The sequence below is a fragment of the Salinicola sp. LHM genome (genome assembly GCF_034479735.1).
Lineage (GTDB): Bacteria > Pseudomonadota > Gammaproteobacteria > Pseudomonadales > Halomonadaceae > Salinicola > Salinicola salarius.
The window spans coordinates 3496877-3612219 of record NZ_CP140261.1 but is presented as its reverse complement, the minus strand read 5'-3'; the positions used below and the strand labels follow the sequence as shown (position 1 = coordinate 3612219).

Sequence of the window (115343 nt, the reverse complement as noted above, 5' to 3'; positions counted from 1 at the left end):
CGTTGCAAAGTGCGTGGCGGCAATCCGCGTAGCGGTAGTAAGGCTTCCAGTGATCATGCACCAGCACCCCCTGGACATAGGGCAGGATGCCGATGGCATCCATGGCCTCCTGACCTCGCTTGGCGTGAGGCGCCAAGTAGGTCAGGGCGTCATTCGAGGCGCTGTGCAGCCAGTAGCGCTTGCCGCCGACCTGCATCCCGGTCTCGTCGGCATGCACGGTCGCGGCTTGCCTCAGCGCCGGGATCGCCCACTCGGCAAACGCCTCGGCGCGCTGATAGGCCTCTTGATTGAAGGCGAACAGCGTGCCGGTGCTCAGCGATAGATCGCACTGTGAGGCCAGCAGCGCCTGGATGCGGGCATAGGGCAGCAACTGATACTGCGAGAGATAGACGACATGCGCCTTGAGACGTGGGCCATACTGGATCGGGCGGGTCACGCCGTCGGGAAACGGCGCCACATGGCGCCGCCCGAGATCGTCCTCCAGCACCTCGGCGCGATACTCGGTGACGACGGCCTGGATCACGATGTCTTGCACCTGGCGCGTTTCGATGCCGACCGAGCGATAGGTGCGCCCTTTGGGCAAGGTGCGGCGATCGACGCGCAACGACACGATCTCGTCGGGATCGGTGACCGGCGCCAGCGTCTTGCCTTCGTGACCCGGTTGCCCGCCAGGGCGACGCTCGCCCTTGGCCCGGGAACGGCGTTGGCGGTTGGGGTCTTGTGACGGCGGCTTGCTGCTGTTGCGGCTGCTGGTGGCCAGTCGGTCGGCCATCAGCTTGACCAGCAGCATCAGCACGTCGATGGCAGCACGCAAGGAAGGCGAGACCGTGTGGTCTTCCTTGAGCTGCTGCCGGACCCGTTCCAGGGCCTCGTCGACGTTGATATCGCTGATGGTCATGTCACCGCATAGACGTGCCGAAGGATCAGGCACACTATGCCAAAAAAATCAGGTGGTTGGCGACATGCCATCCGCAGCCACCTGAATAGTTACAATATATATTAGTTTTCCTTTCGGATCGCAATTAACCTGAAGTAGGGTCCAATTTTTGGGGAGTGGATCAATGAGCGAAGATAGGAGTATGAACTTGGAGAAAGAAATTATTGACGCTATCGTCGGCAATCTGGTGATCGCGAATCGTATCCTGGCGAAGGAGGGTGTGATCGATGATTTCGGCCATATCAGTGTTCGAAATCCCCTGAATCCGGAGCGTTATTTTTTATCGAGGTCACGAAGCCCCGAGGTCGTAACGCGCAACGATATCATGGAGTTTACCCTTGATGGCAAACTGATTGGAAATGATCCCCGTCGGCCCTATGCCGAGCGTCATATCCATGGATCTATCTATAAGGACAGGCCGGATATCAATGCAGTAACGCACCACCATGCTCGCTCGATCATTCCTTTCACGATGAATGACATATCCCTGAGGCCAATTTTTCATATGGCCGCTGTGATCGGTGAACGGATCGATACCTGGGATAGCCAGGATGAGTTTGGCGATACCAACATGCTCGTGGATTCGATGGAAATGGGCCACTCTCTATCTAGGGTCCTAGGGGATAAACGGGTGGCTCTGTTACGTGGCCATGGGTGCGTCTGTGCGGGAGAAAACATCAAAGCCGTATGCATGATTTCGACAGCTCTCAAGGACAATGCCAGCCTAATACAAGACACTCTTCAGATGGGTGAGCTACATTACCTGACCGATGGTGAAATCGAGAAAACCAGCGCTATGCTTCTCAGTGAAATGCCACTAGAAAGAGCCTGGGATTATTGGGTGTCCAGGGCCGGTTTCGGGGGGCTTTAACAGTATATTATGACTTCATAGGTGTGTCGAATAACTCAATATTAATAAAAGGTGAAATAAAGAATATTTTCAGCAGTAAAAGTAAATGAGGAGCCAAGATACGAAAATGCTAAAATAGTTTTTGCTGTGCTATGCGCCGGATTTCTGGCTTCCAATGTCGCCAACGCACAATCACTGGGGATCGGTGCCGGCCGACAAGGAGCGCAGAATTACGCTGTCAATGCCGGATTGGCGAAGTTTCTGAGCGATGCGATCGATCTGGACGTTCGTGTCCAGGCCTATGGTGGCTCGGGACAGTCGATGCCGATGATCGATTCCGGACGGCTGGATATCCAGTTGGCTCCCAGCCTGACGTTCTGGCGGCTGTGAAGGGAATAGAGCCTTTTGACGGTCGCGTGCTCAAGAATTTGCGCGTCATCGCTTCCTGAATTTTTTCGCCTACGGCTTCATGATCCGAGAGGATTCGGTGTACGAAACAGTGTCCGATCTCAAGGGACATAGCCTCACCTATGGTTTTACCGCGCAGCCAACCTTACGGCTCCAGGTCGGTCGATGATTTCATTTCCAGAAATGTTGATGCGGCATTTTTCTCGTTGGAGCGGGAAACCCGCGAAGCCGATGCCATCGTGGATATCCGCTGACGGGCGTTCGATGATACGCCCGAAGCCGAGGCGGATATGCAGAAATTCGTCCCGACGGCTTATATCAAGACTATTGAACCGGAAAAAGACAAGGTTGGAATCGATAAGCCGACGCCCGTGATAGGGTACGATTATGCACTCATTGCGGGCAAGTCAGTGCCTGACGACGTCGTTCAACGCATCGTCAAGGCCATGCAAGACAACCCGGATAAGGTGCGCAATATCTACAAAGCGTTTTCCCAGTTCACGCATGAGAACATGATGCCGATATTTCCGAGGATGACCGTTCATAAAAGGGTCGAAAATTACTACGCCGAGGCCGGACTCATGGAGTAACCTATGCAGACGAACAACGGGGAAGAGAAACGTCACTGGAGTCACGCAGCCATCGTTTGGGCGAAGCGGTTTCGTGCTGCTGCCGGTGACCTATACCGGGGAACTATACCATATACTGGGGATTTCTTTCTATGATGCGCAAATCTTGGTCATGGTGCTGGCTTGTGCATTAGTGTCGGGATTTATAATGATAGCGGAACGGACTCGGCACCCGGCAATCGGTTTATCGTCCGTCATTGGTGCTATCGCTACCCTGGGCGTGGGGAGTTATATCGCGCTCCACTACCCCACCATCTCGATGGAAGCGCCCTTCATACCCGGCTGGCTCATCGTATTGGGCGGAGTGATGTTTGCGGCGCTGATGCTTAACCTGTCCCCCCTCCGCCGGGATGGGGATCCTCGCGGTGGTGGTGCTGTTTCTGGCCTATGGCTTGTTTGGGAACCTCGTGCCGGGAGCCTTGCAAAGTCGTCCCCATATCCCTGTCGGAACTCGTAGTGTATCTGCCATTGATGCCAACGGCATCCTCGGGACTGCCCTCAAGGTGGCGGTGATCGTGGTGGTTCCCTATATGCTGTTTGGCCAATTCTTTTCCCGCTGCGGGGCTGCTGATTTCTTCAACGATATCGCGCTTGCCGGCATGGGCCGGTTTCGCGGCGGCCCCGCCAAGGTGGCGATCACCGAATCCGGGATCTTCGGTCCCATATCGGGGAGTGCGGTTGGTAACGTCGTGGGCACCGGCGTCGTCACCATCCCGATGATGAAGCGCGCCGGTTTTCCCTCGATCTATGCCGGCGCCATCGAGGCAGTGGCCACGATGGGCGGGCAATTGGGGCAGTCGATGCCGATGATCAATGCTGGATGACTGGATAGCCAGTTGATACCCAGTCCTGATTTTATGTCGGCTGTACAAGAAATAGGGCCATTCGAGGGTCGTTCATTCGAGAATTTACGCGCTATAGCCTTACTAAATCTCTCGGCCTACGGCTTTATGGTTTGCAAGAATTCGGAGTATGAAATAGTATCCGATCTCAAGGAGCATAGCCTCAACTATGTTTATACAGCGCAGCCAACCCCGCAGCTTAAGGTCGACAGTATTCTCGCGGTAGGGGGTGTTCATCGACGACGTTCAGGCTTATATGTTTCCCTCGGTACCAATGGCGTGGATGATTTCATTTCCGGAAATTTCGACTCGGAATTCTTTTCTCTGGATGGTGGGAAACCCCGCGAAGCCGATACCAATATGGGTATTCGCTGGCTGGCACTCGATGATATAACCGAGGATGAGGAAGCCATGCGGAGACTTATTCCGATGGCTTATATCAAAACCATTGAACCGGCGAAAGACGCGGTCGGAATCGATAAGCCAACACCCATGATGGGATATTGTCATGTTCTGGTTGCGAGCAAGACAGTGCCAGACGGTGTCGTTCAACGTATCATCAAGGCTATGCGCGACAGTCCGGATAAGGTGCGCAATATCAATAGATCATTTCCCCGGTTTACTCCCGATAGTATGGTACCAAAATTTCCGGGTATTATCCTTTACGAAGGGGCATGAATTATTACGCCGAGTCTGAGCTCATTGAGTGATCCATGCAGACGAATAGCAGGGAGATGAGTGCCATTCTGTTACGTAAAGTGTCTCGGATTATCGAATGTCACTTAACTTGTGAAGGTGCTGGTTGTCAGAGTGGATCTCTCATATGAGAGGGAAGCGTATGTTTAAAGACCACGGTCATTTCATGCATCCACTAAAAACAGTACCGGCGGCCTGATGGCCGCCGGTACTACACTACCTTTGACGTGGGTAGTTATTCGCCAGAGCGACGCGCTACGTTCGACTGACCGACATGCGCCACACGGGCAGATAATGGACGTTGGAGTCGCAGGTGCGGGGTCATGACGATGGCGAAAGCGGCGAAGGCCAAGCCCAGGATGATCGCCCATACGTTGGGTACGATGAAGAGGAGGCCGGCGATACCAAAGCCGAGCCTAGGAAGCGCGGACAAGGGTTGCCGCCAGTAGCCTTCCACAGCGAAGCTTAGCAGGATCACACCCATCACGGCGGTGACGCATGAGACGACGATAGTCATGACGTTGCCCTTTAGCAGCAGGCCCTCACCATAGACGAAAGCGAACGGCACGATGAAGGCGGTGATAGCGAGTTTCACGGCACCGGCCGCGATCTCCAGCGGTTTGGCTTCGGCAATGGCGGATGCGGCAAAGGCGGCGACTGCTACGGGCGGCGTCATTGCCGAGAGAACGGCAAAGTAAAGAATGAACATATTGGTTTGTAGAGGACTGAAGTCCATCGCCGTCAATGTGGGGCCGACCAGAACCGCAGCGAGAATGAACGCCGACGGCGTCGGCATGCCCATGCCGAGGATGATCGCCAGCACCGCCGAAATGACCAGTGCAAGGAAGGCGCTGTTCCCGGCCAACAGGAAGACGAGATCCGAGAATTTGCTGCCGAGTCCAGTCATCGAGATGCCCCCAATCACCAAGCCGGCCGCGGCGCAGGCGGCGACGACCGAGACCATGCGTAGCGAGGTCTCGGCCAAGGTGTTCCATATCGCACGAAGTCCCATGCGTGTCGATCGTCGCACCACCGACACTGCTAGTACCACTACCGTGGCGATGGCAGCGACATAGGTCGGCGAATAGCCCATGAGCAAGGCCGACGACAAGGCTACCAGAGGAAGAATGAACAAGCCGCCATTCCTTAGCGTCTGGCCCAGGGGGGCTATCTCTTCCTTGCTTAGCCCGCGCAATCCCAATTTTTGCGAGCGTAGATGGACCTGGGCATAGACGCAGAGATAATAAAGGAGGGCGGGCACCAAGCCGGCTATCGCGATATCACGATATTCGATGCCGGTGTATTCGGCCATGATAAAGGCGGCCGACCCCATGACCGGAGGGAGAAGACTGCCGCCAGTGGAGGCCGCTACTTCGACGCTACCGGACAAAGGCTTGCTATACCCCAGACGCTGCATGATGGGAATGGTGACGGAGCCTGTCGTGACCACGTCCGATGTCGGGCTACCCGACATCGTGCCGTACAGTCCCGACGAAATGACAGCGATCTTGGCCGGTCCGCCCACCCGGCGTCCGGCAATTGCCGATGCAAGATCGTAAAAGAAGTCAGCACCACCTGCTTTGGCCAAGAAAGTGCCGAACATCACGAATAGAAAGGCATAGGTCGCGGCGACGCGCAGTGGTACACCGAACAGCCCGTCCGAGGTGAACATCATGATATCGAGGAAATGATTGTAGCCCACTTCCCGAAAGCCGAGCGCTCCCGGGAGGGAGTGTCCGAACAGATTGTAGACCAGAAAGAGCAGGACAATACTGGTCAGACCAAACCCCACGGTACGCCGTGTAGCCTCGATCGTCATAGCAAGTAGCACGCTGGCCGCGATCAGGTCCGGCATGCTTAGGGGATAGAGCAACGTAATCCGCTCCGCGATTCGACCGCTTTCCACGGAGAAATAGATTCCGACGGCGATGCTGGCCGCCACGAACAGCCAATCGAGCAAACTGGGGCGATCCATGCGCCCTCTGGGGCCTGCGCTTACCGTCAGGAATAGCAGGGCGAGCATGGCCGAAAGGAATACGACGGTCATGACATACAGGTCGATATAGACCATGGTGGTCGTATAGACCACGGCCAAGGCTATCAGGGCCGCGCAGCCATATACGAGCGCGCCCAGCTTGCCAGTGAGAGACCGCTTGGTACCGGTCTCCATTAATAGCGCGAGAGTCGATTTCATGGGAAACCTCTTGATGAATCGCTATATCGATTAACGAAGACCTGCTTCTTTCAGGTAGCGCAGGGCTCCGGGGTGGAAAGGCACGCCTTCCACGGAGGCCATGATATTGGGCTTCAACCGATACATCGCCGGATGGACCTTGGCGATCTGCTCGTAGTTTTCGTAGAAGGCCTTCGTCAGGTTGTAGGCAGTCTCTTCGTCCATGTCGTCACGTACCGCTAGGGTGGTACTGATCGAGATGGTCGGTATTTCGCGGGGTGCCCACTCGTAGGACCCTCCAGGGATGACGAATGTGTGCGTTCCAGCCTCCTCGTTTACCTGGGAGATGGTCTCCTGAGAGAGTGGGAGCAGCTTGAGATCGACATTGGAGGCAGCCTGCATGATCGAGCTCTGGTTGATGAATAGACTGTTGATGAACATGTCGGCACGCCGATCCTGGATCAGCTCCGACTGTTCGCTGGAAGCGGCATAAATGATCTCACCACCCCAGCTTTCGATCTGCTCGGGAGTAGCCCCGATCGCGTCGAGCATGTCGGCGGCAACGTTCGAAGCGATGTTGCCGCGTTTGTTGATGGCGATGGTAATGGGTGGCTTGACCTTGGCGATATCCGCGAAGGTCTCGATGCCATACTCTTCGGCAAACCCCTTGCGCATTAACGCTTGCATCGGGGCCCATGTATAGAGAGAGGACAGGACCTGGATGTTTCCGATGGGCTCGCGAAACGGTGGCTTACCTTCTCGTGCCATTTGCAGCACGGAATCCTCGATCAGCGCCATATCCGCGCTGCCGCGTGCGAGCACGGCGACGTTGGGGATGCCGCCTCCCGAGGTCTGGTAGGTCACGGTGGAGCCGGGATAGCTTGCCTTGAGGGCCGAGTCGAGACCGGCTCCGAGCAACGACCAGAGCCCCCCCGGCGAGGCACCTGCCACGGTCAGGTTATAGCGTTCGGCTGCAGGGGCTTCATTCATCATCATCAGCAGACCTGGAATGACAAGGATGGCAGCCAGCACGGATTTTTTGATAAATGCTTTCATTATTTTACCTTCTTTCAAGGATGAAACGGTCATGGTATTTCGCCGTCATGTCGGTTGATTGGATACGATTTCTTTGGAAAGACAATCAGATATCCAATCGCGATGCATGATCTAACTCTTCGGAGTTTCCCCCCGATATGGTGTAAGAAGGCTGTTTTTTGCTTGGGTCAGCATAATGAATAGTCTCCGGTCAGGAAGATGTGTAAGCGTTGTATTTTGTCAAATGCTTAGATATCTAAAATTATACGACAAAGGTAGCCCAAGCGAACGTGACATCAAACTCGCCAATAGTCGTACTTGACACTGAGTCCGCCCCTAGGGGGCTTGCATACAAAGAGAAACGTAACTATTCAGGTCACGCTGCCTGATCCAGGCCGTCCCGACGCATGAATTCGGGCACTTCACCGGCAAACAACTGTTCCAGTGCGGTGTGCGCTGCCAGGCCCTGCTTGACCGCCGTCGAGAGGAAGCTGCGCATCCGGCAGAAGATCTCGGCACCTTCCCAGGAGCGGAAACAGCCTGAAATCTTCTGCTGGACCTTGGTCATCCGCAGGTCACGCTCCCCTTGGTTATTGGTGAAGGGCGCGGCGGGGTCGTCGAGGAAACGCAGCACGTCGTCCTCGTACGCCTGGAGACGTTCGAGCAGGTTACGTGCCTTGGTACGTTTGGCACGACCGCGCTTTCCCGGTGGTGGTGGGATCGGTGGCGGACACTCGGTCTCACCCTCTGTCAGGCACTGCCGATAGCGGACTCGCCAGCGTTGCGCCTCTTCGGGCGAGAGCGTGCCACCGGCAGCGTCAACGGCCTGATGCATCTCCAGCAGCAGATCATGCAGCGCCTTGGCCCACTTTTGGTGGTCATTTTCCCAGGCCGCAGTCAATTCACGCAGGTGATGGGCGTTGCAAAGTGCGTGGCGGCAATCCGCGTAGCGGTAGTAAGGCTTCCAGTGATCATGCACCAGCACCCCCTGGACATAGGGCAGGATGCCGATGGCATCCATGGCCTCCTGACCTCGCTTGGCGTGAGGCGCCAAGTAGGTCAGGGCGTCATTCGAGGCGCTGTGCAGCCAGTAGCGCTTGCCGCCGACCTGCATCCCGGTCTCGTCGGCATGCACGGTCGCGGCTTGCCTCAGCGCCGGGATCGCCCACTCGGCAAACGCCTCGGCGCGCTGATAGGCCTCTTGATTGAAGGCGAACAGCGTGCCGGTGCTCAGCGATAGATCGCACTGTGAGGCCAGCAGCGCCTGGATGCGGGCATAGGGCAGCAACTGATACTGCGAGAGATAGACGACATGCGCCTTGAGACGTGGGCCATACTGGATCGGGCGGGTCACGCCGTCGGGAAACGGCGCCACATGGCGCCGCCCGAGATCGTCCTCCAGCACCTCGGCGCGATACTCGGTGACGACGGCCTGGATCACGATGTCTTGCACCTGGCGCGTTTCGATGCCGACCGAGCGATAGGTGCGCCCTTTGGGCAAGGTGCGGCGATCGACGCGCAACGACACGATCTCGTCGGGATCGGTGACCGGCGCCAGCGTCTTGCCTTCGTGACCCGGTTGCCCGCCAGGGCGACGCTCGCCCTTGGCCCGGGAACGGCGTTGGCGGTTGGGGTCTTGTGACGGCGGCTTGCTGCTGTTGCGGCTGCTGGTGGCCAGTCGGTCGGCCATCAGCTTGACCAGCAGCATCAGCACGTCGATGGCAGCACGCAAGGAAGGCGAGACCGTGTGGTCTTCCTTGAGCTGCTGCCGGACCCGTTCCAGGGCCTCGTCGACGTTGATATCGCTGATGGTCATGTCACCGCATAGACGTGCCGAAGGATCAGGCACACTATGCCAAAAAAATCAGGTGGTTGGCGACATGCCATCCGCAGCCACCTGAATAGTTACAGAGAAACAACAAGAAGAAGCCAGCGGAAATGGCCGGGCGGCTAGTGCGCGGAGAATCTCACAAGGCGACGGGCCAAGCCATTCGGTGGCTTTGGCTCATGGACGCGTGATGATTTCATAGATCGCTGGACATGAAGGATGGAACGAGCAGGGTGGCATCGTTGCCGGAAACAGGGGGCGGTCAATTTCTCAGCGACGGTTATGGTCTCTTGAGGGAGAGAAGGGGGAGATTCATCATTGTCGTGGGCTACCGGCAAAAGCCGCTAGGCGGGTGCCTACAATGTGGCCGCTTTCGCGCATCCGGCGCATTGCGGAGTCGACACCGACGCTACTCGGTAGTTTCCGCCAAATTCATGATGATGGCGAGGAGGGTTCGCCGGGTCGCCTTCAGATCTTCCGGGTCGATGCCACGTACCGCATTCTCGTTAACCGCTTCGGCCAAAGGGGTCAGGGTTTGCTTGAGATCACGACCTTTGGGTGTCAGGTAGATGTGGATATTCTTGCGATTGCCGTTGAGTTGGCGCCGCTCGATCAATCCATTGGCTTCCATGGCCTTCAATGCGCTATAGGTTGTGGGCTCCATGAGGCCGGCCTGTTCACTGAGTTCACGTTGGGTGAGACCTTCGTTTACCCATAGAATGCGTAGAAATGACCAGTGGCCGAAGCTGACGGAGTGTTCTGTCAACTTCGTTTGCAGGCTCTTGGCAAACAGGCGCCCGGCATCGCGAACCAGGTGTGCCAAGCGATCGTCGGGAATGTCTTCCTGCCAGTGCTGAAGGACCGTTCTCGCCTCTCGCTCGTTGCTTCGCGACATATCTGTATCCTAACCAACTGACTGATAGCCACAGTTTACCTCGATGTGGCGGGACAGGGCAGCCCCACTTGGTGACAAAGCGTCATGTCGCGACCGGTGGTCGCGGACTCGAGAATACCCAAGCAGACTTCCATGGTGGCAAGGCCCCATTCTCCGGAATGAACGGGCGCGAGATCGTGACGCACGGCGTCGATCAACTCGTCGAGAACCTCGCGGCGAGGCACTGCCGGCGATGGCAGAGACTCCAGATACCGCCGCGTATCGGCGTAGACTTGCACGCCGGCGGGAGAGGGGCGCAGGTCGGCGTGGTCACAGGAGACCATGATGAAGCCGAAATGGTTATGCGTGACATCCTTTAGGCTACTGTTGGCGAGAGAGAGGCCTGCGCCATAGGTTCGAGTGTTCTTTAGTGCGGCTTCCTCTTCGGCACTATGCACTTGAGCGAGATGCGCCCGGGCATGGCCATACTGACTAGGATCGCGAGGCTTCCCCAATTCGCTGGTCCAGCCGCAGAGCTCGTCGCTATCGAAGTGTGCAAAACCGCTGTAAGTCAGATTGGCGAAGGCGCCGTTGTCGAAGCTAAGTAATGCGCTATAGGCGCCCTCGGTGGGGCGGGCGGCGTCCCAACTGCCAGTGATGGCGCGAACAGACTTCGTTCGTCCTCCGGCAAGCAGGCGAACGATGTCGACTTGATGTGCCGCCTGACTGAATACCACGCCGCCGCCGCGTGCGGTGTCGAGCTCCTCGGGACGCCGAGGACGGTAGAGAAAATCAGTGAAGTTGAGTGCCTGTATCATGCGCACCGCACCAAACTCTCCGCTATCGATCATCTCGCGAGTGCGTAGGTAGGGGACGTCGAAGCTATGACTGTGGCCCACCATCAGCCAACGCTTGGCTTGTCGCATCGCCGCGATCATGGCCTGGCAGTCCTCAAGTGACAGTGCCATCGGCTTTTCGACAAGGACATGCTTGCCGTGCCTTGCTGCCAGCTCGACGTGTTCGCGGTGAAACTGGTGTGGTGTGGCGATATAGAGGGCTTCGACATTGGGGTCGGCGCACAGCTCGGCGACCTCGGCATAAGCGATGCCGCCGAAATCAGTCTCGAACTGCTGGCGTGCCTCATCGCGAGGGTCGGCCGCTGCGACCAGGCGAATGCCAGGATGTGCCGCGAGAGTGGGTAGTAGCAACATGAAGCCGCGGCCCAAGCCGGCGATTCCGAGTTGCAGGCGAGATTCTGTCATTTCCATCTCCATATGGTCGATTCACTTTCAGTCAGTCGATCGCCTATTCGCTTGAACAGACACGCGAGAGGCATGCCATGATGACGTCCCGACACTCGGACTCGGAGAGGCGAGATCTCGATGCTTCGTCTCGCTTTCCGTACCCATGGACTAGAGCCTTCGTGGGGTTCGGAGGTCTGGTTTTCCTGGGAAGCAGCGCAGAGCGCACAGCGGCGTACTGGGTCGTTGGGCATCTGCACAGACAGATGTGCGCCAAGCGTGATCAGCATGGGAAATCCCTTCTCGGATTGCGGATATTGTCAATATAGTTTTATATCTAAGTATTTGGGTCGATACAATGCAAGTGCGCTAGGCATTCGACTTTAGCCACGTGGATATGAACCTGAGGAAGTGTTGAGTTGCCCGCAGTGCTAAAGGCTTTGGCCATCGCGAATCCTGTAGTCAGGCGTGGTTGCCTGGTCCCGGATAGATCCAGCGCGCTGAAATGCGGCAAAGCGAGGCTGCGCGATGAACGAACGCTTGCGATTCTGATCGCGAGTTACTCTCCGGCCTATGGCTGCCCGCCGGACAGTCCGACCCAGCAGGTACTCCATCTGCTCGGCCGTCACGGCCAGCGCCCGGCGCACATCCACTACTTCATCTCGGCGCCGGGGCACCAGCACCTGACCACCCAGATCAACCTTGCCGGCGATCCCTACACCTTCGACGACTTCGCCTTCGCCACGCGCGAGGAATTGGTGGTCGAGGGGCATCGGGTCGAGGACGCCGCTGCTATCGAGGCACGCGGATTCGAGGGGGTCCTTCACCGAGGTGATGTTCGACGTTGCGCTGTCGCCGACCGATGCCGCCGAGCTGCAGGTGCGCCACAAGCGTCCGCGGGCCAAGGAAGACGAACAAAGCCAGGCCAGCCAGCAGGCGGGCACGGCCAAGGTCGGAGCGCCGGCGGGCCTCTCTGAACCTCCACCATCCGTGAGGAGCCTGATCATGACGAGTAAGCTCGATCGTCTCGAACAACACATCCATGGTGCTGTCGTCGACGGTGCCGAGGCTGACACCTTCCGCGTGCATCGCAGCATTTTCACCTTCACCGCCCCCCGAGTTCTCGACCATCATCTAGCAGTACTGCGGCGTGCTGCTCAAGTTCGGCCTCGACAGGGTCGCGCCGCTGGAACACGCCATCGTGCCGGCGACGATCATGATCCTGGCCTTCTTCCTGTCGGCACGCTTTCTGCGCCGGATGCCGCCGCTGATCGTGGCCATGCTAGCTGTGTAAACCCATCAGGTTGTTCACGGAAAGGCCCAATCGGCTAACCGGAGGATGGTAATCCAGGCTGACATGCGGCCGGTGCCAGTAGTACTGATGAAGGAAGGCAGGCAGGTGCTCGCCGCGCTCTTCCGAGCTGGCATAGGTGCGAGCGTAAGCCCACTCACGTAGCGCTGTCTGAATGAACCGCTCCGCTTTGCCGTTGGTGCGTGGGCTATACGGTTGAGTTCGGCGGTGTTTCAGCTTTAACCGCCGGCACAGGCGCTGGAAGCGGTGGGACCGATAGCAGGCGCCGTTAACGGTGAGTACCCGGTTAAAGCGGATGCCCAGGCTGGCGTAATAGCGCACAGTCCTGAGCAGGGCCAGGCAAGCGCTCCAGCCCGTCTCCGTGAACGCTGCTGTAGGCCAGTCGCGAGTGGTCGTCGATGGCAACATGAACATACTCCCATCCAGCGCCTGCGGTATTCTGCTGGTGATCGCCTGTCGTGCGATGCCCCGACCGCTCGAAGCGCCCCAGCTTTTTGATATCCAGATGCAGGAGATCCCCTGGTGCATCGTGCTCATAACGATTATCGGGTCTTGCCGGTGACAGCACTGCCAGTCGGTTCAGCCCCTTGCGCTTGAGAATCCGTGCCACTGTGCTCTGGCCGATTCCCAACGCCTGGGCGATCTGGCGATAGGTCTGGCGCTGCTGACGACGCTGGAAGATCTGCTCCACAGTGGCTGCATCTGTCTCAAAAGGGCTTCGGGCTGGGCGTGATGTACGGTCTTGGAGGCCTGCGCGGCCTGCTTCACGGAAGCGACGAACCCACTTGTAGACCGTCCTCATGCTGACGCCCTGGGCCTGTGCCACCTCTCTGGGGCATAGGCCTTCGTGGATGACACATTCTTATGGGTGTTTATCCGGGCCTCCTGGAGGTTGGTTGGGTTCGTACCCCCAGTTTTCCGGGTAGGCTCCGGATGAACGACCTACCGAGAGATCACGCCTAGGGGATAGATGTCTACATCAGTCCGACCTGACGAGAGAGTCGGCTAATTTCTTCAATCTGCTGGCGTACGAACGCTTCAAAATCCTCTCCTGTCTTGGCAAAGGGCATCAAACCGTTCTGCGCCATCACCGCTTGCCACTCTGCGCTGTGGTTGAGCTGGTCGAGTGCCGCAACCCACCAATCACGTTGCTCGTCGCTGATCCCCCCGGGGGCATAAAAACCGCGCCAAGTGGGGGCTACGGCATCGATTCCCTGCTCCTGGGCGGTGGGAATATCGTCTAGGTTGCCGGGCAAACGTTCCTCGGCAAGAACTGCCAGGATGCGAAAGTCACCGGATTTATAGAAACCCAGAGCTTGGGAGATGTTGCCGGAAAAAGCATCGACATGTCCTCCTGCCACTTGTGTCGCAGCGTCTCCAGCGTTGTTGTAGGAAAGATATTTTAGCGCTTCTGGTGCTGTGACTCCGGCTTTCTCCGCAGTCATTAATATCTTCAGATGATCCCAACCCCCTGCCGCGCTGCCTCCGGCAAAACTTACGCTGCGAGGATCTTCTTTGATGGCTTGCATTAACGTCTTGAGATCCGAGTATGGAGAGTCGGCACGCACGGCAATGATTCCGTAATCGGCTCCCACTGCACCAATCCAGTGCATCTGGCTTACGTCCATTCCGGGAAACTGGTTCTGGGCCAGACGTGTAGGTGTCGCGGTGCTGGCGGCAGCAAACAAGGTCGGATCGGTATCCCGTTTGCTGACAATATGGGCATAGGCTACACCACCTCCAGCGCCTGGCATGTTGACGGTCTGTACCGGATTTTCGACTAGTCCGAGCTGGTTCAGCGTTCTACCTACGCTGCGACAGGTAAAGTCCCAGCCGCCGCCGGGTCCGGACGGGGCTATACAAGTGGCTGATGGCAAAGGGGGCAGTGGCTCGGCGGCGGCGAGTGAGGAGAAACCCAGTGAGGCCGCGGCTGCAATCGGCAAGATTTGCTTGAGCATGATGTCGTGTCTTCGTGATTGTGAAGTTTCCACTTTGTTCGATTCACGTATGTTCGTAAATTGTACTTTTGTTTGTTATACGAACTTCATCGCCCGCCACGCTGACGAAACGCCTTTGGCGTCAGCTTGACGCTGCGCTTGAAGAAACGGGTGAAATAGGCTGGTTCCTTGAAGCCCAGCCTTTCGGCGACCTGGCCGATGGTCATGTTGGTATAGGTCAGGTGGCGCTTGGCCTCGAGAAGCACACGCTCGTGCAGCAACTGCTGGGCGCTGCGCCCTGCCAACCGTTGGCAGATCGCGCTGAGGTGCGCGCTGCTGATGCCCAGATGCTCGGCGAGTTCGGGAATGCTGGGCTGCTGATGGTAGTGCGCTTCAATGAGTTGTTGAAAGCGGGCGAGATGCGCTTCGCCGCGTTCATGATGGCGCGAGCGTCGGGCCTGGCGCCGTGTGGCACGCCGTGAGGCAAGGACCAGGAGGCTGTTGAGCAAGGCCTCAAGCAAGGCATCGCGTCCTTCGGCCGGCTGGCGATACTCGGCATCGAGCTGGGCAACGAGCGTGGCGATGGGCACGCGTTCGGCCTGATCGGCCAGTGGATAAAAGGCCGCACGCGCCAGTACCTGGCCCTGAGGGTGAAGCGTATCGGCGATATGGGTCGCCAGCGGCATCGCCAGGGTGATGATGTGGCCATCGACATCGTGCGAGAAGCGAAACGCATGCACCGTCATCGCGGGGACGATGATCAGCAGCGGCCCCCGAACGCGCTGCAAATCATCATCGAAGGTCAAGCGGACTTCACCATGGGCGATGTGCAGGATATGCACCAGATCGGCATGGCGATGCGAGCGGATATGCCAGTCATGCAGACTGCTACGTTCGGCGATGGACTCGCAGTGCAGCAGGTCCGGCGTCGGCCATTGATGCGTTTCGCCATAGAGTTGGAAGACCGGGATGGCACCTTGTCGCCGTGTCGTCATGCCCTTCTCCCTGTTCGACGAAGGTCGATATTTCGACCAAAGTTACGCACTGATCTTGGAAAAGTATAAATTCATCCGGGGTTTTTGTCTTATTCGTGGCTTTTTATCGGTGAAAAATGCAACCCGATGACTGGGCAATGCCTAGAACCGAATAAGAGGAGATCACCATGAAAACCCAAGTCGCGATCATCGGCGCTGGGCCGTCGGGGCTACTGTTGGGCCAGTTGTTGCAACGTGCGGGGATCGACAACGTCATCCTCGAGCGCCGCAGTGGGGAATACGTCCTGGGCCGCATTCGTGCCGGTGTGCTCGAACAGGGCATGGTCGATCTGCTGCGCGAAGCCGGCGTCGACCGCCGCATGGACGAAGAAGGACTGCCGCACGACGGCGTCGAACTGGCCTTCGACAATCGCCGGGTACGCATCGACCTGGCGGCGCATACCGGCGGCAAGCAGGTCATGGTCTATGGCCAGACCGAAGTGACGCGTGACCTGATGGAAGCGCGCGAGGCCGAGGGCGGTCAGACCCTCTATGAAGTGGATAACGTGCAACCTCACGCTCTCGATAGTGACGCACCCTACGTGACTTTCGAGCACAACGGCGAAACGCAGCGGCTCGACTGCGACTATATCGCGGGTTGCGACGGATTCCACGGCGTCTCGCGCCAGTCGATTCCAGCCGACCGGCTGAAGACCTTCGAGCGCGTCTATCCGTTTGGCTGGCTGGGGCTGCTCTCCGACAACGCCGCCGGTCTCCGACGAGTTGATCTATGCCCGCCACGAGCGGGGGTTTGCCCTATGCAGCATGCGTTCCCGGACCCGTAGTCGCTATTACGTGCAGGTACCGCTGGAAGAGAAGGTCGAGGACTGGTCAGACGAGCGCTTCTGGGACGAACTCCGGCGTCGTCTCCCCGAGGAAGTTGCCGCCAATCTGGTGACGGGGCCCTCACTGGAAAAGAGCATCGCACCGTTACGCAGTTTCGTGATCGAGCCGATGCAGTATGGCCGCCTGTTCCTGGTCGGCGATGCCGCGCATATCGTCCCGCCCACCGGCGCCAAGGGGCTCAACCTGGCGGCCAGTGACGTCAATACGCTGTATCGGTTGATGCTCAAGGTGTATCACGAAGGCCGTACCGACCTGGTGCCGCATTACTCCCAGACCTGCCTCAAGCGCGTCTGGAAGGCCGAGCGGTTTTCCTGGTGGATGACCTCGATCCTCCACAAGTTTTCCGAGGAAGAGGATTTCGGCGCCCGCATGCAGCAAGCCGAATTGGATTATGTCACCGGCTCCGAGGCAGGCCTGACGACCATCGCCGAGAACTATGTGGGCTTGCCCTATGAAACCCTGGAGTAACCTATTGATGACGAAGCGGCGACTCCATCGGCTATTGAAGAGAGCAGGGGTGCGCTATCAGCGCTGGCTCGAACGGCATGTTCGGGATGCCGATCACGAGCCGCTGTTCTGGCTGTGATCGCCACCCCGGGATTGACTATCCATCAAGCTCAGCGCTGCCAGCCGATGACCTCCAGCGCTCGCTGGCGATGTGTCTCGGTCACCTGACTCATCACGCTGCCGCCCACGCACACGACCAGGTTGAGCAGCAGCCCCCACAGACCGCTGTAGACGCCGAGCGGGCGGTAGCCGGCAAAGGTGAAAGCGGCGGCGAGCACGGTACCGGCGAGCATGCCGACGAACACGGCCTGGGTATTGAGTCGACTCCAGTAGAGCCCGAGAATCAGCGCCGGCGCGGTCTGGATCAACACTTCGAATTTGAGCACGAAGATCTGGTAAAGCGTGCCCGGCGGATACCAGGCGATCAGCACCAGTACGATGACCGCAGCGACCCCCACCAGTTTGCCCACCAGAATCTTGCGCGCTTCATCGGCGTTCGGCGCGATGTAACGTCCGTAGAGGTCGTTGGAGATGATCGACGAGAAGGTCAGCAGTACCGAGTCGGCGGTCGAGACGATCGCCGCGATCACGCCGCCGAACAGCAGCACCATCGTCCAGTAGAAGAAGGCATTCTGATTGGCCAGGGCATTGGCCATCATTCCCACCAGCTGTTCGGACTCCGCCGTGGTCAGGTCGGGAAAGGCGGAGATACCGATGATACCGACCATGAACACCACGCCTGCAGTCAGAAACGGCATGTAAGCCATACGGATGAAGGAGCGCTTGAGCGTACGCTCGCTACGTGCGGCGAATATCCGCTGGAAGGCATGCGGATAGATCGCCGCGCCGATGCCGACCAAAACCAGCAGGCAGAACCAGGTGGTGAGGCTTCCCCCTGTCGGGGCGCCGAGTTTCTCTGGTGCCTCGGCGATCATCGTCTCGGCCGCCGTGGGTAGCCCGCCCAGATAGATCAGCGAGCCGATCAGTAGGGTGAACACGCCGAACAGTAGCGCCAGTCCCTGGATGGTGTCGGTGTAGGCCACCGAGCGCATCCCGCCCAGCCAGCTGTAGGCGACCATGATCACGATGAAGAACACCACGCCGACCTGATAGGGAATCGTGCCGCCGGTGAGGCCGGAGACACCCTGGCCGATGGCGACGAACTGCTCGAGGAGATAGTTGCCCAGGCCATAAAGCATTAGGATCGCGGCCAGAATCGTGACCTTTTTCGAGCGAAAGCGAAGGTCGATCCAGTCCACCGGCGTCAACAGATTGAAGCGCCGCCCCAGCGCATAAAGCCGAGGGGCGAACAACAGATAGACCATGATGATCATGATGAAGAACGGTACCGATACCAGATATTGGTAGCCGAGACGATAGGCCGTGGGCGGGTAGCCGACTACGGTATTGCCGCTGTATTGGGTGGCGAAAAAGGTGAAGAACAGCACCATCACCCCGAGGCCACGCCCGCCGAGATAGTACTCGTCTAAGCTCTCGCGAACGCCTCGATTACGCAGGAACGCGTAGACGCCAACGGCCAGCATCAGACCGCCGTAGAGCATCAGAACCAGAATGCCGGACCATCCACCGAACGCAAGTTCCATCTCCATCGTTATCGCTCCCCGTCTTCGTCAGCGCCGGTTTCCCACTGGGTCATCACCACCCAGGTAATGAAGATCGACAGGGCGAGCGAGGCGAGCAGGATGACCAGCGCCCAGTAAGGCACGCCGAAGAACAGAGGCGACCACGAGCCATCGGGGAAATACCAGGGGTTGATCAGAGCAAAGAGAATGATGAAGCCGATCCAGACCAGCGGCTTCTTGACCGGTTCACAGATTTTTTTCTTCATGAAAACACCTCGATGACGTGCGCGATGGCGATGCGAATTCAGGCAGAATGCGGCCAGAATATGCCAGCGGCGGCAAGCGAGGAGACTATAGCCATCCGTGGCGATGGATGGCCATTATCGGTTCGGAAAGCGAGGCTTCGTCTACGACGAAGATCTGCGACATTGGTCGCAGATCTCTTGGAGAAAAGGGTAGAGCACTAGCTGGCGATCACGGTGCCCGTTACCGCTTCCGCAGCATCCAGGCGGCACCCAGGGCGGAGAGCAGACAGCCGGCGGCCAGATAGACGGCAACCGGGACCCAGCTGCCGTCGTAGAGGTCGACTAGGGCGGCGGCGATGAACGGGGTGAAGCCGCCGCCAATCACGCTGGCGACCTGATAGCCGACCCCGGCGCCGCTATAGCGGTAGGCGGCGCCGAACAGCTCGGCGAAGATCGGCTGCTGCACGCTGACCACCATGTCGTGGGCCAGATTGGCCAGTGCTACGGCGAAGATCACGATCCACAGGATCGAGCCGGCCTGCAACGCCATGAAGAACGGAAAGGCGGCCAGCACGCCGACGATGGCGCCGGTGATATAGACGCGCCGACGCCCCAGCGTGTCGGCCAGCCAGGCGAACAGCGGGATGGTGACGCAGCTGATCGCGCCGACCAGCAGACCGATATGCAGAAACAGATCCCGCGACAGATCGAGATAGCCGGTGGAGTAGCTCAGCGCGAAGGTGGTCACGATATACATCGTGAACAGCTCGGCCAGGCGCATGGCGATGATCGTGACGAAGGCGCCGGGGTGGCGTTTGAGCGCTTCGAGTATCGGTGGTCTGACCGCCTTCCGGTCGTTACGTTCGACCGCTTCGACGAACTCCGGCGACTCTTCGAGGCTTGAGCGGATCTTTAGCGCGACCAGCACCAGCACCACGCTGAACAAAAACGGCAGGCGCCAGCCCCAGGCCGTGAAGTCGGCGTCGCTCAATCCGTAGCTGAGCAGCGAGACGCTACCGGTGGCCAGGATCAGGCCCACGCCGTAGCCTACCTGCACGCCGCTGGAGTAGAACGCGCGACGGCCAGACGGTGCGCTTTCCACCGCCATCAGCGCTGCACCGCCCCATTCGCCGCCCACCGCGAAACCCTGGATCGCACGCAGCGTGACCAGCAGAATCGGTGCCCACACGCCGATCTGCGCGTAGGTGGGCAGCAGCCCGATCAGTGCCGTCGCGCCACCCATGAGGATCACGGTCAGGATCAGCATGCGCTTGCGACCCAGGCGATCGCCGAAATGGCCGAACACCAGGCCGCCCAGCGGGCGGAACAGAAAACCCACGCCGAACGTCGCCAGTGCCGCCAAGGTGCCCGCCGCCGGACTGACGTTGGGAAAGAACTGCGAATTGAAGACCAGCGCGGCAACGATGCCGTAGAGCAGAAAATCATACCAGTCGACCACGGCACCGACGAAGCTGCCGATGGCGGCGCGTTTGGCCTGGCTTGTCGACTGGGCAGGGGCAATGGTCGTCGCATCTACGCTCATTGGGGATTCTCGGTCATCGGTATCTGTACATCGAGGTGCGTGCTTGGGAGTCTGGTCTCGATGCGTCGGCGGCGCCGTATCTTACGGCATTGCGAGAGCGGGTACAGCGGCAATCCGGAAACCGTCGTCACGCCGGTATCGCCCACTCCGACATCTTCATTCTGAAAGAATCCGGATTTCGCGATACCAGCGGCGCAGGAACGCCTGGCGGCGCAGCGGATCGACGAACGCCAGCAGCGTGGCATTGATCGGGATCGGGTAGAGATGGTCGCCGACCTGATCGCGCAGCCGCTGGGCGGTGTAGGGGCCGATGACATCGTCGCGCACGCTGAACAGCGGTGTCTGGCCGGCCAGGATGTGCTGGCCGCGCTGGCTCAGCAGAAAGCTGACGAAACGCTTGGCCGCCGCGGGGTGCGGCGCGTCACGGTGGACGAACGCCATGCGCATCAGCACCAGCGAGTAGTCGTTGGGAACCTGGACGATGATGTCGGGGTGGGTCTGCGCCCAGAGCATCGCATAGGAACCCAGCAGGTTGTAGCCGAGCCAGTAGCGGCCGTCGCTCAAGCCTTCCAGCATGCGCTGGGTGGTGGTTTCGAGATTGATGTTGGCCGCGCCCATGGCAGCGATTAGATCCCAGGCGCGGGGCGTATAGCGGGCATCCTGCTGGAACAGGGTATAACCGACGCCACTTTCCCGCGGCGAGTAGCTCACCACGCGATCATCGAGCCAGTGACGATAGTGAGTCAGCAGATCGAGCAGGTCGCGATGGGTTTCCGGTGGCGGCATGTGCGAGGCGAGTTCGAGGCGATAGGCCATCACCACCGGCTCGAAGGTGAAGCCGAACACCTCGTTTCGCCATTTCGCCCACGCCGGCCACTGGTCGACTTCCGGCGCGTCGAGGGGCTGGGCCATGCCTTCGTTGCTGAGCGCCAGTTGCCACGGCATGGCCGAGCTGATGACCACGTCCGGCGGCGATTCACGGTCCCGGGCACGTCGGTCGGCCTCCAGCGTCGAGCGGTCTCGATAGTCGAGATCGATCTGCGGATTCTCGGCGGCAAAGGCGTCGAGTATCGGCTCGACGATGGGGCGGTCCAGCGCGGCTTCGATGATCAGCTTTTCGCCGGCTCGGGCGGTGCCAGTGCCGACAAGAATCAGCCACAGAGCAAGGCCGAGCATCACCTGCAGGCGTCGTTTCATGCCCTGTGCTCCTCAGGTGGCCGACAGCGGGCCAGCGTCAGGGTGACCCGGAGTCCTCGCGGCTGCCGGTTGGAGACCGCTAGCTGGCCGCCGTGGCGCAAGGCGATGGATTCGGCGATGGCGAGCCCCAGCCCGGAGCCACACGTATCCTGGCGCCGGCCGCGTTCGAACGGCTGGGTCAGGCGGCCGAGCGATTCGGCATCGACGCCGGGGCCGTCGTCCTTGATGGAGAGCGTGACCCGCTCGTCGTCGCCCTCGAGGGTCAGCGTGATTTCGCTGCCGGGCGGCGTGTAGCGACAGGCATTGTCGATCAGGTTGTTGAGCAGTTCGTGCAGTGCCCAGCTTTCCCCTTCGACCCATACCGGCGTGGACATGTCGATGACCAGGCCGAGATCGTGATCGCGGCTGTCCTGGCGATCGGCCCAGTCGGTGGCGACCTCGCGTATCAGCCGATCCAGCGCCAGCGGGTGACGTTCGTGACCCGGCCCCAGGTGCTGCAGTCGGGTCAGGCTCAACATCTGGCCGGCGAGACGGCTGGTGCGTTCGGCGCTGTCGTGAACGGCTTCGAGCGCCTGGTGCCAGATGGCCGGCTCGCGGCTGGTCAGCGCCAGTTCGCTGGTGCTCTGCAGCCCGGCCAGCGGGGTCTTGAGCTGATGCGAGGCGTCGGCGATGAAACGCAGCAGCGCGTCGCGATGGTGACGCTGGTCGGCGAACAGCCGGTTGAGGGTCTCGACCAGTTCGAGCATCTCCTTCGGCACGCCGAGCCTGAGCGGGCTGATGTCGTCGGCGCTTCGGTCGCGAAGCGTCTGGCGAAGGCGACGCAGCGGCGCCAGCATGGTGCGCATGGCGATCGCCACCAGCGCGGCAGTGATCAGCACCATGGCGGCAAAGCGGGTGGCGCTCTTGCGGAACAGTTCCTGCGCCAGCAGGTCGCGGCCGCGCCGGGTATGGCCCACCCACAGCTGTACCGGCTCCTGAGTGTCCCAGCCGGCGGAATCCACCTCGCGGCCGCTGAGGCGAATCGGCTGGTCATCGTAGACGGCGTCGAGATAGACCGGCTGCCGCCTGGCCTCGGCCTGCATCGCGTCGGTGATGAGCAGATCGGCGTTTTGCGTAATCAAGACCCCGTTATCTGCCTGCAGCCAGTAGAACACCCGCTCCTGCCAGCGGGTGGCGAGGATCTGCAGTGCCGAGGCGGGCATCTCCACGGTGGGGTTGCCTTCCGGCCATTGCAGCGATTCGGCGATGGTCAGGCTGGCGGCTTCCAGTTGACCGTCCATCGCTCGATCGGCGGCCTTGCACGCGCTGGTGTAGGCCTCGATCAGTAAAAGCGTCCCCAGCCCGGCGACGATGGCGATGAGCCATAGCGCCAGGCGTCGCTTGAGCGATGTCTGTGGCGGTATCACTCGAGGTGTTCCTGCGGTGCGCCAGGCTCATGTTTGTCCGCTGTCTCTTCCAGCCGATAGCCCAGACCGCGCAGCGTACGAATCGACAGGCCGGAACCCGCCAGGCGCTTGCGCAGCCGGCTGACATAGACATCGAGCGCGTTGGCGCCCACCGCCTCGAAGCCGAACAGCCGGTTCTCCAGCGCCTCGCGCTGCACGATTCGCCCGGCGTTGAGCATCAGCGCCTCCAGCAGGCTGAATTCCCGTCGTGGCAGATCCAGCGAGGTCTCGTTCAGCCAGGCACTGGCAGAGCGGGTGTCCAGTTTCAAACCGCCGAAGCGCACGCTGTTGTCCAGCCGCTGCTGACTACGCCGCAGCAGGGCGCGAACCCGCGCTTCCAGTTCGCTGATCGAGAACGGCTTGGCGAGATAGTCGTCGGCACCCAGATCCAGCCCGCGGACTCGATCCTCCAGCGCATCCCGCGCGGTCAGAATCATTACCGGCGTGGGGTCGGCGTGGGCGCGTAACCATTCGAGCACGCCGAGACCGCTGCCATCGGGCAGACCGAGATCGAGCAGGACCAGATCGAAGCGGCCCTGGCGTAGCGCCTGGATGGCATCGTCGACGCGTGATAGTGCATCGACGGTGTAACCGTGGCGAGTCATCGCCTGGCTCAGCGAGCGTGACAGCAGCGGATCGTCTTCGATCACGAGCAGGTGCATGGCGGTTTCTCGAGATCATCTGCTAGCCATGTCTTGTACGACTAATGTCCTATACGACAAAGGCTTAGATGACAGGTTGATGAAAGGTTAGCGCTCTAGCATCGCGCCGTCGGTAGGCAAAACCGGCCCGAGTCCGGTGCCCGCCACGAGATTTTGCGAGCATAACAACCCAGGTAGGAGACGCACAGCATGCCCAACTCTCGATTCCTCTCTCGCTGGCTGGTTGCCGCCGTGACCGGCGGCGCGCTGCTGGCCGGCGCCGTTCAGGCCCAGGCCAAGCCGCCCGAGTGTATCGCACCAGCCAAGCCGGGTGGCGGTTACGACCTGACCTGTCGTCTGGCGGCCAATGGCCTGCAGGACGCCAAGCTGATCGACGAGCCGATGATGGTCAGCTACATGCCGGGCGGTATCGGCGCCGTGGCTTATAACCATGTCACTGGCGTGCGCGACGACGATCCCAACCTGATCGTGGCCGCAAGCACCGGCGCTGCGCTCAACCTGGCGCTGGGCAAGTTCGGTCTCGAGCACAAGGTCGATGACGTTCGCTGGCTGGGTGCGCTGGGTGTCGACTACGGCGCGATCGTGGTCCGCAAGGATGCGCCGTGGAACAACCTCGACGAGCTGATGAAAGCGCTGAAGCAGGACCCGTCCGGCGTGGTGATCGGTGCCGGCGGCACGGTCGGCAGCCAGGACTGGATGAAAGCGGCGTTGATGGCCAAGGCCGCCGATGTCGATCCGCGCAAGCTGCGTTACGTCTCCTTCGAGGGCGGCGGCGAATCACTGGCGGCCCTGCTTGGCGAGCATATTCAAGTCTTCACCGGCGACTTGGCCGAGCTCAAGCCGCAGCTCGACAGCGGCGAGATCCGCATTCTGGCGGCGCTCTCCGAAGAGCGCATGGGCGGGCCCTACGCGGACATCCCCACCGCCAAGGAGCAGGGCTACGATGTCCAATGGCCGATCTGGCGCGGCTACTACATGGGCCCCAACGTCAGCGACGAAGCCTATCAGCAGTGGGCCGATCGCCTGCGCGAGCTGAACGACACCGAGAGCTTCAAGAAGCTGCGTGAAGGTCGCGGCCTGTTCCCGATGTCCAAGTTCGGTGACGACTTCCATCAGTACGTGAAGCAGCAGGTCGCCGACTTCCAGCAACTGTCCAAAGAAGTGGGTCTGACGCAATGAAACTCGCCGCCGACCGAATCCTGAGTTTGCTGTTGCTCGGTCTGGCGGCGTTCATCGCCGTCCAGGCCTGGCAGCTACAGGTGCCGTTCAGCTACGACCCGGTCGGGCCGAAAGCATTCCCGCTGCTGCTGTCGGGTCTTCTGGCGGTTCTGGCGATCGTGCTTTTCATCCGTCCCGGCGCCAGCGGCCAATGGCCGAGCGGCGCGCTGCTGTTGCGCCTGGTCATCACCATGGCAGTGCTCGGACTCTACGCGGCGCTGTTCATCAATCTGGGTTACCTGGTGACGACCGCTCTGGTCAGCATCGTTATCGCCTGGCTGTTCGGCGCCACGCCGATGAAAGCGATCATCGGCGGATTGCTGCTGGCGCTCGGCAGCTATCTGCTATTCACCTACGGATTGGGGATCTCGCTGCCGACCGGTAGCTGGATCGAGCCGCTGCTGGGGAGCAACTGAATGTTCGATTTTCTGATCCAGGGCTTCGGTGTCGCCCTGACCCCGCTCAACCTGGGGCTGGCCTTCCTGGGCGCGCTGCTCGGCACGCTGTTCGGCGCCCTGCCGGGCATCGGGCCGATCAACGGTATCGCCATCCTGATGCCGCTGGCGTACACGCTGGGGCTGCCGGCGGAGTCCGCGCTGATTCTTCTGGCCGGCATCTACACGGGTTCCGAATACGGCGGCCGCATGTCGAGCATTCTGCTCAACGTGCCCGGTGACGCCGGCGCGGTCATGACCACGCTGGACGGCCACCCGCTGGCCAAGAAGGGCCTCGCCGGGCCGGCCCTGGGTCTGTCGGCGGTCAGTTCGTTCATCGGCGCCACCGTGGCGATCATCGGTTTGACCCTGTTCGCCCCGCTGCTGGCGATCGTTGCCGTCAAGTTTGGCCCCGCCGAATTCTTCGCGCTGATGATCTTCGCCTTCGCTTCCATGTCCGCGATGATGGGCAAGGATCCGGTCAAGACGCTGATCGGCGCCGTGCTGGGCGTGCTGATCTCGACGGTCGGCGTCGACTCCGGCACCGGCGTGCTGCGTTTCACCTTCGACATGCCCGAACTCTACGACGGCATCGACTTCGTGGTGATGATCATCGGCCTGTTCGCGGTCAGCGAGATCCTGCTGATGCTCGAGCACGCCTTCCGTCACGACCAGGAAGGCGAGATGGCGCCGATCGGCCGTGTCATGGTCAAGATGAGCGAAGTGCTGTACTGCAAGTGGGCGATCCTGCGCTCCAGCGTGATCGGCTTCGTCATCGGCGTGCTGCCGGGCACCGGCGCCTCCGTCGCCAGCGCCGTGGCCTATACCACCGAAAAGCGCATCAGCGATCACGACAACAGCTTCGGCACCGGCAACATGCGCGGCCTGGCCGCGCCGGAAGCGGCCAACAACGCCTCCGCCGCCGGCTCGTTCGTGCCGATGTTGACGCTGGGCATTCCCGGCTCGGGCACCACCGCGATCCTGCTGGGCGCGCTGATGCTCTACAACATCAACCCCGGCCCGATGATGTTCCGCGAACAACCGGTGGTGGTGGGCGGTCTGATCGCCTCGCTCTATATCGGCAATGTCATGTTGCTGCTGCTGAACCTGCCGCTGGCCGGCGTATTCGCCCGCGTATTGCAAGTACCGCGCTGGCTGCTGGTGCCGAGCGTGGCGATTCTCGCCTTCGTCGGCGTCTACCAGCTGCATTCCGATTTGATGGCTATCTACCTGATGCTGGTCATCGGTGTGTTCGGCTACCTGCTTCGCAAGTTCGGCTTTTCGCTGGCGCCGGTGGTGCTCGGCTTCGTGCTCGGCGGGCTGATGGAAGAGAACCTGCGTCGGGCGCTGTCGATCAGCGGAGGCGACGTCGGCATCCTGTTCCAGTCCGGCCTCTCCATCGGGCTATGGATCGCCGCCGCGCTGGTCGTGCTGGTACCGATGTTTGCCGGCAAGCTCAAGGCGAAGTTCATGCCGGCGGCTAAGCCTTCCTGATACCGCGATCGAGATCAATCGAATGACGTGCTGCGTCGACGGCCCCGCTCTGGCGGGGCCGTCGTCGTTGAGCCGGAGGCGTTGCCGTCGGAGAGCGCCTCAAGAAGCCGATGTCACGAGATTCAGTGCCCGCGCTGGCACCGACTCCGGCTATAGTCCGAATAGCCCAACTTGTGGCGATGCTGATCACTGGGAGCAACCGATGAGTGATGACAAGTCTGCGGTAATCGAAGCGCTGGCACCGCATGGGCGACTGCGTGTCGCCATCAACTACGGCAATATCGTACTCGCGCAGCGGGGTAAGGACGGCGAGCCTGCCGGCGTCTCGGTTGCGCTGGCGCGGGCGTTGGCATCGGAGCTCGATGTGGCGATCGAATTCGCCACTTTCGACGGCGCCGGCGACGTGTTCGCCGCTATCGACGACGACGCCTGGCGGATCGGCTTTCTCGCCCGCGATCCGGTTCGTGCGGAGAAGATTCATTTCACCGCCCCCTACGTGATCATCGAAGGCACCTATCTGGTACCGGAATCTTCGCCGTTTCAGGATATCGACGAGCTGGATCGCAGCGGCGTTCGCATCGCGGTGGGCAAGGGTGCGGCCTACGATCTTTACCTGACCCGCGCGTTGCAGCAGGCGAGCCTGGTGCGTGCTGCCACGTCGGCGGCGGCCATCGAGCTGTTCGTCGAGAGCCAACTGGATGCCGCAGCTGGCGTTCGTCAGCCGCTCGCGGCCTACGCCGCGTCGAACCCGGGCTATCGTGTCCTGCCCGGTCGCTTCACGGCGATCGAGCAGTGCATGGCGATACCCAAGACACAGGCGTCGGATGCGGTCACGCGTTACGTCGAGGACTTCCTGGCCCGCATGAAGCGGGAGGGCCTGGTGAAGCGTGCGCTGTCGGAAAGCGGCCAGGACGAGACGCAGGCGGCGGACTGAGCCGGCAGTCGTCGAAAAGCGGAAATATTCAGGTCACGACGTTAACGTTTCGATTCTTTTCTGTTATTTTTCCGCCGCGGGATGATCGTGAGCCGATAGTCGACGCCATGAGCGTGGGTGAAGGGGCTTGGCGCGAGTCCCGCCAAGGAGAGGTGGCAGAGTGGTCGAATGCACCGCACTCGAAATGCGGCATACCTTCGCGGGTATCGAGGGTTCAAATCCCTCCCTCTCCGCCACGAATGATGAAAGCCGGCTCATGTAGCCGGCTTTTTCGCTTTTTGAACTCCTCGCAGCGCAGGCGTTCAGCCGCTTGCTCTCGCCGGTATCACCTCGAGCACCGCGGCGGCAATCACCAGAACGGCGCCGACAATCTGGATCGTCGCCAGCGGTTCGTCAGCGAACAGCGCCGCCGAAAAGACGCCGACGAGCACTTCGCTCATCATCAGGATACCCAGCCGGGCCGGGGGCAGATGGCCGGCTGCCCAGACGATGAGAGCCAGCGATGCCGACCACCACAGAATCGCCGCGGCGAGGATCCAGCCTGCTACGCGCCATCCGGTTTCCAGCGGCGGCAAGCCGGGCCAGGGAGAGAGGAAGGGCGCCAGCAGCACGGCGGCGACCAGTGCACCGACCGCGAACAGGAAGCTGCCTTCTCCGGGGCCGAGGGTATTGTGCGAGCGCATGCCGCTGGAAGCGACTGCCCACATCAACCCCGAGGCCAGCCCCAGCCAGTCACCGATGCCATGCGGTAGCGGGGAGCCATTGGCGCCGAGCACCAGCCCCAGGCCGATCAGCCCCACGAGGATGACGGCTACGCGTCGGCCGGTGAGCGGCCAGCGCCACCATAGCCGTTCGATCAGGGTGCTCCAGACTGGGGTCAGGTAGAACAGCAGAATGACCACGGCGACCTGGCCATGAACCAGGCCGATGGAGTAGAGCATGAATGCCGCTCCGCCCAACGTGACCGAGGCGAGCCCCAGCGCGGAAGAACGGGCGAGCCGGCGACGCTGGGCCAGCGCCCAGGGGGAGAGCACCACGCACGCCGTGGCGGCGATGATCAGCGATCCCCAGGCGCCGCCGAGCTGAAGCGCCTCGATGCGGCGAATGGGATACCAGTAGATACCCCAGAGCCCGCCGGCCAGCAGAACGCCCAGCGCTGCCAGCCGTGCCGGAGAGACACGGCTGGCGATGTCGAGAGAGAACGACGTCGCCTTCCTTGGCACGCTAACTCCTTGTCTGTCGTGAGTGGGAAGTCAGCTAGAGGTCTTTCCCTGCGCGACTTTCTCCAGTGCTGCCACGGCGGGCAGGGTCTTGCCTTCGACGTACTCCAGGAAGGCGCCGCCGCCGGTGGAGATGTAGGAGACCTGATCGGCGATGCCGTACTTGTCGATCGCGGCGAGGGTGTCGCCGCCGCCGGCAATGGAGAACGCCTGGCTTGCGGCAATCGCCTTCGACAAGACTTCGGTGCCTTTGCCGAACTGGTCGATCTCGAACACGCCGACCGGGCCGTTCCAGAGGATGGTGCCGGCGTTTTCCAGCAGGCTGGCGAGATGCCTGGCGGTCTCCGGGCCGATATCCAGGATCATCTCGTCGTCCCCGACCTGATCGACCGGCTTGACCGTCGCTTCGGCGGATTCGGAAAACTCGGTAGCCACGACGACGTCGGTGGGCAGCGGGATCTCGACCTTGGCCATCAGCTCCTTGGCCTTGTCGACCAGGTCGGCTTCATAGAGCGATTTGCCCACGCCGTAGCCGGCCGCGGCGATGAAGGTGTTGGCGATACCGCCGCCGACGATCAGCTGATCGCACTTCTCCGACAGCGAATAGAGCACGTCGAGCTTGGTCGACACCTTGGAACCGCCGACGATGGCGGCCATCGGACGCTTGGGCGCGCTGAGCGCCTTTTCCAGCGCGTCGAGCTCGTTGGCCAGCAGCGGGCCGGCGCAGGACTGCGGCGCGAACCGGATCACGCCATGGGTGGAGGCCTGGGCGCGGTGGGCGGTGCCGAAGGCGTCCATCACGTAGACATCGCAAAGCGCGGCATACGCCTTGGCGAGCGCTTCGTCGTCCTTCTTCTCGCCCGGGTTGTAGCGCACGTTCTCGAGCAGCACGACTTCACCGGCGGCGATCTCGACGTTGCCGTCGAGGTAGTCCTTTTCCAGGCGCACCGGCTTGCCGAGTAGCTCGGCGAGATGCTCGGCCACCGGCGCCAACGTGAACTCGTCCGCCGGCTCGCCTTCGGTGGGCCGCCCCAGGTGGCTCATCAGCATGACGCTGGCGCCAGCGTCGAGCGCGGCCTTGATGGTCGGCAGGCTGGCGCGGATGCGCGCATCGCTGGTGACCTTGCCGTCCTTGACGGGTACGTTGAGATCTTCGCGGATCAGTACGCGTTTGCCGGAGAGATCCAGGTCGGTCATCTTGAGTACGGTCATGAGATCCTTTCCTTAGAGGGTATTTAATAAAGGGCTGCACTCGCCGATACGGCGTTGAAACCCTCTTCAACATGCTCATTTACTGCTCGTAAACTCCGCTGTTTCATCCGGTTTCGCCTTGTCTCGTCTTCGTTCGCCTGTTTCTTAAATATCCTCTCCTGAGGAGGTGACGGGTTCGGCAATGGAAGATGGCAGTTCGAGCCAGTGGCGGGCGACGTCGAGCATCCGATTGGCGAAGCCCCACTCGTTGTCGAACCAGCACAACAGCTTGAGCAGGCGGCCGCCGGCCACGCGGGTCTGGGTGGCATCCACGATACCCGAGCGCGGATCGTGGTTGAAGTCGACCGAGGCCATCGGTTCGTAGGTCATGCCGAGCAGCCCCAGGTAGCGTTCGCGACTGGCGGCGGCCAGGCAGGCGTTGACGGCAGGGGCGTCGGTCTCGCGCTCGAGCGAGATCGCCATGTCCATGGCCGAGACGTTGATGGTCGGCACCCGCACGTGAAGACATTCGAAACGATCCGCCAGATGCGGCATCAGGCGGCCGATGCCCCGGGCCAGGCCGGAATCCACCGGGATGATCGAGTGCATGGCCGAGCGTGTCAGGCGCAGGTCGCTGTTGTGGTAGGCGTCGATCACCGGCTGGTCATTCATCGCCGAATGGATGGTGGTGGTGACGCCGTGCGATACGCCGAAGCTGGCTTCCAGCACGTCGAGGATCGGTATCAGGCAGTTGGTGGTACACGAGGCCGCCGAAACGATGCGCATGTCGCGGTCGATCGCTGCATGGTTGACGCCATAGACGACCGTGGTGTCGACGTCGGTCTCCGCCGGCTGGGAAAACAGCAGCCGCGCCGCGCCGGCCTGGAGATGCCGCTCGGCAGTGGCGCGATCCTTGAAGCTGCCGGAACACTCCAGCAGCAGGTCGATACCGAGCTCGCCCCACGGCAGCGCTTCCGGTTCGGCAGCGTTGAGTACCCGAATGGTGCGGCCGTTGATGACCAGGCAGCCATCACGTGCTTCTACCTGACCGGGAAAGCGTCCATGAGTCGTGTCGTAGCGAGTCAGGTAGGCGATCGTCTCCAGATCGGAAAGCTCGTTGATGGCAACGATTTCCAGCGGCAGGTCGGGGCGTTCGATCAGCGCACGCAGCACGCTCTGGCCGATGCGGCCGTAGCCGTTGATGGCGACGCGGTAGGTCATGGGCGAATCGTGAATCCTGATAACCCTGGGAAGAGCGAATGGGAGCATCTTAGCGCATTCGGTCGTGTTGGGCAGAATTCGAGCCTGACACGCTGGACGGGAAAATCGATCGAATCGGGCAAACCGCTGGACGACGCCAGGGCTGCCCCATAGTTTGATGTGACGTTCCGCGTTGCTGGGTGATATCTCCGATGTCTATCGTTGCGAAGGCGCTGCCGAGATTGTCGGGTTCGGCGTCGCATTCTCGGGCCCGTTCGTCATGAGGCGCCATCTCGAGTCGTTGTCGTTCTATCTTTCCGCCACTGAATGTCTGGTCGAGGGCGAGGGCAGCGGGGTGGTGCTGGCCAGTTCGACGCCGCTCAGCCTGTGGGGCGGCGTGGACCCGGACCGAGGCGAAATCATCGATCGCCACCACCCGCTATGCGGCGAAGGCATCGCCGGGCGAGCGCTGGTCATTCCCCACGGGCGGGGGTCGTGTACCGGCAGCGTGGTGCTGCTGGAGGCCATCCATGCCGGGCAGGCGCCGGCGGTGATCGTGCTCAACCGGGTCGATGACATCATCGCCCTGGGCGCCATCGTCGCCGAGGAAGTCTTGTCGCTGGCGGTGCCGATCGTGGTGCTGGACGACGCGCGTTTCGCCATGGCGCAGGCGGCGCATCTCATCACACTCCATCGGGGCAGGCGGCTGGTATTGAGCGGCCCGCGCCTGGCGGGCCTGGCCAGCGTGACGGCCGGCGGGGAATTGGGGCACGAGCCGGCACCGGCGATCGCTGCCAACGACGGGTTCCCGCTCTCGCCGGCGGATCGGCGCTGTCTCGACGGCGAGAAGGGCCCGGCGGCCCAGGCTGCGATGCGAATCGTGTTGCGCATGGCGCGTCTGCAGGGCGCGCTCGGACTGCTCGATGTGACTCGGGTACATGTCGATGGCTGCATCTACACCGGCCCCGCGGGCTTGGAATTCGCCGAACGACTGGCCGGCTGGGGAGGAACGGTAGGTATATCGGCGCCTTCCGACCCGGCTTCGATACCGGGGGCGTCGACGCGGCTCATCGAGCTGTCTCGGAGACTGGGTGCATCGCCCGTGTCCACGGCAGAGCCGAGCGGGGAACACCCGCCATGGCCTTGGCTGCTCGGTCTCTGCATCGCGGTAACGGGCCGGGCACCGGCGCTACCCGATGGCCGGCCAGGTTCAGATCTGCCGTTCGGCGGCTAGCGCCAACCGACTTGAGCTCGTCTAGTGAAGCTCATCGACTCGAGCCGATCTGGGCGGCAATCGCGTTGAGCTGTTCGGCCAGGGTTTCCGGCATCTCCATGGGAAGCAGGTGACCATAGCCGGGAAAGACCTCGAGCCTGCCTTGCGGAAGGTGCGGCATGACGTCTTCGCGCTGGGTGTCGGGCGGCAGCGATGGATCCCGGTCGCCGACCAGTACCCAGGCCGGATAGGGCAGCTTGCCGACGGTTTCGCGCCAGTCCTCGACATAGGTCGTCGTCGGCCAGGCGCGCCACGCGGCCGGGTTGGCGTTGATGGCATCTTCCACCGCCTGCTGGTAGAGCGTCGGTGCGAGTGATACCTCGCTGGCGCCGTCGATGAACTGGCGCGCCTGGGCCTCGCTGAAGTCGAATTCCAGCTGGAACCGATGCTCCTCCTCGCCGATCGACTGCGGCCCCGGCGGTGACGGTGCTATCAGGATCAGCGCGCGTAGCCATGCCGGACGATTGGCGGCGACGGTCATCGCGATACGACCGGAGAACGAGTGACCGACCAGAATCACGTCGTCGAGCGCAGCGGCATCAATGCACTGCTCGACGTGCCGTGTCATCGAGGCGACGTCGAACCCGGCCACCTCGCTGGCGCGGCCGAAGCCCGGCATGTCCAGCGTGACGACCCGGTATCGATCGTCGAGCAGCGGCACTACCTCCTCCCATTCGTGATGGGAACTGCCGAAGAAGTGCATGAGCACCAGCGTCGGGTCTCCCTGACCGCTGTCACTGGCTATCGTCATCGGGTGTCTCCTGTCGAGGTCGTCGAAACGTTCGACGAACTGCTATCAGCGTAGCGCGATCTGCGCCGCTGTCAGGGGCGAGCGCGGTACGGCACGCCGTCGATGGAGAAGCCATTCGGCAGAACGCCTGCAGAAAGCGGCTTCAATAGACAGAAACGGCTTCAATAGACATAAGCGGTTTCAATAGACAGAAAACGCCTTCAGTAGAAAAGATGCCAGACGAGCGGCAGCACGATGGCGGTAAAGGCGCCGGTCAGGCTCATGCCCAGCGAGGCGAAGGCACCGGCGACCGTGCCGAGTTCGAACGCGCGTACGGTGCCCAGGGCGTGCCCGTTGATGCCCAGCGCCAGGCCGATCAGCCGTGGGTCACGAATACGCAGGATCCGGCTCAGCCACTCCACCCCGAAGATGGCGGTAATGCCCGTCGTCAGCAACGCTCCCATCAGCAGCGCCCGCGAGCCGCCGAGTTCTTCGGCCAGCCCGAGCGCGATGGGCGAGGTCACCGACTTGGGCGCCAGCGAGGCCAGCACGTCCTTCGGCGCGCCCATGATGGCGGCGATGATCACCGCGTAGCAGGCGGCCAGCGTCGCCGACAGCGGGAGCGTCATCAGAATCGGCTTCCACAATGCGCGTATCTGCGGCAGCTGCTGGTAGAGCGGGACGGCCAGCGCGACGGTAGCCGGGCCCAGCAGCAGCATCAGCCAGCTGGCGCCCCGGTTGTAGTCGTCGATGCCGATGGGCAACGAGGCGACGACCATGGCAATCGTGATCGCTGCGATCAGCATCGGTGGGCACCAGCTGGGTCGGCGCATCAGCTTGAACAGGCGAATGCCGAAGAAGTAGGCGCCGAGAGTGAGCGCGATCGCCGCGATCGGCGACTCGAACCACTGTTGCGGCAACTGCGAAAGACGCGCGAGCCACTCATTCATGGTCGACGCTTCCGAGAGGATTGGCAGACTCGTCGTTGGCGGGGAGATAACGGCGCATCAGTAGCAGGCTCGACAATACGCTGAGCAGCGTACCGGCGATCAGGGCGGTCAGAATCGCGGCCCATTGATCCGCAAATTGATCGGCGACAAAGAATATCTCGACAACACCGGGCATGATCAGCAGTGCCAGCATGGCGATCAGCGGTTGGCTGACATGCACGACATCCGGATTCATGTCGCCGCGGTAGCCGAACCATAGCGTCAACAGCAGCATGCCGATCACGCCGCTGGGCATCGGAATGTGAAATAGCCGCACGAAGGTCTGCCCCAGCAACAGAAAGGCGAGCAGCCACAGAAAGCCGCGCAGAACGGACATCGCTGAAATCCCGGATCGCTGAAAGATTGGCATCATACCAAAGGCGCAACGTTCCCCTGCAGGTGGATGTTCGAGACGTAATCCGTGGCGACGACTCAGGATTGTGACTCGAGTCGTGGCTCAAGACTTTCCCATGACGATTTTCAGCCATCGCCGGGATACGAAATGTGACAATCTGGGAGGCCCCGTCAGGCGTCCGACAGAAGAGACAGGCTATGCAGAAACGGTGCATGGACGTGAACTGCGACGCATTGTCGCTTATTCTTGGCGACGTTCTACGGCTAATCGATGATCGCCGCGGCTGGAGAAGGGGCTGCAGTATGGGCAGCGCGGCGTGAAACGGTTGCGCGTGGGGTCGAAGAATGCGCGCCTGATCGGGTTCTGTGGGACCGGCCGTGCGACGTCATCGGCTGGCGCCAGCCTTTGCGGACGGTACGCGGCGCAGCAACGCGGTTCGCGCTGAAACGGCAACAGGCCCTAGAGCAGCCATTATCGGGTAGCCATCTTTGGTAGAGAGGGAAGCGGCCCAGGTCGAGATTCCCCGGATGACCCATCTTGAGGACAGAGGAAAAGCAACATGACCGATATTGCCAAGTTACTGGGCAAGGAAGCCGACAGCCTTCTCAGCTATACCTGTACGGGTTTCAAGAAAGAAGACCTGTACCTTCCGGGGCCTGATTTCGTCGACCGCGTGTTCTCCGATACCGACCGCAGCCCGCACGTGATGCGTAACCTGCAGACACTGTTCAACACCGGCCGTCTGGGTGGCACGGGCTATCTCAGCATTCTGCCTGTCGATCAGGGTATCGAGCATTCTGCCGGCGCCTCATTCGCGCTCAACCCGATGTACTTCGATCCCAAGAATATCGTCGAACTGGCACTGCAGGGCGGCTGCAACTGCGTCTGTTCCACCCTGGGCGTGCTTTCGTCCGTCGCGCGGCGCTACGCCCACAAGATCCCGATGATGCTCAAGCTCAACCACAACGAGAGCCTGACGCTGCCGGCGATGTACGAGCAGACCATGTTCGCGCAGATCGAGCAGGCCCACGACATGGGCTGCATCGCGGTCGGCGCCACGATCTACTTCGGCTCCGAGGATAGCCGACGCCAGATCCAGGAAGTCAGCGAGGCCTTCGAGCGCGCGCACGAGCTGGGCATGGTCACCGTGCTGTGGTCGTACCTGCGCAATCCGGAGTTCAAGAAAGACGGCACCGATTACCACGTCTCTTCCGACCTCACCAGCCAGGCGGTGCATCTGGCGGCGACCATCAAGGCGGACATCGTCAAGCAGAAGCTGCCGGAGAACAACGGCGGCTACAAGGCGATCGGTTTCGGCCATACCCATGACAAGGTCTACAGCGAGCTGACCAGCGATCATCCGGTCGATCTGGCCCGTTACCAGGTGGCCAACTCGTTCATGGGACGCGCCGGACTGATCAACTCCGGTGGTGGTTCCAAGGGCCATTCCGATATGGGTGAAGCCGTGCGCACCGCCGTCATCAACAAGCGGGCCGGCGGCATGGGTCTGATCTCTGGTCGCAAGGCGTTCCAGAAGCCGCTGAAGGAAGGTATCGAGCTGCTCAACGCCGTCCAGGACGTCTACCTCTCCAAGGACGTGACGATCGCCTGACAGGCTCGTCGAACGTTAGACGTTCGCCAATCGTTGCAGAAGCCCGGCCATGGCCGGGCTTTTTTTCGCCCCGATATCAGCAAGTTGCCCAAATCGAACGGATGCGACTTTGGTCGGGAGACTTAAGTTGAATTGTCTGACAAAGTCGCTTTCTCTACCGTGCAAGGCGTGTTCGATGATAACGCTATCATTTGGTTCCCACCGGGGGCGGCGCATCGGGTTGCGCTTCGCATGTGGGACAACGGTATGAGGGAGACGCATCATGAAAGCGATTTTGGGTAAGACCTGTCTGGCCGTGCTGACCAGTGCCGCCATCGGCGTATCGGCTTCCGCCCAGGCCGCCGAGGACTGTCCGCTGCCGGGCAACCTGCGCGTCGTGATCGGTTCGACGTCGACCGGCGGTGATACCTATCAGGTATCCAGCATGGTGGTCGATCAGCTGGCCGAGCAGCTCGACATCAACGCCAAGGTCGACGCCGTCGGTGTCATGCCCGGCTTCCAGGCGCTGGAGCGTAGCCGCCACGGCAACACGATCATGATCTTCCACGACGGCTCCTACCTGGGTCACCTCTACGGCGTGAACGGCTATCCCGACATCTTCAGCAAGTTCGTCGTCGGGCCGACCATCGCCATCAACCCGGGCAACGCTTACCTGGTGCCGAAAAGCTCGCCATACCAGTCGATGAGCGACATCATCGAAGCGGCCGGTAACGGCAAGCAGGTGAAGGTCGCCATTCAGCCGGGCGGTGTTTCCGAGATCGGCTTTACCGCATTGAAAAATGCTGTGCGGATGCAGTATCCGGGCAAGGAGAGCAACATCGTTGCCGTCAACACCGGCTCCCAGGCGGACAAGAACCAGCTGCTGTTCGACGGGGCGGTGGACGTGATCAACGGTTCGGTCCAGGCCAACGAGCAGTACACCCAACTGCCCGCCGACGACCAGAAGGCGATGCGCTTCGTCTGGATTACCGCTCGCGAGAAGACCATTGCCCAGACCAACGAAGAGGGCATGGGCGATACCACGCGCGAGCAGTTGCTGCAGTACGTGACGCCGAACGCCAGCGTGCCGATGAGCGAGGATCAGGACTTTACCTTCGATAAGGAGTTCTTCCTGCTGTACAACAAGGACATGGATCCTGCCGCGATCGACTGCATCGACAATGCCCTGGCCGACGTGTACGAGGGGGACGAGCTCCAGGAGCAGCTGAAGCGTTCGTTCTTCGTGCCCGACTACAAGCCTACCCAGGAAGCGGCCAGCTATCTGGAAGAGAAGAACGACGAATACAAGACCATCATCAGCGACCTGAAGGGCTGATCCTGCCGCGTGCCGGCCGGCGAACGTCGGCCGGCACGATTCGTTTCCACCACTGATGCCGCCGGTGACGCCCGGCGCAGGAGCCGCTTTCCATGGAAAGCCAATGGCTGTCGCTGCTCGATGTCAGCATCGACTTCGACCAATCGCATCTCTTCTTTCCCCGCATCGTCACCTGGATCCTGGTCATCCTGCTGGCGATGATCGTGATCACCCGCTATCGGCTGCTGGTGCCCGGCCTGAAGCGTGCCGGCCGTGTACTGGCAGGGCGCGAGGGCGAGTTCGACCACAAGCGCTTCTTCGGCACGCTGGCGTTGACGACGGCTTACTTTTATCTGATGAGCGTGCTGAGCGACGTGTTCCCCAACACCGGCTACAGCTTCCTGATCATGTCGGTGCTGTTCGTGTTCCTGCTGTCGCTTCTGTACGTCGATCATCTGACGCGGCGGCTGTTCATCATTCTGGTGCTGAACGCGCTGATTGCCCCGACGCTGGCCTGGTATGTGCTGGCACAGCTGTTCCGCATCACCTTGCCCTGATCTTTTTAGCCTGACCATCGGAGACTCGTCTCATGGATATCCTGTCTCACCTCACGCCGATGTTCTTCGGGCTGATCGCCGCGGGAACCCTGATCGGTATCATCTTCGGCGCGATTCCCGGCATGACCGCCACCATGGCGGTGGCCGTCTGTCTGCCGCTGACCTATGCCTTCGGGCTCGAGAATGGCATCGCGCTGCTGCTGGGGCTTTACGTCGGCGGTATTTCGGGCGGGATGGTTCCCGCCGTGCTGATCAACATTCCCGGCACGCCCTCGTCGATCACCACCACCTTCGACGGCTATCCGATGGCCAAGCGGGGCGAGGGCGAGCGCGCGCTCAAGATCGGCATCGTCGCCTCGGTCTTCGGCGGGCTGTTCAGCGCCGCGGTGCTGTTCTTCTTCGCGCCGGTGCTGGCGGACTTCGCGATCAAGTTCTCCTACGTCGAGAAGTTCCTGATCATCCTGCTGGCGCTGACGGTGATCGCCTCGCTCACGTCCAACATGCTGATGGGCATCTTCAGCGGCGTGCTGGGCGTCTGGCTCAGCCTGATCGGTACCTACTCGATTACCGAAGGGGGCAACGGCGAAACCCGCCTGATGTTCGATTTCATGGAGTACTACCTGATCGACGGCTTCTCGCTGCTGCCGGTGCTGATCGGTATTTTTGGCCTGACTACCGTACTGCTGGACGCCGAGAACGGCTTCAAGGACGAGACGGGTCAGGGGCCGATTTCGCTCAAGGGCGGTGCGAAGTTCAAGTTCAACGTATTCAAGGGCCAGTTGCTCAACCTGGTGCGCTCCTCGAGCATCGGCACCTTCGTGGGAATTCTGCCGGGCGTCGGTGGCAGCGCCGCTTCGGTGCTGGCCTACAGCCAGGAGAAGAACTTCTCGCGTGACTCTTCCCAGATGGGCAAGGGCGCGCCGCAGGGGATCGTCTCTTCGGAATCTTCCAACAATGCGTTGACCGGTGGCGCGCTGGTGCCGCTGCTCTCGCTGGGCATCCCCGGGGATTCCACCACCGCGATTCTGATCGGTGCCTTCACGCTGCAGGGCATTCAGGTCGGCCCGCTGTTCATCGGCAACAACATCGATACCTGGTATCTGATGATCATCGCCTTGCTGGCGGCCAACGTGCTGATGTTCGGCATCATGTACTTCGCAATCCGCCACATTGCCAAGGTGATCGAGGTGCCGAAGTACATCCTCTATCCGCTGATCATCATGATGTGCGTGGTCGGCGCCTACGCAATCAACTACGGGATCATGTTCGACGTCTGGACCCTGCTGATCTTCGGGATCTTCGGCTGGGTCGCCCACAAGATCGGCCTGGAGACGGTGCCGCTGATCATCGGCTTCATTCTGGGCAAGTCGGCGGAGGTCTACTTCGTCAAGAGCATCGAGTCCTACGGCAACCTGTCGATCTTCTTCACCAAGAGCCCGATCGCCATGTTCCTGTGGGTGCTGATCGCGGTCTCGCTGGCCTTCGCGATCTATCTGCGGGTACGCAACCGTCGGCAGGCGACCGCCGCAAGCTGAGCCCGAGCCCGCCCTTCAGATAAGCCCGAGCCCGCTCTGTCAAAAAGCCCACGCCATCGAGGATGGCGTGGGCGCTTTTCATCGGGATGACGAACGATCAGTCGGCGCTGAGCTTGCGCACCTGATTGAGGTTTTCCATCGTCGTCAGACACGCCTCGGCCGCTTCGCGCCCCTTGGTCAGGAAGTGCTGCTGGAAGAAGGCGGCATGCGCCTCGTGCTCGTGGAAGTGATGCGGCGTCAGCACGGCGGAAAGCACCGGCACTTCCTGCTCGATCTGCAGCGACATCAGTGCGTCGATCACCGCGGTGGAGACAAAGTCGTGACGATAGATGCCGCCGTCGACGACGAACCCGGAGGCGACGATGGCGGCGTAGCGGCCGCTCTTGGCCAGCAGTTTGGCCTGCAGCGGGATCTCGAACACGCCGGGAACGGTGAAGGTATCGACCTGTTCCACGGAGAAACCGCGCTCGGCGACGGCATCCAGGAAGGCACTGTGGCAGTTGCCGACGATATCGCCGTGCCAGTCGGCGCGAATGAAGGCGATGCGTTGCGACAGCGTCTGGGAGGAGAGCTGCGGCGGATAGGGCTGATTCATGGTCGTTTCCTATTCAGATGACCGAGGTCACGTTAACCAGAATCAGGGCTGCGGATCCGCTTGGAAATCACGGGAGGCGGTTGGCATGGGCGTGAATTGGTGAAAATCACCGATAGCCACGCAAGGCTGACCGAGTCGTCGTAGCAAGTGGAACCGTTCTCTTTCATCCGGACTGTGACCGTCGGCTTCGGAATTGCACCGAATCTGCTGACCTCGAAGGCAACGCCTTCGAGCGCTCGCGGGCTGAGAGGCTGGCGTGTCTTTTCACGCCGCATCATTACCGCCGGTGGGGACTTTCACCCCGCCCTGAGAACCGATTGCGGCGAACCGCAATCCGTCGATAGTCTACGCCGTTCCTGGCCCGCGAGAAAGTCGGAGTCGAGGGCGCTTGTGGTATCGTGAGGCGGCCAAGCCGAGCCGGATTCGACCTCTCAGAATTCGATCTTCTCAAAACATGGAAGCGTGCATGAACGAGCGCAACGAAAACGCCGATATTGCCTTGATGACGGAAATTGCCACCCTCTATTACACCGAGGGGGAAACGCAGGAGGTCATCGCCAATCGGCTGGGGATCTCTCGCGTCAAGGCGGGGCGGTTGCTCAAGCGCGCGCAGGCCGAAGGGATCGTCGACGTTCGGGTTCGCCAGCACCCTGCGGTCAGCGCGGAAATCGAGCAGGCGCTCAAACGCCGTTTCGGGATCAAGCGCGCACTGATCGCCCTCGATCACGCCGATGCCGACGTCCAGCGGGCCAACGTGGCCAGTCTGGTGGCCGACCATCTTTCCCGGCAGCTGAGCGACGGGGCGATCGTCGCCGTCGGCATGGGCCGCAACGTCGGCGCGGTGGCGGACAACGTCTTCGAGCAGGGCCAGCGCCAGTGTTCCTTCGTCTGCGCCATCGGGGGATCGGTGCGGGCCGGGGAGTACATGAACCCCGACCATATCTGCCGACGGCTGGCGATCAAGTTCGGCGGCGACAGCGAGACGCTCTACGCCCCGGCCCTGGTGCAGAATCTCGAGCTGCGCGATGCGATGTACGAGAACCCGACCATTCGCCAGACGCTGGACCGCGCCCGGCGCGCCGATCTCGCTCTCATCGGCATCGGCGACCTCAGCGAGAACAGCAACATGGTGCGGATGGGCTGGTTCACGCCGCAGGAGACCGCCGAGGCGCGGCTATCCGGTACCGTCGGTGACATGATGGGTTACGACTTCATCGATATCTACGGCCGCCCGTCGCTGACGCCGATGCAGGGCCGCGTCATCGGCCTGACCATCACCGATCTGGCTCGAATCCCCGACGTGATCGCCATCGCCGCCGAGAATACCAAGGCGGCCGGCATACTCGGCGCGTTGCGCACTGGGGTGATCGACACCCTCGCCACCAGCGTCACCAATGCACACACGATTCTGCGCCTGGATGAAGCGACGCGGGTCGACGACGAGCCAGCCTGATCGCCACGCCGCGCGACCCGTCGTGTAACGAATTCGCCAACGAAAAACGCCCGGCCAAGGCCGGGCGTTTCATTGCTTGCTTCAACGTGCGATCTTCAACATACGATCTTCAACGTGCAATCGAGGCGCTGTCGATCAACCCAGCAGCGTCTCGGCGCGGGCGACGACATTGTCGACGGTGAAGCCGAAGTGCTTGAACAGATCGCCGGCCTTGCCTGATTCGCCGTAGGTCGTCATGCCGATGACATCGCCGTCGAGGCCGACGTACTTGTACCAGGTCGACGGGATCGCCGCTTCCACCGCCAGCCGTGCGCGTACCGAGCGCGGCAGCACGGATTCGCGATAGCTCTCGTCCTGCTCGTCGAAGGCGCTGGTGCACGGCATGGAGACCACGCGAACCTTCTTGCCCTTGCCTTCGAGCGTCTTGGCGGCGTCCATCGCCAGGCCGACTTCAGAGCCGGTGGCGATCAGGATCAGCTCCGGCTGGCCGCCTTCGGCCTCTTTCAGCACGTAGCCGCCGCGGCGGATGTTCTTCAGCTGCGCCTCGTCACGCGACTGCGCCGGCAGATCCTGACGCGAGAAGATCAGCGCCGTCGGCCCCGTTTCGCGCTTCAGGCCCTCGACCCAGGCGGCCGTGGTTTCGGTGGCATCGCACGGGCGCCAGGTCGCCAGGCCCGGCAGGTTGCGCAGGTCGGCCAGCTGTTCGACCGGCTGGTGCGTGGGGCCGTCTTCGCCCAGACCGATGGAGTCGTGGGTGAAGACGTGGATGATGCGGGTGTGCGACAGCGAGGACATGCGCACGGCGTTGTGCATGTACTCCATGAAGACCAGGAAGGTGGCGTCATAGGGAATGAAGCCGCCATGCGTGGCGATGCCGTTGGCGATCGCGCCCATGCCGAATTCGCGCACGCCGTAGTGCAGGTAGCCGCCGTTGAAGTCTTCCTTGGTGATCGCCTTGGCGCCTTTCCACAGGGTCAGGTTGGACGGTGCCAGGTCGGCACTGCCGCCGAACAGTTCGGGCAGGTTCGGCCCCAGTTCGTTGAGCACGCCCAGCGAGGCCTTGCGGGAAGCGGTGGTCTCGGACTTCTCCTGAGCGGCCTTGATCAGGGCATCACCATCGAAGCCGGCCGGCAGTTCACCGTTGTAGCGGCGCTTGAGCTCCTTGGCGAGTTCCGGGTGCGCCTTCTCGTAGGCGGCCAGCTTCTCGTCGTATTCCGCTTCGAGCTTGCGGCCCTTGTCGCGGGCGTCCCACGCCTGGTAGTACTCGTCGGGGATCTGGAACGCGGGGTATTCCCAGCCCAGTTCCTTGCGCGCGGCCGCGACTTCGTCTTCACCCAGGGCGGCGCCGTGGCTCTCTTCCTTGCCGGCCTTGTTGGGCGAGCCGAAGCCGATCACGGTCTTGCAGATGATCAGCGTGGGCTTGTCGGTGACGCGCTTGGCTTCCTCGATCGCCTTGTTGATCTGCTCGGCATCGTGGCCGTCGACATCGCGGATCACATGCCAGTGGTAGGCCTCGAAGCGCTTGCCGGTATCGTCGGTGAACCAGCCTTCGACTTCGCCGTCGATGGAGATACCGTTGTCGTCGTAGAACACGACCAGGTTGCCCAGGCCGAGCGTACCGGCCAGCGAGCACGCTTCGTGGCTGATGCCTTCCATCAGACAGCCGTCGCCGGCGAAGACCCACACGCGGTGATCGACGATCTCGTGACCGTCACGGTTGAATTGCGCGGCCAGCGTGCGTTCGGCGATGGCCATTCCGACACCGTTGGCCAGACCCTGGCCGAGCGGGCCGGTGGTGGTCTCGATGCCGCGGGTGTAACCGTGCTCCGGGTGGCCGGGCGTCTTCGAGCCCAGCTGGCGGAAGTTTTCGAGTTCCTTCATCGGCAGGTCGTAACCGGTCAGATGAAGCAGCGAATAGTGCAGCATCGAGCCGTGACCGTTGGAGAGAATGAAACGGTCGCGATCTTCCCAGTCCGGGTTGGCCGGGTTGTGCTTGAGATGGTCGTTCCACAGGACTTCCGCGATATCGGCCATGCCCATCGGCATGCCGGGATGGCCGGAGTTGGCCTTCTGCACGGCGTCCATGGAAAGCGCGCGGATAGCGTTGGCTAGCTGACGACGAGATGGCATTGGCTTTCGGATCCCCTGGGTTGTCAATGAATGATGGTCGTAAATGGATGATGGAGCGAGACGCGATCTGGCGCTCAATTCGACTTAAGCAGCGAGGCTTCGTTCACGATCGCCTCGAATGCGGCTGGATCATGTGCGAACCGCCCCAGAAACAGCCCGTCGACCTGTCCTGCCAGCCGAGTCAACAGGTCGGGGCCGGCACTGCCGCCATAGATCACGCTGGCTGAAGGATGCGCGCCCAGATGCTCGCGCAACCCCTGGCAGACTGCCGCAATGTGCGCAAGCGATGCCGGTTGTGCCGCACCGATGGCCCAGTGAGGCTCGTAGGCGATCACCAGTGGCTGAGACCGCTGCGCGGGCGTCGCCAACGACAGCGCCGAATCGATCTGGTCACGGCAGTCGGCAACGGCATCCAACGGATCGCCACGGTCAGACTCGCCGATGCACAGCACCGGTATCAAGTCATGCGCCAGAGCCACCTGGGTCTTGGCGGCGATGATATCGGCATCTTCCCCGAACAGGCGTCGCCGTTCGGCGTGGCCGATCTCGACGTAGCGGCATCCCATTTCGGCCAGCATGGCCCCACTCACCTCGCCAGTATAAGCACCGTGCGGCGACTGATACAGGTTTTGGCCGCCGACGCCGACGGGCGTACCGGCAAAACATTCGAGGACCGGGGGCAGGGCGGGGAAGCTGGGCAGCACGAACAGCGCCACCCGGCCGTCCTGAACGGCCGGGTGGCGAGAAAGGTTGTCGGCGACCTGGCGGCACCAGGTCACCGTCTGGGCGTAGCCGAAATACATCTTGAAGCTGATGCCCAGCGTGATCGGAGGCTTTGCCATGTGGTTATCGAGTCGCTCCTTGATTCGTCGCTGATCGGTTCGTCGCCGCCCGGTGCGCTGGCGTCTGGTTCAGTGCCGATCGACGACGGGCTGAATGGCGCCGACGATCAGGGACAGCGAGATCGCCCCCGGATCGGGTGTACCGAGACTCTTCTCGGCCAGCGGCCGTGCGCGGCCCATCTTCGGTTTCATGTCGGCCGTGGCCTGGGCCGCGGAGGCCGAGGCGTTGACCGCCTTGCGCCAGGCCTGCGGGAAATCGTCGCCGGCAGCGACGGCCCGTTCGAGCGTCTCGCTGAACGGTACCAGCGCATCGACCAGCGTCTTGTCGCCGAGCCTGGCCTTGCCGAAGGTCATGACGTCTTCTCTGGCCTTGGTGATCCCCTGCGCATAGCGTTCCGGGGTCGGCTCGTCTTCGTCGCCGAGCGTCACGCTCAGAGCGTTGAGCATGACGCCCCAGATGGCGCCGGAGGTGCCGCCCGCGCGATCCGCCCAGGCTTCTGCCGCCAAGCGTAGCAGAGTGCCGGCGCCAGCGTTGCGGCTGACGGCGTCTTCTGCGGCCAGTTCGGCCGCGACGGCGCCGCGCTGCATGCCGATGCCGTGATCACCGTCTCCGGCGATGGCGTCGAGTCGACCCAACTGCTCGGCCTTCTGGTCGATGAGCTTGCGCGTCGCGCTCAAGGCCTGGTAGAGGCAGCGAGCGGCGGCGATCGATACCTCGCTCGCGGGCGGGATGGCGTCGGCATCGGGGATGTCCAGCTCGGAAGCATCGATCGGTGGCGCGGCTTCGAGACTGCCCTTGCGATAGGCCGGGGCATCCGCCGGCGCTTTCCACAGCCGCTCCAGTTCCTCGTCGAGCCAGAACAGGGTCAGTGAGGCGCCGGCCATGTCGAGACTGGTCACCAGTTCCCCCACTTCCGGCTCGACGATCTCCAGGCCGGCTTCCGTCAGCAGTTGATTGACCCGACGATAGACCACGAACAGCTCTTCGTACTTGATCGACCCCAGGCCGTTGAGCAGTACCGAAGCTCGAGCCCCCTTGACGCTGTCGATGCCATCGGGAATCTCTTCCATCAGGTGAGAAACGAGCAGTTCCGCCAGCGCATCGGCAGTGGGTACATCCTGTTCGCTGATGCCCGGCTCGCCGTGGATGCCCAGCCCGACCGCCATCTTGCCCGCTGGCACATGGAACAGTGCATCCTTCGCCCCCGGCAGCGTACAGCCATCGAATGCCACGCCCATCGAGCGCGTGCGGAAATTGGCCGCGCGCGAGACGCGAACCACCTCCTCGAGGGAATAACCGGCCTCGGCCGCTGCTGCCGCGACCTTGAACACGGTCAGGTCACCGGCGATCCCGCGGCGTTTGTGAATCTCTTCCTGGTCTGCGCTGGAAACATCGTCGATGACGGCGACGATCTCGCAGGGAATGCCTTCGCGAATCAGGCGTTCCCGTGCCTGGCCGAAGTGAAGGACGTCACCGGCGTAGTTGCCGAAACTGAGCAGCACCCCGGCGCCGTTGTTGGCCGCCTTGCAGACGTTGTAGACCTGCTGCGCCGACGGCGAGGCAAACAGGTTGCCCATCACCGCGCCGTGGGCCAGGCCCTGGCCGACCAGCCCGGCGAAGGCGGGATAGTGTCCCGATCCGCCACCGATCACGACTGCCACGGTGCCCGGCTTGCTGCGCGTACTGCGAATGACGCCGCCAGGAACCTGACAGACGCGTTGCGCGTGCGCCGCGACGAAGCCTTCGGTCGCTTCGTCGACGAAATTCACTGGGTCGTTGTAAAGGCGTGTCATGACCGACGCTCCCACAGGTTGGGTAAATGCCGCGCTGGAAAGTCCCGCTGTGCTTCGACTTTTCAGCTCTTGAGTATTTGATCCTTTGATGCACATTTGGTTTGTGTGCGGTATGTCGACCATCATAGCGACGCCAGAAGGCGACGATATGCGACTTTGGTGGCGATGAGGACGCCATTGCGGCGGGTTTTGATACGTTCAAGGAGCGATGACACCCCTCGCCGCCACGGCATTCAGGGCTTTTTCGTCCGCTTTTTGCGCTGCCGTGATGAGCATATGAATAAAATTTGTTCATATGAGCGGAGTGGGTCTATGATGGCGTCGTCGACTGAACAGGAGGCGAGCAATGGCTCAGAAATGGCGGGTAGCGCTGGGATGTGATGAAGCGGCCTACGAGATGAAGCAGGCGATGATCGAGCATGTCAGGTCGCTGGGGCACGAAGTCAAGGACTTCGGAACCCACGATGCACAGCCGGTTCTCTATCCGGATATCGCCTTCGAAGTGGCGCAAGCCATCGCCGACGGGCGTTTCGACCGCGGCATCCTGATGTGTGGCACGGGTATCGGCGTGGCGATCTCGGCCAACAAGGTGCCGGGCATTCGAGCGGCCCAGGCGCACGACACCTACTCGGCAGAGCGGGCACGCAAGAGTAACGATGCGCAGATCGTCACCATGGGCGCGCGCGTGATCGGCATCGAACTGGCCAAGACGATTGCCGAGACGTTCCTGAGCAGCGAGTTCGACCCGGGTGGGCGATCACAGCCAAAGGTGAACCGGATCGAGGCTTACGAGCGCGATCATCGCTGAGCAGGTTTGTTGTGAGATAAGGCGCCCGGTTGGCGCCTTTTTAGTTTCTTTTGAACATATGATCGATTTAGTCTTTTTTTGATCGGCTAATTAGACCTGATATGTTTTGGCATGGTTAAAATTTAAGCAGTGACTTTAGTCTTATATATTCTACCTGAATATTAATAAGTTATTGTTTTTAAAATAATAAAATTCGTTTTGGCTAAAGTCTTAGAGGCTTGGCTATTGATATTCAATGGGTAGGAAAGCTAAAAACATATGACCTAAGTTTGAACATGTGTTTACCCACGGGAGATCTTCCATGAGCGAGTCCACCGCCACGTCCATGCAAACGGCTTCCACCGGCGATATCCCCAAGACGATGAAGGCGGTGGTCGCCTATGCCCCCGGCGACTATCGCTACGAGGAAGTGCCGGTTCCCGACATCGATGCCAAGGAGATCCTGGTCAAGGTCGAGGGATGCGGTATCTGCGCCGGGGATATCAAGTCCTACGATGGCGCGCCCAGCTTCTGGGGCGACGAGACGCAGCCGGCCTATATCAAGGCGCCGATGATCCCCGGTCACGAGTTCATCGGCCGGGTGGTGAAGGTCGGTGACGAGGTCGAGGGGTATGCGGTCGGCGACCGCGTGATCTCCGAGCAGATCGTGCCGTGCTGGCAGTGTCGCTTCTGCAATCGCGGCCAGTATTGGATGTGCGAAAAGCACGATCTCTATGGCTTCCAGAACAACGTGAACGGCGGCATGGCCGAGTACATGAAGTTCACCAAGGAGGCGATCAACTACCACGTTCCCGAGGAACTGCCGCTGGAGAAGGCGATCCTGATCGAGCCTTACGCCTGCTCGCTGCATGCGGTGCAGCGCGCCAGGATCGAGCTGGGCGACGTGGTGGTGCTCTCCGGCGCCGGCACCTTGGGCCTCGGCATGGTAGGGGCAGCCAAGAAGGCGGGCGCCGAGAAATTGATCGTGCTCGACCTGTTCGATGAACGTCTGGAGCTGGCGAAGCAGTTCGGCGCCGATCTGACGCTCAACCCCAAGCGCGACGATGTGGTCTCGATCATCAAGGAGATGACCGAAGGCTACGGCTGCGACGTCTACATCGAAGCAACGGGGCATCCGAAATCGGTGGAGCAAGGGCTGTCGATGATCCGCAAGCTGGGCCGCTTCGTCGAGTTCAGCGTGTTCAAGGACCCGGTCAGCGTCGACTGGAGCATTATCTCCGACCGCAAGGAACTCGACGTGCTCGGCTCGCATCTCGGTCCCTACTGCTACCCGCTGGTCATCGAGGGGATCCGCAACGGCGACTTCCCCACCGAGGGCGTCGTCACCCACAAGCTGCCGCTGGAGAAATACGAGGAAGGCTTCGAGCTCATGAAGAGCGGTTCGAAGTCACTCAAGATCGTACTGATTCCCTGAGTTGTGATTCGTGCCGGGCGACGATCGGTTTCGCCGCCCGGCGCAGACGAGCGGCAGCAGAAGTTTCGTGGCAGAGATTTCGCAGAAGAGGGCTCGCAGTGATGAGTGCAACAGTTGCCAGTCGGCCCGCGGCGCCGAAGAAGATGAAAGGACGTCTGGCCATCGGCGCCTGCGTGGTCGTGGTGCTGGCGGCGATGGCCTGGGATACCAAGGTCGTCGAGATCGGCACCGAGGCCGAGCTGGCCGGCGGGTTTTCCGCCGAAACCTATGGCGGAGAGCACTTCCCGGCGATTCGGGACAGTGTCGAGGCGCGTGCCGTCGAGGCCGGCGAGCTGGCGTCCGCCGTTCTCGAGGACTCGACCGCGGCCGGGCAGAAATATGGCGTTGGCGAGAGCTTCGGGCCAGTGGTGCCGGTGACCTTCACCGGGACGTTCGGTGAAGCCCGCTCGGGCATCTATACGGTCGAGGCCGAGGGCGTACCCGACGAGATCACGATTCGCGTGCAGACCGGCCCGGCGATCAACGGCACCGATCTGCGCGATGCCACCGGGGAGATCTCGTTCGGCGAGTTCACCAACCAGATCGAATACCAGAACGCGGGCGCGTCGATCAACGAGGCGATGAAGGCGGCGGTTCTGGCGGACATCGACACGGCCAGCCTGAGCGGCAAGACCGTCGGCGTGACCGGGGTCTTCAAGCTGATCAATCCGAAGAACTGGCTGATCACGCCGGTCAGCATGGAGGTGCAGTAATGGCTTCCGCTTCGATTCGACCGACGGCCGCGAGCGAGCGGGGCGATGACATCGTGCTCTCGGCGCGGGACGTCGCCAAGTCTTTCGGCAGCGTGCATGCGCTCAAGACCGTCAACTTCGACGTCTACCGCGGCCAGGTGACCACGCTGTTCGGCGAGAACGGTGCCGGCAAGTCGACGCTGATGAAGATCCTTTCCGGCGTGATCCAGCCCACGTCTGGCGAGATCCTACTGGAGGGCGAGCCGGTACGCTTCGCCTCGACCACCGACGCTCAGCGCCTGGGCATCTCGATCATTCACCAGGAACTCAGCCTGGCGCCCAATCTCAGCGTTCGAGACAACATCTTCATGGGTCGCGAGCTGAAAGGGCCGATGGGCATCGACTATGCCGAAGAGGCGCGTCAGACCCGCGCCCTGATGGAGGAGCTCGACGAACCGATCGACCCGCTGACGCCGGTGGAGGATCTCCGCCTGGGGCAGCAGCAGATCGTCGAGATCGCCCGCGCGCTGTCGGTGAACTCGCGAATCCTGATCATGGACGAACCGACCTCGGCGCTGTCGGCGACCGAAGTCGAGGTCCTGTTCCGGGTCATTCGCGATCTCAAGAGTCGCGGTGTGTCGATCGTCTATATCTCCCACCATCTGGAAGAGGCGCTGCTCATCACCGATCACGCGGTGGTGCTGCGGGACGGTGTGATGACGGCCTACGCCAGGCGCGCGGATATCGACCTCGAATGGATCGTGCGCAACATGGTCGGCGAGAACTTCGATCTCGGCTCGCCTCCCACCGGCCACGCCATGGGCGAGGTGGCGCTGTCGCTCGAGAATGTCAGCGTCGCCGACACGGCCGTGCCGGAGCGGTCGGTAGTCGATCGCCTGTCGCTGGACGTTCGCGCCGGCGAGATCGTCTGCATCTACGGGCTGATGGGCGCTGGGCGGACCGAGCTGCTCGAGTGCGTGGCGGGACGCGTGCCGCTGAGCGGCGGACGAGTGGTGCTGGAAGGCGAGGACGTCTCGCATCTGAGCATCGCCGAGCGCATTGCCAAGGGCCTGGTGCTGGTGCCGGAAGATCGCCAGCGCGACGGCCTGGTACAGACGATGACGGTAGGCGAGAACCTGTCGCTGGCCAGTATCAAGGCGTTCACCCGATGGCTGCTGACCTCGGGCAACCGTGAACGCAGCGTGGTCGACGAGTCGATTGCCAACGTCCACATCAAGACCGACGGGGCCAGGGCCGAGATCGGTTCGCTCTCCGGCGGCAACCAGCAGAAGGTGGTGATCGGCAAGATGCTGGCGACCCATCCGCGCGTGGTGGTGCTGGACGAGCCGAGCCGCGGCATCGATATCGGCGCCAAGGCCGAGGTATTCAAGCTGCTGGCGGAAGGCGCGTCGAAGCAAGGCCTTGCGGTGATCTTTTCCACCTCCGAGGTCGGCGAATGCCTGAGTATCGCTCACCGCATCGTGGTGATGAGTCGCGGGCGGATCGCGGCCGAGTTCGGTGCCGACGCTTCCAAGGAACAGATCATGGCTGCCTCCGGCGAAGCCGTGGTCGCCTGACAAGAGCACGTTAGCGCCTTTCCTCGAATGGAGTTTTGACATGTCCAAACACAGCCAAGCGGCAGAGCGCCAACGCGGTGGCTTCGACCTGGGTCGATTGCTGCTGGAAGGGCGCGCCTTCTTCGCCCTGATCGCGATCATCATCATCTTTTCGGCGCTATCGCCGGTCTATTTCTCGACCAACAACTTCCTGACGATGTCGTCCCACGTGGCGATCTTCGGGCTGCTGTCCATCGGCATGCTGCTGGTGATCCTGACCGGCGGCATCGACCTGTCCGTGGGCTCGACCCTGGGCCTGGCGGGAGTCGTGGCCGGCTTCCTGATGCAGGGCGTGACCTTCGACATGTTCGGCGTGACGCTCTATCCGCCGGTGTGGGTCGTGGTCATTCTCACCTGCGCGCTGGGCGCGTTCGTCGGTGCCATCAACGGCGTGCTGATCGCCTACTTCAAGGTGCCGGCCTTCGTCGCCACCCTGGGGCTGCTCTATGTCGCTCGCGGCGTGGCACTGCTGATGACCGACGGTCTGACCTACAACAATCTCGGCGGCAGCCCGGAGCTGGGCAACACCGGCTTCGACTGGCTTGGCTTCAACCGGCTGTTTGGCGTGCCGGTGGGCGTACTGATTCTGGCGGCGGTTGCGGTCGTCACCATTCTGGCGCTGGCGCGGACTCCGTTCGGTCGCTGGGTCTACTCGACCGGGGGCAACGCGCGGGCGGCCGAGCTCTCCGGCGTGCCGGTCAAGCGAGTGCAGGTCTCGGTCTACGTGCTCTCTGGCATCTGCGCGGCGATCGCCGGGCTGGTGCTTTCTTCTCAGTTGACCTCCGCCGGCCCCACCGCCGGTACCACCTATGAGCTGACCGCCATCGCTGGCGTGGTGATCGGCGGTGCCGCATTGACCGGCGGCCGCGGCAACGTGCGCGGCACCCTGCTCGGCGCTTTCGTGATCGGGTTCCTGTCCGATGGTCTCGTCATCATTGGCGTCTCTTCCTACTGGCAGACCGTTTTCACCGGCGCGGTGATCGTGCTGGCGGTCCTGCTCAACAGCATTCAGTACAGCGGGCGCAAGAAACGCGCGACCCAGTCGTCCGAGCCCGAATCGCCGCCCGCTTCGCCCACGTCTCCATCCTCGAGCGACGACGCATCCCGCGCGACGCCCGGGGCGGAAAGTAGCGCCGGCAAGCCGGCAACGCAGCATTAACCCGTACGTGTCGATCGACACGGGTTAGAAACACAACCGCAAAAGAAGGGTGATCCATCATGTTCAAGACAGGAAAACGCCTGCTGATCGCAGCCCTCGCCGTCAGTGCGCCGTTGCTCGCCGGAAGCGCCATGGCGCAGGACAAGGGGCTGATCTCGATCATCGTCAACGATACCTCCAACCCCTACTGGTTCACCGAGGGCAAGATTGCCCGCGAGACCGCCGAGGAGCTGGGGTACGAAGCCAACGTCAGCGCTCACAAGGGGGATACCAACGCCGAAAGCCGCCAGATCGACACCGCGATCACCAATCAGGCCAAGGCGATCATTCTCGATCCCGCCAACGCCGATGGCTCTGTCGGGGCGGTGCGCAAGGCCGTCGAAGCCGGCATCCCGGTCTTTCTGGTCAACGCCGAAATCAACGAGCAGGGGCTGGCCAAGGCGCAGCTGGTTTCCAACAACGCTCAGGGGGCAGCGCTGGGCGCGCAGCAGTGGGTGCAGACGGTCGGTGACTCGGCCAATTACGTCGAGTTGAAGGGCGCGCCGTCCGACAACAACGCCGCGACTCGCTCCAACGGCTATGAAACCGTACTGAGTCAGTACCCGGATCTCAACAAGGTCGGTGAAGATGTTGCCAACTGGGATCGCACCCAGGGCTTCAACAAGATGCAAAGTCTGCTGCAGGCCAACCCGGATATCCAGGGGGTGATCAGCGGCAACGACGAGATGGCGCTGGGCGCGATCGCTGCCCTCAAGGAAGCCGGCAGGCTGGACGACGTGGTGGTCGGCGGCTTCGATGGCTCGCCCGATGCGGTCGAGGCAGTCAAGTCCGGCGAACTGGCGTACACCGTGCTGCAGCCGGTAGCGATCTTCTCCAAGGCGGCCGTGCAGATGGCGGACAAGTTCATTACCACCGGGGAAACCGGTGTGCAGGGCGAGAAGCACCTGTTCGATTGCCTGCTGATCACTCCAGACAACGTCGACCAGTACACGTCGCCGTTCGTGCTCCAGCAGTAAGACGCGAAACCGTTCGTCGATTCACCGCCGCGGGCTTTGGCTCGCGGCGCTTTTTTGTTTGTTGGGCGTGGGATCAGAGCTTGGTCAGACGGTAGCAAATGCCGGCGTCGTCCAACGCCTGGCGATGCTCGTCGGCAAGCCCCGAGTCGATCAGGATCAGTTCGAACTCGCTCAGGTCGGCGAGGCGGTGGAGCGCGCTACTGCCGAACTTGGCGCTGTGAATCAGCAGAATGCGCCGCTCGGCCGCGGCCATCAGGGCGCGCTTGATCTGGGTCACGGCCGGGTCCTGAACGTAGGCCATCGTGCCAAGGATGGCCGATGCGGAAAGCACCGCAACGTTGGCGCGCAGATTGGCGAGCGTCTGCTCGCACAGCAGGCCGAAGGTGGCATTGAAGCGCGGCTGGTAGTCCCCTCCCAGGGTGATCAGCTTGATGCCGGCCGCAGTCTTGAGCCGGTCGATGCTCTCCAGGCCGTTGGTGATCACCGTCAGCGGCTCGCGGGCGGGCAGCAACGATGCCAGTTCGCTGGCGGTGGTGGAGTCATCCAGCATCACCGCTTCGCCGGGGGCGATCTCCTCCAGCGCCGCGCGGGCCAGCGCCTGCTTCTCCCGGGTCGCGATGTGCGAGCGCAACGCGAAATTGCTTTCGAACACGCTCGACGAGCGGGTGGTGACGCCGCCGTGCTGCTTGTTGACCATGCCCTGTTCGGCAAGCGTGTCGAGATCGCGGTGTACTGTCATGCGGCTGACGCCGAACCGTTCGGCCAGCTCGTCGACCTGGGCCGAGCCGGCTTGGATGAGGTAGTCCAGCATCGCCTGTCGGCGCGCCGAGGCGCCCTTGATCGCAGGTTGCGGCGCCTGGGTTCCGAACGAGGTCATGGCTCTCCCGTGGTGTGAGAAATGAGAGGCGTAGTCTACCGCGACGCAGCGATTCGATGGCGCTCCCCGTCAGCTCTCGCTGGCGGTGAGCACGACCTTGATCGAATCGCGCCGGGCGGCGATCTCGAAGCCGCGTTCGAACTCGGCCAGCGGAACGTGGTGCGTCACGATGCCACGAGTCGTCACCAGGCCCCGGGCCAGCAGGTCGATCGCGACCGGATAGGTGTGCGGTGAAAGGTGCGAGCCGCGAATATCCAGTTCCTTGCGGTCGCCGATGGTCGACCAGTCGACGGTGGTGGGCTCCTTGAACACGCTGAATTCGACGAAGCGCCCCAGTTTGCGCAAGGCTTCCAGCCCCTGGATCACGCCGCTCGATGAACCCGTGGCGTCGATATAGACCTCGCAGCCGTAGCCGCCGGTGAGCGCGCGGATCTCCTTGGCGATATCGTCGCGGTGCGGGTTGAAGCCGTGATCGGCGCCGTAGTCGCGGGCCAGCGCCAGGCGATCGTCATGGGTATCGACCAGAATCAGCTGTCTGGGCGTCTTGAGTCTGGCGAGCTGCACCATGGCCAGGCCGATCGGCCCGCCGCCGGCGATCACCACGGTATCGTCGAACTGGATGTCGGCACGATTGACGGCATGGATGCCGCAGGCCAGCGGCTCGAGGAAGGCGGCGTCCTCGACGCTCAGGCGCGGATCGACCGGATGCAGCACCGCGTTGGCCGGCACGCGCAGATATTCCGCCATGCCGCCGTCGGCGACACCGCCCTGGAAGCCGAAGATGTTGTGCACCTCGCACATCCAGTAGTGGCCGCGCTGGCAGTAGAAGCACTGCCGGCAGGGCAGGATCTGCTCCGGCACTACGCGCATGCCGAGTTCGACGTCGAAATGCTCGGCGGCGCCTTCACCGAGCGCGACCACTTCGCCGGCGAATTCGTGGCCGATGATCATCGGTGGCTTGACCCAGGGCGGGAAGCGTTCACCGTCGCCCCAGTACATGGCGGCGCCATCGCGGCACTTCAGATCGCTCGAACAGATCCCGCAGGCCTGGATCTTGAGGATCAGCTCTCGCGGACCGGGCCGGGGCGTCGCCACACTCTCCAGGCGGTAGTCGCCGGGGCCGCGGCAGACCACGGCTTGCATGCTATCGGGAAGTGACGCTCGAGAATCGGACATTGGATACTCCGGCGCTAGATTGGATGGGCATGAAACGAATAACGAAGGAATAGAGAAGAAATAACATCAAAAAGTGACATGTTGCCGTATGACTTTGGTCTTGGATAAGTTCCCTGTCCGGCCGGTAATGGTTAATTGCTTGATTAATATATTTTTATTTAATGTAAGAAAGAGGGTTAACACTAACGTCTAACGACTTTTCGTCACAGAATAATGTTAGAAATACCCCCCAGTGGCGCTCATGCAAGCCACTACCGAATGATTCGGCGAAGGCGATAGCAGGGAGGCAGCCATGTCACGCGGTTATCTGCTGGGGCTCGATGGCGGCTCCAGTTCCACCAAGGCGGTGATCTTCGATACCGAGGGCAACGTCATGGGTGTCGGGCGGGAGGCGTGCCGTCTCGAACACCCTCAGGCGCACTGGGTCGAGCGTGACATGAACGCCGCCTGGGCGAGCGCGACAGCGGCGATACGCGGTGCCCTGGCAGCGGCCGAGCTGGACGGTGACGAAATCCTGGCGGTCGGTGTCACCGGTCATGGTGACGGGCTTTACCCGATTGACGGGAAGGGTGAGCCGCTTGGCCGGGCGATCACCTCACTGGATAGCCGCGCGGCGGGTATGGTGGAGCGCTGGTGCCGGGAGGGTGTCCGTGATGAAGCGCTGGCGCGGATCGGGCAGACACCTTTCGCCTTCTCGCCGGTAACCTTGCTGGCATGGATGCAGGATCACCAGCCGGAACGGTTCGCCGCGCTCGGCCATGTGCTGACCTGCAAGGACTGGCTGCGTTTCAAGCTGACCGGCACGGTAGCGACCGACTTCACCGAGTCGAGTACCGGCTATACCGACGTCGAGACCCAGCGCTACAGCCGTGACGCGCTGTCGATGCTGGGGATCGATGGCGCCTTCGAGGCGCTGCCGGAGGTGCGCATGTCCGACGAGATCGCCGGGCACGTCTGCGAGGCGGCGGCCCGCGAGACCGGATTGAAAGCGGGGACTCCCGTGGCGACAGGGCTTCACGATGTCACGGCCAGTGCGGTGGGCCTGGGCAATATCGAGTCGGACACCCTGACCATTGCAGCCGGCACCTTCAGCATCAACGAAGTCTTCTCCGATGCGCCGAAGCCCGATCCGCGCTGGGCGACCCGCAACGGCCTGCGCCCGGGCCAGTGGCTCAACATGGCGATTTCACCGGCGTCGTCGAGCAATTTCGAATGGTTTCATCGTCAGTGGGGCCGGGCCGGGGATGGCGGCGCCGGGGCCTTTCTCGCCGATATGGAGTCGGCGCTGGACGAGGCGTTCCGGAGCCCGTCGCGCCTGGTCTATCACCCTTTTCTTTACGGTTCTCCCTACGACGAACCTGCCAGCGCGGGGCTGTTCGGCCTGCAGGGCTGGCATGGTCGCGGCCACGTGCTGCGCGCGATTCTCGAAGGCGTGGTGTTCAACCATCGTGTCCATGTCGATGCGCTGGCGTCGACCTTCGCCATCGATCGCATCCGTATCACCGGCGGCGGTAGCCACTCGCCGCGGCTGGCCCAGCTATTCGCCGATTCTCTCGGTCGGCCGCTGGAAACCTCGCGCATCCAGGAGGCGGCGGCCTGGGGCGCGGCGATCTGCGCGGGCGTCGCGGCCGGTGCGTTCTCGTCGATCGACACCGCCACGCGGCTGTGCGAGGTCGACCACCGCTACGTGCCGGATACCCATCGCCAGGCCGAGTGTCAGCAAGGCTTCGAACGTTACCAGCGACTGGTCGAGTGTCTGCGCCCGCTGTGGGCGATGCTCGATGCCGACGCCTCGTCGCCAGCGGCGTCAGACGCTGAATCCGAATCCAGGCCGATGGCGGGAGCCACCCGATGACGGAATCTCTGAATCCACCCCCGCTGACTCGCCAGCAGACGCTGGAACGCCTGCGGGCCGATCATTCGGTCTCGGTGCTGATCATCGGCGCCGGCATCAACGGTGCCGGGCTGTTTCGCGATCTGGCGCTGCAGGGTGTCGATACCCTGATCGTCGACAAGCAGGATTTCTGTGCCGGGGCCAGTGCCGCACCTTCGCGGTTGATCCATGGCGGCCTCAAGTATCTGGAGACCGGCGAGTTCCGGCTGGTGGCGCAGTCGACCCGGGAGCGCAACCTGCTGTTGCGCAACGCGCCGCACGTGGTGCATCCGCTGCGTACGGCGATGCCCACGCACAGCTGGTGGGGCGGCATCTGGCCGTCGATCCAGCGCTTCTTTCGACGTCCGGCGAAGATCGACGACCGCGGCATCCTGATCAGCGAAGTGGGACTGACGCTCTACGATTTCTTCGGACGTCACTTTCGCAGTATGCCCCGCCATTCGGTGATGCTGGGACGCAAGGTGCATCGGTCGCTGCCGGATATTCGACGCGACGTGCGGGCGCTGCATACCTATTACGACGCGGCGATCAGCCAGGCGGAGCGGCTCGGGTACGAGCTGATCGACGACGGCTGCCGAACCCATCGCGGGGCGATGGCGCTGAACCACGTCAACCTCGTCGGCGCCGATGGCGAAGCGGTCATGTTCGAGGACGAAAAGGGCGGCGCGTTCACGGTGAAGCCGCAACTCATCATCAACGCCGGTGGCGCCTGGATCGATGAGATCAACCGCCAGCTGGGGCGGGAAACGCGGCATATCGGCGGCACCAAGGGTGGGCATCTGATCGTCGACGTGCCGGCCATCCGGCGCCAGCTCGACGGGCGCATGATCTACTTCGGCACGCCGGACGGGCGTATCTGTCTGATCTACCCGTTCATGAACCACGTGCTGGTCGGGGCGACGGACATTCGCTGCACCGATCCGGACCAGGCCGTCTGCGACGATGACGAACGCGATTACATGCTCGAGGCGGTACGCTATCTGTTTCCCGGCGTGGCGATCGGACCGGAGCAAGTGCGCTATCGCTACAGCGGGGTGCGCCCGCTGCCGCGCAGCGATGCCGCCGATCCGGGCCAGATCAGCCGCGATCACGCCATTGTCGAGGATCGTATACACGACTGGCCGGTGCTGTCGCTGGTGGGCGGCAAGTGGACCACCTTCCGTGGCTTTGCCGAGGAGGTGGCGGATGATGTGCTCGCCAGGCTCGGTCGGCGCCGCGAGATCGATACCCGGCAGCTGGCGATCGGCGGGGGGCGGGATTATCCCCGCGATACCGCGTCGCGCGAGGCGTGGCTTTCCCGCGTGACGGCGCTCTGCGAGGGCGACCGGCAGTGGGCGATCACGCTGCTGGATCGCTACGGTACGCGGGGCGAAGCGGTGGGGAGGCACTGCGCGAGAATGAGCGCCGAGGGCGTGAATCGGCAGCGTCCGCTCGCCTCGCTTGCCGATTATCGGGTGGGGGAGATCGATTTCGTCTGTCGCTTCGAGCGCGTCGAACATCTGGCCGACGTGCTGTTCCGGCGTCTGCCCATCGCGCTCTCCGGCCAGCTCGACAGCGCGGTGATCGACGAGGTCGCGACCCTGTGCGGCGCGGCGCTCGGCTGGGCCGAGACACGCCGCCGCGAGGAGGTGGACGCGGTGTACGAGATCGCGACACGCCAGCATGGCGTTGCGCTCACATCCGGGCAGGAAAGCCCGACAATCTCGACTCAGGAGAGCACGTCATGACGACCGTCTTTTCTTCCAGTGGGTTACGTGTCGGGCGGCTGTTTCGTCGCGACACCGGCCTGAGCTGTATGGTGGCTTTCGACCGCACTCTGCTGGCGGGGCCGGTGGAACATGCCATCGATGCGCGCCGAGCCTGCGAGGCTATCGTCGCGGCCGGGCCGGAGGCGGTGCTGCTGTCGCCGGGTGTGCTCAAGTCCTGCGGCGACCTGTTTGCCGATAATCGGGCGCCCAGGGTCGTGCTGCGGATCGACTACCCGATGGTGGGCGACTTCACCCTGGCGGGAGAGGAGCATCACCGCATGATCGCAACGCCGGCCCAGGCGCAGGCGATGGGTGCGGATGCCGTGGTGATGTGTCTGATCTCCGGTTACGACGACCCCAGGCGAGAAGCCGACAATCTCGAAGCGGTGGCGGAGGCCGCCCGCCAGTGCGAGGTGATCGGGCTGCCGCTGATCGTCGAAGCGGTGGTGTGGGGGCATCGTGAGAAAGGGCTTGAAGACGGGCGTCTCGATGGCGAGCGGATTGCGCGGGTCGCGAGGATCGCCGCGGAGCTGGGAGCGGACCTGGTCAAGGCGCAGTTCACCGGCGAGGCCGAGGACATGCGCGCGCTGGCCGACAGCTGCCCGGTTCCGGTGCTGGTGCTGGGCGGGGCGGCAATGAACGACGACGAGGCCCTGGCAAGCTTCACCCGCAATGCACTGGATAACGGCGCGCGGGGCGTGATCTTCGGGCGCAATGCCTGGCAGCGGGAGAACGCCACGGCGGGTATCGAGCAACTGATCGAGATCGTGCACGGTACGTAGAGCGTCCATACGTAAAGCGTCCGATAGTGCCGATCAATCGGCGGCTTAGGTGGCAAAGAATAGGCAGCTAGCTATTCTGTGTGTAGACTTTTATGCCCTGCCCCGGCGCCTTGGGGACAGTGATGTCGTGCGTCGTTTTCATCCGTCCTTCCGACCGGCGGCGCTGCGTGTTTTGTCAGGCGGGTCGTGACCGCGAGCCGCAACCAGTGAACGAAGGGATCCCCGTACGCCATGAGCGAATACTCTCTGTTTACCTCCGAATCCGTGTCCGAAGGTCACCCGGACAAGATCGCCGATCAGATTTCCGATGCCGTCCTCGATGCCATTATCGCCCGGGACAAGCAGGCTCGCGTGGCCTGCGAGACGTTGGTGAAGACTGGTGTCGCCATCGTCGCCGGCGAGATCTCCACCACCGCCTGGGTCGATCTGGAAGAGCTGGTGCGCAAGGTGATCATCGATATCGGCTACACCTCCTCGGAAGTCGGTTTCGATGGCGAAACCTGCGGCGTGATCAATCTGATCGGCAAGCAGAGCGTTGATATCGCCCAGGGCGTCGATCGCAGCAAGCCCGAAGACCAGGGCGCGGGCGATCAGGGGCTGATGTTCGGCTATGCCACCAACGAGACCGACTCGTTCATGCCGGCGCCGATCCACTATTCGCATCGTCTCGTCGAACGTCAGGCGGAACTGCGCAAGAACGGCACGCTCTCCTGGCTGCGTCCCGATGCCAAGAGCCAGATCACCTTCACTTATGATGAAAACGGCAAGCCCAATGGCGTCGATGCCGTGGTGCTGTCGACCCAGCACGACCCGGATATCTCCCAGGAAGACCTGCGCAAGGCGGTAGAGGATCTGATCATCCGTGACGTGCTGCCGGCAGAGTGGATTCACGACAAGACCCGGTTCCACATCAATCCGACCGGCAAGTTCGTGATCGGTGGCCCGGTAGGGGATTGCGGCCTGACCGGACGCAAGATCATCGTCGACACCTACGGTGGCATGGCGCGCCACGGTGGCGGGGCATTTTCCGGCAAGGATCCGTCCAAGGTCGACCGCAGTGCCGCCTACGCCGGGCGTTACGTGGCCAAGAACATCGTCGCTGCCGGCCTCGCCGACAAGTGCGAGATCCAGGTTTCCTACGCCATCGGCGTCGCCGAGCCGACTTCAGTCTCGATCAACACATTCGGCACCGCCAAGGTCAGCGAGGCCAAGATCATCGAGCTGGTGCGCGAGCACTTCGATCTGCGCCCTCATGCCATCACCCGCATGCTCGATCTGCTCCATCCGATGTATCAGCTGACGGCCTCCTATGGTCACTTCGGACGCGAGCCGTTCGAACACAGCTACACCTGGACCGACGTCAACGGCGAGATCCAGACCGAAACCTTCACCGCTTTCCCCTGGGAAAAGACGGACAAGGCCGAGACGCTGAAGGCCGCTGCCGGCCTGTGATCGTGGATGCATCGACTCGATCGATGCGCTAGATCGGTCAAAAGACCCGACTGGTCAGTAACGCAAAGCGGACCCGCCATCACGGGTCCGCTTTTTTGGTTGCTCGCTTTTCCAACGAATTGCCGTCGGGATAAACCCGCATCATGGCTGCCATCGTCATGAGCCACTATCGTTACGGTATGGGGCAGGACGCCTATCGATCATTCGCCACGGCTGGCGGCGACAGGAAAGGATGCCATGCTGGAAATCGCAGCACTCTTCATCACGATCACCGCGCTGTTCGCGTGGTTCAACTACCGCTTCATCAAGCTGCCGGCGACGATCGGCGTGATGTTCATCTCGCTGATGGCTTCGTTGCTGCTGATCGCCCTGAGTCACCTCGGATTCGACGCGATTACCGATTGGGCCGAAGCCTGGCTGGGGCAGATCAACTTCAATGCGCTGTTAATGGACGGCATGCTGTCGTTCCTGCTGTTCGCCGGCGCGCTGCATGTCGATTTCCATAAGCTGAAGCGCTATCGCTATTCGATCAGCTTTCTTGCCACCATTGGCGTGGTGATCTCGACCGTGGCCATCGGCAGCGCCGCCTGGTGGCTCTTCGCTACCTTCCATATCGCGGTGCCCTATCTCTACTGCCTGGTCTTCGGGGCACTGATCTCGCCGACGGACCCGATTGCAGTGCTCGGCATCATGCGCAGCGCCGGCGCACCCGAGGACATGGAGATCAAGATCGTCGGTGAATCCCTGTTCAACGACGGCGTCGCGGTGGTGGTCTTCACCATGATGCTGGGGGCGGCGACCGCGACCGAAGCGCTGACGGTCACGCATTCCGCGATGCTGTTTCTGGAAGAGGCCGGCGGTGGCATTCTGCTCGGGCTGGCGATGGGCTACATCGCCTACCGGATGATGAAGAGCATCGATCAGTATCAGATCGAGGTGCTGGTCAGCCTGGCGCTGGTGCTGGGCGGTTATACGCTGGCGACGCATCTGCACGTCTCGGGGCCGATCTCGATGGTCATCGCCGGGCTGTTCATCGGCAACCGCGGCCGCGAGCACGCCATGTCGGACACCACGCGCCGCTATGTCGACGGCTTCTGGGAGCTGATCGACGAGATCCTCAACGCGGTGCTGTTCGTGCTGATCGGCCTCGAGCTGCTGCTGATTCCCTTCGAGTGGTCGTATCTGATCGTTGCCGCGCCAATCATCGGCGTGATTCTGGTGACCCGGCTGATCACCATCGGCCTGCCCATGATGATGCTGAAACACTGGATCCACTATCGTCCCGGGACCACGCGGGTGCTCACCTGGGGCGGACTGCGGGGCGGAATCTCGGTGGCGCTGGCGCTGGGCCTGCCCGAGAGCGATTACCGCAACACCATCGTGATGGTGACCTATCTCATCGTGCTGTTCTCGATTCTGGTGCAAGGTCTGACCATTGGGGGGCTGGTTCAGCGAGTCTTATCGCAAGAGGCCGACAAGTCTTAGACTTTGGTCGTGCATGACGGTTCGGGCATGGTATCGCCGCCGGGCGTTCCTTACTCTTGGGACCATCATGGTGTGTACATTTTTCGGCCGGACAGGCCGATGACAATCAAATGACGGGGTGAAACATGAAGTTACGTACAGGAATGCTGATCGCCGCGCTGGGGCTTTCCAGCACGCTGCTGGTCGGTTGCGGTGACGACAGTGATGAGCAGAAGAAGCAGGCTGACGAGAACCAGCAGACGTCTCAGGAGTCGTCGACGTCTCAGTATGCTGGCGGAACGTCGGATTCTGACGAGGCCGAGTCGACCAGCGACAACGGCCAGTCTGGCGGCGAAGACAACCAGCAGGCAGCGGCCGGTGGCGGCGAGCCGGTCAATCTGATCTTCGGCACCGGCGGTACCGGCGGCAGCTATTATCCGATCGGCGGCGCGCTCAAGAGCGTGTTCGAGGAGAGCGATCTGGTCGATGGCGTACAGGTCGTTTCCACTGGTGCCTCCGTGCAGAACATCAACAACATCACCGACGGTCTGAACCAGGTCGCCATCGTGATGAGCGACGTGGCCTACGATGCGGTCAAGGGTCAGAACCAGTTCGAAGGCCAGGCCGCCGATATCCAGGCCATTGCTGGTCTCTATCCCAACGTGGTTCAGGTCGTCGCGACGGCCGACAGCGATATCCAGAGCATCGCCGATCTGAAAGGCAAGCGCGTCGGCGTCGGCAAGGTCGGCTCCGGGGTCGAGCAGAGCGCGGCCAAGGTGCTGGAGTCCGCCGGTCTGAGCTACGACGACCTGGCCCAGGTCAGCCACACAGGTTATGCCGACAGCGTGACCGAAATGAGCAATGGCAATCTGGATGCCGCGTTCTTCACGTCCGGCGTGCCCAACTCCAGCATCACCGGGCTGATGCAGAGCACCGACGTGACCTTCGTGCCGGTCAGTGGTGACGTTGCCTCCACGCTGCTGGAAAAGTATCCGTACTACGAGAATTACGAAATTCCGGCCGGCGCACCGGAGCGCTATGACCTGGGCGATGCCGTAAATACCGTGGCGATCCGCAATATCATGATCGTGCCGTCCTCCATGCGTGACGATGTCGCCGAGGATCTGGCCAAGCGCTTCCATGACTATCTGGAATCCGGCAACGTCTCCGTCGGCGCGCTCAAGCAGTTCGATCCCGCTACCATGGACAAGAACCTGGTCGTTCCGGTCCATCCGGGAGCCAAGGCTTTCTACGAGACGCTATCGTCTTCCGAGAGCACGGCCACTGATGGCGGCGATGTGACCAATGCTGGTGATGATAGCGATCTGTCGGAAGAGACCACTTCCATGCCGGCCAATGAGCAGGCAGCCACGACCGAAGCCGATGGCGCAGAGGCCGATCCTGCCAAGCAGACCAGCGCCGAGACGCCTGAAGACAACGCTCAGCCTACCGAAGGCAGCGATACCAGTGGTGGCGACAACGCTCAGGACAAAGAACCGCAATCCTGAGCAGATGCGCTCGCGTGTCCCGCAAGCCATGACACGTCCTGGCGATGCGTAAAATCTGGCTGAGTATTGCAGCGGTGGTGGTCCTGGTGATCGCCACCGCTGCGTATCCGCTACCGTGGCTGGTCATTCGTGACGGGCCGCAGTGGCGGTTCGCTTTTCCGGGGTGGGAAGGGACGACCTTCACGCTGCGCTGGATGCATTCGGTCGAGAAGGAAGACTGGGAAGAGTGGTTCGCGGTGACCGAGGGCGATGCCATCGAAATCACCGGAACGCGATTCAAGACCTTCGGTGCCGGTGTACCATCCCATGCCGGCAACGAGACCCATCTCGAAAATGGCTGGGTGGTGATGACCGGGATCGATCGTGTGGTCGATCCGCTGGCGGTACAGGCGGCGGTGGAAGAACACTACCGCCTGATATTTGCCGGCCATGTCATTCCCCTGTCGCGTGGCGATCCGCCGCCGATTTTGACCTTTTCCATACTCAGGGTGCCCTTGTGGCAAGTGCTGCCGGCACTGGTGCGGCCCTGGTTGTCATAGATTCCTGCGTGGCGAGGAAGACATATGTCCGAACAGAAGAACACGATCTCCACCGATGGGCCGGAAGATCCGTCGGTCAAGGAGGCGCTGGAGAAATTCGATCGCGAGAGCCTGGTACGGGACAGGCTGCCGCGCGCGGTGGTCCGGTTCGTCATGGCGGTATCGGTGCTGCTGGCGCTGTTTCACCTCTACACTTCGTTTTCGGGGCCACTGGTCGATGTCGCGCAGCGCAGCATCCACCTCTATACTTTGCTGGGCCTGGCCTTCATTCTCTATCCGCTGACCCGCAAGGGCGCCCGGGATCGCGTGCCTTGGGGCGATGCCATCGTGGCGTTGATCGCCTTCGGGATCGGCGTCTACATGCTGATGGTGTCGGACCGGGTCATCGCTTCGGCAGGGCGCATCAATAATGTCGACATGGTCGTCGGCCTCGTGGCGATTCTGCTGGTACTCGATGCGACCCGGCGCGTCACCGGCTGGGGGCTGACCATCCTGGCGGCCTTGTTCCTGATCTACGGCTTCTATGCCAAGCTCTCTTTCTATCCGCAGTTGAACGAGGCGATCGTGCTCGCCACCTGCAAGCAGATCGTCTCGCACCTGGTCTATATCACCGAGGGGCTGCTGGGGACGGCGATCGGGGTTTCGGCGAGTTACATCATCCTGTTCATTCTGTTCGGCGCCTTTCTCGGCAAGTCCGGACTGGGACAACTGTTCAACGATCTGGCGCTGGCGATCGCCGGGCATACCCGCGGTGGGCCAGCCAAGGTGGCGGTCATCGCCAGCGGCTTCCTGGGCTCGATCAATGGTTCTGCCATCGCCAACGTGGTGACGACGGGTGCCTTCACCATTCCGCTGATGAAGAAGACCGGCTACAAGCCGAACTTTGCCGGCGCGGTGGAAGCGGCCGCCAGCGTCGGCGGACAGATCCTGCCACCCATCATGGGAGCGGCGGCGTTCATCATGGCCGAGGTGCTGGCCGTTCCTTATACCCAGGTCATTCTGGCCGGCATCATCCCGGCACTGCTGTTCTATCTCGGGGTGCTGTTCCAGGTGCATCTGCGCGCCATGCGCAACGGGCTGGAAGGCATTCCTCGTTCCCAGTTGACCCCGCTCAAGGAGGTCATGCTCAAGCGAGGCCACCTGCTGATACCGATGGCCGTGCTGCTGTGGTTGCTGTTCGAGGGGCGGGCGCCGTTCTTCGCGGCGTTCTGGTCGATTGCGGCGACGGTACTGATCTGCGGCACGCGCCGCGTCACCATCGGGCTCAGCCTGGTCCTGGCGCTGTTGATCTTCGAGCCGCAGCTGCGAGCGCTGATTGGCGGCCATGCGATGCCCAACTTCCCGGCCAGCCGCTGGATGCTGTTCGTGATCATTGCGATCCCGGTAGCGGTCAACGCGATGCGCGCCAGGCTGGGCATGGTGGCGGAGAAGATGGATGTCGCCGATTGTCGCGATGCCATGCACGACGGGGTGCGTAACGCGATTCCCGTGGCGGTGGCATGTGGCGCGGTGGGCATCATCGTGGGGATCGCCACGTTGACCGGTATTGCGCTGGAGGCAGCGGACGCGGTGGTGACGCTGGGCCAGCAGATACCGATTCCGATGATCCAGCTGCTGGTCACGCTGTTCTTGACCATGATCGCGTCGATCGTGCTCGGCATGGGGCTGCCCAGCATTCCGACCTATATCATCACCAGCACCATGGCCGCGCCGATTCTGCTCAACCTGCCGATGTTCCGCGAGCTGGCCGGCAGCAACGAGACGGCGATCTTCGTGGCGCACATGTTCGTGTTCTACTTCGGGCTGTTCGCCAACCTGACGCCGCCGGTGGCCCTGGCCGCCTACGCCGGTGCCGGCATCAGCGGCGGGTCGCCCAACGCGACCGGCTTCCAGGCGATGAAACTGGCGATCGCCGGCTTCGTGGTGCCGTACATGTTCGTGTTCGCGCACAGCATGCTGATGATCGACGCGACGCTATGGAACACGCTGTGGGTCATCGTGACCGGAGTGGTCGGCGTGCTGCTGCTGGCCGTCGCGGTCGAGGGCTATCTGCGGCGACCGCTCAATCCGTTCTGGCGGATACTGGCGGCGATCGGCGCGTTGGCGTTGATCTTCCCGGGGATGACCAGCGATATCGTCGGCGCGGTCATTACGGTCGTGCTGTTCCTGCTGGCCAAGGCGAAATCGGAGACCACGCCGGCCCGCACGGCATAGCGTCCCGAGCCTTCGGGCCTTGATGACGCCCGCTCTCCTTGCGAGGAGAGCGGGCGTTTTTTCGTTCGGGGCCACGAGTCGGGGTCGCGACATCGGGGTGGCATCGGCGCCGTCACGTTCGGGTATGGTCATGAGCGACGATTTGTCTAGAGTTCACGGCAGCATCCGTCGCCGATGTTTGATATAAGATAATCAAGGCACCCGTCGGTAGAGGTGCCGGTTAATGACCGATGAGGATGATACATGTCGATCAATGTCACTCGGCGCCAGTTTTTCAAACTGGGCGGGGCGGGATTGGCGAGCTCGAGCCTGGCGATGATGGGGTTTGCCCCCGAACCTGCCGAAGCCTCGATTCGCCAGTTCAAGCTGACCCATGCCAAAGAGACGCGCAATACCTGCACCTACTGCTCGGTGGGTTGCGGTATTCTGATTTACAGCAAGGGCGATGGTGCCAAGAACGTCGAACAGAACGTCTTCCATATCGAAGGCGATCCGGACCACCCGGTCTCGCGGGGTTCGCTCTGCCCGAAAGGCGCCGGCCTGCTCGACTTCGTTCACAGCAAGGGACGTCTCGAATATCCGCAGGTGCGTGAAGCGGGCACCAGCGAATGGAAGCGGATCAGCTGGGACGAGGCGCTGACCCGAATCGCCCGGCACATGAAGGACGATCGCGACGCCAACTTCGTCCAGCGCACGGCACACGGCGAGACGGTCAACCACTGGACGACGACCGGATTCCTGGCGGCGTCGGGTTCTTCCAACGAAGCCGGCTACATCACCCACAAGGTGGTGCGCAATCTCGGCATGGTGGCGTTCGACAACCAGGCGCGCGTCTGACACGGACCGACGGTGGCAGGTCTTGCCCCAACATTCGGTCGCGGTGCCATGACCAATCACTGGGTCGACATCCGCAATGCCAATCTGATTCTCTCGATGGGCGGCAACTCTGCCGAAGCACACCCCGTGGGCTTCCGCTGGGTTACCGAGGCCATCGAACATAACAAGGCCGAGTTGATCACGATCGACCCGCGCTTCACCCGTACCGGCGCCGTGGCGCAGGACAAGGCGTTCATCCGTACCGGCACCGATATCGCGTTTCTAGGCGGCCTGATCAGCTATCTGATCGAGACCGACCAGATTCAGCACGAGTACGTGTTGAACTACACCGACGCGGCGTTGATCGTTCGCGAAGGGTATGGTTTCGAGGATGGCCTGTTCTCGGGCTATGACGAGTCGACGCGCAGCTACGACAAGCAGTCGTGGATGTACGAGATGGGCGACGACGGTTTTGTCCGTCGCGACGAAACGTTGCAGGACCCGCGCTGCGTCTACCAGCTGCTGCGTGAACACTACGCGCGTTATACCCCGGCCATGGTCTCGAGCATTACCGGTATCGCGGTCGAGAACATCCAGCGCATCTGGAAGAAGATCGCGGCGATGGCGGTCCCCGACAAGACCATGACCATCCTCTACGCGCTGGGGTGGACGCAGCACTCGATCGGCTCCCAGATCATCCGTACGGCCGCGATGGTGCAGCTGTTGCTGGGCAACATGGGCATGCCGGGTGGCGGCGTCAACGCGTTGCGCGGGCATTCCAACATTCAGGGGCTGACCGATCTGGGCCTGCTTTCCCAGTTGCTGCCGGGCTACATGACGCTGGCCAACGCCAAGGAGCAGGATTACCGCGCCTATATCGACAAGCGCACCAAGCAGCCCACCGTCGAAGGCCAGGTTTCCTACTGGAAGAACTACGAGAAATTCCATGTCAGCCTGATGAAGGCGTGGTACGGCGATGCCGCCAACGAAGCCAACAACTGGTGCTTCGACTGGCTGCCCAAGCTCGAGCGGCCGCTCTACGACATTCTCGATACGTTCGAGCGCATGTCCAAGGGCGAGCTCAACGGCTACTTCTGCCAGGGGTTCAACCCGTTGGCGTCGTTCCCCAACCGGGCCAAGGTGACCAAGGCGCTCTCTTCCCTGAAGTATCTGGTGGTGATGGATCCGCTCAACACCGAGACCAGCGAATTCTGGAAGAATTACGGCGAGTACAACGATGTCGACTCCAGCCGGATCGACACCGAGGTGTTCCGCCTGCCGACCTGTTGCTTCGCCGAGGACGAGGGATCGATCGTCAACAGCGCCCGCTGGCTGCAGTGGCACTGGTCCGCGGCACCGCCGCCGGGAGACGCGCGACCGGATACCCGCATCATGGGCGAGCTGTTCCTCAAGCTGAAGCAGCTCTATCAGGAGGAAGGCGGCGTATTCCCGGACCCGATCCTCAATCTGACCTGGGATTACCGGATTCCGGCCGATCCGAAGGCGGACGAACTGGCACGCGAGTTCAACGGGCGCGCGCTGGAGGATCTTACCGACGAGCAGGGCAACGTGACCCGGCGCGCCGGTGAGCAGCTGGCCGGTTTCGCCGAGCTGACCGCCGACGGGCGCACCGCGGCGGGCTGCTGGATATTCACTGGCTGCTGGACCGAAGCCGGCAACCAGATGGCAAACCGCGACAACTCGGACCCCTACGGCACCGGCAATACGCTGGGCTGGGCATGGGCCTGGCCGATGAACCGGCGAATCCTTTACAACCGGGCCAGCGCGGACGTCCAGGGACGCCCCTGGGGGGCTGACAAGGCGTTCATCTGGTGGGACAGCGAGCAGGGCGCCTGGGTCGGCGCGGACGTGCCGGACTTCCCGACCAATTCGCCGCCATCGCAGGGGCAGATGCCGTTCATCATGCAGCCGGAAGGCGTCGGTCACCTGTTCGCCGGGCAGAGCATGGTCGATGGCCCGTTCCCCGAGCACTACGAGCCGTTCGAATCGCCGGTGCCCCAGAACCTGCTGCATCCGGGCAAGGAGAAGGCGCGCAACAACCCGGCCGCGCGCATCTTCGAGGAGGATCGCGAGGCGCTGGGCACGCCCGAGGAGTTCCCGCACGCGGCGACGACCTATCGTCTCACCGAGCACTTCCACTTCTGGACCAAGCATGCCGAGCTCAATGCCGTCGTGCAGCCGCAGCAGTTCGTCGAGATCGGCGAGGCGCTGGCCGACGAGATCGGCATCGCGGCGGGCGACTGGGTGAAGGTCTCCTCCAAGCGGGGCTTCATCAAGGCCGTGGCGGTGGTGACCAAGCGCCTGCGCCCGATGACGATCGGCGACAAGCAGGTTCACCATGTGGGGATTCCGCTGCACTGGGGATTCACCGGGGTGGCCAAGAAGGGCTATCTGGTCAATGCCCTGACGCCGTTCGTCGGCGATGCCAACACCCAGACACCGGAATACAAGTCGTTCACCGTCCGCGTCGAGAAGGCTTGAGGAGCGTATATGGACAATTCCCAGAACATTATCGCCCGCTCCGCCACCACGACGACGCCCCCGCAGGTCCGGGGGCATGTCGACGAGGTCGCCAAGCTGATCGATGTCTCCAAGTGCATCGGTTGCAAGGCGTGTCAGGTGGCGTGCATGGAGTGGAACGACCTGCGCGACGATGTCGGCGAGTGCCACGGCACCTATGACAACCCTACCGACCTGACCTCGGAATCCTGGACCGTGATGCGGTTCAGCGAGTACGAGACGCAGGAGGGCAACCTCGAATGGCTGATCCGCAAGGATGGCTGCATGCATTGCGCCGAACCGGGCTGTCTGAAGGCTTGCCCGGCCCCCGGGGCGATCGTGCAGTACGCCAACGGCATCGTCGACTTCGACTCCAACCACTGTATCGGCTGCGGCTACTGCATCACCGGGTGCCCGTTCGATATCCCGCGAATCTCGCCCAAGGATCAGAAGTCCTACAAGTGCACCCTCTGTTCCGACCGAGTCAACGCGGGAATGGAGCCGGCGTGCGTCAAGACCTGCCCGACCAACTGCATCGAGTTCGGCACCAAGGAGGACATGCTGGCGCGGGCGGAGAAGCGGGTGGGCGATCTCAAGGAGCTCGGCTTCCGCGACGCGGGTATCTATGATCCGGCCGGGGTCGGCGGCACGCATGTCATGTACGTGCTGCATCACGCCAATGATCCCAATCGCTACAGCGGGTTGCCCAAGGATCCGCGCATCTCGCCGCTGGTTGGGGCGTGGAAGGGCGCGACCAAGCCGATCATGTCGGCGATCATCGGTATCACTGCGTTCGCTGGCGTGATCCATTACATGACCAAGGGGCCGAAGGAGGAGCCGGAGGAGCACGCGGGGCATGGACAGGATGACGCGCCACCGCCTCATTCGCTCGGCTACGATGCCACCCGTCCGCGGGGAGAAGACCGATGAAGATGCCACGCGATCGTCTGATTCGTTATTCGCCGCTGGATCGCGCCAACCATTGGACCATGGCGATGGTCTTCGTGCTGTTGGCGCTCTCCGGACTGGCGTTCTTCCATCCGGCCTTCTTCTTCCTCAGCCATACGCTGGGCGGGCCGGTCTGGGCGCGGATCCTGCATCCGTTTCTCGGGGTGGTGCTGGTGCTGCTGTTCTACGCCATGGCGGCGCGGCACGTGCGGCGCAACCTGCTCGGCGAGAACGATGTCCAGTGGGTGCGCCAGATCGGCGACGTGCTCGACAACCGCGACGAGAAGCTGCCGCCTATCGGCAAGTACAACCCGGGCCAGAAGCTGGTCTACTGGGCCCTGGTAGTGTCGATCGCGGTACTGCTGATCAGCGGCGTGATCATGTGGCGGCCCTGGTTCGCCGGCTATTTCCCGATCCCGCTGATCCGCTTCGCCAGCCTGCTCCACGCCGTGTCAGCATTCGTGGCCATCGTCACCATCGTGGTTCACGTCTATGCGGCCATCTGGGTCAAGGGCTCGATTCGTTCCATGACCCGAGGCTGGGTGACCCGCGCCTGGGCGCGCCATCACCACGGCCTGTGGGCCCGCGAACAAGAGGAGGCGCAGCACCGTGAGCAGCAACCCTGACAACGAAAGCGAGCCGGCTGGCGCCGGCGCGCACGCCTTTGGCCAGGCGCCCCCGTCACCGGGGGCGCCACCCATGGTCGGTCTGCCCTCGCGCAAGCTGTTTGCCGAGCGCGCCCGGCGGCTGCGTCAGCTGGCCGAGCGTGTACCGGCGATGGCGGCCTACCTGCAGTTCATGGCAATGGTGGTCGAGGCGCAGCACCGAATCGTTCAGCAGTCGCGTCCGGCGTTGACGAGCGGGGCGGAGCTGGCGATGCGTCATGGCATTCCACCCTTGTCGATCGACGGCCTGTGGCGGGACATGTCGTGGCACGACGATCTCGAGGCGTTGCTGGAGGAACTCGACGCGCAGGTGGTGGAACCGCAGCGAGGCTGGTTCGAGGCGTTGCGCCGGCTTCCGCAGACGGAGCGTGCCGAGCTGGCCCACGCCATGCTCGAGGGCCGGCCGCTGTCGCTGGAGCAGCGTGCCATGGCACCGCTGATGGGCGCCGCGCTGCAAGTCGCCTGGACGCGTCAGGCGCGGATGCTGCCCGCCACGCCGCCCAGACCGGCAGGCGTGACCAGCGGCCTGTGCCCGTGCTGCGGGGCTCCTGCCGTCGGCAGTCTGATCCAGATCGGCATGGCGCGTTCCCGGGTGCGCTACCTGCAGTGTGGCCTGTGTGCCAGCGAGTGGTACGCCGAGCGCGCCAAGTGCGCACAGTGCGGTGACAGCAAGACACTGGACTACAGCGGGCTCGAGGACGAGCAGGGCGAGCGGGTATTGCCGATTCAGGCCGAGACCTGCGATCACTGCCACAGCTATCTGAAACGGGTCAATCGCGAATGGGAGGCGGACGCCGACCCACTGGCCGATGACCTGGCCAGCCTGGCCCTGGACATGATGATTGCCGATCGGGATCTGGCAAGGCGCGCATTCAACCCCCTGCTGGTGCTGGGAGAGCCGGCCTAAGCTTCGAGCTTCGAGCTTCGAGCTTCGAGCTTCGAGCTTCGAGCTTCGAGCTTCGAGCTTCGAGCTTCGAGCTTCGAGCTTCGAGCTTCGAGCTTCGAGCTTCGAGCTTCGAGAAAGGGATTGCGAACTTCGCGAGCTGACGGGATTGTCTTCGCGGCTCACGGCTCACGGCTCACGGCTCACGGCTCACGGCTCACGGCTCACGGCTCACGGCTCGCGGCTCGCGGCTCGCGGCTCGTGGCTTGTATTGGCGCCAGCTCGACGATTAAATCGAGGTCCCAAAATCAGCGACCTCGAGCCACTCATGCCCGACACGATCGCCTCATCGATGGATATCCGACGCCAGTTGCCGGGAGTGACGACACTGCTCGAGCATCCCGAACTCCAGCCGTGGCGGCAGCGCCACGGTGATCGGCTGTTGATACGCGCCATTCGCGAGACGCTGGCGCTCTTTCGCCAGCGTCTGAGCGATGGCGCGGCGACCTCCAAGCATGTCACCGGGCCGGCCGATGGCTGGCCCGGTGACTCAGGATTGGTCGATGCGATCACGGCCAGACTCCAACGTCTGGTGCTGCCCAACATGCGGTCGGTCTTCAACCTGACCGGCACCGTCATACACACCAATCTGGGGCGTTCGCCGCTTTCCGAGGCGGCCATCGAGGCGGTGGTCCAGGCTGCCCGCCATCCGGTCGCGCTCGAATACGATCTGGAACAGGGACGGCGTGGTGATCGCGACCGTCTGGTGGAGTCGCTGCTGATCGAATTGACCGGCGCCGAAGCGGCAACGGTCGTCAACAACAATGCCGCTGCCGTGCTCCTGGCACTCTCAGCCCTTGGGGCCGGCCGCGAGGCGGTGATTTCGCGTGGCGAAATGATCGAGATCGGCGGCGCGTTTCGGATACCGGACGTGATGTCCGCCGCCGGCTGCCGGCTGGTCGAGGTCGGCGCCACCAATCGTACCCACGCGCGGGATTTTCGCCAGGCGCTCGGCGACGACAGCGGGCTGATCGTCAAAGCGCATACGTCCAACTACGCGATTACCGGGTTTACCAGCAGCGTGCCGGAACATGAGCTCGCCGCCATCGCCCACGATCACGGCATTCCGTTCATGGTCGATCTGGGCAGCGGCGCACTGACCGATTTTCGCGCCTTGGGCCTGCCTCATGAGTCCCTCCCGGCGGAGGCGATCGCGGCCGGTGCCGACCTGGTGACCTTCAGCGGTGACAAGCTGCTCGGCGGCCCGCAGGCGGGCATCGTCGTCGGCAGGCGCGAGCTGATTGCCAGGCTCAAGCAGCATCCGCTCAAGCGGGCGCTGCGCTGCGACAAGCTCACGCTGGCGGCCCTGGAAGCCACGCTCCGCTGCTACCGGGACAGCGATTCTCCGGCACTCGCCTTGCCGGCGCTGGCGATGCTCTCCCGTGACCTCGACGCGATCGTCGAGCAGGGAAAGAGATTGCAGCCAACGCTCGAGGCGGCGCTCGACGGACTCGCCGGGGTGAGCTGCGAGGATTGTCGCAGTCAGCTCGGCAGCGGATCGTTGCCGGTCGACCGTCTCGATAGCCGCGCTCTGGTGCTGCGTTGCCGGAGCGGTCGCGAGCTATCCCGGCTCGAGCGCGCGCTGCGCACCTTGGCGCGTCCGGTGATCGGGCGTGTGCATGATGGCGCGCTGTGGCTGGATCTGCGCTGCCTGGCGACTGAGGCGGACGAACGGCAGTTCGTCGAGCAGCTCGGCGACATTCGGCAGCGATGTAGTGAGCTGGCATGATCATCGGCACGGCGGGTCACGTCGACCATGGCAAGACGGCGCTGGTTCACGGTCTGACCGGCATCGCTACCGACCGCCTGAAGGAAGAGCGCGCGCGCGGGCTGACCATCGAGGCCGGCTACGCCTATCCCGAATCGCCTCCGGCGTTCGCCGGCGCCACGCTGGGCTTCATCGATGTGCCCGGTCACGAGCGCTTCATCGCCAACATGCTCTCCGGCGCCGTCGGCATCCAGGCGATGCTGCTGGTGGTCGCCGCCGATGACGGCATCATGCCCCAGACCGTCGAGCATGCCCGCATTCTGGAGCTGCTGGGAGTGACGCGGGCCTGGGTGGCGCTGACCAAGATCGATCGTGTCGAGCCGGCGCGCGTGGCCCAGGTGACGCAGGAGCTGCAGCGCTGGCTGGCCGGCACGGTCTTCGCCGATGCGCCGGTATTTCCGCTTTCCAACACGTCCGGAGAGGGCGTCGAGGCGCTCGGGCAGACGCTTTGGACGGCAGCGGCCGATGTGTCGAGAGACAATGTGTCGAAAGACAATGTGTCGAGAGACGGTGCGGCCTTGAGCGAACCTTCGGCGGCGCTGGCCGGTGCGGGCCGTTTCCGGCTCGCCATCGACCGCGTCTTCGTCAAGCGTGGCGCCGGCGTGGTGGTGACCGGCACGGTGCGCAGCGGACGGATAGCGAGTGGCGACAGAGTACGGCTGCTGCCCTCGGGCCTGACCGCACGCGTGCGAGGACTGCGTTGCCAGAATCGCGACACGGCATCCGCGAGCCGTGGAGAGCGCTGTGCCATCAATCTCAGCGGCGCCGATATCGAGTCCGGACGTCTCGCGCGGGGGGACTGGGTGGTCGCCGAGGCTTCCCGGGTCACCGATCGTCACCGGCTCGACGTGGTGCTGCGCGCGCTGCCCGAGTCGCCGCCGATCAAGCACTGGGCCCCGGTTCATCTGCATCACGGCAGTGCCCACGTCACCGGACGGATCTCGCTGCTGGAAGGGGAGACCCTGGCGTCTGGGGCGTCGATGCTTGCCCAACTGGTGCTCGAGTCCCCACTCCAGGCGGCGCATGGTGACCGGATCGTGGTGCGCGATCACGGCGCCAGCCAGACGCTGGGAGGCGCCAGCGTGCTCGATGTCGCGCCGCCTCGAAGGGGCGCGCGAAAGCCGGAACGTCTCGCCTGGCTGCGCCAGTTGCGCGAATACCTGCCGGATGCCTGCGGCCATCAGGACAGCAGTGCTTTCTGGCAGCGGCCGATGACCGACGGGACCGGTATCGATCTGTCTGCGCTGTCGGACAATCTCGACCGGGAAACGAGCGAACTCGAGCGTAGTGCAACGCTTGCCGGCTGGTGGGTCGTTGCCGGTCAGGGAAGCAGTCATGCGCTCCCCGAGATGACGCAGCAGATGCTCTATCACAAGGCGCTGGACCGGCTGGCGCAACTGCACGAACTCGAACCGGCGATGCGCGGCGTCGATATCGATCGCCTTCGCCGGATGGTAGCGCCCCAACTGCCGGCCAATCTGTTTCGGCCACTACTGGAACGCTGGAAAACGGGTGGCGAGATCGTGCAGTATGGTCCGTTTGTGGCCCTGGCCTCCCACGAGGCTTCGCTGTCGCCGGAAGAGGCCCGGCGCTGGCAGCAGGTTCGCCCGCTGCTGGAGGCCTCGCCTTACGATCCGCCGCGTGTGCGGGATATCGCCCAGCAGTTCGGCTGGGAGGAAGGCGAGGTGCGGCGTCTGCTGAGAAGCTGTGCGCTGCTCGGAAGCGTCTACCAGCTGCGCCACGATCATTTCTTCCTGACGCCCCATGTCGCCGAGCTGGCTGGCGTGATTCGCGAGCTGGATAGCGAGGCGTCGCCCGGGGCGAAGGCGGCGGATTTTCGGGATCGGGTCGGCTGCGGGCGGAAACTGGCGGTGTCGATTCTCGAGTTTTTCGATCGAATCGGCTTCACGCGGCGAATCGGGGATAGTCACAAAGTGATCCGGGAGGATATGCTATTCGAATGACGGGTTTGGCCTTCGATGGCCGAACGCCTGGAAGAGAATCGTTCCCCGGTGGGGCGCCAGGACTTCAACTCCTGTAGGGGCTGCCAGCAGTCCCTGGTGGGTTCGACTCCCTCTCTCTTCCGCCACCCTTTCCTGTCCGGATGCGGCGGTTGTTGCCTGCGACCGCCGTTGATGTCTCGCCCTGCGTCGAGCGCCTGAGCGATGATGCTTGCCGGCTGCAAAAAATTACGCACTTTTATCGAAGCGCTGATCACTTATAAGCGCATGATTAAGAACACTTAAGTTTTTGATATTAAGAAAACTGATAGATAGATTACGAAAAATACGTTGGAGAGCCAGCGATGACGGTTCATCCTGAGTGTGCCCACTTAGCCAAGTGGCTCTCACCGCAAAGGAACGTGGGAGTGGGCTCTTCTTTCCAATCGCTGCATTTTGCTCTCTGCCTTCATTTGTCCGTGCTTTTTCTGTCCCGTTCTGGCGTGTGCGACACGTCGGCGCCGGTAATCCGTTCGTTCTCTTCACGCTGTCCATATTCGCTCCATCTCATATTCGCTCCATCCTGCCCGCTCTTTCCGTGCCGTGAGGCCGCCCTTCCCTGTAGGGGCCTGTCGACAGGGCGCTTTCTCTTCGAGGCGCAATCCTTACAATGAGGCGCATCAAAGCATCGCTATCGATGGAGAGACAATGCAAGGTTCCCTGATAGGTATCGTGGTCGGGCTGGTCGTCTGGATGTCGACGGCCGAGTGGAGCTGGGGAATCGGTGCCGGCATCGCCGTCGGGATCGCCTGGGATCTATGGCGACAGCGACCGGGGCGCGGTGACGACTGATACCGTTGGTCGAGACTTCGGGCTTTCGTCACCGGGATGGCGGTGATCTCGCGTTGCTGTCGATGGCGGTGCCTTCGGTCCCGGAATATCGCTGGGCAGGGAGGGCGTTGTAATACAATAGCGTCGGGGTCGTGCGCTAAGATTCGAGGACATTTCCGTCAGGACGGGTCTCATGACCTCGCACGAGCACTCTCGTCACGATTCACACGATCACGCTGGCAAGGGCCATTCTCATGACCATTCCCATGGCCGTTCCCATGGCCGTTCCCATGATGGTCACGCTCACGCTCACGACCACTCGCACGATCATGCGCCAACCGTAACGGCGGACAGCGCCAAGCGGGTCAGGCTGGCGATGATCCTGACCGCCGGGTTCATGCTGGCCGAGGTGGTTGGCGGCTGGCTCTCCGGTTCCCTGGCCCTGCTGGCCGATGCTGGGCACATGTTCAGCGACAGTTTCTCGCTCGGCCTCGCGCTGTTCGCCTTCTACATGGGCGACAAGGCCCCGGACAAGCTGCGCACCTTCGGCTATCAGCGCTTTCAGGTGCTTGCAGCCTTCATCAACGGCCTGACGCTGCTGGCGATCGCGGTATGGATCCTCATCGCCGCGATCCAGCGTTTTACCCAGCCGATCGAGGTGCTGGCGGGGCCGATGATGACGGTGGCGATCCTGGGGCTGCTGGTCAACCTGGTGGTCTTCAAGATCCTGCACGGCGGAGACCAGGAGAATCTCAACCTGCGCGGCGCCGTGCTGCACGTCATCGGTGATCTGCTGGGCTCCGTGGCGGCGATCGTCGCCTCCGTCGTCATCCTGCTGACCGGCTGGACGCCGATCGATCCGCTGCTGTCGATGCTGGCTGCCGCGCTGATCCTGCGCGCCGCCTGGAAGATTCTGCGGCGCTCGTCGCATACCTTGCTGGAGGGCACGCCGGAGGGGGTCGATGTCGGCCAGATCCGACAGGCGCTGCTTGGCGTCGACGGGGTCAAGAGCCTGCACGACATTCATGTCTGGGGGCTGACGCCGCAGGATCCGCTGCTCAGCGTGCATCTGGTGATCGAGACGCCGGAGCTGCACGATGACGTGATCGAGCGTGCCTACGACATGCTGCAGAGCCGCTTCGGCATTCAACATGCCACACTGCAGGTCGAAACCCGAGACTGCCTGACCGGCGGGGAGTGCAACCACGGCATGGTCGTGCATCCATGAATCGGCTGCCGTCTCGATGACTGAGGTTCATGGTGACGGCGGGAAAGTTTCATTGGCCGTTATCGTCTCGGGCAGGCAAAATCGCCGATATCCGTCGTCAATCCATCATCGGTGGTCGTTTTCAGGTCACGATCCGAGAACGACACCCGCGGCTGGCGTACTGTCACGCTGGCTTGTATCGAAGAGAGTCATACCATGAGCACGCAGCCGCCGCTGGGCATCAGTTTCGAATTCTTTCCTCCCAATACCGAAGCAGGAAGGGAAAAGCTCGGCGGGGTACGCGATGCACTGGCCGCGCGGAATCCGCGCTTCTTCTCCGTGACCTACGGTGCCGGCGGTTCCACCCAGGCCCGCACCTTCGATACCGTCAAGACGGTGCGTCGTAGCGGTGTCAGTACGGCGCCGCATCTGTCGTGCATCGGTAGCGAAAAGGGCGCGCTTCGCGAGCTGCTTCAGACCTATCGCGAGGATGGCGTGGACAGTCTGGTGGCACTGCGCGGCGATCTGCCGTCGGGCATGGGCGGCGCTGGCGAGCTGCGTTATGCCAACGAACTGGTCGAATTCATCCGGGCCGAAACCGGCGATCATTTCGAGATCGCGGTGGCGGCCTATCCGGAGGCGCATCCCCAGGCACCGAGCTTCGAGCGGGACCTGGAAAATTTCGCCCGCAAGGCGAAGGCCGGCGCCGACCTGGCGATTACCCAGTACTTTTTCACTGCGGACGCCTATTTCCACTTCGTGGACCGGGTGAGGGCGATGGGGGTCGAGATCCCGATCGTGCCGGGGATCATGCCGATTACCAACTACACCAAGCTGGCCCGCTTCTCCGATGCCTGCGGCGCCGATATCCCGCGCTGGATCCGCAAGCAGCTCGAAGCCTACGGCGACGATAGCGAGAGCATTCAGGCGTTCGGCACGGAGGTGATCTCGAATCTCTGCCAGCGCCTGCTGGATGGCGGGGCGCCGGGCCTGCATTTCTACACGCTGAATCAGTCGGCGCCGACGCTACGGGTACTGGACAACCTCGCGTTCAAGCATTGACCCGAACTCGATCATTGACCGGGTGGTTCGCGTCATCGTCGTGTGTTGTCTAGTTTGAAGTCTGTCACCCACGGACAGGAAGACGACATGCGACAGAAGACACTATTGGCGCTCGGCGCAGGTCTGGCAATGACGCTGAGCACTGCGGCCCAGGCCGAGACCCGCGTAGAGATGCATTCGGTTTCCAGCGACGGCGTCGGCGATAGCGTCGGCACCGTGATGGCAGAGGACACCGACCACGGCTTGCTGCTGACGCCGGATCTTTCCGGTCTGAATCCCGGGATTCACGGGTTCCACCTCCACCAGAACGCCAGCTGCGAGACCAGCAAAAGCGATGGTGAAGTGACGCCGGCTGGCGCCGCTGGCGGGCACCTCGACCCCGAGGGGACCGGCACTCACCGAGGGCCATACAGCGACGAGGGCCATCTTGGCGATCTTCCCGCGCTGATGATCGATGAGGATGGCAATGCCACGACGCCGGTATTGGCCCCTCGCCTGGAGGAGTCCGACTTGAGCGGTCATGCTCTCATGATCCATGAAGGCGGCGACAACTATTCCGACGAGCCCAAACTCGGCGGTGGCGGTAGTCGGGTTGCGTGCGGGGTCATCGAGAGCAAGTGATCCGTGCCTGTCAGAAACCCACCGACGACGGCTCTGCCACTGGCAGGGCCGTTCTGCGTTGCGGGATGGTGCGCGTTATCCGTTCATTCTCTGTAAGCTATTGTTTTCAAGACGGCCCACGCGCCATAATCTGTTCATTTATCCAGTTATGGGGCGCCCGGGGCCGATGGCCAATTTTCGAACGCATTTGGGCGTGGCGAGCGTCGGGGGAGCCGTCGTCGCTCAGGCCGGCTGGCAGGCGGGGCAGTGGAGCGGCTGGCAGGCGATGGCCGTGGCCTTGCTCGTGGCGTTCGGCGGCATTCTGCCGGATATCGATGCCGACCAGTCCCAGGCCATTCGTCTGATCTTCAATATTCTGGCTGTCGTTGCGGTGGTGCTGACTGTACTGATGCTGCAGCACAGAGTCACGCCAGCCTATCTGTTCGTCGCCTGCGGTGGTGTCTATGTCGGCGTGCGCTATCTGGCCGGCGCCTTGTTTGCCCGCTTCACCGTGCATCGCGGACTCTGGCATTCGCTGCTGGCGGCGGGCGTCAGCGGGCTGTCGACCGCGGCGATCAGCTTTTCGCTACTGGAGCAGCCGGAGCGGCTGGCCTGGATCCACGGCTTGGCGATGACGCTGGGCTTCGTCATTCACTTGACGCTGGACGAGTTGTACAGCGTCGATCTCACCGGGGCGCGGCTCAAACGCTCTTTCGGCACGGCGCTCAAGCTGTTCAGCTGGCAGGCGCCGGGAAGCGCGCTGATGCTGGCACTGGTATCGGCGCACCTGCTGAGCTGGCTGCCTTCCTTCGCGGCGCTGCGCCAACTGATCGCGCAGGGCATGGCGTTCTGGCACTGAGGCGGGACCGTCCGCATTCATAGCGAGGAACGCACGATTTGCATTTACGGAGCGGGCGCGAAGATCGGCAGGCGCTCGGTCTGGTTTCTTTCTACACTCATCATCCATCTACACGACTCATCGTCCATCTACACTCGTCTTCTCCGACAACCATCCTCTCTACGCACTCGAGCGGTAGACGCTCATCTTGTCTGCTCGATGTTCCGTCCATCTCACCATTCACGACAAGGAGGTCGCGATGCATCTGGTATTCGACGTCAATGAAACGCTGCTCGACACGCGCGCGCTCGACCCGCTGTTCCTGCGCTGGTTTGACAGCGAAGCCGCACGTCCGGAGTGGTTCCTGACCCTTCAGGAGCGCTGGATGACGACCAACCTGATCGGGCGATTCGAACCCTTCTCCAGCCTTGCCAAAAGCGCACTGCGCCAGCTTGGCGCCAAGCACGGCGTCGCGATAACCGCCGACGACGAGCAGGCGCTGGTCGACGGTATCCTCTCGATGCCTGCCCATGGCGACGTCACGGCGGCACTGACGACGCTTCGTGATCAGGGCCATACGCTGACGGCACTGACCAATAGCGCGTTGAAGGCGGCGCATCAGCAATTAGAACATGCCGGGCTGGTGGGCTACTTCGACGCCATCCTCAGCGTGGAGAGCGTCGAATGCTACAAGCCGGCGCCGGAGCCCTATCGGCACGCGGCGGCACACTGGGGCGTGGAGACGCATGAGATGGCGATGATCGCCGCCCACGGCTGGGACTTGATCGGAGCCCATGCGGCTGGCATGCGAACCGGCTTCGTCGCGCGGCCGGGCAAGGCGATGGATCCGGCACTCGAGGACGTGCCGGATTGGCAGGATGACGATCTGGCACGTCTGGTAGAGCGGATCATCGCTGCCTGACGAGGCCGACCGTCAATCTCATCATTCCCGATATCAATGCGGTTTGCGGGGATCGAGAATGCGCACCGGCGTGATCTCCTCGCTCGCGGGCCGCTGGCGCTCCCGAGGCTGGTTCACCCGAGTGGGAACTTCCGGGATCGTGTCGTCCTCGATGGGCAGCTGTTCGAAGAAGTCACAGCTCACGCAGTCCCGATAGCGGATGCCGTTCTGTTCCCACGAACGGATGCGATCCATGGCCGAACAGCGCGGACAGATCGCACCGGCGATAAAGCGTTTCGGCGTCTGGGTCATGCGTTACCTCGCAATCGTTGAGCGGACGCCGGCAGGCGCCCACTCGGCTCATTGGCGAAACCGGCGATCATGCCGCGTTCCGGGGTTCGATACCGGCATGGCGCAGCAGCGGATCGATGCTCGGCTCGCGGCCGCGGAAGGCTTCGAACAGCTCTGCGGCTTCCCGCGAACCGCCCTGTTCCAGGATCGTCTCGCGGAAACGGCGGCCGGTTTCGGGATCGAAGATGCCGGCTTCCTCGAAGGCGCTGTAGGCATCCGCGGAAAGCACTTCGGCCCACTTGTAGCTGTAGTAGCCGGCGGCGTACCCCCCGGCGAAGATGTGCGCGAAGCCGTTCTGGAAACGGTTGAAGTCGACGGTGGGTACGACCGAGGCCTTGGCGCGCACGTCGTCGAGCAACGCTTGAACGTCCGCCGCGCTCGGCTTCTGGCACTCGTGGTGCAAGCGGAAATCGAACAGCGAGAACTCCAGCTGGCGCATCATCTGCATTGCCGACTGGAAGTTGCGTGCGGCCTGCAGCTTGTCCAGCAGGTCGTCCGGCAGCTTTTCGCCGGTATCGACGTGACCGGCGATCAGGTCTAGACCCTCGCGTTCCCAGCAGAAGTTTTCCATGAACTGGCTCGGCAGTTCGACGGCGTCCCAGGCGACGCCGCTGATGCCGGAAACGTCGGCGACCGTCTGCTGCGTCAGCATGTGATGCAGGCCGTGGCCGAATTCGTGGAACAGCGTCAGCACTTCATCGTGCGTCAGCAACGCCGGCTTGCCGGCGACCGGAGGCGTGAAGTTGCAGGTCAGATAGGCGACCGGCAGCTGCAGCTCGCCATTCTCGCGCTGCAAGCGAGTCCGGCAGACATCCATCCAGGCGCCGCCACGCTTGCCTTCGCGGGCGTAGAGATCCAGATAGAAACCGGCGATGGGGCGATCGCCGTCGAGCACGTCGAAATACTGTACGTCGGGGTGGTAACGCGGCGCTTCCGGGTTTTCCGCCATGCGGATGCCGTAGAGCTTTCCAGTGACGCGGAACAGTCCTTCGACGGCACGCGGGGCGGGGAAGTAGGGGCGCAGCTGCTCCTGGGAAATGTCGTAGCGCGACTGCCGGAGCTTTTCGCTGGCAAAGCCGGTATCCCAAGGGTTCAGCGAATCGAGGCCGAGTGTCTCTTTGGCGAAGGCTTCGAGTTCATTGAACTCGCGCTGGGCCTGTGGATGCGCACGCTCGGCGAGGTCGTCGAGGAACCCCAGCACCTGCTCGGGCGTTTCGGCCATCTTGGTGGCCAGAGAGTAGTCGGCGTAGGTATCGAAACCAAGCAGCTTCGCCAGTTCCTGGCGCAGCGCCAGTGTTTCCTCGATGACCGGGGCGTTGTCGTTCTCGCCGGCCTTGGGCCCCTGGTCGGAAGCGCGGGTGACGTAGGCGGTATAGACTTCGCGACGCAGCTCGCGATCTTCGGCGAAGGTCATGACCGGCAGGAAGCTGGGCACGTCGAGGGTAATCCGGTAGCCGGTCTTGCCCTTGGCTTCGGCATTCGCCTTGAGCGTTTCGAGCGCGCTTTCCGGCAAGCCGCTCAGACGCTCGGCATCGTCCAGGTCCAGATGCCAGGATTGCGTGGCGTCTAGCAACTGGTTGGAGAAGGTGTTGCCCAGTTCCGACAGGCGGGCCTGGATCTCGCCGTAGCGCTTTTTCTTCTCGGCCGGCAGGTCGACGCCCGCCAGGCGGAAGTTGCGCAGCGTATTGTCGATCGCCTTGCGCTGGGCGGTATCGAGCGTAGCGTACTCGTCGCTCTCCCGCAGGCGTTCGAAAGCCTTGAACAGCGCGGTGTTCTGGCCGACCCAGGTGCTGTACTCGGACAACATGGCGAGGCACTGCTGGTAGGCTTCGCGCAGGGCATCGTTGTTCATCGTCGAGTTGAGATGCGAAACCGGCGACCAGGCCTGGGAGAGGCGGTCGTCGAGCGCTTCCAGCGGCGCGGCGAGTGTCTGCCAGCTCACGTCCTGCTGCTGGGCGAGCGCCTCGGTGGCCTGACGGTTGTCGGCAATGATTTTCTCGATGGCCGGGACGACGTGTTCGGGGCGAATCGCTTCGAACGGCGGCAGGGTATGATGCTCGAGCAGCGGGTTATTCGACATGGTCACCTCGGGCGATGGAATCAGTGTCATTCTATATGGGGGGAGCTGGCGCCGCTTTCAATCCGAAGGCCCGCCCCGGTTCCGATCCAGACCGGTCCCGGGATCCCGACACCCATGCTCGTTCCAGATTCCGGCCCGGCATGCGCGGAGCGAAAGCGTCGGCATGCTCGAGATTGGCGCTCCGCCGGGTGCCTGATAGGCTCTTCGCGTTTTCGTTATCGTCGCATGGCATCATGGCCTGCCGACATCGGCCGCAACCGTCAGACATAGGTCTCGAATGATGAGTGAAACTCTGGAGCGCTGGCAGTCCCGCCGCGCCTTTATTCTGGCGGTCACCGGTGCTGCCGTCGGCCTGGGCAACATCTGGCGCTTCCCTTACATGACCGGCGAGAACGGGGGCTCGGCCTTCCTGCTCCTTTACGTCGTCTTCGTGGTGCTGCTGGGGCTGCCGATGATGATGGCGGAGATCATGATCGGGCGCGCCGGCCGCCGCAGCCCGATGCAGGCACTGGCGTTCCTGGCGGAGGAGGCCGATATCAGTCGCCACTGGAAATGGCTGGGGCTGTTCGGCGCGATCACCGTCTTCTTCATCCTGTCGTTCTACTCGGTGGTTTCCGGCTGGTCGATCGAGTACCTGGTGAGCGCGGTGAACGGCAGTTTCGTGAACCGGTCGCCTCAGGAAATCGGTGCGAGCTTCGATGCGTTTCTGGCCGACCCGCTGCGCATGACCTTCAACCATACCTTGTTCATGCTGCTGACGATGTCGGTGGTGGCGGCCGGCATCGTCAACGGCATCGAGAAGCTCAACAACGTAATGATGCCGCTGCTCTACGGCATCCTGATCGTGCTGGGAGGCTACGCCGTGACGACCTCCGGCTTCGGCGCCGCCATGCACTGGCTGTTCACTCCCGATGTGTCCGCGATTACCTGGGGCGTGGTGCTCAACGCCATGGGACATGCCTTCTTTACGCTGGCCGTGGGAGCCTGTGCGCTGATGGCGTATGGCGCCTACATGCCTGACGAGCAGAGCCTGCCGAGGGCGGTCTTCGGCGTGGCGGTGCTCGATATTATGGTGGCGCTGCTTTCCGGCATCGCCATCTTTTCCATCGTTTTCACCCATGGGCTCGACCCCAGCGAAGGACCGGGACTGATGTTCGTCACGCTGCCGATCGCTTTCAGCGAACTGCCGGGCGGGCAGGTCTGGCTGGGTGCCTTCTTTCTGCTGCTGCTCATCGCGACCTGGACCTCTTCAATCAATCTGGCCGAGCCGATGGTGTCGATGCTCGTCGGGGCCGGGTGGCGGCGTAGCCGGGCTGCTATCCTGATCGGGGGGCTGGTATGGCTGGTGGGGCTGCTGTCGGTGTTGTCGTTCTCCACGCTGGCGGATGTGCATTGGGTCGGGGAGATGAATTTCTTCGCGCTGGTGTCGACCATACCGCCCGATATCTTTCTGCCGGTCGGCGGTCTGCTGATCGCTATCTTCGCGGCATGGAAAATGTCCCGGGAAGCTGCCGTGGCAGCATTGGGCGTCAGCCCCGGCGCTTTCCGCCTGTGGCTGGGACTGGTGCGCTATGTGTCGATTCCGCTGACCGCCGTCGTGCTGGTGACGAGCCTGATATAGACAATATGCTTCCGATGGTCCGACGGATTCCGGATAGCGACAGGAGTGAAAACCATGGCAATTCGAACGTTTCAGGGCGTCACGCCCAGCCTTGGCGAGCGGGTGTTCATCGATGACACCAGTGTCGTGCTGGGAGACGTCGCGCTGGGCGATGACTGCTCGGTATGGCCGATGGCGGTCATTCGCGGCGATGTGCACCGCATTCGTATCGGCGCACGAACCAGCGTGCAGGACGGCTGCGTACTGCACTGCACCCACGCCAGCGACTACAACCCGGGCGGCCACCCCCTGGTGATCGGGGACGAGGTCACGATCGGCCACCAGGCCACGCTGCATGGCTGCAAAATCGGTAACCGCGTGCTGGTCGGGATGGGCGCCGTGGTGCTGGATGGGGTCGTGGTCGAAGACGAGGTGATCATCGCTGCCGGCGCCATGGTGCCACCCGGCAAGGTGCTGGAGAGCGGCCATGTCTACGCCGGCAACCCCGCCAGACCGCTACGTGAACTCAAGCCCGCGGAGCGGGAGTTCTTTGCCTACTCCGCCGCCAACTACGTCAAGCTGAAGGATCAACACCTGACCGGCGAATGATCAACTGTCGCGGCGGTCGTTCAACAGCTGCGACCGCCTTTCGGCGCGCTGGGCTCGAGACTCGGCGCGCTGCAGGTCCATCAGCCCCGCCTTGACGTAGTCGAGATGCTCGTGTGCCAGTGTACGGGCATCCTCGGCTCGACCTTCCTGAATCGCCTCGAGCAGCGCGCGGTGCTGTGCCATCAGTCGTTCGCGGGCGTTGGGGCGCTCGAACAGATGCGCCAGGTTGGCCACTATGCTCTTCTCCAGCAGGTGAAAGAGACCGCGAATGGTGTGCAGCATCAGGACATTGTGTGCCGCCTCGGCAATGGCCAGATGAAAGGCGGCGTCGGCCTTGGCTTCGCGTAGCGGATCGCTTTGCTGATCGGGGTCCTTGTAGCTTCTGTCCAGCGCCTCGAATCGCCGTTGCAGCATCTCCTTGTCCGCCGGTGTCGCCCGCATCGCCGCGTGATAGGCGGTGATCCCTTCCATGGCGTCGCGGAATTCCAGCACGTCCAGATGAAATTCTTCGTGACGTGACAGCATCTCCAGCATGGGATCGCCATAGCTGTCGGCGAGACGTTCGCTGACATAGGTACCGCCACCCTGGCGACTGGTCAGAAGGCCGCGAGCGGCCAGCTTCTGGATGGCCTCGCGCAACGAGGGGCGGGAGACGCCAAAGCGCTCGGCCAGCTCTCGTTCGGCTGGCAGGCGATGGCCGGGTTTGAGGCTGCCCTCGAGGATCATTGCCTCGAGGCGTTCGGTAAGGACATCGGCCAGGCGAGGTTGTCTGACGGAGGGGTAGGCCACTGATCGGGCTCCTGGTGGTCATTCTGAAATTGGTTTTACCAATATTGTGGCATCTTTCAAGGATGTCTGGTCAGAGAAATGCGCTTTCTGGCGGCAGATAAACCAAAGTATAAGCGTGTAGAGGGGGAATTCGCGGGCTTTCATTTGACCCCCGTTTCTGGGCAGTAATAATGGGGTGAAATTGAAGTGTCAATTGGTAAAACCAAAAGCGGGCCTGTGCGGACAGCATCCAGTCCGTGCGGCAGGATCCCGACGAACCAGGACCATGACATGACGCCAGTCAAGCTCTACCCCGCCAAGCCCGAGAAGGTTTATCTGTTCGGCACCTGTCTGATCGACCTGTTCTATCCCGAGGCGGGGATGGATGTCGTCCATCTGCTCGAGCGGGAAGGAATCGAGGTCATCTACCCGGACGACCAGACCTGCTGCGGCCAGCCCGCCTATACCTCCGGCTATCATGACGAAGCGCGCGCCGTCGCTGCCGCGCAGCTCGATCTGTTCCCGGAACCGTGGCCGATCATCGTGCCGTCGGGCTCCTGCGGCGCAATGATGCGCACTCACTACGCTCAGCTCTTTGCGGATAGCGAACGCCAAGCGCAGGCAGAGGAGGTCGCGTCGCGAGTCTTCGAGCTGACCGAGTTCCTGGTCCATGTCTGCCACGTACGGCTGGTCGATCGGGGTGAGCCGCAGCGACTGGCGATGCATACGTCGTGCAGCGCTCGACGGGAGATGGGGCTGGCGGAGACGGGGCCGCAGCTACTCCAGCAACTGAGTAACGTGACGCTGGTCGAGCAGGCGCACGCCGCGGAGTGCTGCGGATTCGGCGGTACCTTTGCCGTGCGTCATCCGGAAGTTTCCGCGGCGATGGTGGCCGACAAGGGCGCGGCGTTCGAAGCCGCGGAGGCGGAGCACTTCGTGACGTCCGATTGCGGTTGCCTGATGAATATCGATGGTCATCTGCAGCATGAACGGCGCGCGCTCCGTGGCGAGCATATCGCCAGCTATCTATGGAGGCGCACGGCATGAGTGCTCCCTCGACGGCCAAGTCCCCCAAGGAAACGCTTCAGGGCGGGGCGGCGACGCCGGAAGTCCAGACGTTCGATCCACGGCATTTCCATGCGCAGGCGCACGATGCGCTCAACAACCCGCAGATCCGAAGTAACTTTCGCAGCGCAATGGATGGGCTGATGCGCAAGCGTCGGGATGTCTTTGCCGAGTGGGATCTCGAGACCCTGCGTCAGCTGGGAGCCAACGTGCGCGCCCGAGCGCTGGCCAAGCTGCCGGATCTGCTGGAGCAGCTCGAACGCAACTGTCAGGCCAACGGTATCCAGGTCCACTGGGCAGAAAATGGCGACGAGGCCTGCCGCATCATTCGCACGCTCTGCGAATCGCGGGGCGCCAGGCGGATGATCAAGGGCAAGTCGATGGTTTCCGAGGAGATGCATCTGAATGCGCATCTCGAAGCGGCGGGCATCGAGGCGCTGGAGTCGGATCTCGGTGAATACCTGGTGCAGATGGCCCACGAAACGCCATCGCACATCATCATGCCGGCGATTCACAAGAATACCGGCGAGATCGCCGATCTCATGCATGACAAGACCGGCATCGCGCGAACGCTGGATGCCGATACGCTGACGGCGGCGGCGAGGGGGCAGCTCAGAGAGCGCTTCCTGACCGCGGACGTGGGGCTCTCCGGCGTCAATTTCGCGGTGGCCGAGACCGGCACGCTTTGCCTGGTGGAAAACGAGGGCAATGGGCGGCTGACCACCACGGTGCCGCCGATGCACATCGCGGTGACGGGAATCGAGAAAGTCGTCGAGCATCTGCAGGATGTCGCGCCTCTCTATGCCTTGCTGACGCGTTCCGCCACCGGGCAGCCGGTGACGACCTACTTCAACATGATCTCCGGGCCACGCAAGAGCGAAGAGCACGACGGCCCGCAAGAGGTCCATCTGGTGCTGGTCGATAATGGCCGGTCGCGCATCTATCAGGACGACGAACTACTCGATACGCTGCGCTGCATCCGCTGCGGTGCCTGCATGAACCATTGTCCGGTCTACACGCGGGTCGGCGGGCACGCCTACGGCACGACGTATCCGGGGCCCATCGGCAAGATTCTGATGCCGCACTTGCTGGGTCTGGATGCGACGCGTGATCTACCCAGTGCGTCCAGTCTGTGTGGCGCCTGCGGTGAAGTCTGTCCGGTCAAGATTCCGATTCCCGATCTGCTGGTGCGGCTGCGCAAGGAGTCCGTCGGCGAGGGGCGCGGCAACGTGCCGGGGGCCGGGGTCAAGCGTAATGCCAAAGAAGTCGCGGCCTGGAAAAGCTGGCAGTGGGTAGCGACGCATCCCGCTTTCTGGAGGTTGGGTACGGGCGTGGCCGGGCGCTTTCGCCGGCTATCTCCCGGCCACCTGCCGCCATGGACGGACTACCGTGTGGCGCCCAAGCCTGCGAGCAAGACACTGCATGCCATGATGCGAGAGCGGTGCCGAACGGAGAGCGACTCATGAGTGCAAGGGAAGCGATTCTCGAACGCCTGCGCCAACGCCTGGATGGCGATATTGCGGTTCCGACCAGCGACTTTACCGTCATGACGGCGCGAGGCTGGAGTCGGGAAGAGCGGCTGGCGCGTTTCGAAGCGATGATCACGGCTGTGCGAGGCGAAGTCGTGAAGACGTCCCGCGCGGACTGGACTCGGGCTCTGGTTCAGGTCCTGGCCGACAAAGGAGTCGGAACGCTGGCGTTGGGGCGTCTCCATGATGTGGCTAGCGAGGCTCGAGAAACGCTGGCGGCGCATGACATCGAACTGGTCGACGCCGATCGGGATATCGAAAGCTGGAGTCGGGAGCAGTTCGAGGGTGTCGATGCGGGCCTGACATCGACGCTGGGCGGTATCGCCGAGACGGGGAGTCTCTTTCTCTGGCCTACGCCTGACGAGCCGCGTCGGCTGAGCCTGGTGCCGCCATTCCATATTGCGGTATTGGATGCCGACCATGTTCACGACACCTTCTTTGATGTGCTGCGCGACAAGCGCTGGGCAGATCGGATGCCGACCAATGCGCTGCTGATCTCGGGGCCGAGCAAGACGGCTGATATCGAGCAGACGCTGGTCTATGGCGTGCACGGGCCGAGGCAACTCGTCGTGCTGTTGCGTCAGGATTGAGGCACTGCTGACGACTCGGTCAAAGGCGTGCTTTGAGCCTATCGTGACAGGCGATTGTCATTGATTTCACTTTTTTTGAATCAGGGGCTTGCCAAGCGGGCATCGGATCCGTAAAGTACGCATCCGCTGACGCCGAGACAGGGTTTCGGAGGCAGCGGAGAAGAAAGCCAAGCGTTTGATTTGATTGAAGAAATCGGTTGACGCAAGGCGGTGAGGCCGGTAAGATCGCTTCCCAGTTCTTCGAAGGATCGGCTCCACCCAGTTTGACCGGAGCCAGCGGGATTCAACGGAAAAAGATGTTGACATCGCCGCCAAGATCCTTAAAATACGCCACTCCTTACGGCGGCCCAGAAAACAAGCGCTGACAAGCACTTGGGTTCGACAACGGCAAAGTAAGGCGCTCTTTAACAATCGATCAGGTAATTGATGTGGGCGCTTGTTCTCGCGTGACAGCCAGTCACGACATATCGAGGCAAGCGACTCGTCAAGATTCGTTTGACCTTGAACCAAGTTTGGTCCGCTTTTCACTCTATCTTCGGATCGAGAGAAGTAAGGACTATCAGACTTTAAACTGAAGAGTTTGATCATGGCTCAGATTGAACGCTGGCGGCAGGCCTAACACATGCAAGTCGAGCGGCAGCACGGGGAGCTTGCTCCCTGGTGGCGAGCGGCGGACGGGTGAGTAATGCATAGGAATCTGCCCGGTAGTGGGGGATAACGTGGGGAAACCCACGCTAATACCGCATACGTCCTACGGGAGAAAGCAGGGGATCTTCGGACCTTGCGCTATCGGATGAGCCTATGTCGGATTAGCTAGTTGGTAAGGTAACGGCTTACCAAGGCAACGATCCGTAGCTGGTCTGAGAGGATGATCAGCCACACTGGGACTGAGACACGGCCCAGACTCCTACGGGAGGCAGCAGTGGGGAATATTGGACAATGGGCGAAAGCCTGATCCAGCCATGCCGCGTGTGTGAAGAAGGCTTTCGGGTTGTAAAGCACTTTCAGCGAGGAAGAAAGCCTCTGGGCCAATACCCCAGAGGAAGGACATCACTCGCAGAAGAAGCACCGGCTAACTCCGTGCCAGCAGCCGCGGTAATACGGAGGGTGCGAGCGTTAATCGGAATTACTGGGCGTAAAGCGCGCGTAGGTGGCTTGGCACGCCGGTTGTGAAAGCCCCGGGCTCAACCTGGGAACGGCATCCGGAACGGCCAGGCTAGAGTGCAGGAGAGGAAGGTAGAATTCCCGGTGTAGCGGTGAAATGCGTAGAGATCGGGAGGAATACCAGTGGCGAAGGCGGCCTTCTGGCCTGACACTGACACTGAGGTGCGAAAGCGTGGGTAGCAAACAGGATTAGATACCCTGGTAGTCCACGCCGTAAACGATGTCGACTAGCCGTTGGGACCTTTAAGGACTTAGTGGCGCAGTTAACGCGATAAGTCGACCGCCTGGGGAGTACGGCCGCAAGGTTAAAACTCAAATGAATTGACGGGGGCCCGCACAAGCGGTGGAGCATGTGGTTTAATTCGATGCAACGCGAAGAACCTTACCTACCCTTGACATCCAGAGAAGTTGGCAGAGATGCCTTCGTGCCTTCGGGAGCTCTGAGACAGGTGCTGCATGGCTGTCGTCAGCTCGTGTTGTGAAATGTTGGGTTAAGTCCCGTAACGAGCGCAACCCTTGTCCTTATTTGCCAGCGAGTAATGTCGGGAACTCTAAGGAGACTGCCGGTGACAAACCGGAGGAAGGTGGGGACGACGTCAAGTCATCATGGCCCTTACGGGTAGGGCTACACACGTGCTACAATGGCCGGTACAAAGGGTTGCGAGACCGCGAGGTGGAGCGAATCCCAGAAAGCCGGCCTCAGTCCGGATCGGAGTCTGCAACTCGACTCCGTGAAGTCGGAATCGCTAGTAATCGTGAATCAGAATGTCACGGTGAATACGTTCCCGGGCCTTGTACACACCGCCCGTCACACCATGGGAGTGGACTGCACCAGAAGTGGTTAGCTTAACCTTCGGGAGAGCGATCACCACGGTGTGGTTCATGACTGGGGTGAAGTCGTAACAAGGTAGCCGTAGGGGAACCTGCGGCTGGATCACCTCCTTAAACGATTAGCTTAGCGTGGTTCAAGCGCTCACAATCAATTACCTGATCGGCCAGAGCAAGACTGTTTGGGTCTGTAGCTCAGTTGGTTAGAGCGCACCCCTGATAAGGGTGAGGTCGGCAGTTCGAGTCTGCCCAGACCCACCAAATTTTATCCAGTTCCACGTTATTTCGTGACTCGCATAGCAGGCTATGCGTCGCCCCGAAATGCCTCGATCTGAATAAAATTAAACAGATCAAATAAAAGAGAAAGTCTTCTTGGTTCTTTTTACGATCTGTCTATCCGGGGCCTTAGCTCAGCTGGGAGAGCGCCTGCCTTGCACGCAGGAGGTCAGCGGTTCGATCCCGCTAGGCTCCACCATTCTCTCGCGGCAACTCGAGAGACAAGCACAACCCGACAGTCTGACCATAAGTTTTAAGCTATACGCTTGACGTGACGATGAAACACTCGTGACAGCAAGCTTACAGCTTAGAGCTTATCGCTCTAAACGCTCTTTAACAATTTGGATCATGCTGACAGTTCTTCTCTCTAGAGAAGAACAAAACGAGATACGTCTCAAGCGTATCCGGCAATTGTCGAATGATTAATCACTGACCAGACTCCTTCGGGTTATATGGTCAAGCGATTAAGCGCACACGGTGGATGCCTTGGCAGCCAGAGGCGATGAAGGACGTTGTAGCCTGCGATAAGGTTCGGTGAGGTGGCAAACAACCTGCGACCCGGACATTTCCGAATGGGGAAACCCACCCAGCATAAGCTGGGTATCCCACACTGAATCCATAGGTGTTGGGAAGCGAACCGGGAGAACTGAAACATCTAAGTACCCCGAGGAAAAGAAATCAACCGAGATTCCCCCAGTAGCGGCGAGCGAACGGGGAGTAGCCCTTAAGCATGTGACTGGTTAGACGAACGCGCCTGGAAAGGCCGGCCATAGTGGGTGATAGCCCCGTAGTCGAAAACCTGAATGTGTGAAATCGAGTAGGTCGGGGCACGTGAAACCCTGACTGAACATGGGGGGACCATCCTCCAAGGCTAAATACTCCTGGCTGACCGATAGTGAACCAGTACCGTGAGGGAAAGGCGAAAAGAACCCCGGAGAGGGGAGTGAAATAGATCCTGAAACCGTGTGCGTACAAGCAGTGGGAGCAGACGCGTTCTGTGACCGCGTACCTTTTGTATAATGGGTCAGCGACTTATATTCAGTGGCGAGCTTAACCGTATAGGGGAGGCGTAGGGAAACCGAGTCTTAACTGGGCGACCAGTCGCTGGATATAGACCCGAAACCGGGCGATCTATCCATGGCCAGGGTGAAGATTGAGTAACATCAATTGGAGGCCCGAACCCAAGTATGTTGAAAAATGCTGGGATGAGCTGTGGATCGGAGTGAAAGGCTAATCAAGCTCGGAGATAGCTGGTTCTCCTCGAAAGCTATTTAGGTAGCGCCTCACGTATTACCGCCGGGGGTAGAGCACTGTTTCGGCTAGGGGCCCATCCCGGGTTACCAACCCGAGGCAAACTCCGAATACCGGTGAGTAGAGCGTGGGAGACACACGGCGGGTGCTAACGTCCGTCGTGAAAAGGGAAACAACCCAGACCGTCAGCTAAGGCCCCCAAATTCTGGTTAAGTGGGAAACGATGTGGGAAGGCATAGACAGCTAGGAGGTTGGCTTAGAAGCAGCCATCCTTTAAAGAAAGCGTAATAGCTCACTAGTCGAGTCGGCCTGCGCGGAAGATGTAACGGGGCTCAAACCAGATGCCGAAGCTACGGGTTCATCCTTATGGATGAGCGGTAGAGGAGCGTCGTGTAAGTCTGTGAAGGTGTGTTGAGAAGCATGCTGGAGATATCACGAGTGCGAATGCTGACATGAGTAACGACAAGGGGAGTGAAAAACTCCCCCGCCGGAAGACCAAGGTTTTCTGTTCTATGCTAATCAGAGCAGAGTGAGTCGGCCCCTAAGGCGAGGCTGAAAAGCGTAGTCGATGGGAAACGGGTTAATATTCCCGTACCGGATGTGATTGCGATGGGGGGACGAAGAAGGCTAGGTGAGCCAGGCGTTGGTTGTCCTGGTGAAAGTCAGTAGGCTGAGGACTTAGGCAAATCCGGGTCCTTTAGGCCGAGAGACGAGACGAACGGACTACGGTCCGGAAGTCATCGATGCCACGCTTCCAGGAAAAGCCTCTAAGCTTCAGATCACATGCGACCGTACCCCAAACCGACACAGGTGGTCAGGGTGAGAATCCCAAGGCGCTTGAGAGAACTCGGGTGAAGGAACTAGGCAAAATGGCACCGTAACTTCGGGAGAAGGTGCGCCGGCTTAGGGTGAAGGACCTCGCGTCCCGAGCTCGAACCGGTCGAAGATACCAGGTGGCTGCAACTGTTTATTAAAAACACAGCACTCTGCTAACGCGTAAGCGGACGTATAGGGTGTGACGCCTGCCCGGTGCCGGAAGGTTAATTGATGGTGTTAGCCCTCGGGCGAAGCTCTTGATCGAAGCCCCGGTAAACGGCGGCCGTAACTATAACGGTCCTAAGGTAGCGAAATTCCTTGTCGGGTAAGTTCCGACCTGCACGAATGGCGTAATGATGGCCACGCTGTCTCCACCCGAGACTCAGTGAAATTGAAATCGCAGTGAAGATGCTGTGTACCCGCGGCTAGACGGAAAGACCCCGTGAACCTTTACTATAGCTTCACACTGGACGCTGATGTTGCTTGTGTAGGATAGCTGGGAGGCTTGGAAACCGGGACGCTAGTTCCGGTGGAGCCAACCTTGAAATACCAGCCTGGCATCATTGGCGTTCTAACTTGGCACCGTGATCCGGTGTGAGGACAGTGTGTGGTGGGTAGTTTGACTGGGGCGGTCTCCTCCGAAAGCGTAACGGAGGAGCACGAAGGTACCCTCAGCACGGTTGGAAATCGTGCATTGAGTGCAAGAGCATAAGGGTGCTTAACTGCGAGACAGACACGTCGAGCAGGTACGAAAGTAGGTTCTAGTGATCCGGTGGTTCTGTATGGAAGGGCCATCGCTCAACGGATAAAAGGTACTCCGGGGATAACAGGCTGATACCGCCCAAGAGTTCACATCGACGGCGGTGTTTGGCACCTCGATGTCGGCTCATCACATCCTGGGGCTGAAGTCGGTCCCAAGGGTATGGCTGTTCGCCATTTAAAGTGGTACGCGAGCTGGGTTTAGAACGTCGTGAGACAGTTCGGTCCCTATCTGCCGTGGGCGTTGGAGATTTGAGAAGTGCTGCTCCTAGTACGAGAGGACCGGAGTGGACGCACCTCTGGTGTTCCGGTTGTCACGCCAGTGGCATCGCCGGGTAGCTATGTGCGGACGGGATAACCGCTGAAAGCATCTAAGCGGGAAGCCTTCTTCAAGATGAGATCTCCCCGAGACTTCGAGTCTCCTAAAGGGTCCAGCAAGACTAGCTGGTTGATAGGCACGATGTGGAAGCGCTGCAAGGCGTTGAGCTAACGTGTACTAATGCCCCGTGAGGCTTGACCATATAACCCCAAGGGGTTTACGGCACCGGTACGAGACGTACCGCGTGCGATCGGTGATGATCACCGACAGACTGGATACGCCCTGTCTTGAAGAGCAGGCAGGCGAGACGTGTCTCGGTCAGCATGATCCGAATCGGTTGGGATGAGGGCAAATTGCAGTCACGCCACGCATCCCGACGTCAGTTTTGCCTGACGACCATAGCGAGTGGGAACCACCTGATCCATGCCGAACTCAGTAGTGAAACCGCTCAGCGCCGATGGTAGTGTGGGGTCTCCCCATGTGAGAGTAGGTCATCGTCAGGCATCTATACCGAACCCCGGCCATTGGTCGGGGTTCACTTATTTAGGGGTCTCCCATGGAGAGTCCCGGAACGCCGGCCGAATCATCGTCAGGCATCTATCCGAAACCCCAGCCCAACAAGGCTGGGGTTTTTTTATGCCCGCATGAAACGTCACGGGCCATGCTGGCCCGACTCTATCATGCGGGTTGGAGGAGAGTTCCTTCGTTACTTCATCGTTATTCCTGCAATCTCATCGCAAACGGAGGAATCCTGACGCCAGGCGCAGACACGCTTTTGACCGCTTTCGAATAATTAGGAGAAATTAGGGAAGGTCGCTTCGAAGTTGGCTGATTCTGCAAACTGTAGCTATGGTTGTTAGGGCAAATACATGGAAGCAGTTGCTCAGGAGGATGCGAGATGCGCACTGACCTATTGAAGAAAATGGCGATGGCTATGCTATTAGGCCTGATGGCATTTGGCGTTGTGGCTTGCGATAACGACGAAGGGCCAGCAGAAGAAGCCGGAGAGTCGGTCGATAATGCCGTGGACAACGCAGGCAGCACGATGGAAGACGCTGGCGAAGAGATTCAGGAAGAAGCAGAGGATGCGCAGAATTAATTCTGTCATGGTGTCAGCGTAGGGTAAGACAAAAAACTCTGCGTTTGTCACCGTGGTTGCCTGAAAACTAAATCAGGCGGTAATGGAGAAAAAGCCCGAGTGCCTTTCTTTCGGTACTCGGGCTTTTCATTGCTATTGGGATAGACGTCCAACAGTGAACAATGAGATAGTCTTGGCCTACGCTATCACCATCTCGCGATAAAAGAACGGGCGGCAGTGTCGGTGACACCGCCGCCCATTATTCTTTAGCGCTGACTTTTTGCCGGCTCCCTGAATGGATTTTATCCAGACAGGGAGTGGCGCTGGCCGAGACCAGTAATCAGCTATCGTCACTCTTGGGGAGTGCATAGGCGATCACATAGTCACCGGAAGGGGTCTCCATGAAGTGGTGCCCGGTGGCGACGATAACGACGTACTGACGTCCATTGGCTTCATACACCATCGGGTTGGCTTGGCCACCTGCCGGCAGCGGTGCCTGCCAGACGGTCTCACCACTCTCGATGTCGATGGCGCGGATCAGGTCGTCGGTTGCTGCGGCGATAAAGATCAAGCCGCCGGCAGTAACCACGGAGCCGCCATTGTTGGGCGTACCGATATCGATCGGCAGACCGGAGCGGATACCCCACGGGCCATTGGCTCGCGCCGTGCCCAGCGGTCGATCCCAAAGCGTGTCGCCACTGGCCAGATCGATGGCGCGGATGTGTCCATAGGGCGGCTGCTTGCAAAGCATGCCGGTGTAAGGCACGCGCCAGCCGGCATTGACGTTGATCGCGTAGGGCGTGTTGGCCTGCGGATCACCGGCGCCCTCGGCGCCACCGCTGTCCTCTTGCTGCTCTTCGCGCGGTACCCAGCCGAGCTTGTTGGCGACATCGCGCGGCACCAGCTCGTTGTAGTTGGGCATGTCATTGTAGTTGGCAATGATCACACCACGACGCGGATCGATCGCCACGCTGCCCCAGTCTGAACCCCCGTTATAACCGGTGTACTGGATCCACGGCTGTTCAGCGGTCGGCGGCGTGTACATGCCTTTCCAGCTCGCTTGCTGGTACTGGATGCGGCAGAACAGCTGATCGAACGGGGTCATGCCCCACATGTCTTTCTCGTCGATATCCGGCTGACGCAGCGTTGCATAGAGCGAGAACGGCTGGGTCTCGCTGCGCTGATCCGGCTCGGCACCGCCCTGGGGTACCGGCCGCTCTTCGGCACCACCGCCCAGCAGTTCGCCGGTCTCGCGGTTGAAGACGTAGATCTCACCCTGCTTGGTTGGCATGACCAGGGCCGGCACTTCGCCGTTTCCAGTGGGAAAGTCGATCAGTGTCGGCTGTGACCCTGGATCGTAGTCCCAGACATCCTTGTGGGCGGTCTGGAAGTGCCACTTCGGTAGACCGGTCTCGACATCGAGCGCCACCATCGAGCTGGCCCACTCGTTCTCTTCCGGGGTCCGCGAGCTGCTCCAGTAATCGGCGGCGCTGTTGGCCATTGGCAGGTAGACCAGCCCCAGCTTGCTGTCACCGGCCGCAGTGGTCCACATGTTGGGCGAGCCACGCACATAGGTGTCGTCACCGGTCAGGGGTTCGCTCTGATCCGGGCGACCCGCGTCCCATGCCCACTGCAGTTCACCGGTGACGGCATCGAATCCCTTGATCACACCGGAGGGCGGATAGCGGCGCTGACCATCGAGCACCTGGTGGCCAGTGACCACAACGTCGCGGACGACGACAGGCGCGGAGTTGATCGAGACGTAGCCCGCCGGGGTTTCACCCATATTGCGCTTGATATCGACCTGGCCGTTGTCACCGAAACCGGTGCAGGGCTCTCCCGTCGCGGCGTCGACTTCGATGATACGGCCATCGAGCGTGCCGGAGATGATACGCGTACGGCAGGCCTGCTCGTCATTGGAGGCAACCGCCGGCTGCTGCGGTGCATCACCGGCAGGCGCTTGCTCGTCACCTTCCTGGGTGGCGGTGGCCGCGGTCTGCTCACCCTGATCATCGGTAGCTGCCGTGTCGGTCGGCGGATTGAGCCGATCCTCCGGCACTTCGTAGTAGGTCACACCGCGGCAGGCAGCGGTATACGGAATCGCGTCTTCCGAAACCACCGGGTCGTAACGCCAGTTCTCTTCGCCAGTTGCGGCATTCAGAGAAATCAGAATGTTGCGTGAGGTGCACAGGAAAACGTTGTCGCCGACTTTCAGCGGCGTCGTTTCGGCGCCCCAGCGATGATCCAGCACGTCGCCGGTGCGATACTGCCATGCCACTTCCAGATCGCCGACGTTATCGGGCGTGATTTGAGCCGAGGGCGAATAGCGCGTGGCAGCGGAGTCGCGGCCGTACGCGGCCCAGTCCTCGTCGGCTGGCACATCGGCAGGCTGCGCATTGCCGACATCCGTCGACAGCGACTGTTCTGCCATTGCCGGGACGTCCTCGAGGTGCTGGTAACCGCGGCCGGGCAAGAAGGCCAGGGCGCCAGCGACGACCAGCCCCAGGAAGAGAACGCCAGCGAGGGAGAAGCCGGCCTTGCGTGATGGGCCATTCTTGAGCCCCGGGGTTACCAGTGCGACCAGAATGGCGAGAATGAGCACGACATCCAGACGGGGAATCCAGCGCCAGTAGTTCAGCCCTGACTCCCATGCCGTCCATAAAAACGTGCCGATGAAGACAACGCCGAAGATCCCCGCGCCGGAAACTCGACCACGAAATAGCTGAATGCCGGAAATCAGCATCAGCACGCCGGCGATGACGTAATACCAAGAGCCTCCGAGTGTCGCCAGATAGGCGCCCCCCGCTCCCAGCGCTAGACCCACGAGCGCGACGATAAGTCCGACGAGCTTGGCGAAGACGCCGCCAGCACCGCCGGAAGAAGTCGAAGTGGCCATATCTTCTCCCTTGAATGACATTTTGAGTTCAAACTGACCGCATGCTCCGATGCGGCGCTTATCAACGCGGCTAAATGCCACATTGGATAAGGGTAGTCATGGTACATCAGACTGGCGATGAATTCAGATCAAATACGAACTCATCACCGTCCTTTTTGAATGCGTCGGCCACCTTGGGAAGCCGTTCGAGCACGCTTCGGTGTCTGGCCGACCCTCTTCTGGATGGCGACGTGGACCCGGTGTCATTCAAGCTTCTTGTATATTTTATACAAAGCGCATAGTGTCGACGAAAAGCCGGGTGCCACAAGCGGCCATTTCATGGCAGGCTTTACAAGATGATTACAAAAACGGGATCGGAACGGCATTGCGCCCGACCCCTTTGCAGTACCCACAAACGTGTTGCACGAACAATAAACGCTGAAGGGAGAGGTTGCTGTTATGGGTAAGCTACTCAAATTGATTGCGTCTGCCGCTGTCGTCAATCTGGCGGCGGGTTCACTGGCCATGGCTCAGGATGGCCCGATCACCCTGGGTGTCCAGGTACCGACGACCGGTTCGGAGGCGACCTACGGCAAGGATATGTTCAACGCCATGTCGCTGGCCGCCGATGAAATCAATGCCGAGGGCGGTTTGCTGGGCGGCCGTCAGATCGAGTTGGTGACCGGGGATACGGCCTGTGATCCGCAGCAGTCCGTCAACGCGGCCAGTCGCCTGGCCTCTCAGGAAGTCGTCGGTGTGGTTGGCGGCTACTGCTCCGGCGCGACGCAGCCGACGCTCAAGACCTACGGCGATGCCAACATTCCCTTCGTGATCGTGGCCGCCAACTCCACCCAACTGATCCCGGCGAACCCGGGTAACGCGGTGATGATCAACTCCACCGGCGACGATCAGGCGAAGACCGCGCTCGAGTTCTTCGAGGGCAAGGGCATCGAGAAACTGGCAATCGTCAACCAGGGCGACGCCTATTCTCAGGATCTGGCCAATCTGACCCGAGACGCCTGGACCGGTGCCGGTCACACCGTCTCGGCCTTCGAATACGTCAACAAGGGGGAGCAGGACTTCTCCGCGCTGGTCAACAAGATCCGTGGCTCCGGTGCCGAAGCGGTTTTCTGGACGGCCTACTACGCCGATGGCGGTCTGCTGATTCGCCAGCTGCGTCAGCGTGGCTTCCAGGGCACCATCGCCGTGGGTGACGGATCCAACTCGCCGGAACTGTTCAATATCGCCGGTCAGGCTGCCGAGGGCGTGTTCGCATTCTCCAACCCGACAGCCGACTTCCTGCCGGCCGCCAAGCAGTTCACCAGTGACTACCAGGCCAGGTTCGGCAATTCGCCGGGGCCGTATGCGCCGCTCGCCTATGACGGCATGCAGCTGATGGCCTGGGCGATCGACAAGGCCGGCTCCACCGATGGCGATGCCATCATCAAGGCGCTGAACAGCGCCGACGGGCAGGAGTGGCTGGCCGGTCCGATCTCCTTCACGCCGCAGCACACGCTGGCACGCAGCAACTTCGTGGTGCTCGAGGGCCAGGGCGGCAAGTGGACTCGCTACGAGGAATGACGATTCCCTCTTCGGTTCGAGTCTTGGCTCGAACCGAAGGCGTCGTCGCGCGTCGCGGGGCGTGAAACCCGCGACTCGCTCGCTCTCCTCATCCGCTTTCCGCTGTTCAGAGACGCACGCCCATGACCTGGTACGATTCTTTTCTGCAGCAGCTCGTCGACGGGCTGGTGCTAGGCTCTTTCTATGCCCTGGTGGCGCTCGGTTACACCATGGTGTTCGGGGTCATCAAACTGCTCAACTTCGCCCATGGCGATCTCTACATGACGGGCGCCTTCGCGGGCTTCGGTGGCCTGTCCCTGGTTTCCGGATTCCTCGGCGCTGGCTGGATCGGCATCTTCGTTGCGATGCTGCTGGCCATGATCGCCGTCGGCTGCCTGGGGGTGGTGATCGAGCGGGTGGCTTACCACCCGATGCTCGGCGCGCCGCGGCTTTCGATCCTGATCACGGCGCTGGCAGTGTCGCTGGTGCTGCAGAACGCAGCGCTGGCGCTGACCGGTGGTCAGTACACCGCTTTCAGCACCGATCTCGGGTTCGGCGGCTTCAATCTCGGCAATCTTTTCCTCTCTCACAACCAGATCGTGCTGGTGGCGACCGCTGCGGTATTGATGATCGCGCTCGAGCTGTTCGTCTCCAGGACGCTTTACGGCCGGGCCATGCGGGCGGTTTCCATCGACAAGGACATGTGCCGGATGATGGGGATCAACGTCTCCGCCGTCATTGCGGTGACCTTCTTCATCGGCTCGGGGCTGGCGGCCGCCGCAGGCACCATGGCTGGCGCCTATTACGGCAGCATCTGGTACTTCATGGGCTTTCTGATCGGGCTCAAGGCATTCACAGCCGCGGTGATCGGCGGGATCGGCAGCATCACCGGCGCCATGCTGGGCGGTCTGATCCTGGGGTTGCTGGAGTCCTTCGGAACGCACATTCCGTTCATCGGCAGCGAGTGGAAGGACGTCTTCACCTTCTCGATCCTGATTCTGGTGCTGGTGTTCAAACCCACCGGCCTGCTGGGCAAATCCGAAGTGGAGAGGATGTGACATGGACAGACATTCGCCACCCACGACGCCCGATACCCACAAGCCTGATTTCCACGAGTCTGATTTCCACGAACCCAGGCCACGCAATCTTTTCCAGCGTCTCTACGCGGCGTTTGAATCGCCAGGCCGGAGACGGGCACTTCATCTCGCCATCATTGCGATCCTGATCGTCACGCCCTGGATCTCGAGTCAGTACACCACGGTGATCCTGACCAACGCGCTGCTCTACGTGGTGCTGTGCCTGGGACTCAATATCGTGGTCGGCTACGCCGGTCTGCTCGATCTCGGCTACGCCGCCTTCTTCGCCGTTGGTGCCTATACCATCGGCATTCTGACGCAGCAGTTCGGCGTCAATTTCTGGGCGGCGATTCCCTTCGCGCTGCTGGCAGCGGCACTGGCCGGCGTCATCATTGGCGGGCCGACGTTACGCCTGCGCAGCGACTATCTGGCGATCGTGACGCTGGGCTTCGGCGAAATCGTGCGCTTCACCGCCCGAAATCTCGAGATCACCGGCGGCGCCAGCGGTCTATCGCACATTCCGGAGCCATCACTGTTCGGCTGGCACATCGATAGCTCGATCGACTTCTACTACGTCTTCGTGGTGTTGGCGGTGCTGGCATACATTGCCAGCCAGCGGCTGTTCGATTCGCGTCTCGGCAGGGCTTGGCTCTATGTCCGCCATGATGAAGATGCCGCCGAGGCGATGGGTATCAACCGGGTCGCGACCAAGCTGGCGGCGTACGTGATCGGCGCCATCTTCGGGGCGATCGGCGGCATCTTCTTCTCGGTAAATCTGGGCGCCATCTCGCCGGAAAGCTTCAGCTTCCAGCAGTCCGTGCTGATTCTGCTGGCGGTGGTGCTCGGCGGCATGGGCAAGATACCCGGCGTCATCCTGGGCGCCTTCATCGTGGTGCTGGGGCCTGAATTGCTGAGGGATTTCGGCACCCTGCGACTGCTGATATTCGCCGTGCTGCTGTTGCTGATCATGCTGTTCCGGCCGAGTGGTATCTGGCCCGAGAAGCGTTCATGAAAGGTACCTACAAAAGGGCTGCGCTCGACGATACCGCGTTAAAAATGGCCTCGGAGTACTCATTTACCCGAGTAAACTCCGTTTCCTCGGCCATTTTTGCCTTGTCTCGCCTTCGCTCGCCTGTTCTGTAAGCACCTTTTTGAGGAGTTCTTGATGCTGCTGCAACTGAAACAGGTGTCGCTGAGCTTTGCCGGCAACACCGTCCTGCACGAGGTCGACTTCGGCGTCGAATCGGGACGCATTCATAGCCTGATCGGCCCCAACGGGGCCGGCAAGACATCGATGTTCAACGTCATAACCGGGTTCTATCGCCCCCAGCAGGGGGAAATCACGCTGGATGGCGAGTCCATCGTCAAGCGCAAGCCGCACGCCGTGACGCGGCTGGGCATCGCGCGGACTTTCCAGAACGTTCGGCTGTTCCGGGAAATGTCGGTGCTGGAGAACGTCATGGCCGGCCAGCATTGCCGGACGCGATCGGGGGCGCTTGCCGCCATTCTCCGGCTGCCGAGTCAGCGTGCAGAGGAACGCCGGATTCTCGAAACTAGCCTGGAGTGCCTCGATTTCGTCGGTCTGCTGGGGCATCAGGATCGGCTGGCCACCAACCTCGCCTATGGTCATCAGCGGCGTGTCGAAATCGCCCGCGCATTGGCGACCCAGCCCAAGCTGCTGCTGCTCGACGAACCGGCAGCGGGCCTCAACAGCGGCGAGAAGGAGGCGCTGGTCGAGTTGATCCGGCGCATTCGTGACGAACGCGGCATCGCCGTGCTGTTGATCGAGCATGACATGAGCCTGGTGATGAATGTCTCCGAGCGCATCAGCGTGCTCGACCACGGCAGTCTGATCACCGAAGGCGACCCGCACACCGTGCAGAACGATCCCAAGGTGATCGAGGCCTATCTCGGCCAGGACGATGAGGAGCTGGCACTGTGACGGAAACCCTCACTCAAACCGATAGGCCGGCAAGCACCGTGCGGCCTGGCAAGGTGCGGCTGAGCATTCGCGATGTCGAAGCCTTCTATGGCCAGATCCAGGCGTTGCGGGGCGTGTCGCTGGATGTCCACGAAGGGGAAATCGTGACCCTGCTGGGCAGCAACGGAGCCGGCAAGTCGACCACGCTCAAGACCATCTCCGGACTGGTCCGAGCCCGGCGCGGCGACGTCCAGCTCGAAGGGGAATCGATCGCCACGCTGGCGGCCCACGAGATCGCCCGTCGCGGCGTGGTTCACGTCCCGGAAGGCCGGCGTATCCTGCGCGGGCTGACAGTCAAGGAGAACCTGGAACTGGGCGCCTTCACGGTCAAGGACAACGCCTTGCGCCGCCAGCGGCTCGATGAAGTCTACGAGCTGTTCCCGATCCTGCACGAGCGTCGCCATCAGGACGGTTCGCTGCTCTCCGGCGGTCAGCAGCAGATGCTGGCGATGGGACGCGCGCTGATGCACGGCCCCAGCGTGATGCTGCTCGACGAACCCTCCATGGGGCTGGCGCCGAAGCTCGTTACCGACATCATGCGCATCATCAAGCGCCTGAACGAAGCGGGTACCACCATTCTGCTGGTCGAGCAGAACGCACGGCTCGCGCTGCGGCTGGCGCATTACGCCTACGTGATCGAGAACGGCGAGATTCGCATGCAGGGCGAGGCGGCGAGGCTGCGTGAAGACGAATCGATCGTGAAGGCCTACTTGGGTGTGGGTGAATGACAGGGCGTCGGTGAATGACTCGGTAAATAACGAAGTATCGGAGAATCGTATGCAGACCACTCGCGTGATCCATAGCGTCAGTTGTCATGCCGAGGGAGAAGTAGGGGATGTCATCGTCGGCGGCGTGGCGCCGCCACCCGGCGAGACGCTGTGGGAGCAGTCGCGCTGGATCGCGCGTGACGAAACGCTGCGCAACTTCATGCTCAACGAACCCCGTGGCGGCGTCTTCCGGCACGTCAACCTGCTGGTGCCGCCCAAGGATCCACGGGCGCAGATGGGCTGGATCATCATGGAGCCGGAAGACACGCCACCGATGTCCGGCTCCAACAGTCTCTGTGTCGCGACCGTGCTGCTCGAAACTGGGATCCTGCCGATGCAGGAGCCCGAGACACATCTGGTGCTGGAAGCGCCCGGTGGTCTGATCGAGGCCGTGGCGCGCTGCGAAAATGGTCGGGTGCTAGACGTCACCGTGCGCAATCTGCCGGCGTTCGTCGATCGGCGAGACCTGCGGCTCGAGGTGGAAGGGCTCGGTACGCTGCGTGTCGACACGGCATTCGGCGGCGACAGCTTTGTGATCGTGAATGCCGAGGACCTCGGTTTCAGACTGGAACCGGACGAAGCGCGGGATCTGGTCGAGGCCGGCATTCGGATCACCGATGCCGTCAACGCGCAGTTCGGTTTCCATCACCCCACCAATCCCGACTGGAAGCACGTCTCTTTCTGCCAGATTGCCGCGCCGCTCAGGCGGGAGGGTGATGCCTGGCTTGGCCGCAATACGGTGGCGATCCAGCCGGGCAAGCTCGATCGTTCTCCCACCGGAACCGGCTGCTCGGCGCGCATGGCGCTGCTGCATGCACAGGGCAAACTCAAGCAGGGCGAGACCTTCATCGGTGAATCGATCATCGACTCGCGCTTCTACTGCCGGCTCGATGGCACGACGCGGGTCGGCGACAAGGAAGCGGTGACGCCGCTGATCCGGGGGCGAGCTTTCATCACCGGTACACATCAGCACACCCTCGACCCGCGTGACCCGTGGCCTGCCGGCTACCGTCTCGCCGACACCTGGCCGCGTATCGGTCGTCGATGATAGGCATCAGGCCGCCGGTCGCGATCAGGAGGTGACGGGTTCGGGCTGGCGGTCGGGCTTGATATGCGGGCGCTCGGCCATGATGTGCCCGAGGCGTTCCAGCGCCAGTTCCAGTCGTTCGACCAACCCCACCAGCAACACATGGTGATCCGTCGAGGCATCGCCATGTTTGACTATAGCCTCTTCCAGACGCTCGCCCGCCTCGCGGATCCCCTGCGGCTGGCGGCCGTTGGCACTCTCCTCGAAGCCGGTGGCCAGCGCCTGAAGCAGCTGGCGATGGGCGCGTCGAATGACCGGATGGGGCGCATCATCGAGTCGATCGCGCAGGCGTAGCGTAGCGGTGCCCAGATCCAGCCCCGTCAATCCGAGTATGAAAAGGTGGCGCTGATCCTGGGGCAGCATGTCGTCGTGCTGGGCCAGTTGCAGGATGCGATCCGCCATATGGCCAATGAAGCGGGTTTCGGCATCGCGTATCGACCGCCGCCGCAGATGATGAATATCCCTGGAGATCGCATTGATCAAGCGGCGCCGACGCAGGCGCGTGCCCAGACCGGGCAACAGCCGGAAGCCCACCACCACGCAGGTGAGGCCGATGATCACCGCGACCGCGCGATTGGCGAAGCTGTCGAAAGAGAAGTCCATGTTGTTGCCGGGCATGGTCAGCAGGATGTTGAAGATGGTGAAGGCCAGGCAATAACCCATCGTCGCCGGATTGGTCGCCCCCATCAGCCCCAGAAACAGCGGCGTGCCGAACAGCAGCGCCAGCATCGGAAAGCCGTTGGCCTGCGACAGCAGTACATGTCCGAACAGGAACGCGCTGGGAATGGCGGCGAGCATGCCCTTGTAGAACATCATGGTGATCGCGACCGGATTGTCTCGGCTGGCAAAGAAGGACGAGAATAGCGTGCCCAGCAACATGGCAATCATGGCGCTGTTCCAGGCCGTGAGAATCCAGAACGTGGCGAGCGTGCCGAAAACGATGCCCGAGCGAATCGCATTGATAGCGGCGGCGAGATGATCGCGGTGCCAGGCCAGAGAAGCGGAGCGCAACTTGTGCGAGCCAGGTGAGGCGATCGCTTCGCGGGCGTTCAGCATGACCATGGCATGGCCGATCGATTCGCGCAGCCCCAAGTGTGCGCGTCGGTCCAACGGTGCCATGCCTTTTTCGTCGCTCTGGTGCACGAGGTGACGCAGCTTCTGAAGTTCCTGACGCCCTTTGACAACGCCCCTGACTTGCTCCGCCTCGCGAAAGCCTTGGGCGACCTGGCGTGCGATCTCGATGCTGCGCGGATCCAGCTTGTCGGCATGGTCACGCATCATTTGATGCAGCGCCTGGAGATTGGCCAGGAAGCGCAGCGTGCGTCGGGTCAGAACGTGGGTGGCACGGACGCGGCCCGGGCCTTCCGGACCCTCGAAGCGCGCCGCCTGGCTATCCGTTTCCAGCGTGGTCAGCGGGCCGAGGCTACCCCGCAGCGCCTTCTGCATGGCGGGAATGTCGTCGCTCGCCTCCAGGCGCAGGGCCGCGTTCTCGAACGCTTCGTTGATGACGCTATCAGCTTGAGTTGAGAGATGCTTGCCGACTCGGGAGGGCCACAGCAACGAGCTGACCAGGGTGGCACAGATCGCGCCCAACCCCAGTTCCGACAGTCGCGCCACGGCGATGTCGAAGATCCCGCCGGGCGTGCTGCCGTTGGAGATCACCACGATCAGCATGGCGGTGACGGCTGCCATCAGACAGCCGTAGGTATAGTTGTTGCGCCACAGCGAGCCGACATAGGTACACAGCATGATCCATAGCGTCAGGGTCATCAGCGCGGGCACCCTGGCCTGGGCAAACAGCGACATGATGACGATTCCCGCCACCGCCCCGACGAACGTGCCGCCGAGCTGGCAGATGCCTTTCTCGATTACCATGCCGCTCATCGGGCGGATCTGCAGAAAGGCCGCCGAAATCAACGCCCAGTAAGGGCGGTCGAGGTTGAACCAGAGCGCCAGATAGAGCGCGATCATCATCGCCACGGTGGTCTTGATGGCGAACTTGACCGCCGTGGCGTCGGGCATCAGGTAGGTCTTGACGAGCGGTGGCATGGCGCTCACTGCGTGTCGTCGGCAGCGTTCCCGGCTGGCATTGCGTCAGCCGGTCTCGATTGAGCCTGCTCGGTCGGGCGCCGGTCGGCTGGCTGGGTCGGCTTCGTTGTCGTACTGACGGGGTCGGCAGGAGACTCGGATGGCGGCGTGCCGTCGCCGTGCTGAATCCTGACCGTTGCCGTCATGCCGGCGCTGAGCAGCGTCTCGTCCGGAATGTCGTCCAGGGTAATGCGAACCGGAATGCGCTGTGCCAGTCGCACCCAGTTGAAGGTTGGCTGCACTTGCGGCAACAGCTGGTTGTTGAGGCTGGTATTGGTATCGGCGATCCCCCGGCCGATGCCGGCGACATGTCCATGCAGATGGGTATCGCCATTCATCAGGATGACCTCCGCGGGATCGCCGACATCGATGGAGGACATCTTGGTCTCTTCGAAATAGCCCATGACGTAATAGGAGTTCGACTGCACCAGCGCCATCACCGATGTGCCTCGACTGACATAGTTGCCGGCCGACAGCTGCAGGTTGAGCACATGGCCGCTGACCGGCGCGACGACGCGGGTTCGCTCCAGATCGAGTTTGGCGCTGGTCAGATCGGCCTGGGCCTGCTTCAGATCGGCAGCGGCGACACGACTGTTGATCTGAGCAATCTGGCGATCTTCTGCGCTGATCGAACGGTTGCTCAGTTGGTTACGGCGCTGGGCTTCCGTCTGGCGTAGCTGCAAGGTGGCCTCGCGGTTTTCCACCGTCGCCTGGGCCTGATCCAGCGCCGCCTGATAACGCGCCTTGTCGATCTCGAACAGGGTATCGCCCTTGGCGACGAAGTCGGTGTCGTTGACGTTGAGCGTGCGTACCCAGCCGGAGACATCCGGCGCGATCGTGATCACTTCCGCCCGCACGCGGGCATCCCGCGTCCAGGGGGTGAAAAGATAGTAGTTCCAAAGCCAGATGCCGGCGGCCACGGCGATCGCGACGACGACGAGGGTCATGAGGATACGTAGCGAATTGCGCATCAAGTACTCTCGAGCAGGACGGAAAACAGAAAGGTAATGCCGGCAGTGAACAGCACGAACAGCGAGACGTCGAACCAGGCTTCATACCACAAGGCGCGCTGCCCGATCACCCAATGCAGCAACCAACGCAGGAAGAGGGTGGCGATGAAGCCAAAGAAGGCATAAATCAGCAGTGGGCTGAGAAAGATCCCGCCAACGGCAATTTCCTGTAGACCCATATCTTCCCTGTTGGCCGCGTCGTGATTCGACAAGCGATCAATGTTAGCACGCTATTCAAGTCGCTGTCAGACATGCGGCACTGGAGTCGCCGCGTCTCTCCTGCAGTCTAACCGGAAAAGCCGGAATTCGCGTACCTGGCCCGTATGAAGGAAAGGGGCATCAGTGGCATGCAGGGTAGGTATCGAAAGAACGAGTATCGAAGGAGCGGGTAGAGCCCCTTTCCAGTGATCAACCAGACGAAATCGAAAGGGCCTGCCTCGCCAGCAGACAACTGCAAGGCATCGCCTATGCGATAGTCGATCCACTTTGCCAGTCCGGCCCGTTCGGCCATGTCCCGCGCATAGAAGGACTTTTCGGCTTCCAGCCCCATGGTAATGACCTGACCACCCGCAGGCGTGCGGTATCGGCAAGGTGAATGGTGTTCAGCGATCGACGGCCGGGGCTGGCAGCTCCGCTGTCTCGCGTTGCCAGGCGGCCGGTACCGATTGGCGTAACTGCTCGATCAGTGCAGTGATCTTCCGGGGCTGATGGCCATAGGGATAAAGCAAGGTGACCGGTAACGGCGGCGCCTGCCATTCTCCCAGACACGGCACCAGGGTTCCCGGGTGATGGCGCAGACGGCGTTCGGCCATCCAGTGGGGCATCAGCCCCAGCCCTTGGCCACGAGCGATGGCATCGGCATGTAACGCCAATTGATCGACACGCAGCCGGCTGCCGGCCGACGGAAGGTGGTAATGGCCCTGGTAGGGGTGGCTCAGCGTCACGCCGCTTTCGGTATCGCCGAGCAGGTCGACCCAGGCGTGGTTTTTCAGTTCATGCGGATGGCCTGGCGCGCCCCGGTGACGGAGATACTCGGGATTGGCGTAGATGCCGCGCGTGATCCAGCCCAGCACCTCCTGGCGAAGGCCGCATTCCACCACCGCTCCGACCCAAAGGTGAAGAGCACTGCCATCCGGTATCGAAGGGGCCGATCGAAGGGTGCGCACTTCCAGCCTGGCCTTGGGGTGGCGCTCCAGGAAGCGCTCTGCCTGCCTCGCCACGAAACCGCGCGCCAACGCCGAGTGAACCTTGACGATGACCTCACCGCTGATTTCCGCCTTCAAGTCGTCCAGCGCCAGATGGCTCTGTTCTGCAATGCGCAACATCTCCCGCGCGTAACCCAGGAAAAGCCCGCCGGCCTCCGTGGGCATCAGACGGTTGGCCTGGCGCCGGAGCAATGGTTGGCCCAGCCGGGTTTCCAGGTGCGCGATGCGGCGACTCAAGGTCGATTTGGCGACGCCCAGGCGACGAGCGCTCACCGTCAGGCTGCCGGATTCCATCACATCAGCGAAGGTCGCGAGTTCCTCGAGATCGTACATGAATTCCCTGGCAAGCCAGCCCGGTGGCGTGGGCGAGTTATAGCGTGAATGAAAATGGTTATCAGAAACTTTAACGGTTTTATCGTTTCGACGCGATCTTCCAGTGGTTGCGAAAAACGCAACGCACTGTCGCGAGATTTTAGACAGGGAGTATGGAAGAATCTAAATGATAAGAATTTGCATTATCGATCAGGCTGGCGCTTCATCTCAAGGGAACCGATGAACATGAATTCCGCTATCTCGCCACGCATCACGTGGTTGGGCTTGGCCATCGCCGGCGTTTCCGGCTTCTCCCCTCCTGTCATTGCGGCCGAAAATATGAGCCCAATGGTTGTTACCGCATCGGGCTATGCGCAACAGATCACGGATGCGCCGGCTTCCATCAGCGTGGTCAGCCGTGAAGAGCTGGAGAACAAGCATTACCGCGATATCACCGATGCCTTGATAGATGTGCCTGGGGTCGTCGTCACCGGCGGCGGTTCATCCCAGGACATCAGCCTGCGTGGCATGGGGGCCAAGTACACGCTGATCCTGGTCGACGGCAAACGACAAGGCTCGCGAGAGACGCGTCCCAACAGCGATGGCCCCGGCATCGAGCAGGGTTTCTTGCCGCCGCTTTCGGCCATCGAGCGCATCGAGGTGATTCGCGGCCCGATGTCCTCGTTGTACGGCTCCGATGCGCTGGGTGGCGTCATCAACATCATTACTCGGAAGGTCGCCAACAAGTGGGGCGGCAGCGTGACCGCCGATACCACCATTCAGGAGGATTCCGACTCCGGCGATATCGATCAGACACGTTTCTACGTCGGTGGGCCGCTCAAGAACGACGTGCTGGGCTTGCAGGTTTACGGCCAGTATTCGCAGCGCGACGAGGACGAGATCGTCAATGGCTACAACGACCAGAACATGAGAAGTGGTACCGCCAAGCTCAGTTGGACGCCAACGGACAGTCAGACTCTCGACTTTGAAGCCGGGGTGAACAAGCAGGAGCGTACCTCCAACCCGGGCAAATCCAGTGAAGCATCGGATACGCGAAACGAGCAGGATTATATTCGCCGCCACTATGCCGTGACGCACCAGGGGCGCTGGGACTTCGGTACCACCGACAGCTATGTACAGCGCGAGGAAATCGACAACCCTTCACGCGACATGACTTACGATAGCACGGTGTTCAATTCCCAGACCGTGATGCCGCTGGGGATGCATATCGTCACGCTGGGTGGGCAATACGAGTACCAGAAGCTGAGCGACGAGGGTAACGAGGCGGGTGACCTGGACGAGCTTACCCGCTGGCAGTGGGCGTTATTTCTCGAGGATGAATGGCTGCTGACCGAAGACTTTTCCCTCACGGGCGGTGCACGCCTCAACAAGGACGAAAACTACGGGACACACTGGTCGCCGCGGCTGTACGGGGTGTGGAACCTCGCGCCGGAATGGACGGTCAAGGGCGGCGTGACCAGTGGCTATCGGGCACCGGATCTACGTCAGGCCTCTCCTGGCTGGGGACAATCCACGGGGGGGCGCAACGGCAATGCCGTGATTCTGGGGAATCCGGATTTGAAACCGGAGAAAAGTCTCAATCATGAGCTGGGCGTGATCTGGGATAACCAGCAGGGCACCCAGGCCGGATTGACCGTCTTCTACACGGACTTCAAGGACAAGATCACGGAAGACCGGATCTGTGATATCGACAACGGCGATGCAGTCTGCACCTACGATGGGCATGACTATGACTTCATCAGCAAGCGCTATAACGTCGACAAGGTCACCATGCAAGGTATCGAGGCGATGCTGACCTTGCCGCTGGGCAGGGATTACTCGCTGAGTACCAATTACACCTACACCGATTCCGAGCAGAAAAGTGGCGAGTACGAGGGCATGCCCCTCAACAACCTGCCCAAGCACATGGCCAATGCCACCCTGAACTGGCAGCCGGAAGGCGCGCTTTCCGCCTGGGCGCGGGTCAACTATCGCGGCCGCACGAGCGAAGGAACGGGCCATCGGGGCATCGAGAAGAAGATTCCTTCCTATACCTTCGTCGATGTCGGTGCAGCCTATCGATTGACCTCGAGTGCCACGCTGTTCGGCGGTGTCTACAACGTCTTCGACAAGAACGTGGATTACGAAGATTTCGAAAAAGTGCTGGATGGTCGCCGCTATAACGCCGGTATTACCGTGAAGTTCTGAGCCATCGCTCATTTGGCAGTTGTTCATCCGGTCGGAGAGCCTGCCGCGAGCCGTGGAAAGCGGCTCGGGCAGGCATTCGATCAGGCTCAAAAGGAGTACAAGATCATGTCGTCAATTTTCAAACTGTCTCGAGCGTGTCAGGTCCTGGTGACGAGTTTCGCCCTGGCAAGCGGGCTGCTGGCGGCCACGGCCCAGGCCCGCACGCTGGATACGGCGTACGGCGATGTCAAAATCGATGGCCAGCCCGAGCGCGTGGTGACGCTGTACGAAGGGGCGCTGGATACCGCCCTGACAGCGGGCGTGACGCCGCTAGGGGCGGTGGCGACTCGCGGCGGCGAGGGCGTGGCGAGCTATCTGGGAGAGGCCGCCGCGGATATTGCCATCGTCGGCACCGCACGCGAGACCAACATCGAGGCGGTCATCGCGCAGCGGCCGGATCTGATCCTGGCCTCGTCGCGCCTGCCCGAGTCGCAGTACCAGTTGCTGTCGCAGATAGCGCCGACGGTGGTGCCCAAAACCGAAGGATTCGAGCCGGAAGCCTGGAAGGCCGAAGCACGTCTCTTCGGCGAAGCGCTGGGCCGCGAGGCGGCGATCGATGACGCCATAGAAGCAATTGAAAATCGTTCTCGATCGCTTGCACAACGCCAGCCCAATGGTGACACTACCGCCACGCTGGCGCGCTGGATGCCCAACGGCCCGCTGGTGATGTCGACCCAGCTGTTCGCGACCGGGCTGCTGGCGGCTAGTGGTTTCGATGTGAAGGACGGCGGTGTGGTCAAGACCGGGCGTCCGCACAGCGATTCGCTGAGTCTCGAGAATCTGTCGAGTATCGACAGCGACTGGCTGTTCCTGGCGACGCTGAACGACGACGGCGAAGCAGCGCTGGAATCCGCCCGCCAGTCGCCGGCCTTCGAGCGCCTCGATGTCGTGCAGCAGGGCCATGTGGTGCCGGTGGACGGCCAGCTCTGGACCAGCGCTTCCGGGCCCATCGCCGCGCAGCGCATTCTCGATGATATCGAGGGCGTGTTGACGCAGTGACTACTGATGCCCTGATCCTGGATTCGATTCCATGCCTCGGATTTCATGACGACCTGCCGTGACTGAAACGATTTCCCGTGAGCGCTCGTCTTTTCGTGAACGATCGTCGCTCCTCAATCTGATGCTCGTCCTGCTGGCCAGCCTCCTGCTGGTCGGCGTGACGAGCCTGCTCCTGGGCGCCGGCGACGTTGGCCCGCTCGACGCCTGGTCGGTTCTGACCGGTGGCGGTAGCGACGAGGCGCGTTTCGTCGTCGAGTCGCTACGCTTGCCGCGCACACTGATCGGCGTGGCCGTCGGCATGGCGCTTGGCGTGGCGGGGTCGCTGATCCAGGCAGTCGCCCGTAATCCGCTGGCCGAGCCAGGGCTTCTCGGTGTCAGCGCGGGCAGTGCCCTGGCGGTGGCGATCGCGCTGGTGCTGGGCGCCAGCGCGGCGACGCTGCGAATCTCCGTGGCGCAGCTGGGGGCGCTGGCCGGATGCCTGTTCGTGCTGACGATGGCGCGCGTCAACGGGGTCGGCAACGATCCGGTCAGGCTGGTGCTGGCCGGGGCGATCCTGTCCGGGCTGCTGGGGGCATTGACCTCACTGCTGCTGCTGGTCGACCAGCGCAGTGCCGACGAAATCCGGTTCTGGGTCATCGGCAGCCTGGCCGGGCGTCGGCTCGAGGACCTTCGCGCTATCCTGCCCAGCCTGCTGTTCGCCGGTGTGCTGATCGTCGCCATCGCCCGGCCGTTGGCGGCGCTCGCGCTCGGCGAACGAGTGGCCGTCGGGCTGGGCCATCATCCCCGCTGGATCCGGCTCCTGTGCGTCATCGCGGTGGCGGTACTGGTCGGCGCGGCCACGGCGGTTGCCGGCCCGATCGCTTTCGTGGGGCTGGTGGTGCCGTTCGTCGCCCGGGCGCTGGCCGGTCCCGACATTCGCCGTACCCTGTGGCTGACGCTACC

The 115343-nt window shown here is 61.9% G+C and carries 91 protein-coding genes, 4 tRNA genes, 3 rRNA genes, 3 pseudogenes and 1 riboswitch (2 of these 102 running past the window's edge); of the genes and pseudogenes, 66 read left to right on the top strand and 35 right to left on the bottom strand.

The window, feature by feature from the left end; genetic code table 11:
* A protein-coding gene (gene tnpC / locus R5R73_RS16425; protein ID WP_023004967.1) for an IS66 family transposase crosses the window boundary here: on the bottom strand, positions 1–898 show its 5' portion. The gene continues 542 nt to the left of window position 1, outside the view; 898 of the gene's 1440 nt are visible here — the first part of the coding sequence; the start codon lies at positions 896–898; its stop codon lies beyond the left edge, outside the window.
* A gap of 187 nt (positions 899–1085) precedes the next feature.
* On the opposite strand from tnpC (R5R73_RS16425), the gene R5R73_RS16420 reads away from it, so the two are divergent.
* The 5 genes from R5R73_RS16420 (at position 1086) to R5R73_RS16400 (ending at position 4344) form a co-directional block, all read left to right on the top strand.
* Positions 1086–1808, top strand: coding sequence for a class II aldolase/adducin family protein (locus tag R5R73_RS16420; RefSeq protein WP_322528077.1), 723 nt, complete (start codon positions 1086–1088; stop codon positions 1806–1808).
* Between the two features lie 228 nt (positions 1809–2036).
* Positions 2037–2177 (top strand): hypothetical protein, encoded by a 141-nt coding sequence (locus tag R5R73_RS16415; protein WP_322528076.1) that lies wholly within the window; start codon positions 2037–2039, stop codon positions 2175–2177.
* Positions 2178–2485: 308 nt separating this feature from the next.
* On the top strand, positions 2486–2785 hold the full coding sequence (locus tag R5R73_RS16410) for a TAXI family TRAP transporter solute-binding subunit (protein ID WP_322528075.1): 300 nt from the start codon (positions 2486–2488) through the stop codon (positions 2783–2785).
* Positions 2786–3189: 404 nt separating this feature from the next.
* The gene (locus R5R73_RS16405; protein ID WP_322528074.1) at positions 3190–3648 is read left to right on the top strand and encodes a TRAP transporter large permease subunit; all 459 of its coding nucleotides are present in this window, start codon (positions 3190–3192) and stop codon (positions 3646–3648) included.
* Between the two features lie 12 nt (positions 3649–3660).
* Positions 3661–4344 (top strand): TAXI family TRAP transporter solute-binding subunit, encoded by a 684-nt coding sequence (locus R5R73_RS16400; protein ID WP_322528073.1) that lies wholly within the window; start codon positions 3661–3663, stop codon positions 4342–4344.
* Between the two features lie 253 nt (positions 4345–4597).
* Here the strand turns inward: R5R73_RS16400 and R5R73_RS16395 are convergent, their stop codons facing one another.
* The 5 genes from R5R73_RS16395 to R5R73_RS16375 form a co-directional block, all read right to left on the bottom strand.
* On the bottom strand, positions 4598–6556 hold the full coding sequence (locus tag R5R73_RS16395; protein WP_322528072.1) for a TRAP transporter fused permease subunit: 1959 nt from the start codon (positions 6554–6556) through the stop codon (positions 4598–4600).
* Positions 6557–6586: 30 nt separating this feature from the next.
* Entirely contained in the window at positions 6587–7624 is a 1038-nt protein-coding gene (locus R5R73_RS16390; protein ID WP_322528071.1) for a TAXI family TRAP transporter solute-binding subunit, read from the bottom strand.
* Between the two features lie 322 nt (positions 7625–7946).
* Entirely contained in the window at positions 7947–9386 is a 1440-nt protein-coding gene (tnpC, locus tag R5R73_RS16385; RefSeq protein ID WP_023004967.1) for an IS66 family transposase, read from the bottom strand.
* Positions 9387–9807: 421 nt separating this feature from the next.
* Positions 9808–10293 carry a MarR family winged helix-turn-helix transcriptional regulator gene (locus R5R73_RS16380; protein WP_322528070.1) on the bottom strand — a complete coding sequence of 162 codons (486 nt, stop codon included), beginning with the start codon at positions 10291–10293 and terminating at the stop codon, positions 9808–9810.
* 35 nt (positions 10294–10328) lie between these two features.
* The gene (locus R5R73_RS16375; protein WP_322528069.1) at positions 10329–11534 is read right to left on the bottom strand and encodes a Gfo/Idh/MocA family oxidoreductase; all 1206 of its coding nucleotides are present in this window, start codon (positions 11532–11534) and stop codon (positions 10329–10331) included.
* Between the two features lie 551 nt (positions 11535–12085).
* On the opposite strand from R5R73_RS16375, the pseudogene R5R73_RS16370 reads away from it, so the two are divergent.
* Together R5R73_RS16370 and R5R73_RS16365 are read left to right on the top strand one after the other, a co-directional pair.
* Positions 12086–12467 (top strand): annotated as a pseudogene (locus tag R5R73_RS16370) (catechol 1,2-dioxygenase); the annotation flags it as partial.
* A 196-nt stretch (positions 12468–12663) separates the two neighbouring features.
* The gene (locus R5R73_RS16365; RefSeq protein ID WP_322529629.1) at positions 12664–12807 is read left to right on the top strand and encodes a hypothetical protein; all 144 of its coding nucleotides are present in this window, start codon (positions 12664–12666) and stop codon (positions 12805–12807) included.
* Here R5R73_RS16365 and R5R73_RS16360 read toward each other — a convergent pair.
* The 3 genes and pseudogenes from R5R73_RS16360 to R5R73_RS16350 all read right to left on the bottom strand — a co-directional run.
* A pseudogene (locus tag R5R73_RS16360) lies at positions 12796–13681 on the bottom strand (IS481 family transposase); the annotation flags it as partial. The gene R5R73_RS16365 and the pseudogene R5R73_RS16360 overlap by 12 nt on opposite strands.
* Positions 13682–13799: 118 nt before the next feature.
* Entirely contained in the window at positions 13800–14783 is a 984-nt protein-coding gene (locus R5R73_RS16355; RefSeq protein WP_322528068.1) for a Bug family tripartite tricarboxylate transporter substrate binding protein, read from the bottom strand.
* An 86-nt stretch (positions 14784–14869) separates the two neighbouring features.
* A complete protein-coding gene (locus R5R73_RS16350) occupies positions 14870–15757 on the bottom strand; it encodes a helix-turn-helix domain-containing protein (RefSeq protein WP_322528067.1) in 888 nt (295 codons plus the stop codon).
* A 167-nt stretch (positions 15758–15924) separates the two neighbouring features.
* On the opposite strand from R5R73_RS16350, the pseudogene pobA reads away from it, so the two are divergent.
* A pseudogene (gene pobA, locus R5R73_RS16345) lies at positions 15925–17110 on the top strand (4-hydroxybenzoate 3-monooxygenase).
* A 149-nt stretch (positions 17111–17259) separates the two neighbouring features.
* On the opposite strand, the gene R5R73_RS16340 reads toward pobA, so the two are convergent.
* From R5R73_RS16340 to R5R73_RS16315, 6 genes are all read right to left on the bottom strand, one after another.
* Positions 17260–18759: a sodium:solute symporter family protein gene (locus R5R73_RS16340; RefSeq protein WP_322528066.1), complete on the bottom strand. Its 1500-nt coding sequence runs from the start codon at positions 18757–18759 to the stop codon at positions 17260–17262.
* A gap of 2 nt (positions 18760–18761) precedes the next feature.
* A complete protein-coding gene (locus R5R73_RS16335; protein WP_276233126.1) occupies positions 18762–18998 on the bottom strand; it encodes a hypothetical protein in 237 nt (78 codons plus the stop codon).
* A gap of 220 nt (positions 18999–19218) precedes the next feature.
* Positions 19219–20520: a shikimate transporter gene (gene shiA, locus R5R73_RS16330; protein ID WP_322528065.1), complete on the bottom strand. Its 1302-nt coding sequence runs from the start codon at positions 20518–20520 to the stop codon at positions 19219–19221.
* A 156-nt stretch (positions 20521–20676) separates the two neighbouring features.
* Complete coding sequence (locus R5R73_RS16325; protein WP_322528064.1) at positions 20677–21717, bottom strand: ABC transporter substrate-binding protein; 1041 nt, start codon at positions 21715–21717, stop codon at positions 20677–20679.
* On the bottom strand, positions 21714–23123 hold the full coding sequence (locus tag R5R73_RS16320; RefSeq protein WP_322528063.1) for a sensor histidine kinase: 1410 nt from the start codon (positions 23121–23123) through the stop codon (positions 21714–21716). The genes R5R73_RS16325 and R5R73_RS16320 overlap by 4 nt, the downstream gene beginning before the upstream one ends.
* Positions 23120–23824 carry a response regulator transcription factor gene (locus R5R73_RS16315; protein WP_322528062.1) on the bottom strand — a complete coding sequence of 235 codons (705 nt, stop codon included), beginning with the start codon at positions 23822–23824 and terminating at the stop codon, positions 23120–23122. The genes R5R73_RS16320 and R5R73_RS16315 overlap by 4 nt, the downstream gene beginning before the upstream one ends.
* A gap of 189 nt (positions 23825–24013) precedes the next feature.
* Here R5R73_RS16315 and R5R73_RS16310 point away from each other — a divergent pair, with 189 nt between their 5' ends.
* The 5 genes from R5R73_RS16310 to R5R73_RS16290 all read left to right on the top strand — a co-directional run bounded on the left by R5R73_RS16310 (position 24014) and on the right by R5R73_RS16290 (position 28140).
* Positions 24014–25003, top strand: a complete 990-nt coding sequence (locus tag R5R73_RS16310; RefSeq protein WP_322528061.1) for a Bug family tripartite tricarboxylate transporter substrate binding protein — start codon at positions 24014–24016, stop codon at positions 25001–25003.
* Positions 25000–25458, top strand: a complete 459-nt coding sequence (locus tag R5R73_RS16305; RefSeq protein WP_322528060.1) for a tripartite tricarboxylate transporter TctB family protein — start codon at positions 25000–25002, stop codon at positions 25456–25458. The genes R5R73_RS16310 and R5R73_RS16305 overlap by 4 nt, the downstream gene beginning before the upstream one ends.
* Positions 25459–26970: a tripartite tricarboxylate transporter permease gene (locus R5R73_RS16300; RefSeq protein ID WP_322528059.1), complete on the top strand. Its 1512-nt coding sequence runs from the start codon at positions 25459–25461 to the stop codon at positions 26968–26970. It begins immediately after the preceding gene.
* 202 nt (positions 26971–27172) lie between these two features.
* Positions 27173–27904: a transporter substrate-binding domain-containing protein gene (locus tag R5R73_RS16295; RefSeq protein WP_322528058.1), complete on the top strand. Its 732-nt coding sequence runs from the start codon at positions 27173–27175 to the stop codon at positions 27902–27904.
* Positions 27905–28050: 146 nt separating this feature from the next.
* Positions 28051–28140 (top strand) — tRNA-Ser (locus R5R73_RS16290).
* A gap of 66 nt (positions 28141–28206) precedes the next feature.
* On the opposite strand, the gene R5R73_RS16285 is transcribed toward R5R73_RS16290, so the two are convergent.
* The 3 genes from R5R73_RS16285 to R5R73_RS16275 all read right to left on the bottom strand — a co-directional run bounded on the left by R5R73_RS16285 (position 28207) and on the right by R5R73_RS16275 (position 31536).
* Complete coding sequence (locus R5R73_RS16285; protein ID WP_322528056.1) at positions 28207–29127, bottom strand: DMT family transporter; 921 nt, start codon at positions 29125–29127, stop codon at positions 28207–28209.
* Positions 29128–29157: 30 nt separating this feature from the next.
* Positions 29158–30336: a phosphoglycerate kinase gene (locus R5R73_RS16280; protein ID WP_322528055.1), complete on the bottom strand. Its 1179-nt coding sequence runs from the start codon at positions 30334–30336 to the stop codon at positions 29158–29160.
* Positions 30337–30480: 144 nt separating this feature from the next.
* The gene (locus R5R73_RS16275; RefSeq protein ID WP_322528053.1) at positions 30481–31536 is read right to left on the bottom strand and encodes a type I glyceraldehyde-3-phosphate dehydrogenase; all 1056 of its coding nucleotides are present in this window, start codon (positions 31534–31536) and stop codon (positions 30481–30483) included.
* 172 nt (positions 31537–31708) lie between these two features.
* Here R5R73_RS16275 and R5R73_RS16270 point away from each other — a divergent pair, with 172 nt between their 5' ends.
* On the top strand, positions 31709–32749 hold the full coding sequence (locus R5R73_RS16270) for an aconitase X swivel domain-containing protein (protein WP_322528051.1): 1041 nt from the start codon (positions 31709–31711) through the stop codon (positions 32747–32749).
* Between the two features lie 31 nt (positions 32750–32780).
* Here the strand turns inward: R5R73_RS16270 and R5R73_RS16265 are convergent, their stop codons facing one another.
* The 3 genes from R5R73_RS16265 to R5R73_RS16255 form a co-directional block, all read right to left on the bottom strand.
* Positions 32781–33539, bottom strand: coding sequence for an alpha/beta hydrolase (locus R5R73_RS16265; protein ID WP_322528050.1), 759 nt, complete (start codon positions 33537–33539; stop codon positions 32781–32783).
* 200 nt (positions 33540–33739) lie between these two features.
* Positions 33740–34468 (bottom strand): LrgB family protein, encoded by a 729-nt coding sequence (locus R5R73_RS16260; protein ID WP_322528049.1) that lies wholly within the window; start codon positions 34466–34468, stop codon positions 33740–33742.
* Complete coding sequence (locus R5R73_RS16255) at positions 34461–34844, bottom strand: CidA/LrgA family protein (RefSeq protein ID WP_322528048.1); 384 nt, start codon at positions 34842–34844, stop codon at positions 34461–34463. Before R5R73_RS16255 ends, R5R73_RS16260 begins: the two co-directional genes overlap by 8 nt.
* Before the next feature lie 577 nt (positions 34845–35421).
* On the opposite strand from R5R73_RS16255, the gene R5R73_RS16250 reads away from it, so the two are divergent.
* The 4 genes from R5R73_RS16250 (at position 35422) to R5R73_RS16235 (ending at position 39860) form a co-directional block, all read left to right on the top strand.
* Positions 35422–36474 carry a class I fructose-bisphosphate aldolase gene (locus R5R73_RS16250; protein ID WP_071231445.1) on the top strand — a complete coding sequence of 351 codons (1053 nt, stop codon included), beginning with the start codon at positions 35422–35424 and terminating at the stop codon, positions 36472–36474.
* 262 nt (positions 36475–36736) lie between these two features.
* The gene (locus tag R5R73_RS16245; protein WP_110636822.1) at positions 36737–37789 is read left to right on the top strand and encodes an ABC transporter substrate-binding protein; all 1053 of its coding nucleotides are present in this window, start codon (positions 36737–36739) and stop codon (positions 37787–37789) included.
* 92 nt (positions 37790–37881) lie between these two features.
* Positions 37882–38325, top strand: a complete 444-nt coding sequence (locus R5R73_RS16240) for a tripartite tricarboxylate transporter TctB family protein (protein ID WP_087720181.1) — start codon at positions 37882–37884, stop codon at positions 38323–38325.
* A gap of 32 nt (positions 38326–38357) precedes the next feature.
* Entirely contained in the window at positions 38358–39860 is a 1503-nt protein-coding gene (locus R5R73_RS16235) for a tripartite tricarboxylate transporter permease (protein ID WP_322528047.1), read from the top strand.
* A gap of 97 nt (positions 39861–39957) precedes the next feature.
* Here the strand turns inward: R5R73_RS16235 and R5R73_RS16230 are convergent, their stop codons facing one another.
* Positions 39958–40455, bottom strand: a complete 498-nt coding sequence (locus R5R73_RS16230; RefSeq protein ID WP_071231441.1) for a 6,7-dimethyl-8-ribityllumazine synthase — start codon at positions 40453–40455, stop codon at positions 39958–39960.
* A 151-nt stretch (positions 40456–40606) separates the two neighbouring features.
* Positions 40607–40773: riboswitch (FMN riboswitch) on the bottom strand.
* 148 nt (positions 40774–40921) lie between these two features.
* On the opposite strand from R5R73_RS16230, the gene R5R73_RS16225 reads away from it, so the two are divergent.
* On the top strand, positions 40922–41908 hold the full coding sequence (locus tag R5R73_RS16225; RefSeq protein ID WP_071231440.1) for a sugar-binding transcriptional regulator: 987 nt from the start codon (positions 40922–40924) through the stop codon (positions 41906–41908).
* A 135-nt stretch (positions 41909–42043) separates the two neighbouring features.
* Here the strand turns inward: R5R73_RS16225 and tkt are convergent, their stop codons facing one another.
* The 3 genes from tkt to R5R73_RS16210 all read right to left on the bottom strand — a co-directional run bounded on the left by tkt (position 42044) and on the right by R5R73_RS16210 (position 46674).
* A complete protein-coding gene (gene tkt / locus R5R73_RS16220; RefSeq protein ID WP_322528046.1) occupies positions 42044–44038 on the bottom strand; it encodes a transketolase in 1995 nt (664 codons plus the stop codon).
* A 74-nt stretch (positions 44039–44112) separates the two neighbouring features.
* The gene (locus tag R5R73_RS16215) at positions 44113–44880 is read right to left on the bottom strand and encodes a triose-phosphate isomerase family protein (RefSeq protein WP_110636832.1); all 768 of its coding nucleotides are present in this window, start codon (positions 44878–44880) and stop codon (positions 44113–44115) included.
* Positions 44881–44949: 69 nt separating this feature from the next.
* The gene (locus R5R73_RS16210) at positions 44950–46674 is read right to left on the bottom strand and encodes a dihydroxyacetone kinase family protein (protein WP_110636834.1); all 1725 of its coding nucleotides are present in this window, start codon (positions 46672–46674) and stop codon (positions 44950–44952) included.
* 346 nt (positions 46675–47020) lie between these two features.
* On the opposite strand from R5R73_RS16210, the gene rpiB reads away from it, so the two are divergent.
* The 6 genes from rpiB (at position 47021) to R5R73_RS16180 (ending at position 53418) form a co-directional block, all read left to right on the top strand.
* Positions 47021–47482: a ribose 5-phosphate isomerase B gene (rpiB, locus tag R5R73_RS16205; RefSeq protein ID WP_322528045.1), complete on the top strand. Its 462-nt coding sequence runs from the start codon at positions 47021–47023 to the stop codon at positions 47480–47482.
* A gap of 301 nt (positions 47483–47783) precedes the next feature.
* Entirely contained in the window at positions 47784–48896 is a 1113-nt protein-coding gene (locus R5R73_RS16200) for an MDR/zinc-dependent alcohol dehydrogenase-like family protein (RefSeq protein ID WP_110636840.1), read from the top strand.
* A 101-nt stretch (positions 48897–48997) separates the two neighbouring features.
* Positions 48998–49648, top strand: coding sequence for a DUF2291 family protein (locus tag R5R73_RS16195; RefSeq protein WP_276233200.1), 651 nt, complete (start codon positions 48998–49000; stop codon positions 49646–49648).
* Positions 49648–51204: a sugar ABC transporter ATP-binding protein gene (locus tag R5R73_RS16190; protein ID WP_322528044.1), complete on the top strand. Its 1557-nt coding sequence runs from the start codon at positions 49648–49650 to the stop codon at positions 51202–51204. The genes R5R73_RS16195 and R5R73_RS16190 overlap by 1 nt, the downstream gene beginning before the upstream one ends.
* Before the next feature lie 40 nt (positions 51205–51244).
* A complete protein-coding gene (locus R5R73_RS16185; RefSeq protein WP_322528043.1) occupies positions 51245–52402 on the top strand; it encodes an ABC transporter permease in 1158 nt (385 codons plus the stop codon).
* 59 nt (positions 52403–52461) lie between these two features.
* A complete protein-coding gene (locus R5R73_RS16180) occupies positions 52462–53418 on the top strand; it encodes a D-ribose ABC transporter substrate-binding protein (RefSeq protein WP_322528042.1) in 957 nt (318 codons plus the stop codon).
* Positions 53419–53491: 73 nt separating this feature from the next.
* On the opposite strand, the gene R5R73_RS16175 is transcribed toward R5R73_RS16180, so the two are convergent.
* Positions 53492–54295 carry a DeoR/GlpR family DNA-binding transcription regulator gene (locus R5R73_RS16175; protein WP_322528041.1) on the bottom strand — a complete coding sequence of 268 codons (804 nt, stop codon included), beginning with the start codon at positions 54293–54295 and terminating at the stop codon, positions 53492–53494.
* 69 nt (positions 54296–54364) lie between these two features.
* A complete protein-coding gene (locus R5R73_RS16170) occupies positions 54365–55471 on the bottom strand; it encodes an alcohol dehydrogenase catalytic domain-containing protein (protein WP_322528040.1) in 1107 nt (368 codons plus the stop codon).
* Between the two features lie 292 nt (positions 55472–55763).
* On the opposite strand from R5R73_RS16170, the gene R5R73_RS16165 reads away from it, so the two are divergent.
* The 21 genes from R5R73_RS16165 to R5R73_RS16065 all read left to right on the top strand — a co-directional run bounded on the left by R5R73_RS16165 (position 55764) and on the right by R5R73_RS16065 (position 82132).
* On the top strand, positions 55764–57326 hold the full coding sequence (locus tag R5R73_RS16165; RefSeq protein ID WP_322528039.1) for an FGGY-family carbohydrate kinase: 1563 nt from the start codon (positions 55764–55766) through the stop codon (positions 57324–57326).
* Positions 57323–59092, top strand: coding sequence for a glycerol-3-phosphate dehydrogenase/oxidase (locus tag R5R73_RS16160; protein WP_322528038.1), 1770 nt, complete (start codon positions 57323–57325; stop codon positions 59090–59092). The genes R5R73_RS16165 and R5R73_RS16160 overlap by 4 nt, the downstream gene beginning before the upstream one ends.
* Positions 59089–59895 carry a hypothetical protein gene (locus R5R73_RS16155; protein ID WP_322528037.1) on the top strand — a complete coding sequence of 269 codons (807 nt, stop codon included), beginning with the start codon at positions 59089–59091 and terminating at the stop codon, positions 59893–59895. The genes R5R73_RS16160 and R5R73_RS16155 overlap by 4 nt, the downstream gene beginning before the upstream one ends.
* Before the next feature lie 231 nt (positions 59896–60126).
* Positions 60127–61347, top strand: a complete 1221-nt coding sequence (metK, locus tag R5R73_RS16150; protein WP_322528036.1) for a methionine adenosyltransferase — start codon at positions 60127–60129, stop codon at positions 61345–61347.
* 237 nt (positions 61348–61584) lie between these two features.
* On the top strand, positions 61585–62832 hold the full coding sequence (locus tag R5R73_RS16145) for a sodium:proton antiporter (RefSeq protein WP_322528035.1): 1248 nt from the start codon (positions 61585–61587) through the stop codon (positions 62830–62832).
* A 125-nt stretch (positions 62833–62957) separates the two neighbouring features.
* Entirely contained in the window at positions 62958–64319 is a 1362-nt protein-coding gene (locus R5R73_RS16140) for a TAXI family TRAP transporter solute-binding subunit (protein WP_322528034.1), read from the top strand.
* A 44-nt stretch (positions 64320–64363) separates the two neighbouring features.
* Positions 64364–64858, top strand: a complete 495-nt coding sequence (locus R5R73_RS16135) for a DUF1850 domain-containing protein (protein ID WP_110636876.1) — start codon at positions 64364–64366, stop codon at positions 64856–64858.
* A gap of 24 nt (positions 64859–64882) precedes the next feature.
* On the top strand, positions 64883–67072 hold the full coding sequence (locus tag R5R73_RS16130; RefSeq protein ID WP_322528033.1) for a TRAP transporter permease: 2190 nt from the start codon (positions 64883–64885) through the stop codon (positions 67070–67072).
* A gap of 243 nt (positions 67073–67315) precedes the next feature.
* Entirely contained in the window at positions 67316–70390 is a 3075-nt protein-coding gene (gene fdnG, locus R5R73_RS16125) for a formate dehydrogenase-N subunit alpha (protein WP_277354976.1), read from the top strand.
* 9 nt (positions 70391–70399) lie between these two features.
* Positions 70400–71338 carry a formate dehydrogenase subunit beta gene (gene fdxH / locus R5R73_RS16120; protein WP_110636885.1) on the top strand — a complete coding sequence of 313 codons (939 nt, stop codon included), beginning with the start codon at positions 70400–70402 and terminating at the stop codon, positions 71336–71338.
* Complete coding sequence (locus R5R73_RS16115) at positions 71335–71982, top strand: formate dehydrogenase subunit gamma (RefSeq protein WP_071231415.1); 648 nt, start codon at positions 71335–71337, stop codon at positions 71980–71982. Before fdxH ends, R5R73_RS16115 begins: the two co-directional genes overlap by 4 nt.
* Positions 71966–72928 carry a formate dehydrogenase accessory protein FdhE gene (gene fdhE / locus R5R73_RS16110; protein ID WP_322528032.1) on the top strand — a complete coding sequence of 321 codons (963 nt, stop codon included), beginning with the start codon at positions 71966–71968 and terminating at the stop codon, positions 72926–72928. The genes R5R73_RS16115 and fdhE overlap by 17 nt, the downstream gene beginning before the upstream one ends.
* A 304-nt stretch (positions 72929–73232) precedes the next feature.
* Positions 73233–74693: an L-seryl-tRNA(Sec) selenium transferase gene (gene selA, locus R5R73_RS16105; RefSeq protein WP_322528031.1), complete on the top strand. Its 1461-nt coding sequence runs from the start codon at positions 73233–73235 to the stop codon at positions 74691–74693.
* Positions 74690–76696, top strand: coding sequence for a selenocysteine-specific translation elongation factor (gene selB / locus R5R73_RS16100; protein ID WP_322528030.1), 2007 nt, complete (start codon positions 74690–74692; stop codon positions 76694–76696). The genes selA and selB overlap by 4 nt, the downstream gene beginning before the upstream one ends.
* 29 nt (positions 76697–76725) lie before the next feature.
* A tRNA-Sec gene (locus tag R5R73_RS16095) sits at positions 76726–76821 on the top strand.
* 559 nt (positions 76822–77380) lie between these two features.
* A complete protein-coding gene (locus R5R73_RS16090; protein WP_157957115.1) occupies positions 77381–77524 on the top strand; it encodes a hypothetical protein in 144 nt (47 codons plus the stop codon).
* Between the two features lie 172 nt (positions 77525–77696).
* Positions 77697–78731, top strand: a complete 1035-nt coding sequence (locus tag R5R73_RS16085; protein WP_322528029.1) for a cation diffusion facilitator family transporter — start codon at positions 77697–77699, stop codon at positions 78729–78731.
* 195 nt (positions 78732–78926) lie between these two features.
* Complete coding sequence (gene metF / locus R5R73_RS16080; protein ID WP_322528028.1) at positions 78927–79772, top strand: methylenetetrahydrofolate reductase [NAD(P)H]; 846 nt, start codon at positions 78927–78929, stop codon at positions 79770–79772.
* Between the two features lie 87 nt (positions 79773–79859).
* Entirely contained in the window at positions 79860–80393 is a 534-nt protein-coding gene (sodC, locus tag R5R73_RS16075) for a superoxide dismutase [Cu-Zn] SodC (protein WP_322528027.1), read from the top strand.
* Positions 80394–80559: 166 nt separating this feature from the next.
* Positions 80560–81231: a metal-dependent hydrolase gene (locus tag R5R73_RS16070; protein ID WP_276233182.1), complete on the top strand. Its 672-nt coding sequence runs from the start codon at positions 80560–80562 to the stop codon at positions 81229–81231.
* A gap of 238 nt (positions 81232–81469) precedes the next feature.
* Positions 81470–82132 carry a haloacid dehalogenase type II gene (locus tag R5R73_RS16065; protein ID WP_322528026.1) on the top strand — a complete coding sequence of 221 codons (663 nt, stop codon included), beginning with the start codon at positions 81470–81472 and terminating at the stop codon, positions 82130–82132.
* Between the two features lie 33 nt (positions 82133–82165).
* On the opposite strand, the gene R5R73_RS16060 is transcribed toward R5R73_RS16065, so the two are convergent.
* Both R5R73_RS16060 and prlC read right to left on the bottom strand, forming a co-directional pair.
* Entirely contained in the window at positions 82166–82423 is a 258-nt protein-coding gene (locus R5R73_RS16060; RefSeq protein WP_110636931.1) for a YheV family putative zinc ribbon protein, read from the bottom strand.
* A gap of 67 nt (positions 82424–82490) precedes the next feature.
* Positions 82491–84542: an oligopeptidase A gene (prlC, locus tag R5R73_RS16055; protein WP_276233179.1), complete on the bottom strand. Its 2052-nt coding sequence runs from the start codon at positions 84540–84542 to the stop codon at positions 82491–82493.
* 280 nt (positions 84543–84822) lie between these two features.
* Between prlC and R5R73_RS16050 the strand changes: the two genes are divergently transcribed.
* Positions 84823–86163, top strand: a complete 1341-nt coding sequence (locus tag R5R73_RS16050; protein WP_110636923.1) for a sodium-dependent transporter — start codon at positions 84823–84825, stop codon at positions 86161–86163.
* 54 nt (positions 86164–86217) lie between these two features.
* A complete protein-coding gene (locus R5R73_RS16045; RefSeq protein ID WP_276233177.1) occupies positions 86218–86751 on the top strand; it encodes a gamma carbonic anhydrase family protein in 534 nt (177 codons plus the stop codon).
* Here R5R73_RS16045 and R5R73_RS16040 read toward each other — a convergent pair whose 3' ends face one another.
* Positions 86752–87540 carry a GntR family transcriptional regulator gene (locus tag R5R73_RS16040; RefSeq protein WP_110636917.1) on the bottom strand — a complete coding sequence of 263 codons (789 nt, stop codon included), beginning with the start codon at positions 87538–87540 and terminating at the stop codon, positions 86752–86754.
* 270 nt (positions 87541–87810) lie between these two features.
* Between R5R73_RS16040 and R5R73_RS16035 the strand changes: the two genes are divergently transcribed.
* From R5R73_RS16035 to R5R73_RS15995, 9 genes are all read left to right on the top strand, one after another.
* Complete coding sequence (locus tag R5R73_RS16035) at positions 87811–88566, top strand: (Fe-S)-binding protein (RefSeq protein WP_322528025.1); 756 nt, start codon at positions 87811–87813, stop codon at positions 88564–88566.
* Entirely contained in the window at positions 88563–90050 is a 1488-nt protein-coding gene (locus tag R5R73_RS16030; protein ID WP_322528024.1) for a LutB/LldF family L-lactate oxidation iron-sulfur protein, read from the top strand. The genes R5R73_RS16035 and R5R73_RS16030 overlap by 4 nt, the downstream gene beginning before the upstream one ends.
* Positions 90047–90703, top strand: coding sequence for a lactate utilization protein (locus R5R73_RS16025; RefSeq protein WP_322528023.1), 657 nt, complete (start codon positions 90047–90049; stop codon positions 90701–90703). The genes R5R73_RS16030 and R5R73_RS16025 overlap by 4 nt, the downstream gene beginning before the upstream one ends.
* A gap of 568 nt (positions 90704–91271) precedes the next feature.
* Positions 91272–92812 (top strand): 16S ribosomal RNA (locus R5R73_RS16020).
* A gap of 67 nt (positions 92813–92879) precedes the next feature.
* Positions 92880–92956, top strand: a tRNA-Ile gene (locus tag R5R73_RS16015).
* 138 nt (positions 92957–93094) lie between these two features.
* Positions 93095–93170 (top strand) — tRNA-Ala (locus tag R5R73_RS16010).
* A 255-nt stretch (positions 93171–93425) separates the two neighbouring features.
* Positions 93426–96318, top strand: a 23S ribosomal RNA gene (locus R5R73_RS16005).
* A gap of 186 nt (positions 96319–96504) precedes the next feature.
* Positions 96505–96619 (top strand): 5S ribosomal RNA (gene rrf / locus R5R73_RS16000).
* The 16S, 23S and 5S rRNA genes sit together here with 2 tRNA genes alongside, the layout of an rRNA operon.
* Positions 96620–97014: 395 nt before the next feature.
* Positions 97015–97215 carry a hypothetical protein gene (locus R5R73_RS15995; RefSeq protein ID WP_071232518.1) on the top strand — a complete coding sequence of 67 codons (201 nt, stop codon included), beginning with the start codon at positions 97015–97017 and terminating at the stop codon, positions 97213–97215.
* Positions 97216–97534: 319 nt separating this feature from the next.
* Here R5R73_RS15995 and R5R73_RS15990 read toward each other — a convergent pair whose 3' ends face one another.
* The gene (locus R5R73_RS15990; protein ID WP_322528022.1) at positions 97535–100090 is read right to left on the bottom strand and encodes a membrane-bound PQQ-dependent dehydrogenase, glucose/quinate/shikimate family; all 2556 of its coding nucleotides are present in this window, start codon (positions 100088–100090) and stop codon (positions 97535–97537) included.
* Positions 100091–100528: 438 nt separating this feature from the next.
* On the opposite strand from R5R73_RS15990, the gene R5R73_RS15985 reads away from it, so the two are divergent.
* From R5R73_RS15985 to R5R73_RS15960, 6 genes are all read left to right on the top strand, one after another.
* Complete coding sequence (locus R5R73_RS15985) at positions 100529–101650, top strand: branched-chain amino acid ABC transporter substrate-binding protein (protein WP_322528021.1); 1122 nt, start codon at positions 100529–100531, stop codon at positions 101648–101650.
* A gap of 122 nt (positions 101651–101772) precedes the next feature.
* Positions 101773–102687 (top strand): branched-chain amino acid ABC transporter permease, encoded by a 915-nt coding sequence (locus R5R73_RS15980; RefSeq protein ID WP_322528020.1) that lies wholly within the window; start codon positions 101773–101775, stop codon positions 102685–102687.
* Position 102688: 1 nt separating this feature from the next.
* Positions 102689–103717 (top strand): branched-chain amino acid ABC transporter permease, encoded by a 1029-nt coding sequence (locus R5R73_RS15975; RefSeq protein ID WP_322528019.1) that lies wholly within the window; start codon positions 102689–102691, stop codon positions 103715–103717.
* A gap of 153 nt (positions 103718–103870) precedes the next feature.
* On the top strand, positions 103871–104647 hold the full coding sequence (locus R5R73_RS15970) for an ABC transporter ATP-binding protein (protein ID WP_322528018.1): 777 nt from the start codon (positions 103871–103873) through the stop codon (positions 104645–104647).
* A 53-nt stretch (positions 104648–104700) separates the two neighbouring features.
* Positions 104701–105414, top strand: coding sequence for an ABC transporter ATP-binding protein (locus R5R73_RS15965; RefSeq protein ID WP_416221244.1), 714 nt, complete (start codon positions 104701–104703; stop codon positions 105412–105414).
* 49 nt (positions 105415–105463) lie between these two features.
* Positions 105464–106501, top strand: coding sequence for a trans-3-hydroxy-L-proline dehydratase (locus R5R73_RS15960; protein ID WP_087718310.1), 1038 nt, complete (start codon positions 105464–105466; stop codon positions 106499–106501).
* Between the two features lie 24 nt (positions 106502–106525).
* On the opposite strand, the gene R5R73_RS15955 is transcribed toward R5R73_RS15960, so the two are convergent.
* The 4 genes from R5R73_RS15955 to R5R73_RS15940 form a co-directional block, all read right to left on the bottom strand.
* Positions 106526–108589, bottom strand: a complete 2064-nt coding sequence (locus R5R73_RS15955; RefSeq protein WP_087718309.1) for an FUSC family protein — start codon at positions 108587–108589, stop codon at positions 106526–106528.
* 5 nt (positions 108590–108594) lie between these two features.
* Positions 108595–109599 (bottom strand): HlyD family secretion protein, encoded by a 1005-nt coding sequence (locus tag R5R73_RS15950; protein WP_322528017.1) that lies wholly within the window; start codon positions 109597–109599, stop codon positions 108595–108597.
* On the bottom strand, positions 109599–109817 hold the full coding sequence (locus R5R73_RS15945; protein WP_071231466.1) for a DUF1656 domain-containing protein: 219 nt from the start codon (positions 109815–109817) through the stop codon (positions 109599–109601). Before R5R73_RS15945 ends, R5R73_RS15950 begins: the two co-directional genes overlap by 1 nt.
* Before the next feature lie 423 nt (positions 109818–110240).
* Positions 110241–111176, bottom strand: coding sequence for a LysR family transcriptional regulator (locus tag R5R73_RS15940; protein ID WP_071231468.1), 936 nt, complete (start codon positions 111174–111176; stop codon positions 110241–110243).
* A 219-nt stretch (positions 111177–111395) separates the two neighbouring features.
* On the opposite strand from R5R73_RS15940, the gene R5R73_RS15935 reads away from it, so the two are divergent.
* The 3 genes from R5R73_RS15935 to R5R73_RS15925 form a co-directional block, all read left to right on the top strand.
* A complete protein-coding gene (locus R5R73_RS15935) occupies positions 111396–113363 on the top strand; it encodes a ligand-gated channel protein (RefSeq protein ID WP_322528016.1) in 1968 nt (655 codons plus the stop codon).
* A 105-nt stretch (positions 113364–113468) separates the two neighbouring features.
* On the top strand, positions 113469–114401 hold the full coding sequence (locus tag R5R73_RS15930; RefSeq protein ID WP_322528015.1) for an iron-siderophore ABC transporter substrate-binding protein: 933 nt from the start codon (positions 113469–113471) through the stop codon (positions 114399–114401).
* A 121-nt stretch (positions 114402–114522) separates the two neighbouring features.
* On the top strand, positions 114523–115343 hold the 5' portion of the coding sequence (locus R5R73_RS15925; protein ID WP_087718303.1) for a FecCD family ABC transporter permease. Its footprint extends 148 nt past the window's final position; 821 of the gene's 969 nt are visible here — the first part of the coding sequence; its start codon is at positions 114523–114525; the stop codon falls past the right edge of the window.

Bases quoted from the DNA above. Each gene is read 5' to 3' on its own strand.
- R5R73_RS16310 (WP_322528061.1), top strand. From the start codon at position 24,014: ATGCCCAACTCTCGATTCCTCTCTCGCTGGCTGGTTGCCGCCGTGACC.
- R5R73_RS15940 (WP_071231468.1), bottom strand. From the start codon at position 111,176: ATGTACGATCTCGAGGAACTCGCGACCTTCGCTGATGTGATGGAATCC.
- R5R73_RS16215 (WP_110636832.1), bottom strand. From the start codon at position 44,880: ATGGCAAAGCCTCCGATCACGCTGGGCATCAGCTTCAAGATGTATTTC.
- tnpC (WP_023004967.1), bottom strand. From the start codon at position 9,386: ATGACCATCAGCGATATCAACGTCGACGAGGCCCTGGAACGGGTCCGG.
- R5R73_RS16225 (WP_071231440.1), top strand. From the start codon at position 40,922: ATGAACGAGCGCAACGAAAACGCCGATATTGCCTTGATGACGGAAATT.
- R5R73_RS16260 (WP_322528049.1), bottom strand. From the start codon at position 34,468: ATGAATGAGTGGCTCGCGCGTCTTTCGCAGTTGCCGCAACAGTGGTTC.
- R5R73_RS16410 (WP_322528075.1), top strand. From the start codon at position 2,486: ATGCAGAAATTCGTCCCGACGGCTTATATCAAGACTATTGAACCGGAA.
- R5R73_RS16265 (WP_322528050.1), bottom strand. From the start codon at position 33,539: ATGACGATAGCCAGTGACAGCGGTCAGGGAGACCCGACGCTGGTGCTC.
- R5R73_RS16295 (WP_322528058.1), top strand. From the start codon at position 27,173: ATGAGTGATGACAAGTCTGCGGTAATCGAAGCGCTGGCACCGCATGGG.
- R5R73_RS16210 (WP_110636834.1), bottom strand. From the start codon at position 46,674: ATGACACGCCTTTACAACGACCCAGTGAATTTCGTCGACGAAGCGACC.
- R5R73_RS16275 (WP_322528053.1), bottom strand. From the start codon at position 31,536: ATGACCTACCGCGTCGCCATCAACGGCTACGGCCGCATCGGCCAGAGC.
- R5R73_RS16035 (WP_322528025.1), top strand. From the start codon at position 87,811: ATGACGCCAGTCAAGCTCTACCCCGCCAAGCCCGAGAAGGTTTATCTG.
- R5R73_RS15985 (WP_322528021.1), top strand. From the start codon at position 100,529: ATGGGTAAGCTACTCAAATTGATTGCGTCTGCCGCTGTCGTCAATCTG.
- R5R73_RS16250 (WP_071231445.1), top strand. From the start codon at position 35,422: ATGACCGATATTGCCAAGTTACTGGGCAAGGAAGCCGACAGCCTTCTC.
- R5R73_RS16175 (WP_322528041.1), bottom strand. From the start codon at position 54,295: ATGACCTCGTTCGGAACCCAGGCGCCGCAACCTGCGATCAAGGGCGCC.
- R5R73_RS15930 (WP_322528015.1), top strand. From the start codon at position 113,469: ATGTCGTCAATTTTCAAACTGTCTCGAGCGTGTCAGGTCCTGGTGACG.
- R5R73_RS16060 (WP_110636931.1), bottom strand. From the start codon at position 82,423: ATGACCCAGACGCCGAAACGCTTTATCGCCGGTGCGATCTGTCCGCGC.
- R5R73_RS15960 (WP_087718310.1), top strand. From the start codon at position 105,464: ATGCAGACCACTCGCGTGATCCATAGCGTCAGTTGTCATGCCGAGGGA.
- R5R73_RS15955 (WP_087718309.1), bottom strand. From the start codon at position 108,589: ATGCCACCGCTCGTCAAGACCTACCTGATGCCCGACGCCACGGCGGTC.
- R5R73_RS16160 (WP_322528038.1), top strand. From the start codon at position 57,323: ATGACGGAATCTCTGAATCCACCCCCGCTGACTCGCCAGCAGACGCTG.
- R5R73_RS16355 (WP_322528068.1), bottom strand. From the start codon at position 14,783: ATGCTCAAGCAAATCTTGCCGATTGCAGCCGCGGCCTCACTGGGTTTC.
- R5R73_RS16280 (WP_322528055.1), bottom strand. From the start codon at position 30,336: ATGACCGTACTCAAGATGACCGACCTGGATCTCTCCGGCAAACGCGTA.
- tkt (WP_322528046.1), bottom strand. From the start codon at position 44,038: ATGCCATCTCGTCGTCAGCTAGCCAACGCTATCCGCGCGCTTTCCATG.
- R5R73_RS16045 (WP_276233177.1), top strand. From the start codon at position 86,218: ATGGCAATTCGAACGTTTCAGGGCGTCACGCCCAGCCTTGGCGAGCGG.
- R5R73_RS16375 (WP_322528069.1), bottom strand. From the start codon at position 11,534: ATGACAGAATCTCGCCTGCAACTCGGAATCGCCGGCTTGGGCCGCGGC.
- R5R73_RS16185 (WP_322528043.1), top strand. From the start codon at position 51,245: ATGTCCAAACACAGCCAAGCGGCAGAGCGCCAACGCGGTGGCTTCGAC.
- R5R73_RS16180 (WP_322528042.1), top strand. From the start codon at position 52,462: ATGTTCAAGACAGGAAAACGCCTGCTGATCGCAGCCCTCGCCGTCAGT.
- R5R73_RS16155 (WP_322528037.1), top strand. From the start codon at position 59,089: ATGACGACCGTCTTTTCTTCCAGTGGGTTACGTGTCGGGCGGCTGTTT.
- fdxH (WP_110636885.1), top strand. From the start codon at position 70,400: ATGGACAATTCCCAGAACATTATCGCCCGCTCCGCCACCACGACGACG.
- R5R73_RS15935 (WP_322528016.1), top strand. From the start codon at position 111,396: ATGAACATGAATTCCGCTATCTCGCCACGCATCACGTGGTTGGGCTTG.
- R5R73_RS16340 (WP_322528066.1), bottom strand. From the start codon at position 18,759: ATGGAGATGGAACTTGCGTTCGGTGGATGGTCCGGCATTCTGGTTCTG.
- sodC (WP_322528027.1), top strand. From the start codon at position 79,860: ATGCGACAGAAGACACTATTGGCGCTCGGCGCAGGTCTGGCAATGACG.
- R5R73_RS16065 (WP_322528026.1), top strand. From the start codon at position 81,470: ATGCATCTGGTATTCGACGTCAATGAAACGCTGCTCGACACGCGCGCG.
- R5R73_RS16085 (WP_322528029.1), top strand. From the start codon at position 77,697: ATGACCTCGCACGAGCACTCTCGTCACGATTCACACGATCACGCTGGC.
- R5R73_RS16395 (WP_322528072.1), bottom strand. From the start codon at position 6,556: ATGAAATCGACTCTCGCGCTATTAATGGAGACCGGTACCAAGCGGTCT.
- metF (WP_322528028.1), top strand. From the start codon at position 78,927: ATGAGCACGCAGCCGCCGCTGGGCATCAGTTTCGAATTCTTTCCTCCC.
- prlC (WP_276233179.1), bottom strand. From the start codon at position 84,542: ATGTCGAATAACCCGCTGCTCGAGCATCATACCCTGCCGCCGTTCGAA.
- R5R73_RS16195 (WP_276233200.1), top strand. From the start codon at position 48,998: ATGAGTGCAACAGTTGCCAGTCGGCCCGCGGCGCCGAAGAAGATGAAA.
- R5R73_RS16115 (WP_071231415.1), top strand. From the start codon at position 71,335: ATGAAGATGCCACGCGATCGTCTGATTCGTTATTCGCCGCTGGATCGC.
- R5R73_RS16025 (WP_322528023.1), top strand. From the start codon at position 90,047: ATGAGTGCAAGGGAAGCGATTCTCGAACGCCTGCGCCAACGCCTGGAT.
- R5R73_RS15980 (WP_322528020.1), top strand. From the start codon at position 101,773: ATGACCTGGTACGATTCTTTTCTGCAGCAGCTCGTCGACGGGCTGGTG.
- R5R73_RS16235 (WP_322528047.1), top strand. From the start codon at position 38,358: ATGGATATCCTGTCTCACCTCACGCCGATGTTCTTCGGGCTGATCGCC.
- R5R73_RS16140 (WP_322528034.1), top strand. From the start codon at position 62,958: ATGAAGTTACGTACAGGAATGCTGATCGCCGCGCTGGGGCTTTCCAGC.
- R5R73_RS15945 (WP_071231466.1), bottom strand. From the start codon at position 109,817: ATGGGTCTACAGGAAATTGCCGTTGGCGGGATCTTTCTCAGCCCACTG.
- R5R73_RS16200 (WP_110636840.1), top strand. From the start codon at position 47,784: ATGAGCGAGTCCACCGCCACGTCCATGCAAACGGCTTCCACCGGCGAT.
- R5R73_RS16240 (WP_087720181.1), top strand. From the start codon at position 37,882: ATGGAAAGCCAATGGCTGTCGCTGCTCGATGTCAGCATCGACTTCGAC.
- R5R73_RS16130 (WP_322528033.1), top strand. From the start codon at position 64,883: ATGTCCGAACAGAAGAACACGATCTCCACCGATGGGCCGGAAGATCCG.
- R5R73_RS16050 (WP_110636923.1), top strand. From the start codon at position 84,823: ATGAGTGAAACTCTGGAGCGCTGGCAGTCCCGCCGCGCCTTTATTCTG.
- R5R73_RS16335 (WP_276233126.1), bottom strand. From the start codon at position 18,998: ATGAAGAAAAAAATCTGTGAACCGGTCAAGAAGCCGCTGGTCTGGATC.
- R5R73_RS16300 (WP_322528059.1), top strand. From the start codon at position 25,459: ATGTTCGATTTTCTGATCCAGGGCTTCGGTGTCGCCCTGACCCCGCTC.
- R5R73_RS16170 (WP_322528040.1), bottom strand. From the start codon at position 55,471: ATGTCCGATTCTCGAGCGTCACTTCCCGATAGCATGCAAGCCGTGGTC.
- metK (WP_322528036.1), top strand. From the start codon at position 60,127: ATGAGCGAATACTCTCTGTTTACCTCCGAATCCGTGTCCGAAGGTCAC.
- R5R73_RS16070 (WP_276233182.1), top strand. From the start codon at position 80,560: ATGGCCAATTTTCGAACGCATTTGGGCGTGGCGAGCGTCGGGGGAGCC.
- R5R73_RS15995 (WP_071232518.1), top strand. From the start codon at position 97,015: ATGCGCACTGACCTATTGAAGAAAATGGCGATGGCTATGCTATTAGGC.
- selA (WP_322528031.1), top strand. From the start codon at position 73,233: ATGCCCGACACGATCGCCTCATCGATGGATATCCGACGCCAGTTGCCG.
- R5R73_RS16135 (WP_110636876.1), top strand. From the start codon at position 64,364: ATGCGTAAAATCTGGCTGAGTATTGCAGCGGTGGTGGTCCTGGTGATC.
- R5R73_RS16305 (WP_322528060.1), top strand. From the start codon at position 25,000: ATGAAACTCGCCGCCGACCGAATCCTGAGTTTGCTGTTGCTCGGTCTG.
- R5R73_RS15990 (WP_322528022.1), bottom strand. From the start codon at position 100,090: ATGGCCACTTCGACTTCTTCCGGCGGTGCTGGCGGCGTCTTCGCCAAG.
- R5R73_RS16380 (WP_322528070.1), bottom strand. From the start codon at position 10,293: ATGTCGCGAAGCAACGAGCGAGAGGCGAGAACGGTCCTTCAGCACTGG.
- R5R73_RS15975 (WP_322528019.1), top strand. From the start codon at position 102,689: ATGGACAGACATTCGCCACCCACGACGCCCGATACCCACAAGCCTGAT.
- shiA (WP_322528065.1), bottom strand. From the start codon at position 20,520: ATGAGCGTAGATGCGACGACCATTGCCCCTGCCCAGTCGACAAGCCAG.
- R5R73_RS16190 (WP_322528044.1), top strand. From the start codon at position 49,648: ATGGCTTCCGCTTCGATTCGACCGACGGCCGCGAGCGAGCGGGGCGAT.
- R5R73_RS16325 (WP_322528064.1), bottom strand. From the start codon at position 21,717: ATGAAACGACGCCTGCAGGTGATGCTCGGCCTTGCTCTGTGGCTGATT.
- R5R73_RS16255 (WP_322528048.1), bottom strand. From the start codon at position 34,844: ATGTCCGTTCTGCGCGGCTTTCTGTGGCTGCTCGCCTTTCTGTTGCTG.
- R5R73_RS16145 (WP_322528035.1), top strand. From the start codon at position 61,585: ATGCTGGAAATCGCAGCACTCTTCATCACGATCACCGCGCTGTTCGCG.
- R5R73_RS16350 (WP_322528067.1), bottom strand. From the start codon at position 15,757: ATGACGACACGGCGACAAGGTGCCATCCCGGTCTTCCAACTCTATGGC.
- R5R73_RS16315 (WP_322528062.1), bottom strand. From the start codon at position 23,824: ATGCACCTGCTCGTGATCGAAGACGATCCGCTGCTGTCACGCTCGCTG.
- R5R73_RS16390 (WP_322528071.1), bottom strand. From the start codon at position 7,624: ATGACCGTTTCATCCTTGAAAGAAGGTAAAATAATGAAAGCATTTATC.
- R5R73_RS16090 (WP_157957115.1), top strand. From the start codon at position 77,381: ATGCAAGGTTCCCTGATAGGTATCGTGGTCGGGCTGGTCGTCTGGATG.
- R5R73_RS15970 (WP_322528018.1), top strand. From the start codon at position 103,871: ATGCTGCTGCAACTGAAACAGGTGTCGCTGAGCTTTGCCGGCAACACC.
- selB (WP_322528030.1), top strand. From the start codon at position 74,690: ATGATCATCGGCACGGCGGGTCACGTCGACCATGGCAAGACGGCGCTG.
- R5R73_RS16030 (WP_322528024.1), top strand. From the start codon at position 88,563: ATGAGTGCTCCCTCGACGGCCAAGTCCCCCAAGGAAACGCTTCAGGGC.
- R5R73_RS16245 (WP_110636822.1), top strand. From the start codon at position 36,737: ATGAAAGCGATTTTGGGTAAGACCTGTCTGGCCGTGCTGACCAGTGCC.
- R5R73_RS16165 (WP_322528039.1), top strand. From the start codon at position 55,764: ATGTCACGCGGTTATCTGCTGGGGCTCGATGGCGGCTCCAGTTCCACC.
- R5R73_RS16230 (WP_071231441.1), bottom strand. From the start codon at position 40,455: ATGAATCAGCCCTATCCGCCGCAGCTCTCCTCCCAGACGCTGTCGCAA.
- rpiB (WP_322528045.1), top strand. From the start codon at position 47,021: ATGGCTCAGAAATGGCGGGTAGCGCTGGGATGTGATGAAGCGGCCTAC.
- R5R73_RS15950 (WP_322528017.1), bottom strand. From the start codon at position 109,599: ATGCGCAATTCGCTACGTATCCTCATGACCCTCGTCGTCGTCGCGATC.